Raw genomic sequence first — 115,343 nt, forward strand, 5'->3', positions numbered from 1 at the left:
TCTGAGTGAGGCTATGTACAAATGACTCTTGTTGTTGCTCAACTTGAGTCACAGCCTTTGTTTCCATAGAGGAGGTAAATGATTTTCCTGAGAGGGTTGATTCACCTTGCGCTACTGCAACAGGTTTATTCGAAAGCTCAACGATAACTCGGGTGTTTTCTCCACCCAGGCCTTCCAAACTTTTATCCAAAAATGGATCTGCGGCAATTTTTGCTTCCCGCCCTGCAAGAATCTCTCTCCATTGTTTGGCTTCGGCTGCACTTGGTAGGTTATCAAGCTGAATAACTGAATCTGCGGGAGCGGCTCCAGCCGCTGGGAGAATAATGGAAAAGACCATCAGAACACTTAATAACGTGGATATCAATCGTTTGCTCAAGGCTATGCCCCTCCTTTTAAATGTGAGTACCTCACCAAATGATGGGTTCCTGCTATTCGCACGTACTGCAATACCTGCTCAATTTCACCACCTATCTGCAAGAAGATTGACCCTTGGTAAATTATTCTATCAAAATACCACATTTTCCTTCTAAATACTTACAAATATGATATAGAAATTACTTATATGGGTCTTGAGTATGATAAAAATATTCATTTGTAATTATTTGTCGTTTGAATATCTTATTTTTAAAATAGCGCATCAAAAAAAAGACCCAGATCCTCTTTATTAAAAAGAGATTCTCGGTCTACATGTGAAGAATAGTTGTTAAAAAAAAGACCACCATAATTCTTTTAACATTGACAAAACAATATCATGATTCAACTTTCTGGTTTCACAGCCTCCATACGCAGGCGCTTGTAATCGGCATACATCGCATCTTCTTTCCAAAGATGAGGCAACACGATCTGACTGGTTTCATGGCAGATTTTTTGTATCTCATCATGGCTGATACCTGCGAAATAGTCGCCTCCAAAATGAGCCAACCAGCCTACTATACCCTGCTCACCATCTACCAGTCTGGTAGGACGGTCGTAGTGATAGGCCTGTCGAACCACAAATCCACTTTGCTCCAAAATATAGCTATATTCTCCGATCGAAGGAAAGTACCAAGGATTGCGTTCCGATGCACGAATGCCCGTGTTACGTTCCACGACCTCCTCTAGTGCATCCACAATAATCTGCACGTTCCCTTTACCGCCGAATTCTGCGACAAAACGCCCTCCGGGCTTCAGAGACTTCCAGATACTATCCACCACTAGTCGCGGATTTCTCATCCAGTGCAGCGCCGCATTGGAAAAGACGGCATCATACGGTCTATTCGTCTCAAACTGATGACCGTCTCCTTCCATGAATTCAATATCGGGGAATTTCTCCCTCGCACGGCGAATCATGTCCGGAGATGCATCCATGCCAACAACCTCAGCTTCGGCCAGAGAAATTTCATACGTCAAATCTCCCGTTCCACAACCCAGATCAAGGATGTATTCCCCTTTCTGGGGTTGAAGCCATGAGATCAGGTTTTTACCGTATCCGGACACAAAAGCCAATTGGTTGTCATACTCATCTGCTCGCCATTGATTTAATGATTTCATGAATACCACCGTCGCTTTCATCGTTAATAACCACATTGTGACATAGAATCATTTATTGTTTAAATATATAAATTCTATTTATTCAATAGGTAAAACCAATAAATAACTTTACTTTAAACGCAAAAAAACTCCCCGAAGGAAGCTTTCTTTAATACGTCCCAGGAGGGATACTCTCCTTCCAGTCGAGACTGCGGTGTAGCGCTAACGAAGCGGATGCTCCGACGAACCATTGGGGGTTCTCTTTCCATGAACGAAAAAAAAGCTTCCCAGGGGAAGCTTCTCTTTTTTTTACGTCCCAGGAGGGGTACTCTCCTTCCAGTCGAGACTGCGAAGTAGTGCTAACGAAGCGGATGCTCCGACGAACCATTGGGGTTCTCTTCCCCTGAACGAAAAAAAGAAGCTCCCCGAAGGAAGCTTCTTTTTTTTTACGTCCCAGGAGGGATTCGAACCCCCGACCGACGCCTTAGAAGGGCGTTGCTCTATCCAGCTGAGCTACTGAGACAAATATGTATAATAAATTTTCGGCGCGGTTCTTATTATACTCTGTTTTCTATATTTTTCAATAGTTTTATAAAAAAATTAATAATTACACTTAAATGCGGGTTCAACAATGTACTTTTCGGTGTTATTCTCATACTCCATTACCTTTAGGAATATGATAGCTTGAACCAGGCTATATTGAGGAGATTGGAACAATTAGAGCAGGATTAACATAAGACATGTTCAATGTCAGAATTGCTGGGTAATCTTTTGCATACATACATTTCAGTGTTCCATTGAAGGAGAGAATCGTCATGAGACAACTTTTATCAGCCCTATCCTATTTCAGTATTTTCTTTGCCCCGTTCCTGTTTCCGATCATTATATGGATTGTTGCCAAGGATGCTTACATCGAGGGACATGCGAAACGCGCTTTATTCTCACATGTATTCCCGTTTCTCGCCGCTATTCCGCTATTTTATTTCTTCGTGACTGCGCATAGCCTTGGTTCTGCCGTCGGGTTTGTCATTTTATTCTTTGTGATCTACGGATTAAGCTTTGTATACAACGTCGTCAAAGGCATTCAAGTGCTGCGCGAGTATGCTTAATCTCAGCTCAATCTGATCTGACCTCGCATAACAAACCCCGCCGTTCAACAACGGCGGGGTTTTCCAGTTACATTTATAGATGCAATTACAGCAACAGGTCACTGTCTACGTACAACTCAACATTGACCTTCTGTCTCGCAATCACCACATGTGTTGCTGGATCGTTACCTGTTATGCCTGCCCAACCAGATAACGCTGAAGTGTGGGACCCAGCAAACCAAATGCAAACAGTTCACTTTGAAACCGAGCCTTATCTTCTTCGGCAGTGATGCCTTCGCTGTTCTCAAACGCGGTTTCTGTCGCCTCTTCAAATGCGGTATGCATATTATTGTTATACCAGTCGATCGCTGAATCGGAGTGATTGCGTACAATTCGAACGACTTCCAGCGAATTGCCCGGCTGCGTGGAGGCCACGTATACAAGTAATGACGGGTCTCCAGCATTTCCAGGCTGCACTTCAACCTCTGCACAGGACAATCCATCTACCTCGGTTAATCTGCGTATTTTGGCATCTTGAATGGCATACATTCGTCATCGCGCTCCTTTTCCTATGTGCTTATCATGTACTTTGTTCAATCTGATATCGTGTCTCTGGTGTCCCCAATCGATAAATTTCCCGATACACCTGTTGTAATACCGTTTCATACGCCCGGTTTACGGACTCCTCCGGTGTATCTGGCCATGGGAATACCATGCCAGGAAAGGCTTCTTCCTCCTTTTCCTGCATGAGATTGAGCATTCCCAGTAATTGCTCCGCTTCCTGTGGCGTAGCCTGAATGATCCATTCATATGATGTTACAGATGGATCCGGAATAACGGAGCGGCCCATGACAGACACATAATACTTCATACTGTCCATTGCATGTTCTCTCCTTCACAGGCATGTTGAGGCCGTTGTCCCTAGAACTAGTTTCCGAAGAGGACAGACATTTTATGCCTGCTTTCGGCATATATTTGTTACGACTTCTGACGAAAAAGACAACATTTGCTGGCTGTCAGTAATTCTGCAGCCATACGGATGAATGACTCGACCAAGAAAGGATGAACAAACCATGTGCGGTATTACCGGCTTCATACAGTGGAATCGGGATCTGACCCAGGAATCAGAGCTGCTGGTCCGTATGACGGACAGCTTGTCGAACCGGGGGCCCGACGCTTCAGGTACATGGATCTCCAATCCTTGTGCCTTTGGACATCGGCGTCTTAGTGTAATGGACCCCGAGAACGGGGCACAGCCCATGCATGCGTTACAAGGAGATACCTCCTATACCGTCGTGTATAACGGAGAACTATACAATGCACCCGAGTTGAAAAAGGAACTGCTCCAGCGGGGGCATCAGTTCCGTACGCAATGTGATACGGAAGTGTTGCTCGCCTCTTATATTGAGTGGGGACCGGCATGCGTTGACCGGTTTAACGGTATTTTCGCTTTTGCCATATGGGATGGGGGACGCGAACAGGTTTTTATCGCACGGGATCGCCTTGGCGTGAAACCTCTGTTCTATAGCAATGCCAAAGACACACTCGTATTCGGCTCAGAGCCCAAAGCTCTGCTCATTCACCCGGATGTGGAAGCCGCTGTTGGCCCGGAAGGATTGGCCGAAGTTTTTATCGTAGGGCCTGCACGGACACCAGGACACGGCGTATACTCTTCACTGAACGAACTCAAGCCTGCACACGCGCTCATCTACAACCGAAACGGGATTCGAACCTATGCCTACTGGAAACTGGAAAGCCAGAAACACGAACATAATCTGGAAGAGACCGCAGCCGAGGTGCGAACCCTCTTGCAAGATACACTGGAGCGCCAGCTGGCATCGGATGTTCCTGTATGCTCTCTTTTATCAGGGGGACTGGACTCCAGTGCCTTGTCTGCGTTAGCCGTGGATTATTACAACCGGACGGGGCAAGGCCAAGTCAGTACGTATTCTGTCGATTATGTGGATAATGCCAAGCATTTTCAGGCGCATTCCTTTCAGCCCGGTGCAGATGGGCCCTGGATTAAGCGTATGGTGGATGAACTCAAGACCGACCATCACTGGATAGAAATCGAGAACGGAGAACTGGTTCATGCTTTGACACAGGCCATGCTTGTGCGGGATCTACCGGGCATGGCGGATGTGGACTCTTCACTCTATCTGTTCTGTAAAGAAATCAAAAAAGGGGCTACGGTTGCCATTTCAGGTGAAGCGGCGGATGAAGTGTTCGGCGGCTACCCTTGGTTCCATCGCGAAGATATGCTGAACTCCGGTACGTTTCCATGGTCTGTAGCACCTGATATGCGAGCAGCGCTGTTATCTCCGGACATTCGGGAATGGATTCGACCACTCGACTATTTGGCAGACCGTTATTCCGATGCAGTGGCTGAAGTGCCTCTTCTGGATGGAGAAACGGGCAAAGCTGCACAAATGCGGGTGATGTCCTACCTGAACATTACACGTTTCATGCCTACACTTCTGGATCGCAAAGACCGGATGAGTATGGGGGCAGGATTGGAAGTACGGGTACCTTACTGTGACCATCGTCTGATCCAATATGTATTTAACGTCCCTTGGGAAATGAAAATAACGGGCGGGCGGGAAAAAGGCATTCTGCGTAAGGCACTCGAAGGTGTCCTGCCTGACGATGTGTTATATCGTAAAAAGAGTCCTTACCCGAAAACACATAATCCACAATACCTGGCCGCGGTCAAACAACAGGTACTTGATATTCTGGATGATCCCACATCGCCTATCTTGCCTTTGATCGACAAAGCTCAGATCCGCAATCTTGCATCTTCACCGGATGCTGCTTCCAATCTTCCCTGGTTCGGACAGTTGATGTCAGGTCCCCAGCTATTTGCATATCTGACTCAGATCAATTCCTGGTTGAAGACATATAAAGTTGCTATTCGTTAGAATGACCTTCTGATCTCTCATTCATCAAAAAAAAGGTGTCAGGAGAACAGCATAACTGTTGTTCTCACTGACACCCTCTTGTTATACACATTCATGTATGCTGAATTTCACACTGGAACCATCCATCATCACACTTTAAATTGACTCAATGACTGCTGTAACCCTTCTGCCATAGACGAAAGATCATTAGCAGCTGAAGCAATCTCCTGCATCGCAGACAGTTGTTCTTCTGATGTTGCACTGACTTCCTCTGTTCCAGCAGCCGCATTCTCTGTTACTTCCATGATTGTCTTCATGGACACATTGATCTGCTCCACACCCGCTGCCATTTGTTCAATGGATGCAGATACCTCCTGAGTCTGACCAGCTACATTGCTAACAGCTTCACGAATTTCTTCGAAAGTACCGCCTGCTCTATGAACAAGCTCTATACCCTCTTGAACCTCCGCGGTTACTTCTCCCATGGATTGCATTGCATCACTCATGCCTTTGTTAATGGCAGCAACAAGTGTGCTGATCTGTTCAGCTGATTTCGCCGATTGGTCAGACAGCTTACGTACCTCGGTAGCAACTACCTCGAATCCACGACCATGCTCGCCTGCTCTTGCAGCTTCAATCGCTGCATTCAGAGACAGCAAATTTGTTTGGGCCGATATTTCAGATATACTCTCCACCATGAGTCCAATCTCCTGAGAGTGATTGCCCAGTTCTTCAATAACCGCCGCAAGGGTCTGAACGGTCTGATGAATAGAATTCATCTGTCCAACAGCGGACTGAACTGCCTCGTTACCAGACATGGTTTTGGCTGATGCATTGGTCGCTTCATCTGACATGTTCTGCGTGTTCTCCGTCATCTGCTGAAAACCTGTGGATAATTCATTGATCGTATGGAATCCATCTCCAACCATTCTCACCTGTGTATCCATACCAGTCGCAATCTCTTCCATCGTAACAGCAACCTGTTCAGTCGCCGAGGCGGTCTGTTCTGTACTTGCCGTTAACTCCTCGGAAGAAGCAGCAACCCGATCCGCATTGTTCCCCACCTGATGGATTAATTGACGCAAGTTAACCATCATATCGTTAAAGGATTGTGCCAGATCCCCGATCTCATCTCGGTTACGAACCACAATAGCCTCGCCTGTCAGGTCTCCATCTGCAATCTGCCTAGCAGATCTGGCTACATATGCAACGGGTCTGGATATAATTCTGCCCATGAAAAGTGCGATTGCTGCTCCCAGAACAATCGATGCTATCCCGATCATCACAATATACCGGAGCACATTATGAATGAGTTTATTAGCATCCACGATTCCGGCATCCAACGCGCTTTGCTGATGCTGTTCCAAAGCTTCGATACTCTGCTCAAATCTGGACACAATTTCTGGACCTGTTTCGAGTATTAACCTTGTAATCTCATTGTTTCTCCCTTGTCTTTTTAAATCCATCACATTTTGAGCATAGGCATAATATTCTTCTGAAATCTCGCTTGAACGATCCAGAAGATCAATCATCACTTCGGTTGTAACTTCCGCTCGTAATGCATCGCTTATTTTTTGATAATCTTCATAAAAACCCTGAAAATCCTGCGCACTTTTATCATTGTCTTCCACCACGAAATTTCGCAACTCCACCTGCAAGGATTTCACATCAATAACCATATTTTTAATAACAAGTAGTTTAGCTGTACGGTCTTTGATTAAATCTGTATACGTTCTTTCCACTGAACGAAATTGCGTGTACGAGATCACAACCACAGCTACCAATAAAATAAGTACCGATAAAAAACCCAACAGTAATTTACGACTAATGGAAATCCTCTTCATTTCATTTCCCCCGTGTGCTTAAAATGACTTGCATTCTATGATTTATGTAGTAAATAACTCTTTGAAGATCTCCCCTCCTTTTGCGGAATATAGAATTGGTTAAATTTGAGACTATTTAAAATATGTTAGCACATTCGCACACTCAAAAATAGGTCTTTAGTATCTACCAATACTATATTTCAAGGTTTTTTTATATAAAATCGACAATATACTACATTCCTTATATCCAAAATTAAATAATTTGAATCTTTAGACCTAAACAAAAAAAAAAAAAAAAAAAAAAAAAAAAAAAAAAAAAAAAAAAAAAAAAAAAAAAAAAAAAGACCTTACCCAGGAACATCTGCTGGTGTAAAGTCTTTATCCATTTAATATATTTGTTATATCTAACGGTTGATTAATACCGGATTTCGTTCAATCAGCCCACTGCCAAACGTTTCCCTGAACGGGGAATCCTCCATATGAATATATCCAATGTAACAACCGCACTTTTTCATGCGACAAGGCCGATCCGCGGCCAAAGCTTGTAGACCATCACGATATAGATGCCCAATGATCCGGCGATCCTTATAACACCGCTTCACATGGCCGGACCCTTGTACATAAAATACTTCCGAACCGGCAGCACATCGTTTGCCAAAGCTATCATAGTCCTGCAGATTGCCTTCAAAAAGCGGATCAAGCCCACGTAAAAACTGAATCTCTTCCGGCGTGTAATACTTTGGCCGATCTTTGAAGGCATTAACCCACATATATACATCCTCCGGCAAAGCCTGTCTCATGGACTCAATTGCGGGGAATGCACTGCGGAGTCCGACAGTACCAACACTAAATGCTAGCCCCATCTGACGCAAAGTTAGGCATTGTTTTACAAAAGAAGCTTCTTTCGTCTCACGAGGATGATACGTCGCCCAAAAGGCTGCTTTATTCGCATCCAGCTCCCTTGCCCAGTCCAGCTTAACCGACAGGTTGGTTTGGATCGCAACTTTATCCACATGTGGCATATGTGACAGCTCAACCATCGCTTCCCGGTACCAACGACGAACCAATGCTTCACCATAGGGATTGAAGAAAATCGAAAATTGGTACCCTTCAACTTCCTGCTCCCTCACCCAGTTCACAAATTGACGCAATTGTTGTTCATCCATTTCCAACGTCTCTTTGGAATCCACAGTCTTGCTAAACGGGCAGTATGGACAGTCGTAATTACAGGAAGACAACTTCCCCCGATAATATAAAGTCGCTCTCATGAGAAAACAAACCTTTCCATCTGTTCACGAACTTCGGCAGATATAAGCCAATCTCCAATCGCATCGGAGTAGCCAAGTCCCTCTTCTGTCAGACGCAGTATCTGCTTGCCCTCATCGTTCTCCAGCTGCGCCATGCCCTCTGTCAGCAGTTCAGTCAACCAGACATAGTCGGACATCACATCGGTACCGAAGCGCTGATGGTAGTCAGACAACGCTAATCCCTCCCGATGTAGCAAGGCCTTCAGAATAAAGCGACGTCTTTGTTCTTCACGGCTTAACACGATACCATAATCAGCCACATCGTAACGCTCGGTCGCCACATAATCGGCAATGATGCTCTGTGTGGCCTTGTAACTCACGCCGTACTTGGAAGCATAATGTACTTCACTCGTATACGAGCGTGCGCCACATCCCAGACCAACCATGCCCTCCTCCTGACAGCTATAAGGCAGAAGCACTTTGGCGGACGACTGTGATTTGGCAAATCTGCGCATCGAATATTGGACATAACCTTTACTTTTCAAAGTCTCACGTGCTGCCTTATACAGCTCCATCCGAATATCAGGTCCCTGACGGAGAATATCATCAGGCTTCACGATCGTATTTTCCCGTGTATACAAGGGATAGATAAAAATTTCGCCCGGCTCGTAGGCCAACACTCTTTCCAGTGAATAGAGCCACGATTCAACCGTTTGCCCTGGCAGACCATAGATCAGATCCAGATTCAACAATGGGAAATCATAACGAGTAAGCTTCTCAAGCGCTCGTTCAACCTCCTGCGGTTTTTGCGGACGATAGATGGCAGATGCTTCAGCTTCAATGAAACTCTGGATGCCCATGCTAACACGATCTACACTTCGTTCCTTCATAATGGATAGCTTGGCTTCCGTAACGGTATCCGGCGATGTTTCCACCGAAATGGATGTTTGCGAGGGATCCAACCCCATCACATGCTCAGCAATATCAAAAAGGCGATTCAACTGAACTTCATTTAATAATGTAGGAGTTCCTCCACCAATCGCGAACCTCGAATATGGTCTGCGAGAAGTAATGGGTGCCCACTGCTTCGCCTGACGTTCCAGCGCATCCACATAGCGCTCATGCGTATCATCCCGCCGATCCGGCAGTGTGAACAGATTACAGAATCCGCAACGAGCAGCGCAAAAGGGAATGTGCATATATAAAAAATACGTATCGGTATTTTCTCGTTCCCACAGTGACCCTAGTGGCAGTGGTGGGTCCAGCTCCCGATATGCGGTCTTGTGGGGATAAGAGTATAAGTAAGAACGATACGGGAATGCCAGTACTTCACTGAGGCCTGTAGCGATATTGGATCCGGACTGTGTGGAATGGCCTGTTGTCGTATGTTTTGATTGTTTATCCATCGGTTTCCTCCTGTCTCCGGTTGTTGTCACCATAAGAGCAATACATTCTATACTAAAAATTCACGGTAAGGCACCGTCCATACGACATCATGTGCAAGTCGGTGTCCTTGATACCCGTCTTCGCCGTAAGCTGTACCATGATCGGAAAAAGCCAGGCAATACGCTGGGCGGGCGCGTTTTCGCATCGCCTCGAACAACGGCCCAAGGGCCTCGTCTACATATCGAAGTGCAGCCCGTTGGGTCTCCACCGAGTCCTCCTTGGCTCCTTCTACAAAGTACCGATTTGGACCATGAATGGCAGACACGTTCAAAAACATAAATATCTTTTCATCCGGCGCCGTCTGCTCAAGCAGCTTTAATGCATGCTGTACCTGATGCTCTGTCGATTTGGGGTTGGTTACCCCAAAGTTCATTCGCCAGTAGCTCTGTTGAAAATAGCTGGGTAATACTTTCGCAAGCGGGTTTTTTTTCGTAAAAAAAATGACGCCGCCAATGCAGATTGTACGGTAACCTTCAGCTGCGAACCCGGATACGATATCCGGTGTATCAAACAACCAGGTATGCGGATGTGTCTTGAGTCCGGTATTCCGGGAATGGAACAATCTTACATGAGATGCCTTATCCGTATTGGCAGGAGTGGGCATAAAACCACCAAAAAAAGCGTGGTGCGCCGCATATGTAAAACTGCCCGGGGTATGACGCTTCTCCCACGGACCCGAACCACACAGATTTGGACAGTTTTCCTCTTCCAGCTTGGCTACGTCATATCGTAACGTATCCAGCGTAATCATTAACAAGTCATGGGAGCCCACGATGGTGTTCATATCAGGCATGTTGAATAGGCTCCTTTCGTAAAAGTTCCATTTCCCACTCATAGGTTCCGAGGCCATGATGCTCGACCCTATATAACAGATCTCCAAACGGATTCACATCCAGCACATAGGCACGTGGATTCGCACCACTCGTAAGCATCACATCAATCCCGGCTGACCACGAATTGGGAAATGAAGACATGGCTGCCTGCGCTGCCGTCCGAACTAGCGACATCCGCTGTTCATCCAGCCCTGCTTCAGCAGGCAGCATACGCTCATTGCGCAGATGCAGATTGGTAATCGGAGTACGGCTCAGCCGCATAATCGCGTGACCTGCCTGTCCACCTGCAACCAGTTGGCGAATATCATAGGCCCGTTGATCAAGCGTGGCTTTGGGCATCCACCGTTCAGTCTGTGCACCTTCTGCACATAACCAGTTCATCAGCGTAGCAATCTCTTCACTGCCGGTATACTTGCGTAGACTTCCTTCATTGAAGAAAATCGTCTTGCCCTGTATCAGTTCCATCCCCATCGTCGTTACAGCGATCTCATCACCTGTTCGGGGATTGACTTGATATGCGACAACGCCTGAGGCTCCTGAGCCACTCGCGAGCTTTACAAATACACGATTCATACCAGCAGATTGCATAGCCGTACGTAGATTGGTGTAACTTCGAATCGGCTGTGAAGAAGTTAGCACCGGTGGGATTTGAACTCCATGGGAGGATAAATGCTGTTGGCACTGTCTTTTATCAAACATCAATTGGATATCACTGGGATCATTCATAAATCGGACTTCAGGCCACATTTCCCGAACTTCATGGCCGATTCGATCCAAACATGCTTTCCAGCCACGAAACCACTGAGCAGGTGCGTAAATTCTTCCCCACTCTTGTTCCAGCGAAAGTGCCTGTTCTGTGGAGAATGCTTCTGCTCCCATTCCATCCGTTAATGTTGTCGTATCGTTCATAGCTCCAAGGAACAGTAACTCACGTTCCACTTCCCAATCCTCACCAGGCGCATCAATTCGAATCAGGGGTACCGGCAGATTGGAATCTACAGTATCAGCAATCGTTCCGCCGTGTCTCCAGTTCTGAAGCAATTGAGCATATGGCAGTACAACCGCAGGTTTCAAACCCAATCTATGCCGGGCCTCTTGCATCCCTTGAGTTCGTCGGTTATCGGGGTTTCCAATCAATAATAAGGGTTGATCTCGTGTTGGATCAGGTACATCTATCGGTTGATGCAGGCTTTCTTTTATTTCTTTTATTTCTTTTATTTCCTTTACGCCTGACATTGTCTACTCCGTTAACGACGGGTAACGCCAGTCATCCTCATCACTCTGTTGCTGGTCGCTAACATCTACGGATATACCTGAGTGGTTCCAGCGGCTAATCATTTCATTGGTCATGTAATGGTAACTTAGATCAAGATGCTTCAGCTTCTTAATCCGTTCACTGGCTAGTAGTGCTTCTGCTCCTTCATCGGACAACGTCCCTTGCGATAGATCCAATATTTCAAGTTGATCCAGAATAGGTGCATCAGCTGCTGCTTTGGCAATCTCATCCTGAATTTCACTGTCTTTTAGACCCAAGTAAACCAGCTTTGGAAATAATCCTTGTTCCAAAAGGGGAAGCACATCTTCAAGTGAACCATCGAAACCATAATTATCCACACCCAGATACAGTTCCAGTTTACGCAATTCAGGCAACTCGGCATGGGTGATTGAAGATAACACGTCTTTCGGGAGACCGCCACAAATAATAATCAATTCTTCAAGCTTGGCATGCTGGAGCGGTTCCAGACTAAGGCCGCTACTGCCCATGACCGAGAATGATTTTAATTCTGGAAAAGCACCCAACAGCGGGGTAAGATTCGTCTGAATAATCCACGACACTTCGCACTCTTCGTATCCCATATCCCCGATGAACAGTTTCTTCAATGAAGGAAAGCTTGGAGCTGACTCGACAAGCGTACCTATGAACTCGTCAGGCGAATTTTCATAAGCCTGTCCCCAATCTCCGATGACCAGACTTTCCAATGAGCTGGCCTCCGGTTTAGCCGCCAAATCCTTAATTAATTTTTCCATACGAATGCCGTCCTCATATTCATCGTAGGATACAACAAGCTTCACTTCTTGCATGAGCAAATCCCTCCGTTTAAGGTTCATATATGATTCGTTAATTTGAATGTTAACCTATACCACACAAGGCTTGCAACTTCTTCCAACTCCAGTCCCAAGTAGATTCCCAATCGTGCAATGTGAACCATTTCTGACGTAGGTACAGGAACATACGTTCTGTATTATAGTCGCAGAAATAGCCATCCTCATTTAGGTATATGGATGGATCTCCCGAAACCTCACTCAAACACTTCATTGCATAGAAAAAAGCGTTAATGGCGGGTGAACCATTCCACCGGAATGCTTCTGTCCTTCCATTAACGCTTTGATGTTCCGTCTTATCCTTCTAGTCTGGATACGAGCGCTCTCAGCGCATGACCACGGTGGCTAATCGCCTGCTTTTGCTCAAGCGTAAGCTCTGCCATCGTCATCTCGTATTCAGGTACATAGAAGAGTGGATCATATCCAAAACCGCCAGCACCTGCAGCTTGAGCCGTGATCCAGCCTTCCGCAGTGCCTTCCGATTCATACTTATCACCAGTTGTCGGATCGTACAGTACCAGCGCACAGACGAAACGAGCTGGACTCAATAGCGGTTGCTCGGTGTCCTCACCGGATTTCAACGATTCCAGCGTCTCCAGCAACTTCGCATTATTCTGTGCATCCGTTGCTCCTTCGCCTGCATATCTCGCTGAATATACGCCTGGCTCACCGTCCAACAGATCTACGCAAAGTCCCGAATCGTCTGCCAGAACGGGCAAACCAAGCGCATCACCAACCGCTTTGGCTTTCTTCCAGGCATTCTCCGCGAACGTTACGCCGTCTTCCACCACATCCGGCAGCTCCGGATAGTCAAACATGCTCTTAACCTCTTTGCCAAGCGGTGCGAAAGCATGAGCGAATTCACGGACTTTACCCGCATTGCGGGTTGCGACAATGAGAATTGGGCTGTCCAAACTCATCTTACGCTTCCCCTAATCCACGTGCGCCGATCTTGAGCGCAATCGGTCCAAGTACTTCTTTTTGACGCTCGATCATCTCCAGAATTCCCTGCTCGCCCAGTTCCAACATGGCGTTCAGCTCACGGCGATCAAATGGTGCTTCCTCGCCTGTTCCCTGCAACTCAACGTATTTACCGCCACCTGTCATCACCAGGTTCATGTCTACCTTGGCTTTGGAATCTTCATCATAGTTCAGATCCAGTACAGGCTGTTCACCCACAACACCCACGCTTACCGCTGCAATGAAATCCGTGATCGGGAATACTTGCAGTTTGTGCTGTTGGGAAATCTTGTTCACGGCAAGCGCCAGCGCTACAAATGCACCGGTAATGGACGTTGTGCGTGTGCCTCCGTCGGCTTGAATGACATCACAGTCCAGCGTAATGGTACGCTCACCAAGAGCCTGCAAATTCACTACCGAGCGCAGTGCCCGACCAATCAGACGCTGGATTTCCATCGTGCGCCCAGTTAATTTGCCACGATTGGCTTCACGTTGGTTCCGAGTATGTGTTGCACGTGGCAGCATGGAATATTCAGCCGTTACCCAGCCTTTACCCTGCCCTTTCATAAAGGGAGGAACACGTTCCTCTACTGTCGCTGTACAGATTACTTTTGTATCTCCAACTTCAATCAGTACAGAGCCCTCGGCGTATTTATTCGTGTTCACTGTTAAATTCAGCGGGCGCAGCTGTTCGCTGGTTCGTCCGTTTGATCTCATTTTTTCTGCCTCCTACGACTTAAGCATCCTGTAATGTTGAGCTTGTTCACACTTTTACGAATCCCTTATATTTTACCAAAGAGTTCGGTTAAAAGCATCCTTAAGCATTACCCGGTCATTAAATCGGAATTTCGTTGATATATTCAGGCTTGGAAACAGGCGCACTGTAATCTCGGTTGTCGTCACCCATGACCGTTTTTTGGCCGTTCCATTCGATCTGCACTTTGGCATCCTTGCCGGCTGTATTCTCCGCAGTCGTTAATACCACAGACTGTAACAGCTCGCTTGGTACGATATCCCCTTCGGCAAACATATCATCTTTCAGCGCAACCGTTACTGTGCCATCCTCTGCTGTTTTAACCGATTGCAGTTCCGTTCCGCCTGTCATGACCTCTTCCAATTCGCCGCCTTTGTCAGGTCCCTTGATCAGCTCATTCAATGCTGCCTGCACCCGATCCTCACCAGGTGTGACCAGACGTGTAACCGGAACATAATATTGGATGCCCGCTGGCGAAGCAGCGGAGAAATAGACCGTGACCGGACTGCTGTTGGTCACAAACGCATCACCCAGATCCAGATTTATTCCTACAGCCCGATTCAGCGGTTCAGGCAACGGCGTGCTGTTTACCGGCATTTGCGTTAACTTTTTGCCATCGACCCAGATCTGCACATTCTCCACATCAGGCGTTCCCGTCAAAGTCCACGTGACAGCTTCTAGCATTTTCCGTTCTTCCTTCGCATCATACTTGGCAAAATTACCCGAGAACTCCACGACCGCCAGCTTGTCATCCGCATGGATCGTTACATTTTGCACAACCGTTCCCTGCGGAAGAACACCCTGGAATCCTTCAGGCAACATCCCGGCATAGGCCCCGCCTGTGACAAGTGTATCCAGAGCTGTCTTCGGACTGCTGGCATCTGTTCCGGAAGGAAGTGTCAGGGATACCGGAGCGAGCAGCCCCTGCTGGTCTTGCAGATATACCGTCGTTAACGGGAGCGTTGCGAGTGCTCCATTCCCTTCGGCCGCTTGAATCATAGCTGCTTCCTGGATAGGCGGTGGTGGATCAACAGCTTCAGAAGACTGTGCTCCAAACATGCCACAGCCTGACAACACCATAGGAATGCTCAGCAGCGCAGCTGCCGATACCGTACGCAAAGATTGGATCTTTCTCATGATCACGTTCCCCCTCATCATTTTTACAGTTTGTACTACCATGTATACGAGCCTTTGTCCAAAAAATAACTAAAAGATAATCACATCCCTGAAAACTTATAAGTTCTATGATCTTAAAGAAACGTAAAACAGGTTAATACGTATTAGGAAGCAAGAGTAGGGACATTGCTAACTTCAGAGGAGGAATCGCCCATGGAACATCCTGAGCAAGAGAAAATCCCTTACAGCCTGAATAGCCGCAAGGTTGCGGAGGCAACAAGGGAATGGCTGCATAAGCGGGGCGTCACGATCCCTGAGATCGCAGAACTGGTCATGTTATTGCAGAAAAAATATTATCCAGGTCTTACGATGGAAGAATGTATCGAAAATGTGGAGATGGTTCTCCGTAAACGTGAGGTACAGAACGCGGTTCTGACCGGGATTCAGCTTGATATTCTGGCAGAACAGGGTCAGCTCATATCTCCTTTGCAGGAGATGATTGAGAACGATGAAGGACTATATGGCGTGGATGAGATTTTGGCATTCTCCATCGTCAATGTATATGGCAGCATTGGATTTACGAATTATGGTTATGTGGACAAGCTGAAACCAGGGGTGCTTGAACGACTGAATGACAAGAGCCTGGGCCCTGTCCACACGTTCTTCGATGATATTGTCGGTGCGATTGCATCGGCAGCGAGCAGCCGGATCGCCCATCGCAAACAATCCGAGCTTGAAGAAGCGCTGGGAGAAAAACCTGTCAGCGATGATGTTGTCTAACGCTTAAATCGTTCCATACCTGAAGTCATACCGAACATTGGACATGTGTGTGCATGTTTGGTGAAATAACTGTTTGAGGAAATAAGTATTCATGAAAAAAGCGGCCCTATGGCCGCTTCTTTTGCATGTGTACGATACTTACTGGATGATCCACATGTTATTATTTCAGATGCTTAGGTCGTACCGTTCCGACCAAACCAAAACCTTCAATCCGCTTCTGCTCAGCAGCTGGCTCAGATGGTGTCCATTTCGGTCCAATCGTGATTTCCGGGCCTTTGCGCTCTCGCAACATGCCACGCAGCACCGTGATACCGAGGATGCTGAGTCCGGTAAATACATACATCATCCGCATGATGATATTGCCAGAATCCGTCCCGGTAACCATGCCATGAACCAGCAGACCAATGAACACCGGATAGGACAGCATGTGGAACGTGAACCACCATTTACGGCCCAGCTTGTTCCGCAGGTCACTGGATAACAGGACGATCACTAATCCGTAGAAGGCTAACGTTCCCAGACCACTGCCGATCGGATGCACGGAGGCGGTAAAAGGAATCAGAAGTTCTCCCCAGGTAAACGGGCTGTAGTGATCAATATATAACGTTAACGCATGCACGAGTCCAAGTCCGAAGGCAAGCCAGGTCGTTCGTGTATGCCATTTGAACATGGCTGCTTTCGGTTTACCTTTGGCCATAGGCATCCCTTGAGCAATACCAAGAAACACACCGGCAAAGAGCAGCACATAAGCAGCAATTCCACTAATTCGAATGATATTCCACGTCGGCAGGTAATCTACAATCCATTGTGCCATAACCGGCTCCCCCATATCTGTTAGACTTGTCCTATATCAGACTGAAGCGATGATCCGGATCAAAACCGGGCCAGTGCTCAGCGAGCGTATCCGTATTCCCTCTAAAGTAAGTACTCCCATCCCGTGTCATCCACAGGACGTCATGCCGATCATAATGTCGGTTTAACCAGCCCACTGCTTCGGCACTTCCCAGAATGCAGACCGTCTTGGCAATAATCTCGCATTGTGACGCATGCTGTCCGAGAACGGTACACTGTAGCACATCCGTATCCGCCGGTTCCATCGTACGGGGGTCAATGAGGTGATGTGCAAGGCTACCATCTGCATTCTGCCATTGTCTGCGGGAAATACCTGAAGTGGCAACAGCTCCTCGCTGTACACGGACCGCACCTGACACATTCCCCTGATCCTGCAAAGGATCAGCTACTTGCAAGGTCCACTGTGGGTGGTCTGGTGTACCCCATACTTGAATATCTCCACCCGCGTTAATCAACCCCGCCGGAATATGCAACGTTCGCTGTAACCAGTCTGCGATGCGCTCCACTGCCCAGCCCTTAACAATGCCTCCCAGGTCCAGCTCAGCTCCGGGATCCAGATGAACCATCCGGCTGCCTTCCCGCTGAATCCAACTCGGACGGCTGTGGTCATATCGATCTTCCATCAATCCTGAACCATCAGGTGTTTTCGTTCGCAATATCCGTTCAAGCAATGGACGTTGCGATTGTCGTTGTTGCACCTTCTCGAAGCTTAGATCGTATCCCGAAGCCTGAAGAGCCTGCGAGATGCCCGGTTGAAAAATCCCTTCGGTCAGACCAATATATCCGTAAGCCAGACTCAAAACTTCATCCATCGCAGCAGAGATTGGCATCCATCCGGTTGAAGCATTCAGACGATTCAGTTCACTGTCTGCCACAAATCGGCTGAAGCGCTGCTCCTGCGTCTCAAACCAATTCTTCACCAAGGTTGCTGCATGTTCAGCTTCTTCCCGTCCAGCGGACAGTTGCACTTCAACATCCGTGTTCATCGCACGGAATTGAAACCGGAGCGGACGAGTGACTTGCTCCGTGCGGCTCATGATGCACCTGTACGTGACTGATAGTTGCCACTGCTGTACCCGGAGTCAGTACCCTGGTTATTTTGTCCATAACGCTGAGAATCGGAATAACTTCCCTTGTCAATCATGCTTTGGTCCGCCCCAGCGGATTGTGTGCTATCAGATGTTCCATTATCTTGACTATCATTATTGTCATTGTCCTGCGTATTCCAGTTGTGGCTGTCCGTTGTGCTACTGATCCATTCATCCATCACATCATCACGCGTATCCACCTGACTTGAAGCAGTAACACTTGTGTCTGCGCCATTCGCTGCTGCATAAGCCACATCAAAGGCATCCGAAGTTCTTACATATTGAAAGAGTGCAGCCACGGTCAACGTTGCTGCCGCTGAAGCTTGCCATTTTCTCCATTGATTCCGTTTTCTTCTGGTCATCGCTCTTCCCTGCTTTCTTTAGGGTGTGTCTCCAAACGCTCCCTAGCGAAGTTCATAGATGTATCATAGGCGCGCTGGCTTAAAAATAGATGAATGAACCGTTAAGAGAGGCTAAAAAGGCCCAGAACAGGTGAATTTCCTGTCCCGAGCCTCTATATAGGATCGCATTATGATTTCATATCCATATCATCATTCCGTTAGAATCGAAAATAGAACGTGCCATCCGGTCGCTGCTCTTGCTTCACTGCTTCGCGTCGAATTAACTCCTGCAGATGGGCCAAAGTCTCACTCATGGCAAATCGCAGTTGATGGGTACCGAGTCGATTGCCAAACATGTGCACACAGATGTCATACGCATTCGCCGGTGACTCCTGAATTCGCTCCGTCATCTTCTGAAGGCGTTCCTCGTGATGAGCGAGCAGATGAACTGTCCTTTCGTTGAACTGTGCAAAAGGATTCCGATGCCCCGGATACGCCTGCTTGACATTCAGAGCCCCGAGACGATGCAATCCTTCCATATAAGACAATAAAGGATCCGGATCACTGCCCGGTTGCAGACTGATATTCGGTGAAATCTGGGGCAATACGGCATCTCCGCACAGAATCTCCATGGACTCCGGGGCATAAAAGGATAAATGGCCGGGGGCATGTCCCCCCGTCTCCACAGCAACCCAACGTTTCCCGCCCATATCGAGCCACTCACCGTCTTCAATGGGTGTCACCTTCGGAAGTGGTGTGATCTGTGAAGTAAATGCCTTCATATGTTCATGCATCTGCTCTGTCTTGTCTTCCGGCATTCCGTGGCTTCCATAATAATCAGGTAATAATGTATTAATACGTGAATCAGGTCCCCACATATAATCGGCCTCTTGGCGGGATCTTGTGGACATTCGAACGGGTGCCCCCGTCATCTGTTGCATCCAACCCGACAACCCAAGATGATCCGGATGATGATGAGTCAACACAATTTGATGGATATTGTCAAAGGACAGACCGAGATCTGCCAGCGCTTCATGCCACTCCAGTTCCGTTTCCGAATTACGCGGTCCCGGGTCTATAATGGTGATTGTTCCATCGGATTCAGACAACACATAACTGTTGACCCATCGCAGGGGAAAAGACATGGTAATCTTGACCCGGTGTATGCCCTCTGTCATGGACATCTCTTCTGTTCGCTTCATCGTATTCCCCTTCCACACGCTCTCTGTTCACTCCACAGGACGATGACCCACAAAAATCATGCGCGGAGAAGCCTGCTCGTCATATTTCTCTTCATCGTAGCCGCCATGGACCTGATCTACCCGCAGTCCGGCGGCACTTAACATCTGACTCAGTTGATCCCGTGTGTACAACTTCACACGCTCCTGATATACCCGCGGTTCATCTCCGGATGTAGTATCCGTAATGCGAATTTCCTTTTGCACAAATCCATCCTCAATCTTGCGGAACTCCTCAATTCGCTGCCCTTCATCCTCTCGAACCGAGTGCGGCACCAGATGACGCGTCACATATGCCGTGTTCATAAAATCAATAATATAGCTGCCACCCGGGCGAAGCATGCGATGAATGGCACGTAATACTTTCAGTTGTTCTCCGTCCTCCAGGAAATAACCAAACGATGTGAACAGATTAACTACGGCGTCGAAGCCACCTTTTAGCGGCAGTTCACGCATGTCCGCATGACACCAAGATACTCGGTGTTCGTCATCCATTAGGCGGGCTTCACGCAAAAGCACATCGGACAGATCGACTCCGGTCACTCGTAACCCTGCATCAGCAAGTGCCAGTGAGTGCCGTCCCATACCACAGCATAGATCCAATACTTCAGAATCGGGCTTAAGCTTCAACCAATTGATCATTTTATGTACTTCCTGATAGGCACCCTGCACATCCCGGTGCTTGTATACGAGAAGATAATCTTCTCCGAAACTCTTTTCATACCATTCCGTCATCCATTCTCGCCCTCCACATGGTCATCGGCCCCACTGTCCGTCATACGCTGTCGTTCAGGCCTGATCATTTCCCCTAAGCTTTAATTTATTGTAACGTCTTTATCCTGCAAACTCAAAAAATTCCAGTAAGTCACCCGCATTGAAGAGCCAAAATGCACACGATATAATGTTAAACATACGCATACCCTGCGAATCGGTTAAGTATAAGAGGTTGTTCAAAAAGCAACAGGAGGTGTTCTTATGATTCACATCGGACTTACCGGATGGGGGGATCAGGAAGATCTCTATCCGAACCGTACCAAAGCCAAAGACAAGCTTAGTCTATACGGACAATACTTCTCCACCGTGGAGGTGGATAGTTCCTTCTACGCTGTTCAGCCGCGGGATCGAATGGCACGATGGGCTGCCGAGACGCCCGAATCCTTTGCTTTTATCATCAAAGCCTACCAGGGAATGACAGGACATCTGCGAGGCAAGCCCTACTTCACGAGCACGTCGGAGATGTATAAGGCTTTTCGGGAATCACTGGAGCCTGTGATTGAAGCTGGCAAAATGCAGGCGGCCTTGTTTCAATATCCACCTTGGTTTGAATGCAATAAGGACAACGTGAAAGAGCTTCGTGAAGTGAAACTTCGAATGGAGGGTATTCCGTGCGCCCTCGAATTCCGTCATCGCAGCTGGTATGAAGATGGCATGCGAGAGCGGACGCTTGCGTTCCTGAAAGAGCAAGGCTGGATTCACAGCGTCTGTGACGAACCTCAGGCGGGTCCAGGTTCCATTCCCATCGTGCCACAGGCCACGGATTCGGAGATGACACTGGTACGCATGCACGGACGCAATGTGTCCGGGTGGCATCAGAATGGTGCGCCCAATTGGCGCGAGACCCGTTATTTATACCGTTACAACAAGGAAGAGCTGTTGGAGTGGAAAGAATATCTGGAGCAATTGCAGGAGCAGAGCAAGGATGTCTATGTTATTTTTAACAACAACTCCGGTGGCGATGCAGCGGCGAATGCCCAGATGATGATGGACCTGCTGGACCTGCCGGTGAAGCCTTTTCCTGACCGTACTGAACCAGAGCAGGAAGAAGGACCGGAGCAGCTGGAATTATTTTGATCCGTGTTCATGATGCAGTTATTCATATTATTGGGTGAAGGTTAGTGTGTTTTTGCTATCATGCTGATCAGATTCGGGATTGAAATCACACTAAAAGCGGCAAGCCTGAGGGCATTGCCGCTTTCTTTAGCTGGTTATCTACCTATAGAAGGCTATCCACATCCATCCGTTCCGTTGCGTCAAACATCAGCGCTGCGCGGCTGTAACCGAAGAATCGAAAGACACCTCGCTTAGCTGCTGGTTCATTTTATGCGCCTCAATGCCAGCCAAGAGCACAATGCCGATTCCATGGGTATCGTTCAGATTCCAACCCAGATCATCGCGATAATACAAGGCGGTAAACGAGTACCCGGAGCCTCGGCATACCCCATATATATTGCCTTTGTAATCAATCGACAAGCGCGTCATGCCTTCCCATCCTTTGCGTACGGCCTCCAGATAAGGCTCCGGCTGTTCCAGCCACCCTTCCCGAATGCCACGTGCGTAAGCGTAGATGAACATGGATGTACAGGAAGTCTCTTCATACGAATCCGGGCGGTTCAACACCTGATGCCACAGTCCATTTTCCCCTTGCAGCGCCAAATAACCTTGACTTAAATCACGATAGAAACTTAGCAATTCCGGCCGTTTCACATGATCACTCGGTAGGATGGATAACAGTTCGGTTAAGGAGAATAGCACCCAGCCGTTTCCCCGTCCCCACGGAATACCTGTCGCCCGACCACGCACAAAATCATACACATGGGACATGATCTGTTGTTCAGGAAGATAGAGGTACTTACGGAACATCAGGAACTGATTGACCGCATCATCCCAATACGCCCCATCACCTGTCAACTGACCATACCGCATCAGAAAAGGTGTACTCATGTATAAGTCATCACACCACATCGTCTCCTGATGCATCTCTCCACTGCCACGAACCCGGTAAAAGGCACCATCTTCCAGACGTTCCTGCTCATCCGTAATGTAACCCGCAATCCGATCCGCGGTGTCTCTTCCCCCACGAATATCGCCCAACTCCATCGCAGCGAGCAGTGTAGATCCAAACGAACCGCAATCATCCAGACTGTCTATGGCAGACAGTTGATTATTGATTCCTGCCGCACCGTATCCTTCCCGATCCCACAGACCGTAGCGATCAAATGAAGTGCTCAGTTCAATATGTTGCCGCACATACTGAATGTAATCATCCCGACCCAATTCCTGTCCCGTTTGGAGAAGTCCAAGCAAGGTGACACCGAGCGGATAATTCCACTTCCCGTAATGTGTATTCTCCAGATAGGGACGAACATGTGTATCGGGAAGGTCTACCCGCCAATATACACCTTGGGCGCCATCATCAAACACAGTATCCGTTCTCACAATGTCCGTGTGGGATGGTTCAGCACCGGGAGCAAACACACCTGTGTACAGCCAAGGGTCAGAACATCCCGCGACCGGATGAGGCGATTTCAGTCTCCAGCCTGTGGAACCCGAACGCTCGGCATCTTCCAACGTGAATCCCCATGAGCCGCCGACTGCCTGGATTACACCTTTCGCGACCAGATCAGATGAGCCGTAACGGCGCGGGACTTCAACGCAGAAGTTACCACTACTTCCAGCAGAGTATACTTCCGTGCCACCCACATACAGGGTCAAAGCTCCATCATGACGACCTTTTAAAATAACTGGTGATGTTCCTGGCCAGGTTACATCCAATCTGGACCATGCGTAGGCCACAGCTGGTTGTTCCGTGCCGAAGATCCGGGCAAAAGAACCCACGCTCTGCTCCTCATCCGTCCACGCCTTGCGCGGATACCAGGTAAGACCTGTTTCTTCTTCCGTCATGCCGTCACGAGGAAGAGCTAGTACAGGTTCGTCGACGGGTTCCGAATATAACCAGCCCTCCTGTCCCTGACGATCTGCCCCAGGAGTGAGGAAGTGCAGCGGGAAATTTTTGAACGAGGCTGTTCCGTAGATACCGCCGAATCCCACTTCTGTTTTGACAAAACATAGCAACACATCATTCCAGCCATAGTTAACGGAAATCGGAATCTGGGTTCTTCGCTCGGGAAATAATTCCTGCAACAGCTCAGACTTGAATACCTCTTCACCATTCACATAGATCGTCACTGGACTATAACAGTTCAGGCCTGTATTTAACGTTGCATTCTGCTCGCTCCATAATTTGCCCCATACATACACGTACTGCCCTGCACGCGCCTCTACGCATTTCTCATTCAGATTCAGGTCGTAGCGATAATCCCCCAGCCTGCGAAAACCTCCCTGATGATAGGCTCTGAACAAAAATGAATGTTTCGGATGATCGCCAATATAACGCTGAGCCACCGTAGTCAATATATCCGGAATTGATTCGTACACCTTGCCTGCAATCGCCTCGTTCTCATGAAAATAACGAATGATCGTCAGCTCCCTTCCTTATACCTTGATTCGTTCGCTTAGCCGCAATGTCTCTCCGCCTTGCACTTCAACAACCTGCTGATCTGCCGTGAACCAAACCGGGATGGCAGACGGATTATGGATGATGGATCGATCAGCTGAACACTCCAGTCGTTGCACCGCTTTCCAGTAGGCAATCACTTCAATGTTCGTCGCGTACCAGATGTCGTTCCTGCCGCCAATCTGCTCACCGAACTGTTCGATGATCTCCCAGTTGCCGTTGTCATTGAACTCATAGCTGTGACCCCAGACGTAGAGCAATAGTGGCGTACCTGTTTTGGAATGTTGGATAAAACGCTCGGCATGTGCCGCCAGATCATGGTTATGATGGCAGGTCGGATGCCATTCAAGGGGACGGTCTGGCAACGTGTATCTGCCATGTGATTCAACGGTACGAGCATAATCGATACCAAGCCACTCCAGCTTTGTACTTAGCGCACGGTCATACCCTCCATTGGGATAAGCCATGCCTCGTACCGGATAACCGACAAGCTGCTCCAATGCTTTTCGGTCCTCCATAATCTCTTCGGTCAGGAGTTCATTCGGAACATAAGGCAGCGTAGGGTGAGTAACCGTATGAACAGCCACTTCATGCCCCGCATACAGTTCAGCGACTTCCCCCACCTCAATGCGACCTGGATTACCCAGGGTACCGGAGTTCAGATTAAATGTTCCCCGCAGGCCATACCGATTACAGACTTTAACCAGTCTGCGATCATGCACCACTCCATCGTCATAACTGAGCGTCAGCGCTTTCATCACACCACCTGGATAACGGTCAAACTGAATACGATGTCCCATCTTGCTCATCCTCCTGCTTCTGCGCTTACTTCCTAGTCCCGAATTTCCTTCACGTTAAAATAACGAAAAACACCCTCACCTCCACGATTCGCGAACCGTGTGTTTACAGCAAAGATACCCATTTTCGCACCAACCCAGAGGGCTGTTGTGGCGTTAAACGGTGTACCGATCGGCTGAAACTCCGCTCCGTCCTCACTCCAACTGAACTGGCACAAGGCAGGTTCTGTCAGGGTGAGCCGAAGATGAATAGTCCAGCCGGTTACATGCGAACCCTGGCCCTCCCAGTCCAGTCCCGTTTCCTCCCATTCATCTGCATGCAGATGGCTGTCTGCACGTTTGGCTCCACGAATCAACGATAACCGAATGGTGCCGTCTTCTGTATGTAACAGACACAGGCTTGCATACGAATCACCAAACATGATGAGACCTGACTGATCCCCTTCCTGTCCAGGCAGGAACGTGAGCTTGGTCGTGGCTTCAAATTCAGATGCGGGCAGCTTCTGCAAGAGAAGATGAGGTGTGCCAAACAAAGACTGAATGCCCTCCGGGTATGGATGAGCAGGTAATACCAGTCCTCTTTCCGTACCTGCATCAGCCCACTCGGGACGGGAGTTCGCCTGCCATTGCCATTGCAACCCCAGATGATCAGACTGAAAATTATCGGATACATCAGGTACATTAATAGGATAGACTGCTCCTACATCCGGTTTGACGTGCACATCCACAGGTTCACCCGTTCCATGACCTTCACGGTCTATTCCAATAATAGGCCAGCCGTCTTCCGTCCACGTCATCGGCTGAAGATGAACAATTCGCCCATAGGCATCCCGATCCTGAAAATGAATAAACCAGGACTGCCCCGATTCCAGCTCCACGTACCCTCCCTGATGAGGTCCATTGACCGACGAAGCTCCCTGATGCATGACAATTCGATCTTCATAGGGCCCAAATACCTGTTGGGAACGCAAAACCGTCTGCCACCCCGGCTTCACGCCTCCAGCCGGAGCAAAAATATAATAATATCCCTCGCGCTTGTAGAACTTAGGCCCTTCAATGGTCGGATGATGTTCGGTCCCATCAAAGACGATCATGCCTTCGTCCAGAAGTTTCCTTCCATCCGCAGCCATCCGGCACACCTGAATTTTGCTCTTGATCCTACTACGACTATGGGCAAAAGCATGTACCAGATAGGCTTGCCCATCCTCATCCCATAAAGGACAAGGGTCAATCCAGCCCTTCACTTCATGAACGAGATGCAGCGGCGACCACTCGCCCTCAGGGTGATCGGCCGTGGTCATAAAGATGCCCTCATCCGGTGTGCTGAAGAAGATCCAGTACTTTCCGTCGTGATACCGAATGCTGGGTGCCCATACGCCTTTGCCATGAAGAGGTACATCATATCCTGGCAGATCCAGCCGATCTATGGCATATCGGACAAGCCGCCAGTTCACCAGGTCCTTCGAATGTAAAATCGGTAGCCCCGGGGTATGCGAGAAACTCGATGCCGTCATATAGAAGTCATCTCCTACACGAATCACATCCGGATCCGAATAATCCGCATGCAGAATCGGATTGCGGTATGTACCGTCTCCCTGATCCGCGACCCAGACCGGGTCCAGTCTTTGTTGTTCTGATTGGGTTGTACTCATACGTTCACTCCTTCATCTCAATTCTTCCGCAGGTACATGACCTGCATCCTGTAATCGATGATGTTCCGAATCAAAATACGTACCTTCCAGCAGGCCAATCAACGTGTTGGTAATGCGAACTTCAATGTCGTTATCCCCTGAACGAAGCCAGGAGGCTTCTCCCTTCCAGCGATACGGAGACCAGCATCGCACACCAAGACTATGTCCGTTCACCCGCACTTCCGTCACATCCTGCACCCGCCAATCGCTAAATTCCAGTTCAAATGTGGCAACATCTTTCCCCGGCTCATCCAGCCAGAACGTGCGTTTATAGCTTATTTCCCCGGCAAAATGGGGATACAGCGGCTGCGGTTCAGGTCCAATGCGAAGGGCCGTGTCCGGTTCCCGCACGAGCGAAGCCAGGCCTTCATGATGGAACTCCACGCCGAATCTACCTTGTAGATACAAGGGATCAACGATGCCATCCTCATCTTTCATCACCTGCACGATCACCGTCATTTCGTTGAGACCGCTGTGCAGCAGCTCGGTGATATCACAAGCTATATTACTGTGGTCGGTTATTTCGATTGGATCGAATTGTTCTTTTTCAAGGGGTTGCCCATTAATCTCCATGGACCAACTGCCCGAGATCGCCGCTCTGTCCATGAATAACAGACATGCAGGCAAAGCGGTTCTCAGCTCAAATGTGGTCGTATATCGACACTCGATCGGGTAAGCAACGGATGCTTTTTTCGGTGTGCCAAATACCTGATTAAACTGGACTGGCAGAGGATACTGTTCCGATAATTCTGCCGCCTGATCAATAAACGGTTTCACAGCTACATGCTGGCTTTCCAGAATTATTCCGTTAGCATTGGAAGCCTGAAGATCGAATTGTCCCATTCGCAAAATGTTAGACTGCACCGTTTCCATCCGCCATGGCCCTTCTGAAGGAACTCTGATGAACGTCGAACCCGTTTTTTCTGCTACATCCACTTTCGTTGGTTCTGCCTCTTCCTTCGCAGCTTGTAAAGTAAGGCGTACAGCATTCGCTTCGTATGGCGCCAGCGTTAGTGAAATACACCATTCCCCGCCACTGCTCGTATACGGCAAGGCTTGAAGCTGCCCTGTCTCCAGATCGAGTCGTTCTGCCACGAGACAAGCACCCTCTGCCAGCTCCGTTCCATCCCACAGCTGTTTGGCGACCAGCTTCAATTGCCCCTTCAGGTCCTGACCCTCTTGATTGGTCAAGAAAACCATATGCTCTCCAGCCGACAATTCACGAGTTTGCATCAGCAGAGATGCACTTTCCTCCTCCATGATCCAGCAGATGGGTTCGGGCAATACCTGATCGAGCAGGAGGGAGATCAGCTCCAGCGAAAAGTCATCTCCTTGCCCTGTTCCTGCGGGTAGAAAATAAGCATTCCCCTCACCCTGATGCCACATGGTTTCACGGTTATCGTGATCTGTTGCCACGCTACGGCCCCAGTACACCTCTTGCGGCTGCTCACCCGCGCCAAAGAACTGGGCAGCTTCATCTCCCTCCGGACTTCCCGGCTGAATCGCAATATGCGGTGGCATCCCAACAGAAATGACCGTTCCTCCCTGCCGAATAAATCGCTTCACTTGTTCCCAGGCCGCGGCCTCCAGATTCAGCATCGGTGGCAGGATCAACACCTCATAACGGGCTATACCGATCTGAATAATGCCATCCGTTAAGTCAGCTTCCGCCAACAATTCGGGATCAAGGTGGTCATAATCACGTCTGTTTTCGAGGAGATGGGTAGTAATCCGCATCCAGTCCTTCGTCAGGCGCTCCAGTTGCGCGCGTTCTAATTCGTCCTCGCCGCTATACTCGAATCCATGCAGCGGATTACCCATCAGACTCCAGAATGTCGTCGTTGGATCAAGCACAGCAATTCGAATATCTGCTGCTCCGGTGCTCATGAGATAGCTCAACCGTCCGGTGTAATCCCCCAACTGCCGGAAATGCTTCCAGTAGGGATTCTGCAAAAATTGAGACGGCGGTGCATCATGCTTCGCAAGCCCACCAATCGTATAGAAAAAGGCGTGAAAGTTATAGAAATTGGTGCCCATGGCAGCCATGCGATCAATCATCCACTTGGCATCCTGCAGCGTCATGGACCAGCCTACACTGTGAAAACATTCAATCAGATTGCGGTCTCGGCCCAATTGCCGGGCAAGCGAGCTGACCATCTTGGGGTTGTCACGCATCTTTTGACCGTATCGTTCCAGTATCCACGATAAGGACCGTCCGATTTTCTCATGTGCCGAATCACCACCTGGCATATGGCTGAACAACTGGGTGGTCATCCGTACGCCAGGCACCTCAGCCGCATACTGAATCCCTGCTTCCTCACACCAGTCATGCACCTGTTTGTGATAGGACTCCCTTAGAAGCAGATGCAGTGACTGATAGTAGTCATACCGAATCCGATGCGCGTCTGGAACATCACCGTATAGCAGGGCCGGTAGCGAATCGATCAGACTATAACCACAACGCTCACTGAAATAACGGGGAAGTTGTGGAGACCAGGGGAGACGACCCAGTGGTGCAATCTCATCCGAGAACATGCCTTTGATCACGCTTTCAAATTGATCTCCAACCGCTGACTTATAACGCTCATGTGTCAGTTCAATAAATCGGCTCATCGCTTCATTGTGGCAAGGGTCAACAAAGTTGCCGTAATATTTGAAATCGTCGATCTCTTTTTCCTGAAATATAATCAACTCCCAATCACCCGCGGGAACATCCCAGAGCAAGCGGAACGCTGTTCGGTAGGTGAAGAACCGCTTGCGGTTATACGATGTAAGCCCGGTCTCCTGATAGACCTGATCGGTCTGGATATTGCCGATTTTGCTGCGCAGATCGATGGAATCTTGCCACAGACGCTTGCCCTCGGAGTCCTTGGGAATCGCCTTGGCAACCAAGACTCGTCCCCATGGCAACTCCAGATCCACAGCTTCTCCGCCCTGAACCACCAACTGATGATGCACGAGCTGACGCTGCTTCGCTTCAGGAAAATCAAGGGTCACTTCCCCGCCAGCCATTCCACTCGGATAGGGATACTCGTCATATAACCATACCTGCATGACATGATCGGCAGCTGCCTGCACTGCAATCCGCACCTTATCAAACCACGCTTCCGACAGATAGGGAATCTGTAGTCCCTGACGTGGACAGATGAAGAATCCACCTACACCTTGCGCCGCCATCTCAGCCACTTGCCGCTTAATCTGTTCTTCTTCCATATCCCCATTCCAGAACCAAAAGGGATGAACCCGGTACTGCGCCTCAGGATTGTCAAATGCATCCCCGTTCCACATGTTGCCTTCCTCCCTGCCTGTTCAAGAGTGGTCGTCCAGCTTTACCAATAACGTTCATTTCAGTTCAAATAGGTTTGTTTTGTTTTGATTATACATCAAAAACCATATTCAGGAAGTCATATTTTCCAGAAAGTTGGATGAAATTTGGTTCGCGCATCTAGTCATTACAGCGATAAGAAAAAGCCCGGCTGTTTCCGCTACACTGAAAGCACGGCTGCCGGGCTCTGGCTTATACGACTACTTCAATGCAGCGTACAGTTCATTAACTTCTTTGACATAATCGTCTCCGCCATTGTTCTTCCACAGAGCAACAGCATCTTCGAACCCTTTCTCATCAATCTGGCCTACGATATATTTGATCCGTGCATCGTTAATGATATTGTCCAGCTGTGGTCCTTTCTGGGCGTAAACATCAGAGATCAGCGGTTCACCAGGATTGGCGATGACAATCTCTTCGTTGGCTTTCTGCACCTGTGCAACCTTTTCACGGACAGGTGTCTGTTGGACGCGAAGCGTCCTGTCTTCTGGCACAAACATCAAAATCTGATTTAAGCCTTGTAGGTCGCGGAGTGCAAGCTTGTCAGTGCTTGGTACGATGTAGTCTTCTTTTTTCTCATACTGCTTGCCTTCCAGTCCGTTGTACAACAATGCCTGTAATTCCGGTTCATTCAGCTGATCGAGGAAGCTCAGCACCTTCTTCAGGTCCTCTTCCGTTTTGACACTGCTTTTGGAAATGGCAATCAGGCCGGAGTAGCCAGACGTTGGCATATCACGCAGTCCCTTTGGACCTTCCATCGCTTGCAGCACATCCACACGTCCTGTCGCATTAGGGTCTTTATCGAGTATTTTCTGATCCATGCGCTGCGCATTATCTGCTACATCCACCATGACACCGGCTTGCCCATTCACAAATGGATCAGGCAGTTTCGTTGCATCCATCACGGCAAAGTCCTTGTTCACCAGACCTTCGCTATAGATTTGACGGAAAAATTTCAGTGCTTCCATGTATTCAGGTGTCTCATGCGCCGGAATCAGACCACTGCTGCCATCATCTCCCCATTTGTTCGGCGCACCGAACCATACCTGCATGTTATCCCACGGACCCGTAAATTTGCTGGCAACCAGACCGTACGTATCATCCTTGCCATTACCATCCGGATCATCCTTCGTGAACGCTTTCAATACATTGTAAAATTCATCAATCGTCTTCGGCTCTTCCAGCCCAAGATTCTCCAGCCAATCTTTGCGGATTGTGACCCCATTCCGTCCTAAGGCGCGTGCCCGGTAGATCCCATAGGTTTTGCCATCGATGGATGCATTGTTGGTGATGATTTCATTCATTTGACTCAGATTCGGATAGTCTTTCAGATAAGGACCAAGCTCCCAGAATGCCCCGGTTCGGGCCGCATTAATGAAACTTGGGGACTTCCCTAACACCACCATAATCTGGGGTAGCTTTCCCGAGGCCAGTGTAATGTTGAATTTGTCTTCGTACGAGCTGCTCGGCACCCACTGTAGGTTCACATCCACCTTGGTCAATTCTTCAAGCTTCTGGATGACCGGGCTGTTCTCCGGCGGATTCTCCGCTTCAAAGTTCGGAAGCATAATGGTAATTTCGACAGTTCCACCCGCAGCTGTTCCTGAACCTGCTTTTTCCGTGGAGCATGCGCCCAGAATCGTACTCAGTACCAGTGACGCAGAGAGTAACAGTGCACCTTTTTTGAATCCCGTTTTTTGTCCCATACGTTCTCCCCCTTGGCTTTAGCCTTTGATTGAACCTAACATGACACCTTTGGCAAAATGCTTCTGCAAAAACGGATACACCAACAAAATTGGAATGGTACCTACAACGATCACCGCCATTTTGATCGACTGCTCTGGTGGCTGTACAAAATTGGGGTCCATGTTCGCCATATCTCCGACACTGGCCTGCGAGAGCAATACGATCTGTCTGAGCATGACTTGTAGCGGCCATTTGTCACTATCGGAAATGTACAGCAGTGCCGAGAAAAAGTTATTCCAATGTCCCACGGCGTAGAATAACGCGAACGTGGCAATCACCGGCTTCGATAAAGGCAGAACGATTCGCCACAGCACGCCGAGATCCGAACAGCCGTCGATGCGGGCCGCTTCCTCCAGCCCGGGCGGCATTTGCTGAAAAAAGTTTTTGACAACAATTAAGTTAAAAGCGCTGATCGCGCCAGGAAGCATAAGTGCCCAGTAGGAATCAAGCAGTCCCAGTCCACGAATGACGAGATACGTTGGAATCATACCACCGCCGAATAACATCGAGAAGATCACCATGTTCATCATGACGTTACGGCCCCAGAAGTCACTTCTGGATAGTGGATAGGCCATCGTTAATGTGAAGAACAGATTGACCAGTGTACCTGCCACCGTGATGAAAATGGAAACGCCAATGCTGCGAAAGATCGTGGACGAAGAAAAGATATACTCATACGCGCTGAAGGAAAACACCTTCGGAATGAGGAAGAAACTGCGTTCGGTAATCTCGGCTTCCGTTGCGAAAGAATTCCCTATAATATACAGGAAAGGAAGGACGGTTAATATGCCCAGAATCCCCAGCATGACGTAATTGAAGATATCAAATACCTTGCCGGCAGGGCTGTTGTATAGACGGCTGTTCATGGGCGCTCCTCCTTAATAAATTCCGGGGTGACCGAATTTTTTCGCAAGTTTATTACTGCCAAGCACCAGAATGATCCCCACTACAGACTTGAATAGTCCAACAGCGGTACTGTAACTGAATGCACCTTGCGTAATCCCCACCGTGTACACATACGTATCAAATACGTCAGCGACATCCCGGTTGAGAGAGTTGGTCATCAGATAGATTTGCTCAAATCCGGTATCGAGGAAGTTCCCCAGTCTGAGAATGAGCAAAATGACAATAGTCGTACGAATCGCGGGAAGCGTGATATGCCACATCCGCCGTAACCGTCCTGCGCCATCCACAATGGAGGCTTCATATTGTTCCGTATCTACACCTGCGAGGGCTGCAAGGAAAATGATTGTTCCCCATCCCATCTCCTTCCACATCATCTGAACAATAATGAGCGGACGGAACGAACCCGGACTGGAGAGTACATCAATAGGCTTGCCTGTAATCCAAGCGATCAGGTCGTATAACACCCCGCCTTGCGGGGTCAGGAACACATACGTGATACTGGCGATAATCACCATGGATACAAAATGGGGGACATAGACCAGTGTTTGAATCGTTCTTTTGAAGAAAGCGACCCGAATTTCATTTAATAACAAGGCGATAATGATCGGTGCCGGGAAAAAGAAGATGAGATCATACAGGGCCAGGACCAGCGTATTGCGTAATAGTCGAAAGAAGTCCGGGTTGGAGAAGAAGTTCGTAAAGTTCTCTAGCCCAACCCAGCTGCTCTCCCGGATGCCCAGGAAAGGCTGGTAGTCCTGAAAGGCAATGACGATCCCCCACATGGGCAAGTATTTAAAGATGACAAAGTACAAAAAGCCGGGAAGCACAAGCACATATAACCATTTGTTTCGTTTGATCTGCCTTTTCCAATTTGACTCTCGTCTCATGGGCCTTGTGGCCCTATCCGCTTGGGTGGTTGCAGTGCCGTTGGTATTCCAGTCCGTCTTCCCGTTCATCATGTCTCCCCTTCCTCAGCAATGTAAGCGTTATCAATTAACCTGATACTCAGACTATACAGACGCCTGGTTTCCGGCAACCTTCATTTTTTGCATTGCTCCGGCACATTGGCCGAAAAGCCCGCTATAACGCCATTCTCACAAGAAATTGAACATAACGTAGCAGGTAGAATTGCACATTTTTGCGGGTTTATCTTTCTTTGTATCAGGGTAGAAAAAGAAACAACCGACATCCGCTAAAGCCGGATGCCGGTCAGAAATGACAGACGTATGAACGGTTATTGTGCAAACCATTGATCGCGATATTGACTCGGCGTAACTCCCTCCTGTTTCTTGAAGATCCGATTAAAATAACTGTGCTGATATCCCACAGCCGCCGCAACATCATTAATTTTCATCGTTGTCTCCCGTAACAATTGCTTCGCCGCATCCATTCTCACACGTGTCAAATAATCAATAAAATTGATGCCCGATACCTGTTTGAATGCCTTGCTCAGTGCATAGGGTGTCATCTGCTCCTCGTCAGCACAGTTTTCCAGCGAAATGTCGCTGCGGTAATGCGTATCGATATACAACATCGTTCGTTCCACCACCAGCTTCAGCGGTTCCTGCGATCGTACCTCAACCTCTTGTATATAAGGTAAGAACACCTCATTCATCATCCATTGCTTCATCTGTACAGGTTCACGAATTCCGGATAATCGCTCATACATGTTGCTACCACCAAACAGCTTATAAGGTGTGACCCCTGTTTGCAGCATCATGTGCTGAATACTGCCGAGCAATTGCAGCATCATCTGCTGAACTTGGAATTCGGTACTTCCTGCCCGCGTAATCTCACTCATGAATTGCTCCAGCACACGTTCCGCTTCGGCTTGTTTGCCCAGTCTGACCGCCTGTAGCAACTCACGTTCCAACCCGAGCGGATAGGAAGCTGCTTCATTACTGCGGAAACACGCCTCATCCTCCAGATCGAGAATCTGACTTCCTTCCTCCACACTTCGATAAGCCACGGCCTGTTCCATTTCGACGAATCGTCCGGGCAGTTCCTGAAGTGAAGCTGCTGGGCGGCTGATCATCAAAGTCACCTTCAGTTTGAGTGTTCTTCCGATGACCTCCACAAGCTCCTGCCCCCATAACATCGCTTGTGACTTCACAGGTTCGTCCTGAGGAGCAATCACAAGCATGGCTGAAGACAGGTCGTGAAAGTTCATAACACTGATCTGCCTGAAAACATTTTTGGCGACTTCCTGAGTAATATTCACTGCTGCAAAAGTAACCAGTCCCGTGTCCTGGCTTCCAAATCTGCCTTGCAGCTGCTCATATCCTGTAAAATACATCTGCACCAGCAAAAACTGCTGGCCCTCCAGTTCAAAGCCGAGATGACGCATCCGCTGCCGAAGATCCTGCTCGTTATAGGCGTATAGATGCCCCTGCACAAGTTGTAAAACAAAGCTGTCGCGCAGATGAGGAAGCTGCTCCTGCAACTGGCGATGTGCCGTTATACTGCGGGAGGTCAGTTCGTTCCACTGTTGCTCCAGCAACTCAAACTCGTCCAGCTTGGCATCGGTTGGTGTTGTTTCGTTTCGGCCAGGCGTAAGCAGATGCAGCATACGAGCTACAGGCGAATAGATACGGCGTGAAGCAAACCAGGATAACAATAATCCCAGGATGAGACTGCCTATACTCGCAATGACGATGATTTTGGATACCAGCTTGACTGGCGAAGTGACTGATGTCAAAGGCGCAGCGGAAACATAGGTCCAGTCCGAATCAATTCGACTCAATGAGCCGTACGAGACGGAATAGGTCTGATCCTCATATCGGAACAGGAATGAACGGCTGTCCGCATGCAGGGCCACTTCTTCTTTTAGCTGCTGCTCAAAAGCAGAGTTCTCTCCCGCCGTTCCCGGATTACCGGTAACCAGTGTGTTTCCTTCCTGATCCATGAGGAACGTTAGCCCTTCGTCGTATGGAGTAAGCGTTTTCAACAAACTGGCGACTTTTTCGTTATCCAACGTAATAATTAGTGCGCCAAATGGATTAATGCTCTCCCCCGGAATCTTATGTACAAGAACCAGTGCATTGCCTGCATCCGTATGCAGTAGACTGTCGTTGGTCGAAGGTGCGGTATCTCTGTTGATGCTGGAAACCCAGTCTGTCCAGTACACGTGGTTGCCCATGGAGAGGTATCGATCATATGCCTGTATCTTGGCTTCATCTTTCAATTCGGTATAATCCCGATTAAACAAGATCGGCTTCGGCTCCTGCAAATACAGCTGTGCTGACCTGATCAGCGGGTGGGAACCTTGCAATACATATAATGTAGTGACAATCTCCTGCGTTTCATTGAAATAATATACAAAATCCAGCGTCCGCAAAGCATTGCCAAACCTCGGTTCAAAAGCCCAATGGGATAAGTTCATCTCCAGATAAGCCAGCTGATCATCCACATTGCGTGCCCTATTCTCGATCTGGTTCTGATGCATCCGATTGAATTCGGTCTCCATCCGTCCAACCACCTGTTGATACATGACGATACCTGTGATTAGCCCGGGAATGCTGGCAATGAGTAAAATCAGTATGAGACTGTTTCGATAAAATCGTCCTTTATGTCTTCCTGCCTTCAAATCGGATAAACGCTTAAATCTGCCAAATATTCGATCGCTCCTAGTCGGTTCCATCGTTGCTCACCTGCCTGCTTGCATCGGGTCTGACTGTCATGGAAACTTCCTCAACTCCCCTTGTTGGATGAATGAAAAATACATATGAGAATATATGGATGAAATCCTTTTCTTGTATTATACGCACAATCTACAGGTGAATGAAACGATCTGTAACCGATCATTTTTTTAACCAATGTTTTATTAACATGGCAAAATGGATTACAATGAGATAAAGCAAACATGAAGGAGGCCTTTTTAATGAAAGAACAGACTTATTTTGAACAAAATAGAGAAAAACACCTGGCAGAACTGAATGAATGGTTGTCCATTCCGAGTATTTCCGCCATTTCCGAGCATAAAGAGGATGTTAATCGTGCAGCACAATGGGCAGCAGATGCTCTCACACGTGCAGGTATGGAAAACGTAGAGGTCATTCAAACGGCTGGACATCCGATTGTCTATGCAGATCACCTGCATGCACCGGGCAAACCGACAGCTCTGATCTATGGACACTATGATGTTCAACCTGTTGATCCGCTTAATCTGTGGGAGACACCTCCTTTCGAACCTACCGTTCGTGATGGCAAGCTGTTTGCCCGTGGTGCAACAGATGATAAAGGACAGATTTTCCTACATATCAAGGCAGTAGAAGCTATTCTCGCCGAAAACAAAGAACTGCCTGTTAACATCAAGTTCTGCATTGAAGGCGAAGAGGAAATCTCCAGCCCGAACTTGCCCATCTATCTGAATGACAATACGGACAAGCTGCGTGCAGACATGGTACTGATCTCGGATACATCCCTGCTTGAAAAAGGTAAACCGGCGATCTCCACTGGCCTGCGCGGCCTCTGCTCGCTTCACGTAGATCTGAACACAGCCAATACCGACTTGCACTCCGGTTCATTCGGTGGCGGTGTACCTAACGCACTGCATGCACTCGTGTCCCTGCTCGCTTCGCTGCATGATGAGCAAGGTCGTGTGAGTGTAGACGGTTTCTACGACGGCGTTCTGCCACTGTCTCCTGAGATGAGAGAAGAATTTATGAAACAAGGCTTCAATGAAGAACAGCTTCGTCAGGACCTCGGACTGGAGCAATTGTACGGCGAAGAAGGTTACTCGTTCGTGGAACGTGTGGGCGCTCGTCCAACATTGGAACTGAACGGCGTATGGGGTGGTTTCCAGGGCGAAGGTAGCAAAACGGTTATTCCGAAGGAAGCTCACGCCAAAATTACATGCCGCCTTGTTGCGGATCAAGATCCACAGCATGTGTTGGATCGTATCGAAGCACATCTGCGTGCTCACGTTCAACCGGGTGCAACGCTGCATGTGAAACAGATCGAGAAAGCTTTTGCTTTCAATACCGATCCTTCCAATCCAATTCTGCAAAAAGCGGCAGATGCGTATGAGCACGTGTATGGCGTTCGTGCCCTCTTTACCAAAGATGGTGGCTCCATTCCGATTGTTGAGAAACTCTCACGTGTACTCGAAATCCCTGCTGTCATGATGGGATTCGGCTTGCCGGATGAGAATCTGCATGCTCCGAACGAGCACTTCAACCTGGAGAACTTTGATAAAGGGTTGTTGACGATTGTTCAGTTTTTGAAGAGTTTGTAGTCATCGTGTTTAAAACCAGTTCATGAGGGCGTGCTGAGTGGACGTTCCGGGGCCGAATCGTTCTTTTGATCGCTGTTATCCCCGGATTTTTTGAATTCCCCTTCTCAAAGGGTAAAATCCGACGATAAAGGCGAACGCTCCGCTTCTTCAGAATCGATTTCGTCCCCTTCACTACGTTGCAGCTTGTCGCAGACTGATTTTAAGATTGAGCCTAACTATTGATTGGTTAGTGTAATGGGGAGAACAAAGTACGGCCTTCGGGTCGTCTTTTTTTATTTATTTGATTTATTTGTTTCTTTTTTTTGTTTTTTTGGTGAAGTTGTTTCTTGTTTCTTGTTTCTTGTTTCTTTGGTGAAATTGTAATTTTTTTCATGGCTGCTTTTTATGATGGAGACGATGGAGACTTACTTTAAAATGGGTTAGCGTATTAGAGATAACAACATGGTGACCTTACAGGCCGTTTCTTTGAATTTTGTATCGATCATTGCGTACAGTTTGCTTATTATGGCTGCTTCGAAGGAATGGGTCTAACTTGGATGGGTTAGTGTGATAGATTACCTTAACGATGGGTTGCTGAACACTTTTTCGTTTTTTTCGTTTTTTTCGTTTTTTTCGTTTTTTTCTCGATAACTTCGTTATCGTTCTTCCTATGACTGATTTTATAGACGGGGTCTCGGTTTTAATGGTTTAGTGTCATAGAGATAATATACGCGACCTTATCAGCCGTTTTTTTAGATCAAGTACGTCTCCTTCACTAGGTTTCAGGCTTTTACCATGGTTGCTTTATTGTGACTGGTTTTAGACGACGGTTAACTTTTAAGGGATTGTGATAGAGACAACACAAGTGGCCTTTAGGAGTTTGTTTGAAGCGATTGATATTTAGTATTTAGAATGTACCTTATGGAGTATGATGTGGATCGGGTAAAGAAGATGATTGATAGCTACAGGGGTATTTCTGGATGGAAGGGTCTTTCGGGATTCCTGCGTTTTGACTTACTTATACTCGGGACTTCGCTGCGGGGCTTTTGCCATGAGTGTTCACCTGCTGTTGCGCCCAGCAAGCTAATCCAAAATGATGAGGTGACTGTTGTGTCTGCTTCTCACCTAACCAAACATGCGCTGGCTCACTCGCTTAAATCACTTATGGAGCATACTCCACTGAACAAGATTACGGTCAAACATCTGGTGGATCATTGTGGCGTGAATCGGCAAACCTTTTATTATCATTTTCAGGATATTTACGCGCTGCTTGGGTGGATCTATCAGACTGAAGCGGTGGAAAGTCTTACGGAGTACCGAAGCTACAGCACATGGACGGACGGATTTTATAAAATCTTTTGCTACATCGAGAACAACAAAACGTTCTGCTGCAACACACTAAACTCGCTCGGGCGTACCCATCTGGATGTATACCTCTATGAAGTAACCCATGATTTGATTATGGGTGTTATTGATGAGCTGGCCTGTGGGATTAAGGTCCGCGGTGAAGACAAAGAGTTTGTCGCCAACTTCTATACCTTGGCCTTTACTGGGCTGATCATTCAGTGGATGAGGGGCGACATGCAAGAACCGCCAAAACAAATTATTGAGAAGCTCAGTGAGCTAATCGAAGGTAATGTCCTGAGGGCACTGCACAGGTATGAGAATAAGCTGCCATCCACTTAAGGATGCGCGGCTTTTTTACATGTGGCCTAACCCTAGGTTTTAGACACTTTTCCAAAAGTGACCAAAAATTGGACACTCCCGTTCTTTTGATCATACCTTACGGAACCTGCAAGGTTTACATTAAGAATGTGATTACAGTAACTTTTGGAGGCGAATGATCGTGAAGAAAGAACATGGTAATAAACAGGTCTATTTTGTAGGCGGCGGCATTGCATCTTTGGCGGGTGCGGCTTATCTGGTCAGAGATTGTGGCTTTCCTGGAGAACATATTCATATTATCGAAGAAATGTCGATTCTCGGCGGCAGCAATGACGGAGCTGGTAATCCCGATCAAGGATATATCATCCGTGGCGGGCGGATGCTCAATGACGAGGCCTATGAGAATCTGTGGGAGCTGCTGGCTTCCATCCCTTCCATCGACCGTCCGGGCATATCTGTCCGACAGGAAATCACCGAATTTGACGATGCCAATCCCACACATTCCAATGCGCGGCTCATCAACCGTGACGGCAAGGTCGAAGATGTGCTCTCCATGGGTTTTGATATGGCGGACCGGTTGGCGATGGGCAAACTGATTATTACGCCTGAAGACACGCTGGGTAAATTGCGAATCAACGACTGGTTTGGCCCTCATTTTTTCAAAACGAACTTCTGGTATATGTGGGCGACCACCTTCGCTTTCCAACCTTGGCATAGCGCCGTGGAATTTAAAAGATATATGCTCCGCTTTTTTCACGAATTCCCAAGAATTCAGACGCTGGAAGGTGTTACCCGCACACCGTTCAACCAGTATGACTCGATCATCCTGCCACTGCATAACTACCTGGAATCGTTTGGCGTAGATTTCACGCTGAAATGTACCGTCACGGATCTGGACTTCAAAGACGGCGACGGCATTACGGTAAGTCGGATGCATGTTCGACGCAACGGTGCCGAGGAGATTATCGACATCAACGGAGGCGACCTGGTCATTGTCACAAACGGTTCGATGACCGAAGGGGCCGATATTGGCTCGATGACTTCCGCACCGAAACTGAACGGTAAGGGCAGCTCATGGAAACTGTGGGAGAACATTGCCGCCAAGAAACCGATGCTAGGCAACCCTTCTTCTTTTAATGATCATGTGCATGAGTCCAAATGGGAATCGTTTACGGTCACCTTCCAGGATTCGGTCTTCTTCGATCTGATGGAGAAATTCACACGCAACCGGGCAGGCACCGGGGCTCTGGTTACTTTCAAGGATTCCAGCTGGCTCATGTCTGTTGTTCTGGCCTTTCAACCGCACTTCCGCGGTCAGCCGGAGCATGTAAAAGTATTCTGGGGATACGGATTATACCCGGATAACGTGGGCGACTACGTGAAGAAAAGAATGTGCGACTGTACCGGGGAAGAGATTATGCAGGAGTTGATTGGACATCTTCATTTCCAAGAACATCAAGAGGCTATCATGGCTACCGCCAACTGCATTCCTTGCATGATGCCTTACATTACAGCGCAATTCATGCCTAGATTGAACAGCGACAGACCAAAGGTTGTGCCTGAAGGCTCAACCAACCTGGCCTTCATCAGCCAATTCTGCGAAATTCCCGATGACGTGGTATTCACGGAAGAATATTCGGTCCGGGCAGCACGGATCGCCGTCTACACTCTTCTCGGAGAGAACCGTCCTATTGAGACGATCAACAAGTATCAGTATGATGTTCGGACGCTGTTCAGTAGTTTTGTGACTTCGTTTAGATGACTGCTTATATAGAGAATGTGTGTTGTTGAATGAAGAGTCGTTGTATATTGTAAAAAGCAAATAAAGAGAGTTCTGTCAGCGATGACAGGACTCTCTCTTTCGTTTAATCGTTTACTATCTATGCCCGACACATAGCTTTCATAGAGATTGCACAACTGTCGTCTAAAGAACCTCACACACCTTATTACTCGAAATTTCGCAGGTTTGAAAATCTAACGAATCGTAGACATCTTATTTGCGCTGTAGACATGTTTAAGTACCGAAATATCGCTAAATTGCATTAAATAGCGTGTCTGAGATTCGTTACATTTTCTATGACTGCAAAATCATTGAAATAAGGCTTCACAGGTTCGTTAGCGCTATGCGGCCTACGGAGAAGACTACTTATGAGAATGGAATCGTAGTGATATGTTATTCTCAATATCCTAGTTCATTCTTTCTTGAAACTTCACTTATAACTCTTCCTAGTTACTCATGTATACTCTTGTGGTGGTTGTTCTTATTATTCTTAGTGTTACTTTTCATTTTTGCGTTGTTACTCATCACTTATGTGCGGAAAGTCGTAAATTGCAGCATGTGCACAAGCTTGGATAAATGTGCGATCTCCTGCTGGACTCCAGAGGTGTCCGTACCTGCCATTGCCTGATTCGCCCGCAGCGTTCTACGTGTGTTCAGCATACCTTCAATCAATTTCATGACCGTGTTGCGTCCACGATGATCCACAATCATATACTTTTTGCGTGCATCCAGCTCTACCCATACGATGTTGCTGAATGATGTGAACAGATGCCTGCGGTACTGCTCCATATCGGTCTCATTGTAATGCTCGCCATAAAAGGCATAATATCCGTGTATGTGCAACTTCTCCGCCAACACTGTGATGAACGGATCATGTTCGAGCATAGCGTTACGTTCCATGTTTCACGCCTCCGTTATGCGTGATCCGCAGATCCCGTCTTTTTGAGATCTATTTTAACATATTGCGCAAGGTGTTGCCTCTCCACAGATAGAAGCCAAGTTTTAACTCCGAAAACCGATGCATCACAAATGAGAGTTATTAGCACGATACTAATTTTCTAAATCTAATATGACTCACCTATCCGTCTGCCCTTCACCCATACACCCTCAATATCCAGCTCCGCATTCAGCAAAACGATATCTGCCTGTTTTCCTTGGGATAAGGAACCTGTCCGGTAATCAATGCCCAGCAGGCGTGCCGGGGTCAGACTTGCTGCACGTGATGCAGCGTTCAGGCTCAGGCCCACTTCCTGTACCAGGTAACGGAAACCACGAATCATCGTCAGTGTGCTTCCCGCCAATGCGCCGCCGTCCTTCAGTCTGGCCTCGCCATGCTTCACGATTACGGGCAGGTCACCGATCTTGTATTCCCCATCATCCAGTCCCGCAGCAGACATGGCATCTGTGATCAACACAAGTTGATCATCATGTTGCTTCAATTGAGCGAGTATTGATATCGCCGCAGGATGCACGTGAATGCCGTCGGCAATCACCTCGGCACTGATACGCGGATCACTCAGTACAGCTCCGGCAGCTCCGGGTAGCCGGTGGTGCAATGGTGTCATGGCATTGAATGTATGTACCGCATGATGCAGTCCAGCTTCTACTGCCCGCTCCACCTCTTCATAGGTCGCATCTGTATGGCCAAGTGCCGCTGTAATCCGTTGTTCACGCAGCCATGAGATGACTTCCAGCGCGCCTTCACGTTCCGGTGCCAATGTAACTTGACGGACCAGGCCAGGATATTGCTTCTCCCATGCTTCGAGCCAAGAAACATCAGGCAGAATGATGTGTTCTGGATTTTGCGCGCCAGGCCATTTCGGACTAAAAAACGGACCTTCCAGGTGCACACCCTCAAGCTGTGCATATGGCATTTCACTCGAACGATAGCGGTCAACTTCAGCAAGTACGCTGTCCAGGCGCTCTTTTGGAGCGGTCATGGAAGTCGCAAGCATCGCTGTTGTGCCCTGGGTACTATGGAAAGAAGTGATCTTGTCCAACACCTCAGGGCTTGCATCCATAAAGTCTTCTCCGTTCCCACCATGCACATGGATATCAATGAATCCAGGCACAATGAGACCACGTTCCGGTACTGACAGCGGCAAAGCCTCGCTCCGAATCCGTTCAGGAAGACCTTCCGGTATCCCGGCATAGAGGATTTCCCCATCCCTCCAGGCTATTACACCGTCTTCCAATATTTCATCTGCAAGGAGCAGCTTGCCCCGAAGAAGCGAAATATTTTCATCACGCTGGCCGCCGCTAACACGGCTATTCTCCTCGGTCATCTCACCAGCCTCCCAGCTGCACGGTCCAGCAATACCACCACATTTGGATGACATTGCAAAAGCGATGCTGGACAGGCCGTTGTGATTGGCCCCATGAAGGCTTCGCGGATAATCTCGGCTTTTTCCTCTCCACGGGCAATGAGCAGAATCTGTTTGGCTTTTAAAATGGTACCGACACCCATTGTAATCGCCTGAGCCGGAACCTCATCGATGCTGTCGAAGAAACGTGCATTTGCCTTACGCGTCTCGTCTTTCAGATCCACGACATGCGTTCGTCCTGTAAGTTCAGTTCCCGGTTCATTGAAGCCAATATGACCATTATGTCCGATGCCCAGCAGTTGAAGATCTACCGGTCCACGATCGTCCAGCCGCTGTTCATAGGAGTTACATTCCTGTTCCAAATCGGCAGCCTGCCCATCAGGCACATGCGTTCTGGCAAGATCCATATCAATATGATGGAATAATTGTTCATTCATAAAACTGCGGTAGCTTTCACGATGCTCTGTTGGCAGTCCGACATACTCATCCAGATTAAAAGAAGAAGCCTGTGAGAAGCTGACCAGTCCCTTCTGGTACAACGTAATAAGCTGTTTATATATGCCTACAGGAGAACTTCCTGTCGCGAGCCCCAATACAGCCCGTGGCTTGGTCTGCAACAAGCTGGCAATGAGGCCAGCACCTGTGGCGTTCAAATCTTCTTCATTTTCAAAAATGCGGATATTCATCTGTCAGGCACCTCCGTTGTGTTGGACTCGATAAGATTGCACATTATGATAGGATTGTTCCAGTCTAGGGATAAAACGGTCGAAGTCGGCACTGACCATGCCTGTGAACAAAATATCGATCACATGCAGCAGTGCAATACGTGAAGCCATATCTCCACGCCGCATGCCTTCTTCCAAAGAAGAGGTGAACAGTGGGATATCCGATACCGTTGCGAGTGTGTTACTTCCGTAGGAGGTCAATGAAATCGTAGAAGCTCCGGCCTCTTTGGCACAATGCAGGGCATCGATGGTCTCTGGTGTTTCGCCTGAATAGGATACGGCCATCGCTACATCTCCCTCAGCGAGCGAAGATGCGGACGTAATCTGCATGTGTGAGTCTGAAAACGCCGTACAGCTTTTGCCGATCCGCACCAGTTTTTGATAGAAATCCTGCGTCACAATCGACGAGGTTGCCACACCGTACAGATCGATGCGGCGAGCCTGGCACAATAATTGAACGGCATGCTCCAATCTGCCCAAGTCCAGTAAACGAGTGGTATCTGCAATAGATGCAAGGTGGTTGGCTTCGATAGCTTCAACAATTTTGGAGAGCGGGTTGCCAGCGACGATATCCTGATATGCCGTATCATCCGAAGCGTGTGATAACTCTGCGGCGAGCTTCATTTTGAAATCGGGAAAACCTTTGAAATGAAACGACTTGCAAAAGCGGGTCACCGTCGCCGCACTCGTTCCACTCTGCTCTGCCAGATGACTAATCGTCCAGCCGGGAATGTCCGATGGAGATTGCATAATGACTTCGGCAATACGTCGCTCCTGAGACGGAAGGTTATTCAGTTCTTGCTGCAACGCACGTAATATGGCTGCCATGAGGACCTCACTTTATGAAAATTATTTTTATTTATTTTTAATTAAATAAGAAAATCATTTTTATAATTTCATTTTAATCAAGACGATCCTGCAAATCAAGAGGAATTTCACACGACTTTCGCATTCATGCTGAACGTGGGGTAGACCCTCATCTCCTTGCTCCAAATAGGGGATATCCTTTATATTGAGAATCGAGATATGATCGTATTAAAAGAGGGAGCAATTCTAATGAATCGAAGACAACGGGAAAAGCTCATTCCTTCCATCTGGATTATTGCTACTAAACAAACAGAAGGACACGCCTATTATGCCCTCTATGCTATCGACTGGAAACGCGGAGGTCGGTTGAGTTGGGAAGGCTGGAATTGCTTTGAAGACCTGCTACAATTTCATATTCCGATTAAACGAAAAGCCGGAGGGCGGAAATCCGCTTCCCAGCCTGCCGCCAAAATAGCGAAAAGAGCACTCCATCTTCAACTGAATGATGCACAATTCGAGGAATTGGGGCAGCTCTTTTATCAGCCATTTTCGAAGAAAAGATGGAGGATGTTCATACAACTGAATAGGAATAGTAAATGAAATGAATTCGATTATTTCATTTTTTCACGCTAAAAAAAAAGCCTCTTCCCTTCTTTGGATAAAGAATAGGAAAGACTTTCGCGGTACAACGATTCAATTCATTTTGATTCAGTTCCATTCGAAGAAAGTTTCAACTCAAGTTAACTCGGTCTAATTCATGCCATCATATCGTTTTAAGAATTTGCTGGCTAAGCCGGGTGCAGTCATTTGATGAACCGATTGATTTTCAATCTCCTCCGCCAGATCATCATCTGTGAGAGAAACGAAGAACGTAATGTCTGCTTTGGTTTGTCCATATCGGGCGAAAACGTCATCTGCTGTCTCATTCACCACTTTGGCGATGATTTGAATGATCTCATCCTTATACTTCTGGACATCTTCTGTTGCGTACAACAATCGGCTGATATGGTTAAAATGCGTCTCGTCGCCATATTGATATTCGGAGCAGCCCCATCTGTAATAGATCTCGTCCTCCTCACTATCACATAGCCCTTGCTCTTTCATACTCAAAATATGCCCAGCAAGTGATTCCTCTGTATTTACCGCCAAAAACAGGGTAACCCAGTCACTGTCCGTTCCAAAAGCACAAGCATATACTTTTTCATGCTGCACCTTAGCCAGCGTTTGTTCCAGATCGGGTAGAAACCCCGCTCGAAATTGGTCTTCGAATTCATTTAAGAAACGGTTCATTCAAGTTCATCCTTTCATGTTTTATATAAGTTGAAATACCGAATCGTTACACTTGACACTTCGCTGACATAATAACCTTCCGATCACTGTTATCCCCAGATTTTTTTAATCATTTTTTTATAAAGGTGAAACTCTGGGGATAAAGGCGAACGCTCCGCTTCTTCAGGTCATTTCTGTCCCCTACGTTCTAATGTAACTGTGTATTCTAACTGATGGAGTTGTGTTTTAAGAAACCCTATCGTCCGTTCAAACCATTGTTTCAATTCTACTGCCTTATCTTCATATATGTAATCATTATGGTCTACTAAAATAATGAAAACAAGCGATGCGATGCTACGTTTCGGATCTTCCCTCAATTTTTAGCCTCCCTCATCTCATGGTCCATAACAGCAAAAAAGCCTTGCCCCATTCTTCATGACAAAGAATAGAGAAAGGCTTTCATGCTGCTACTTAATCCTAACTGTAATTCGCAACTAAATCTTCAGTTCTCCAAGCTTAATCAGCTCGACAACTGCCTGCGAACGACCCTTAACATTGAGTTTCTGCATCACATTCGAAATATGGTTACGCACCGTTTTCTCGCTGATGAATAACTGCCCTGCGATGTCACGCGTTGTTTTGTCTTGAACCAGTAATTCGAATACTTCGCGTTCACGGTGGGTCAACAAAAATTTGCTTTTATGATCGATACCCTTCAATGTTCACCCCTCCTTGCTCGGGTTGTGTTGGTGTAACAAGGTTAAGGGGATACAGTCAACTCATCTTATGTCAGGTCAAGGGCGTTGGTTCAGTTTTATAAGAAAAATGGGCAGTAAACCTGTGATTCATTGTCCCAAAGAGAACGTGTGCAGTTGTCTATATATTTGAGATTATGTAAAGCAAACATGCCCCTGCAGCTGATGTTGTCATCCGCGCAAAGGCACACTTGTTCATGTCTTGAAAAACTACCGATTCATTCGGTTCATGACACCACCGTTATGATTACGGTTCATCAGGCCATCGTCAAGGATGCCATCACGGTGATTGGTATCTGTTCCGTTCGTCGGGAAAATGCGCTCTACCATCGATTGGAACGTATCGATCATGCCGCTGACCGGCTTACCGTTACGAATATCTGTGGCATAATTCTCGACATGCTCCACAAAATCCGGATTAGCTGATACATATACATTCTCGATGTTCGGTGCAAACTGCTTGATTTTGGCTGAAATCTTACCCTTAATCTCAGCTGATGTGTTATCGTCCGAGCTATCTACACGTTGTCCTTCACTTTTCATACCATAATGCCCATCTGCCGTCCCACGTGCTTTGCCACTGTTCGTCAGACCACGCATCATGCCAACCGCGCCTGTGCCCATCGTGCCATAGATGCCACGATCATTGCCCATGTGACTGCGATCCGTTGCTGAATTCGTGTTCAGTCCTGGCGCAATTCCGCTGGTGCTGTACGGAGACATGGTGCCCGTTCCACCATTTACACGCATACCACCCATATCGTGATTCATGTTGCCCCCACGCATGGTATCACTGGCATGATTGCGCATCGTTCCACCCAACATGCTCGTACGACCATTGGACTTGCTATCCAGCTTGCCTGAATGACCATCTGCCAAACGAACCGCGACATAAGCATTACGATCCGTTAACATGACACGGGCGGATTTAACTTCTTTCATCTCCGTGATGCGTTTTGCCAGCTCTTCACTGGATTTCAGGTCAGTGACATTATGCATACGATAACTTTTCGCACGAATGCCGTCCATGCCATTTGTTTCCACACCATAACGGTTAATGCCGTTGGCTTGCTGACGAACACTTTGCGTATGCATATTGTTGGTATCCCGATTCGTGCCACAACCTGTCAAACCGGCCATTACAAAGATTGCAGTAGATAATGATAACGTAATAGCTGTTGCCTTTTTGACTGCTGGCATGTACTCATCCTCCAATGTTTGTTGGTTTTGGTCACAAAGATAGGATGCGCTTCTGTACGTACCGATATGCTGAAAGGATATGGTACCTTAACCTGTAGTTTTTGATCTTTTGGTTGTGGACCTTGCTAATAAATAAAAAGACAGCGCTGCTTGTTCGCAGCACTGCCTCCATGTAACTTGAATTCACTTCAAGTTAGTTATAATCACTTATCCTTTAACTCGCTCATTTTCCATCTGATGAGGAAGTCGTTGACTTATTTGCCGAACTCGATGACTCTTCCGAAGAAGTTGTTGAAACCTTGATCGTATCCGGGAATTTCTCGGCTTCCGTCAGACTCGTCGCATCCATGGCATAGGCCCACTGACCATCCGGCGTAATGACCCAAATCTGATCCGGTTCGGATGGTACGGTAAGTCCCCGATACACATCACGAACTTGTTGCCCATTTACCGTCTGTTCAACAGACAGGGTGAATCGGGGGACCGTATCCTTCAGCTCGGACGCTTTGCGCACATCATCTGCTGTCGACAGGTTTTTGATTTTGCCAATGAGCGAAACGGCATCTGTGGCTTCAATTGTTTTTCCATTCAATGTCCAGGCCTGCTCTGCCGCACCGTTCTCCGATGTTGATTTTAACATCCAAGTAGCTGCTTCACCTTCCCAATCCAGAGACACTACATTCGACTCATCCATGTTGAAAGGGGTTGTGTCCAACAAATCACGACGGGTCAAAGCCATGTTGGTAATCGCCTCTGTCTGCACGGCAACCACAGGGCCCGAATCAACACGCACATAACGTGCATCATCTGCTGGAAGCTGGCCACCAATAGCCAGTTTAACCTCCCGATTATCGTTGAGTTTGATATCCATACGTGTAGCATCTGTACCTAATCCGTACTTATCCAGATCCGTCGGTGCTTCTTCCACCACCAGTTCCTGATTCGCACCACTCAGAGCATCCAGCCAGCCGCTTACACTGTAACCGTTGAGAGGATAGGCTTTCGGTTCAATCATCTGCCAGACGCCATTCTCAAGTGTCAAAGTTGAAGATGCTGCTGCACCAGATGTCTCCTCCGTTATGTCATGTATCGTGATGGATTGAATATCCCCAGACTGAATACCAAGTAACTTGGCTTGTACCGCTTCTTCTTCCCGAAAATAATTTTGACTGGCCGCGTACACCCAGCCCACAATCAGTACGATAACCACCAGAATCGTTGGGATCCATTTTCTCATACCCGTCTGCGCCTCCACCATAAGAGTACACCGAGTATAACAAAGATGAGCGGGAACGCCACAATCGCCACAAAGAAGATCGTTCTAGCCTGTTCACCGTTCAGGTATGCCATCTCATAACCGGCTTGAACCCGTGGACGAATCGTTAATCCATCTTCTTTTTCACTCAAATAGTTCACTGTATTCAAAATAAAGTCCCGATTGCCACCATTCGCAATTTCCGAATCCTGCATGAAAATGGACGAGCCCAGAATAACTGCCTTCGGTTTACCATCCGTTGTATCGGCTGCATACCCCAATTCCACTGGACCCTGAATGTCCTCTTCAGCATCATTGGTCGTTTCATTTTGCAATAAACCGCCGATATTCGTCTCCCCATAACTGTCATCCGAAGAATGAATTAACGGGGAAAGGGTATATTTATCCTGTTCTTTGCTGGTCAGCGCAATCGACAGCGACAACATCGGATACAATTGGCTCGCAGCAAGTTTGTCCGTAATAGCATGTGTACCATACTCAGGCACGACCCAGAGTGGCCCCATCGTACTGGCTTGCTGGTTATCCACCATGACCGCATGCTCATCTACGACGCCATAGTCAGCCATCAGGGCATCGATGTTTTTCCAACTGGATTTCATATCTTCTACAAATCCGAGGGATAGTAACAGCTTGCCTCCATTACTCAGATACGTGCGAATGGCTTTCATTTCCGTATCACTGAGATCACGTTGTGGACCAATAATGGCCAGCACATCTGCATCTTCCGGAACCTTACCAGCTTGATTCAGCTGCAACTCTTCCGTCTGCACATTATTTTGTTCCAAGGAGGATTGCAGCGTAGTCATCTGAGCGAGACTCAGCTCTTCATGTCCAGTCAAAAACACCATTTTGTGCATCTCCGTGGATGACATATTCATGAGCGCCTGCGTAAGTTTTTCCTCACCTGTGAATTGATATGATCCGTCACTTCCGTCACCTGTCGCGGTGAACAAACTGGCGATATCAATCACTTTATGTTGATCTCCCTGCTCCAGCACAATGGAGCTACCTGTTATGCCGTATTTGGATGCAAGCGCAGGTTCCTGCGTCAGATTATATTGTTTTATTTTCAACTTGCTGTTACGTTTCGTGTATTCCTCGACCATATCCGTGACCTCACGGTTCAGGACGGTGTTGTTGGCATTTTCGACCGTTAACACCAGAATGTTGACGTCATCCTTCACATTTTTGATCGCAGTAAGAGACTGGTCAGATAACGTGTATTGTTTGTTCGAGGTCAGATCCAGCTGGAAGCCGCCAAGTGAATTCAGGAACAGTGTTAGCAAAATAAAGATGCCAATCACCGCTACAGACAGCACGGTACTGTTGGTATGACTTAACCATTTTTTCATCTTCTCACCTCCACCGCTTCCGTTCCACAATTTGAATGCTTAACAGCAGAAACACACCCGAAAGGGTGACATAATACAAGATATCCGGCCCACTAAGCACACCTTTCATGAAGCTGTCGAACCGGTTGGTCAGGGCAAACGGGTCCAGCCACTGTTGCAAAGCAGAACCTGTATTGCCTGCGAATGAATCAAGCATCCACAAAACGAGCAAAATAATAAAACCCGCCACCGCAGACACCATCTGATGCTGGGATAATGTAGAAGCGAACAGTCCAATCGCCATCATGCTTCCGCCCAGGAAAAATAACCCCAGCGCAGACATCCATACCGTAGTCATATCCAGTGTCCCATAGAACGACATGATGAAAGGGTACACCAGACTGCACAGGATGAGCACGACCAGAATGGCGAGAGAAGCGAGATATTTGCCGAAAATAATTTCCGACACACGTGCCGGAGAGGTCAGCAACAATTCATCCGTTCCCTGTCTGAATTCTTCAGCGATCAAACGCATCGTCAGCAATGGTACAACAAACAGCAGCATGGACAACGTGTCCCCCAGCACGAGACGGTAATCGACAATACTCGGCTGGTAATATACAAAGCTTGAATAGAACAACAGACTGGTCATCAGTACATATACAGCAAAAGCAAAATAGGACGTTGGTGACAGAAAATAAGCTTGCAGCTCTTTGTTGCATACCGCCATCATTCGTCTCATTTGGAGTCCTCCCCTTTACGAGAATGGGGCGAGGAATCCGCTGATGCACTCGCTGATGTTCCCAATACACTCGACGAGTCGATGTCCGAAGTTACGTCCTGATCCGTCTCTGCCCCAGCAACCTTATCCACATCTGCCGAGTTCGTGTCTGTGTCGGTTGTCTCCGTTGTCGTCAGCTTCAGGAAGATTTGCTCCAGACTCAGGTTCTCCTTCTTCATCTCCAGTATCGGTAATCCTGCACCGGACAAAAGGTAGAACAGCTCTTCCCGAAAATCTTCCGCACTTTCTCCGGTGAGCAGCATTTTAACCGTATTTGTTGAAGCTGAAGTCAGTGAAGTGTCTTTGACGGCATTCGCATCGGACGTCTGAATGACTTCACTCCGCACCTTCTCCCATGGTGACAGCACATTATGTAGTTGCTCCGCATTGGCTTTTACTTCAATCGACACCTTGAACTGATCCCCCATCGCTGAGCCGAAATGCTGAGGTGAACCATCCAGCACAAGTTGCCCCTGATTAATGATCAACATTCGATTACAGAGCGTGCTCACTTCAGGCAAAATATGTGTACTGAGCAGCACCGTATGGTTCTCGCCCAATTCTCGGATCAGATCCCGGATCTCGATAATCTGATTCGGATCAAGCCCCGATGTTGGCTCATCCAGGACCAGCAGATCCGGCTTGTGAATAATGGCTCCCGCCAATCCGAGACGTTGCTTGTAGCCTTTGGATAAACCGCGTACCAATTGTTTTTCCCGACCCTGAAGTCCCAATCTGCTAACCATCTCACTGACCCGCAGCTTGACCTCACGTGCCGGGACATCCCGCAGATTCGCTACGAATCTGAGATAGGACTGTACTGTCATATCCGGATAGAGCGGCGGTGTTTCAGGCAGATACCCGATCTTGGAACGAACACGCTGACCCTGCTCATGCACCGACACTCCATCCACCATAATGGAACCCGCGGTTGGATGCAGATAGCCCGTAATCATACGCATCGTTGTTGTTTTCCCGGCACCATTGGGCCCGAGAAACCCGACAATCTCACCACGTTCCATGGTGAAATCCAGTTGATGCACGCCACGCTGCCCTTCGTACACTTTGCTGACCTGTTTCACTTCGAGCACATCATTCATCCTTTCCCGTTAAAATACCCGTGCACCATCGTTCGTTATATAAATTCAACTGAAAATATTACACTTGCACTCCGATGACAGAATAACCTTCCGATCACTGTTATCCCCAGATTTTTTTGATTCCTTCTCAGAAGGAAAAATCCGAGGATAAAGGCGAACGCTTCGCTTCTTCAAGTTATTTCTGCCCTCTCCGTTATCGTGTAAATGTTACGTTGAACTTATGTAATAGATGATGGGCACGGGAAGTTCCTTGTATCTTACGTGAGCTATCCTAGCCTCAGCTTAATGTCACTTAAAAGAAAGCTTAAAAATAATTGTCCAAAATGTGAACATTCTGATCAACACCCACACCCTACGCTTATAGCCAACGTAACATAGAGTACAGGAGAATGTGCTCCTGACCAAAAGTCAGAGGGTGAATCGTGTGAAAGTATTATTCACGTTTTATGTTCCAAGCGGTGGCGTGGATACGTTAAATCGACTCCGCACCGCGGTTCTGAAACGTCATGGCATTGAAGCGCACCTGCTGTATCTGAACACAGGCTCGGGATTGCAGAACAACAGTGATACGCCCATTTTCACCGCGTCCAGTGACGAGGATATCCATCATTTAATTCATACCCACCATTATGATGCTATCATTGCCACCTCAGACATTGCTATGCCCGGCCGCTTGCGAGGACTTGGTTATACAGGACGAATCATTTTTGAAGCGCAGGGACTTGGCACACGCGATCAGGCTCTGGAAACGATACAGATGGCAGTACCATACCTGCAAGCCCATTGCGATGCAGCCGTTTTGCCGCCCACAGACCATCTACTGGATATGTTCATTCATATCTGCCCTTGGCTGCATCGGTTTGTTATTCCCAATATGCTGGATACGGACACCTTTGCCCCAATCTTGGTGGATACCCCACCTTATCCGGTGCTGGCATGGGTAGGACGACTCGAACACAACAAAAACTGGCGTGAATATTTAACCATATCCAGTGAAATCATCAAAAAAAATCCGAAAGCCAGATTATGGATGTTTCACGATCCAACTTTGGCTAATCCAGAAGATGAAGTCATGTTCCGGCACATGCTGGCAGAATACGGACTCGAAGATAAGATTGGTATCTTTATCAATGTTCCCCATTCTCAGATGCCTGCCTTCTATTCCATGATCGCCGCTTCAGGAGGCATCATGTTATCCACTTCCCTGTTGGAAGGATTCGGTTATGCCGTCGCTGAAGCCATCTCTTGTGGCTGCCCGGTACTCAGTACAGACTCCGACGGTGTGCGTTCATTTATCACACATAATAAGACTGGGAAGTTCTATCCGATTGGCAATATCAAGGCAGCTGTCTCCGAAGCAAAGGACCTCATGAACAACAAGAAACTGCGTGAATATATCCGCATTCAGGGCAGACAGCATATGAGCTTGTCTTTTTCACCAGACCGGTATGCCCTTTCTTTTCGTGAAATGATGACTGCCTTGCGTATTTTTCAATAAAGGATCGCAAAAAGGCAGCTCAGAGAGATTCTCTGAACTGCCTTAGTATGGTTCTTAGGGAGTCTTAGTGTCCCATCATCATTGCAGGATCAGGCTTGTCGCCATTTTGAAGGTCTTCTTCCGGCATTGGTTTTGGTTTGCGCAGGATCAGACTGAGCAAACATCCGAACAATGCAATACAAGCGGCCAGGAAGAACGTATCATTGAAACCACCCACCAAACCATGAACGATAGCGGTCGGCTCTGCACTCGTTGTATTATCTGCAATTCTTGAAGTAAGGAAGCCCGTAAGTCCGGCAACCGCGAAAGACACGACCACTTGCTGTGCAGCAGCCGTAAGCGGTGTAACCCGTCCAACCAACTTGCGCGGTGCAGCATTCAATACATGCGTATTGAGCGGCATCATGGACAAGCCCATACCCAGACCCATCATGACCAGCGCCGTTATAATCAGACCAAGACCTGTCTCTGCCGTGATGGAGGATAGAATAAACAATGCTCCCGAGATAATTCCCAGACCCACGAAGGCCAGAGGTCTCGCACCAATTTTATCAAACAATCGACCGCCGAGCGGCATACCCACACCGGAAGCCAAAGCCTGTGGAAGCAGAATCAATCCTGTTTCCAGTGCAGTGTACCCTTTGATCTGCTGCAAATATAACGGGATCAGGATCATCGCACCGAACAGCGCCACTTGGGACACCCATGCGAGAACAATCCCCCGTGAGAAGTCAGATGATTTGAATACCCGAAGTTCGAGCAATGGATTTTGATGACGTAGTTCTACAATAATGAACAAAATGAGCGCTACGCCACCCACAATGACACCCGTAAGTGTTGTTGCAGATGTCCAGCTCGTTCCACCCTCACTCACACCGTAAGCAAGCATCGAGAACGCAATTGGCGCCAGAATCATGCCGAGCAGATCCAGTGCAGGCGTGCGTCCACGATCCGTATCAGGCAAGAACTTGATACATAGAATGAAAGCCGCAATACCGATTGGCAAGTTAATCAGGAAGATCCAGTGCCAGCTCAGTGATTCAATAAACCACCCGGACAACACCGGACCCAATGCAGGGGCAAGCAGCATCGGAATTCCGAGCATCCCCATGATGGAGCCTCTTCGCTCAGGAGGAGCCAGACGAAAGACCATCGCCATACCAATTGGAGCAACCATGCCTCCACCGAGACCCTGAATGACACGGTAAATGATTAATTGCTCAGGCGATTGGGCAATCGAGCATAATACAGAACCCAAAGTGAACATGGCAATCGTGAACAGAAATACTCTTTTGGCACCAAAACGGTCAGTTAACCAACCTGCAAGCGGAATAACCGCAGACAATGCCAGGGTGTAACCCGTAACCGTCCATTGGATGGTCTTAAGGTCCGTTTCGAAATATTGAACAAGATTCGGAATGGCCACGTTCACGACCGTGCTGTCCAGAATAACCATAATCATTCCGACGATAATAGCCAGGAGTGGCAGTATAATTGTTTTGATTGAAAACTCTGCCGGCTCCTGGGGAACTGCTGTTTGTTCTTTCACGTTCTCCACACTCTTTTCCGGCTAGCGGATCACAGGTTTATCCCTACGTCTCACTCAGCCTATATTTACGACTAATTTCAAACTATCGTTTTAAACCGTCGTTTTAAACTTTTGTTTAATACTGATCTAATTTTAATGAAAATACCTTTGCTGTCAAGCTATTTTTTAGAGACAATTCCACTATGGATGCACCACAAAAAAATGGAACAGGCTCTTCCCTGCTCCACACGTTGGCTGATCATGCCTATTTAATTATGTCCATATCAATCTGCGAGCTTCATCATCTGATATTCTGACAGTATGCCCAATGTCTGACCGTGAATATTCCTGCAATACATCCGAATCACCAGATGATTCGGTGAAGAACTGTTGCTGATGATCCTCATTTCATAAGGCTCGGATGACACATCCAAATTATGAATGACCTGATTACCGCCCGCTCCCCCTGAACTGGGCCCGAGATGAAAAAGATGCCGGTACAGTTCTCCATGCCTACTGGCTCCACCAACAAATACATCCGTCCCTTCTTCGCCGCCGACATAGGCCAACTCCACATCCATGTACTTGACGGGAACCAATGTCTGTAGCAGATTCTCATGAATCTCAAGTAAATATACCGCCACTGTAGAACCCTCCTTCGGAGCATGAACCTTCCTGTTCATAGGATATGCTCCCTCTCGTCCATTGCCATTTGCATTCACCCATTTTCGAACATTTACACGGAAATGCCCGACCTTCCGGTCCTCTTTTTTCATAGAATAAAAGGATAGAAGCTCGGCCGGTGCAGGCCGTGACAAGGAGGTAGCTATGAGAGTTCTGCTCGTTACGTATTGGGAGCTTACACATATGGGTGGGATCTGGACATATGTTAAACAATTGGCCGACAGGCTGATGGCGCTTGGTGTAGAGGTTGATATCATGGGCACGAATGGTGCCAATAACGAAATATATATTCGTAATCTGAATCGTGCTTTCTCCAAGGATAAAGTGTGGCCCATGCTGCAAGCCAAGCTCAACCCAACCGATCTGCCACAATTCACAGCCGACTCTCTTCTGGCTTATTATGAATTGAACAGATATGCCTTTGAGATGGCTGCCGCTTATCTGGGAGTGGACCATTATGACGTCATCCATGCGCAAGATCCGGTAGCCGCCGTAGCGATAAAACGCATTTTGAACCGTAATGTTCCACTCGTTACCAGCTATCATGGAGCTCTTGCACGCGAAGCATTCTACGATGCTCAAAATTCCAACCCGCAGCTTACCCTATCATCCTATTTACAATCGAAACGCGGACGTTATTTTCTATCATTGGAAGAACGAAGTGCTGCACAGTCTGAGCTCATTCTGGTGTCCAGTCACTGGATCAAGAGCACGCTTACAGAGCTTGCGGTTCCCGAATCAAAGTTTAGGATAATCCCCTACGCTGTGGACCTGTCAGCCTACCGTTCATTAGCAGCTACGAAGTTCCGCCAGCGACCACCCGCAGGCAAAAAAGTCATTGCCTTTACCGGAAGGCTTGAATATATCAAGGGCGTTCATGTGTTAATCAAGGCTTTAGCCAGCCTGAAAAGTAAACGGTCCGATTGGGTCTGCTGGATCGCAGGAGAAGGCAACCTGAGCGAGGAATTGCGGGCACAGGTCACGGCGGCTGGCATTGGAGCCGATGTTGTGTTCTGGGGCAAGCTGGACAACATTCCTTCCTTCCTGCGCCATGCCGACATTTATGTCCAGCCCAGCCTGCAAGATACCCAGCCGTTCTCCGTTACGGAAGCGCAACTGGCGGGTGTACCCGTTATTGTCAGTGGTACGGCCGGCATGCCTGAAATGGTTGACCCTGGACGCACGGGGTGGGTCGTGCCTCCGCAGGATGTCGATTCGCTCCGCGAATTGTTGCATGCACTTCTGGAGGATGACGTTACCCGTAAAAAAGTGGGTGCTGCGGCCAAAGCCTGGGCTGAAGAAAACCGCTCACTGGAAGAGATGGGACTTCGTACATTACAAGTCTATCAAGAAGCCATTTACAGAGGAGGACTCACGATATGACGTTACTTGTACCTAGTGATTTGTACAATCGCTGGTTCTCGACTCCGGTTTCCACACCTCACATCGACGTGGATTACGCTGCAATGAATGAATTGATGAAGAAGCTGCCTAAAGGATATGTATTTCCCGATCCGGCATCGATGGCGATCATGAATTCAAAGGACTGAGGCTTCAATACAAGCCATATTCATGTAACATGCTTGAATATGAAACACGGGGTGTCCCATTTGTCATACGAATGACAGAGGACACCCCGTGTTCGTTTTACTGTGTTCTAACGAATCCAACACACGCTATTTGTTTCCTTTTACACAAGTCTGAAATGTAACGAATCACAGAGACGTTATTTCGTCTAATGTGGTCGATTTTCAGATTCGGAAGCCATTTTCGGAAGAAATAACGTGATAGAGATTCGTTAGAATTTATTTTTCATGGTAATTGCCCCAATAAGACGTGGCAGATTCGTTAGCGCTTGAAGCCATGGGAAATCCAGATCTTATTCATCTGTTGCCAACTTGGAATACATATTCAGATTGTTGAACTTTTCGCCTGCCCTTTAGCATGCGTCGGTGAAATGAAAAAAAGAGAGCATCCCATCTATAGCAAATTAATGCTGTAGACTGTACTCTCTTAATATTTAACACCTTTTTCATTCAGCCCTCTTCGCCAAATCGATCTATTTCCAGTACCCACCAACATGTAGCAGATTGAGCAGCGTAGGTCGATGCTTATCCTGAACCCGTTCCATCTCGGCAACCAGTGCCTTGAAGTGACGTTTGGTTCCCATGGACTCATGCAATCGGTAGCACATCAGAGGTTCATTGTAATAGAACAGCTCATACATCGGAAACAGTCTCATCCACATCTCATAGTCATGGGTATAGCGAAAATCAGTGTCGAACAAGCCGAACCGCTCAAACGCCTCCATCTCTAGCATGACGGTACAGCCGTTGATCGGACAACCTTCGAGCAGTACCTGCAACATCTCCAGACGACTACCCACTTCCGGCTGCACCGTATCCAGCCATTCACTCTTCTCATTCACATAATGGTAGGCACCATGACAGAATGAGGCCTTGACCTCGCGCATAAATTTTAGTTGTTTCTCCACCCGGTCCAGCAGCATTACATCATCTGAACTGAGCCAGACAAAATAATCCCCTGTCGCATGTTTGATGCCCTCATTCAATGCTGTCGCAGTTCCACCGTTTTCTTTGCGAATATAGTGGATAGAATCCATGAATGGATGTAGCCGCTCCACGTGCTCGGTTGACCCATCATCCACCACGATCACTTCAATATGCGGATACGTCTGGTGAATGGCGCTGTGAACAGCCTGCTCGATATAAGCACAATTGTAAAAAGGAATGACGATTGATACTCTCGGCTTCATTCGGGCTTCCCCTTCCTCCGCTTGTCTCTGTGTAGCGATTGCTTTCTTCTATTATATGAAGATCAATACGATCGGTATCGGGCAGCTGCGGTGCTGCGGAAGCACATTTCAATCATTAATCGACTTTCCCACCTTCACTATTCTTGGCAAAATGGCTACGCAAAGAGGGCGTTAATCAGCCACCTTGTGACCTTCATAACCGCCCTCCTTACGCTACCCGCCAAGCGCCGCTATACGCTGCAATAACGGTTCGCGATATCTGGACCATACCATGGATGCCTCTCTGCCGATGACATCCGCATGACGAACCGATCCCATTCCTCCATGCCAACGATATGCGGTATGTGGCTCGTTCAGATATGGAAAACGATGACCGTTCAGAAGAATACGCAGCCAGAGATCCAAATCATGCGTATAAGGCAACAGCTCATCAAACAACCCCACCCCACTGAACAGATCCTTGCGAATCATGACGGTACAGCCATTCACCGGATTGCCATTAACGAACAATCGCAACCAATCCAGATCAGCCATCGGTGCAGGTCCTGCGTTCAGCTTGGTCGCGGCAGAATGTTCATTAATATAATGAAAGTTTGTATGCGAGACAAGCACATTCTCACGCTGCATAAACTCCAGCTGATAACGAATTTTATCCGGATACAGATAATCATCCGAACTGAGCCAGGCTACATAATCACCAGAGGCATGGCGGATGCCATGATTAAGTGCCGACGCCGTCCCGCCATTGCTTTTACCAAGCACATTAATATAAGGAAGATAGGGTTGAAGCAACTCTGCATGCCGGGTTGAACCGTCATTCACAACAACGATCTCCACATCGGGATACGTCTGGTTCAGCGCACTCTGAATTGCCTGTGGCACGTAAGGGCAGTTATAGAAAGGAATGACAATGGACACTCTTGGACTCAATTTGTCGTCCTCCCTTGCTGGGCACGAACATCACTCAGAATATCCTGTAGCGATGTGGCAAATGGAATCATCGGCTGCCAGCCAAGCTTGCGCAGCATGGATAATTCCTCCTGTTTACCCGCTCCATCCGGACCGGAAGATGCGCCATCCCAGCGAACAGGCACTTCTGCTTCTGTCATGGACAACAGCAGATCTGCAATTTCACCTAGACTACGCTCGACTCCGGACACCACTGGATATACCGTACCGCTAGCCCCCTCTACCAGGAGGGTCGCATATGCTCTGACCGCATCTCGCACATCCAGAAAGTCACGGGTACTATCCCGTCCAGACAGACGGAATGCCTCGGTTTTGCCCGCCTGCTCACACGCAACAACATGGCGCGCAAGCAGTGAACAGATACCTGTCGAAGGACCGGCACCGATCAGATTGCCCGGCTCCGCCAGCATGATCTGCTGTCCGAAGAGCGACATCCAAGACAAAGACACCATCTCTTCCAGTGCTTTGCTAAGACTGTACGGGTGCGGAGGCTGGGGAATCCGGCCGGGTTCCGGCGTATATTTTAACCTTGATCCCACAATAACGGTTCGTGCTGCCGGACAACTGCGAAGCGCATCCAGTAAATACAGCACAGCCATTACATTGGTCTCCAGGACCAGTAGCGGATCTGCCCACGAATCGGGCACGGAATTTTTGCCGGCGAGATGCAGTACATAGTCTGGCTGCACCTCGTCGATCAGGTGACGTACTTGCTGTTTATCATTTAGATCACAGACATGGACTTCGGCGCCTTTACCGAAGGAATACACATCCGGTCTCCGGACTACCGCTGCAACCACTGCACCTGCTTCCCGAAAAAAAGATACCGCATGTCGCCCGGTAAATCCCGAGGCGCCTGTGATCAGTACTTTCTTGCCTGTCAGCTCTGCTCCATCCATAATGCCAACTCCTTCAGCATTGTAGAATAATCCGGCAGGTCTGTCTTCACATCCTCGCGAGTAGATACCAGCGTACGGTCCTGCACCATGCTGTCATCACGCACAATCGTCACATCCTGCTTATCCCAAGTCTGCTTGAACAGCACAAGCAGGTCATGCTTGCTGACCGGAGCCGGATGAGCCAGATGGATGAGACCACTAACGGATGAAGCCAGGTAATGGTCTACCCATTTGGCCAGCTCAAGCGTGGTCACCCCGTTCCAGAACACGCGGGTATACCCGCCGACTTCACCTGTGCTGGACATAAACCATTGCATCAGACCAATGCCACCCTGCCGAATCTCAGGTCCAATGATCGACGTACGAATCGTCAGATGGCCTTCATCCTGAACTTCACCAAGTGCTTTGGTGATGGCGTAAGCAGAAGTCCCATCCGTGACATCATCTTCCCGGTATGCTCCCCTGTCCCCGCTGAACACACAATCTGTGCTGATATGAATCAGGCGTGCACCAATCTCATCCGCAACCCGCCGCAGACGATGCGGCAGGAAACCATTAATATGATATGCGGTGATTTTGTCCTCATCTGCGAAGCTGTTCAACACACCTACAGCATTAATAATCACATCCGGGTGCACCGCTTCTACCAGTCGATCGACCATGAAGCTGTCGTTCACATCCAGGAGCAGACCATTCGGGTCCGTGACATCCCGAGTTGTGTAGAAGACGCTGTGTACACCTTGACGGCGGAAATAGTCGACCAGAATATGGCCGGCCATTCCGTTCCCACCAAGTATCAGCAGTTTCATGACAGAAATCCTCCGCGTTTCAGAATTTCACGAATCTCCTCTTTGGTCATCAGTTGATGTTCGGAACTGAAGCTGTTGAAGGAGACTGGAGGACAATTGTTGTAATGTTCACGCAGTCCCGGGATACCGAGGGTCGGGAGAATGACCAGATATTGCTCATCGTAGACCACAGTAGTCATGCTCTCGAATTCACTCATCAGTATTTCATGAATTTTCTCCCCTGGACGAATACCACGTTCCACAATAGCCACATTCTCCACGCCGGAATCCTCAATCAACACTTCAGCGAGATCCACGATTTTGCATGTTGGCATCGTCATGACAAAGATCTCTCCGCCCATACTCTCCACGGAAGCTTTGAACAGCAGCGTGATCGCGTCCTTGAGGGTAAGAAAGAATCGAGTCATGCTCATGTCCGTGATGGAGACCTGCCCTTTCTGGCGAATCTGATTCTTGAACAGATGCACCACACTGCCGTTTGTTCCCAATACATTCCCGCCCCGCACCGTAACAAACTTGGTATCGCTGTGCAACAAGTTGGCATATACGATTAATTTCTCGCCGATGGCCTTTGTCATGCCATAGAAGTTGGACGGGTTGGCAGCCTTGTCAGTCGAGATATAGATGACTTTCTCCACCTTGTTCTCAATAGCCGCTTCGATCACATTCTGTGTACCAATCACATTGGTTTTGAGTGCTTCGTACGGCTGGTCTTCACACACCGGAACATGCTTGAGTGCAGCCAGATGAAACACATAGTCCACATGCTGGCAGGCAGCCGTTAAGGCGTCCTTGTCACGAATATCTCCAATCCGGAAATGAAGACGCGGGTCTTCAAAATCACGACTCATGGCCACTTGGCTGGACTCGTTCCGGGAATACACAATAATTTCTTTCGGCTGCTGGGGCAGCAGTTGAGCCACAAGTTCATAACCCCATGATCCCGTACCGCCAGTCACGAGTATACGCTTATTTTCAAACATGCATTTTCCCTCCAAGCAGAAATTTAACCACTTTACTGGATACATCTGTTGCTTTGTAGCCTTGCGGACAGTCCCAATCCGTAGACATCTGCGTCATGACTTTTACACAATCGGCGATGCGTGCCGCATCCAGACCGGAGACCACATTGCTTCCGCAATCCACCGTTTCCGGCCGCTCTGTCGTTCGACGCATGGTCACGGTCGGCACACCCATAATGCAGCACTCCTCCTGCACGGTACCGCTATCCGTAAGTGCACAACGTGCATGACGTTCGAGCATCACAAAGTCGAAGAATCCAAACGGCTCGTGAAATTCCACCAGCGGGTTCATCTCCAGCTGCAGATGCTCGGCAATCCGAATCGCTGTACGCGGATGAATGCTGCAGATCACACGCAACCCGTGTTCCTCTGCAACCTGATTCAACCCTTTCATAATCTCCAGCAAATGAGGGGCATGATCGACATTCTCGGCACGATGAGCGGTAACCAAAAAATATTGCCCGGACTTCAGCTTCAGCTTTTTGAGAATTTTGCTGGAGTTTACCTGTGCGTCATAGTGCTGCATCACTTCATAGATTGGATTACCCGTGAGCACGATTCTTCTGCTCGGTACCCCTTCGCTAACCAGATGTTTCTTGCTCTGTTCCGTGTAAGGCATATTAATGGTGGAGATGGCATCAATAACCCTGCGATTCTTCTCCTCAGGCACATCCAGATCGAAGCAACGATTGCCTGCTTCCATATGAATAACAGGAACCCCCATGCGCTCAGCCAGCACAGCACACAATGCGCTATTGGTATCACCGAGCAGCAGTAATTTATCGGGTTTCTCCTGCAATATCAGATCTTCCATCTGCGTAAACATCGAGGACAACTGCCGTCCCAGGGAGGCCGCTTCATCCTGGAGAACGTAATCCGGTGCGCGCAGGCCCATTTCCTTGAAAAAGAGACCGCTGAGACTTTCCGTGAAGTTCTGTCCCGTGTGTACCAGAATATGTTTGGACGCGTACTGGTCCAGCTTGGAAATGATCAGGCTGAGTCGAATGATCTCAGGTCTCGTACCCAGCACCGTCATGATCTTCATCGTAATCCCTGCCTTCATCTTGTATTGGAACCTTTGCGCCTCACTCGGCTACGTCCCGCCTTGGCAGATTTACGTCTGCGACTAGCCGATTTTCCCATATGCGGACGCGGTCCCTTCGTTGTACGGGGTTTCCCCTTACGTTTGCCAGTACCCGAAGCTTGTTTCAAGCCCTCACGGTCTCGGCGAGTATGTGGTGCAAGTGATTTGCGTCGACGTTTCCCCGTTCTGCCACCCTGTTGAATGAGCTTTGCAACGGAGCGAGCCGCTGCACCCGGAGCATCGTGACCCAATGCAATCGGAGGTAATGAGGAAAGCGGCAACGCCTGGATAACGCTCAGTGGGAATAAGAGTGCCCTCACTGTAGCAGGTTCCAGAGCCAGTACTGTACGTAATCCGCCCTCTCCCCATGTGTACACAGGTCCATTCGGAGGCTGGATGTACGTAAACCATCCGGGAAAACGTAACAACCACTGTGTCACCATCGTATGCAATTTCGTTCGGTAGGTTTCAATCCCGTAGAGCCTTTCCGCTTCTGTCCGATTGCGCCACCCCGTATCCGAGGCCAGATCGGAATCATTCAGCAAGGTTGTCGCTAATGTGACCAGCGCTTCGGTATCCCCCGGCGGGGCCAGAAAGGTATCACTGCCTACGGATTCCATCAATTCCTTCAGTCCACCCTGAGCGAAGGCGATGACCGGTTTGGCAAAGTAGAGCCCCTCCAATGCGGTCATACCAAATCCTTCTTTGACCATGCTCGGAATGACTACAATATCCATGGCGGTATACGCCAAAGATACGTTCTCTTCAAATGTGGTAAAGGTAAATCGGCGCGAATACCCGGATTTCTTCACTCGTGATACACACTCGTCGTAATACTTTTTATCCGATGGTGCGCCGATGATCCAGAAACGACAGCGCGAGTGCGTTTCACAGATCTTCAAGGCCATATCTACAAAAGGTTTCAACCCTTTGGCATCATATATAAAGGAAGAAATATAACCGATACAGGTCTGTGATGACTTGAAACCGAGTTCCTTGCGCTTGCGCTCACGCAGATGAACCCAGCGGTCCGGTGCGGGTAGCGCGGGTTCCCAAGTAGGCGAAATGACGGTCAGTTTGTCACCCATGCCGGCTTCATGAAATGGGGCCACCGCTGTCTCGGATATACCGATAATCCAATCTGCATAACGGCCAATCATCTGGATCGCCTCGATTGTATGTTCATTCGAATGAATGATCTCGGTGATCTTCCAGATGACCGGAATCTGAAGCGATTTCGCCACTACAGCCGGCATTACATTGACGCAGGTGTTCGTTAGCACCAGATCAGGCGCGGTTTCCCGAATCAGGGAGACCGCCTCCTGATACGCTGGTGTATGACGAAGATGCTCCGCATCATCTGCAATGCCCCGGTAAGGTGTGTACACACCGTGAAGCATCGGCAGATTGCATATTTTGACCTGAATGCCGAATCTTCGTGCAAGCCCCGCAAGCTTCCCCTCCTGCGGAACTACGAGCACACAATCAAAGATCGTACCGATCTCCCTCATAAAATGAAGCAGCAGCTTCTCCGCGCCCGTAATGCTGCGGGTGTTGCACACATGGGAAAACAACATCAGCTTTGGTTTCATTGCCATGGCCGCACGGACCCTGTATGCGGACATCCGATACAGGGTACTGTGCACACCTCCTCCCGGCCAAAATTAAGGGAATATGATGGTTAACATTTCATTAATTCTTTTACCGTACGTGTGGTCTTTCAGTGTACGTTCGAGCCCTCGAAGTGCGATCTCGCGACGTTCCTTCTCATGAGTAAGGTAATATTCCACCTTGTCGAGCAACTCCTGCGGGGAGGAATACGTCTCAATCTCCACACCTGGTTTGTAGAAACGGGCAATATCATCCCGTGCATCGGTCAGCTGTAGCGTTGTGGATGCGGCAATTTCAAACGTTCTCGGGTTCGGTGAAGCCGGCGGGATTTTGAGGTGATTGTTATTGACCGAGTCATCTTCGTGGGACCGATGCAGGTTGATGACAATTTTGGTGCCATTGTACACATCGTTGGTCTCCTGCGGACTCATCCAGCGGCCAAGTTCAATCTTCTCGCCATAGGCAGTGTAGTCAGGCAGGCGGTCCCACCAGATGCCGTTAAATACCGTATTGTGTGACATCAGCTGAGCCATGATCGGGTTGAAGAAGTATACCCGGTTCCAGTAGGCGGAGCCGATAAAGCTGACATCTCTTTTTAATGGGGAAGGCGTTGTAATTGGGAAGTAATGATTGGTGAAGGCGGCAAAAGGAAGGTAATGAACCGATGCACAACCGGTTTGGCGGTACAGTTCAACACAGTTCAGTTCCAGCGTGAAGATATGGTCATAATGATGCACGATCTCCAGCGTCATATCTGTATAGTACGGATCATCCGTGAGCCAGATCGCCGTCTGAATGCCTGCTTGGCGAATTGCATCGATATGCTCGATGGGAATATCCATTCCATCCAGCACAAGCACCAGATCAGGACGCGTTTGCAGCGCAATCTCGGAAACCGGTTGACGCGGATCAGAGAGGGTTACCTGAGCTACCATGCCCTGTAGTGTGGCCATAATCGCCTCATCCAGCGGAGAGTATGGAAAGCCTTTACCCGAAGATACATACAGCACGTGAAGCTGCCGGAAAGGTAACGGTTCCTGTGCACAATTCACAATATAGTTGGCGCGACCGCGCAGATATCCTTCTTCCTTACCCGCATCATATCCGGCATGTTGCCCATTTTTACGTGCTTGATCTGCCAAGCTGAGTACGGGTGCATGAACCTTTTTGGTTTTACGGTGTTTGAGAGACATACCGCCACTCCTTTATTTTTGGGATAGGGTTCTCGTTACTGCTGTACTTCAGATGGGGATTGGGATTACAAATGTTCCAGCAACTGAGCGATGCGACGAGTGAACGTGTGCTGGTTCATCGTGGTGAGAAGTCCACGCCAAGCCATCGCCTGCCGTTCCTCTTCATGTTTCAGATAATAGTGGATCTTGTGCTGAAGCTCTGCCGCATTGCTGAACGTCTCAATGTCATAGCCCGGCTGATAATAACGGGGCAGATCTCCGCGTGTATCCGTAATCTGCATCGTGCCGCAGGCACTGATCTCATACGTCCGTGGATTAATGGAGCGGCCTTCCAGATGGTGCGTATTGCGATTGTCTTCTCCGTTCTCGCAAGTCCGGTGAATGTTAATGACAATCTTGGCACCATTGTAATAATCCACGGTCGCTCCGGGGTCAATCCACCCTTCGTGGATGAACCGGCCAAGTACATCAAAGCGTGCCAGCCGGTTCCACTGACTACCCGCGATGAAAACCTTTTTGTCTGCGAGAAAAGGGGCCAGCTCATCAAACAACTTAATCCGATTCCAGAACCCTGTACCGATAAAACAAATGTCGTACTGATGCTGCGGTGCCGTGCGCCGCGGTTGAAACATGCCTGGATTCACCGCGAGCGGCATGTAGATGACCTGGCTCGCTCCATGTCCCAGATAGAAGGGCACCGCGGCCTCTTCATGTGTGAACACGACATCATAATGCTGACAGAGGGTCGCTGTATCTTCGGTGAAATACGGATCATCCACAAACCATACAGCTGTTCGAATACCGAGTGCACGTATGCCGTTCACCTGCTCCAGATGATCTGCGGGGAACACATGCAGACCATTCATGACAAGCACGACATCGGGCCGATGGTGACTGGCTTCCTGCAACATCGCTGCTGGCGATCCAACAACGCATTCACGTACAGACTGCTGCAGGGCCAAGGTTACACCTTCATCGATGGCATCGAATCCTTGGGGAATATACAGCACCTTCATGTCCCGCAGGGTCGGTTGAAACACCTGAACCCGCTCCATCATGGCCTGACAGCCGCCAAATCTGCGGCCTTCTGCGTATCCGCCGCGGTAAGCCGTCTCCGCTTCGGTCAGCGGACGGTGTCTTCGTTTTGCCACATTCTTCACCCTGTCTTCCTTCAGGAGATCTCACTTCCAGACTCTCCCCGTGATTGGTCTTCCCTCTAAAGGATATGCCTCGGGGTCAGATGCATCATGGACGGGTGTCCTGCAAGGCGCAAAATTGGCGCTTGCCCTCCACATCCGCCTGTACGGGCATGTCCGCTTTTGCGGTAATGCAAATAACCCGGAGGGATCTGTCCCCCCGGGCTATTACATCTGTTATACAAGTATCATTCCATGCAGGAATAATCGTGTCTACTCGGTTACTGTGCTTTGTACGCCAGCTGATGTCCGTCCTCGAATCCCTTGGCGAAACCCGCGTTGAATCCCTCGTTGTACGCCTCGTTGTATCCCTGGCTGTACGCACTGTCCGGGTTCGGATCGGTAGGGGTAGCCGGGACGAATGGTTGTACGGGCTTCGGACTCCGGTGCCGCCGTACCGTACGTTTCTTTTTTTTGAGCCACGCACTGCGTCCTTTAAGTGGGCGTTTGTGAAGCACACGCTTGGCCTTGAGTGCACGCAGCTTGCGGATTTTGCGCAGACGGGCTCCACGGGTTACCAAAGCTCTTTTGGTTCTCAGTCGTACTTTCTTCTTCTTTAACATGTCAACATTCCTCCTGTATGTCCCGAACGATACGAATTGCACACCCGGGGTCTTTGAGCCAGGGCAAGCCAGGCTCCCCATGCTGGATTCGGGCCAGCCTGATTCCCGTAACCATACGAGACATCTCTTCCTGATAACGACTCAACAAACGAATGTTCTCGGCCAGACTGCGGGCGGATACTTCCGAATGAGCGGATACGCTGGCTACACTGTCCAGAATGCGCGCCAGCGCCTGCTGACTGTGTGCAATAGATTCAATGAGAGCCAGTTTCGCTTCCTGCTCACGCCGCATCAGACTCATTTTCCCATGTCTCCCAGATCCATGCCGCCAAACATGCCACCGTCCATACCGCCGCCATCTTCGCTATCGTTCTGTACCATCACCGCTTTGAGATTGTTGCACAGTCCGGTTTCCATCCGGGTCAATCCTTCCAGCAATTCCACCAGCTGATCATGCATTTTGAGTGGCTCTCCGACCTGGTCCCCATGCGTCAAAAAGGTATCCCCATTCAGATGATTCAGCGTCCAGTTCCGTACCTTCTCGGCCTCAATCGCTTTTGCCTCCAGGATCAGGGCAATATTCCACTGCATCTTGGCTGCTGCGTCCAGCATCAGAATGAGGCTCTGTTCTCTACTCATGTTCTTTCACCCGCCTTCCGGGCTTATTCTTCCTCTTGAACCGCAATCTCCCGCATGACTTGGGTCAGCGTTTCCGCTACAGCCTCTTCCAGATCTGCAAGGCCTCCCAAGTAAGAGATAATGCTTTTGTTGATTTGCCCAGAGCTATCCAGCAGACCGTCAACGCCATCCAACTCCGGTTCGATATCTGGCAAATGATTGATGATTTCAGACATGCGTACAGCGACTTGGCGTTTGGCATCCAGCACACGTGCGATCTGCTGGTGAGAGTGTGCAATATGTGTGATGATTTCATCGATTTTGCTCTGCATGGTCCTCCTCCTTACCGTCACGGCCTGCTTCACCCAAAGAAAAACCCGGCCTATCAGCATTTGCCTGTTACAGCATATGCCGGGCCGGGATCGTCAGTTACTACAGCTTGCGCCTATATCGTCAGATGACATAACTCCAGTCGGAAGAATATCGACTGAGGAATTGGCGAGTACGTTCCTGTTTCGGACGCACAAATACCTCTTCCGGTGTTCCTTCCTCCACAACAGAGCCTCCATCCATGAAAACAACTCGATTCGCCACCTCACGGGCAAAACCCATTTCATGGGTAACCACAATCATGGTAATCCCTTCTTGAGCAATGGAGCGGATGACAGACAATACCTCCCCCACAAGCTCCGGGTCCAGCGCCGAGGTCGGTTCATCAAACAAAATCACTTCGGGATTCAATGCCAGTGCTCTGGCAATCCCCACCCGTTGCTATTGTCCACCTGACAACATACTCGGATACTCATTAATTTTGGCAGACAGTCCGACTTGTTCAAGCACACGCAAGGCGCGAGTTCTCGCTTCAGCTTTGGGTATTTTCTGGGCAATAATTAAGCTAATAGGACATCCTGATAAGGATATAGGACTTCTCTGTAGTACGCGAAAAAGCCATCCCCAAAACCCGATTGGTGGATGACTTCTTCATGTATGAATCTCACTGAATTATACTATTTTGGCGGTACACCACGTGGTGTTTTAAACGACCATCTATCTGCGACTCGCCCATTTAATTTTACGTGCAACTTCCAATCGCTGTAATTGCAAGAGAACGATTCGTTCCTCGAATTTCTTGCGTTCATCCATGGAATGAGCGGCATGAATCTGGTGGCAAAGACCTGTCAGTTTGCTGTTGATGTAATCAAACCGTGTCCATAATTCCTCTTCAGGTGTGCGCTGCTGCTCCGTTGCCGTCTGAAATATTTTGAGTTGGTGGATAAGGGATTGCTGCCATTCCTGATCTTGAATTTGGATGGCAAAATGCAAAAGATCCAGATAGTCATCGATTTGCAACGATACGCCGCAATCAGGTTTAGTGTTCATCGTCGTCTCTCCTTATTTCAGTACTTGGCTAGAATCAGTTACTTCTATCTTACAGGAACAAGCCCATTGAAAGCGAGTGCTGAACGATTAAATTTTGGAAATATTTTTATTTTTTTATGTTAAAACAGCTTTACATTTCCATTAAGACCAATTTGGCAGGGTATTGATATTGGTACATATGAAATTGATAATAAAAACCCGCATTAAGGAAAAATGTTCTTTCCTCAAAACGGGTTTTTCATTATTTTATATATACTATTAATACATATCAAATCAGTCGTTTTTTCCATCTCGCTGCTGTCTGGTCATCAGTAACATGAGAAACGAGATGATAATAATGGAAACAGTCCATGCCCAAGCCATGGTCTGATTACCCGAATCCACAGCGACATAGATTGCCGTGGGTACCGTTTGCGTTTTGCCCGGAATATTGCCTGCAATCATCAGTGTCGCTCCGAATTCGCCGAGTGCCCTGGCAAAGCCCAGGATGAAGGCGGTCATCAATGCTCTGCCTGCGAGCGGCAGGGAAATGTAACGAAAGACCTGCCACTCATTCGCCCCAATCGAACGGCCCGCATCTTCCAGATCACGATCCACACCGCTGAATCCCGATTTCATCGTCTGATACACCAACGGGAAAGCAACCACCACCGAAGCAATCACCGCTGCCCACCAAGAGAAAATAACCGGCGCAGAGAATATCGCTTCAATCCATTGTCCAAGTACACTTTTACGTCCCAATATGACAAGTAACAGAAATCCGACCACCGTCGGGGGAAGTACTAAAGGGAGCATAAATGCCGTTTCCAGTAGAATCTTTCCCCGAAATGAAGTACGCGACATTTTCCAGGCTACGGCGATTCCCAGCACAGTGGCAACCACGCTGGATAACAACGCAACCTGAAGCGACAGGCGCACCGGTGACCAGAACACGGACCAGTCTATTGCGTTCACATTCATTCTGAAATAGAGAATCCGTATTTCGTAAAGATATCCAGCACTTCAGGGGTTTGCAAGTACGCATAGAATTGTTCCGCCTCTGTACGATGTTTCGTTCCTTCGATAATGCCTACCGGATAGTTGGCAGGTGTGTAGCTGTTTTTATCCACCTCAAACGCAATTTTCACCTGATCCGAAGTAAGAGCATCCGTTTTATATACAAATCCTGCATCTGCATTACCTGTCTCTACATATTGAAGAACCTGTCTAACGTCTTTCCCCTGCACAAGCTTGCTTTCCAGTTCATCCCACAGCTTGGCATTGGTCAGAGCTTCCTTGGCATAGGTTCCCGCTGGCACACTTTCCGGAATTCCAATCGCTACGGTCTTGATGGAATCGCTGGTGAGATCCGTTTCACTGGCCACTGTATTGGTCCCATCTGCTGGCACGATCGCCACCAGTGAATTCTGTAGCAGATTCTTCTGATCGCCCGATGCAATCAGGTTTTCGTCCACCAGCGCATTCATATTTTTCGTTGCCGCCGATACAAAGATATCAGCCGGTGCACCTTGTTCAATCTGCTGTTGCAAGGCACCTGATGCGCCAAAGTTGAAATTCAGTTCTATATTGGGATTCGCTGTTTCAAAATTCGTTTCTATTTCCTTCATGGCATCCGTAAGACTGGCCGCCGCAGAGATCGTCAGATCTACCGTTTCCTGCGGATCAGTAACGCCTGCTGATGAACTTTCGCCTGATGCTGCTGGCGTCGAAGTTGTTTGTTCTGCACCCGTGGATGTATCCGCAGTGCCCGTGCTTGCGCCACAACCAGCCAATACAAGAGCCAGTCCCAGTGACATACTTCCTAATACATATCCGATTCTCTTTCTCATACACTTCTCCCCCAATGTTATGTTTAGTTATAACTAGATATAATTAATTATATCTAATTATACACAAGACAAGATAAATGGGAAGGTGATTTCAATCACATTTGAATTTTGATACCTGTCCTATAGATTTATTACATATTCTCACGTTTATGGCTTCCCTCAATTAATGGTATAGTACAAGAAACATTCCATTACGATAAAACCATAGTTGCTCTATACCTTTGAAGGAGGATCTTCACTTATGACGGAGGAGCAATCCTACACAACCGAAGAAATATCCAAGCTGCTCAAAATATCGAAACTGACGGTCTATGACCTGATCAAAAAGGGAGATCTCGTCGCCTACCGTGTGGGTAAACAAATGCGAATTGATGCAACCGATCTGGAGGCATATAAACGTCGCTCCAAACAACTTCAATCCCCAGGTCAACGCATCCCGACTCCAGATCAGACCTCGGCAACAGGGACTCAGCCAAGTTTTAGTGAGCCTCAGGGAGCTTCATTATTGTCAGCAAATTCCGCCGGTTCTGCGCCAGCGATATCTGGTCATGGTCTGACAGGTACGCCACGGCATCTGGTGATCACAGGTCAGGATGTCAGTCTGGATATCCTGATGCGCCACATGGAGAAACATACTCGGGACATTCGCCCGCTACGTTCGTTCATGGGCAGCCTGGATGGACTTATCTCGATGTATCGCGGTGAGTCTGATCTAGTCAGTACCCATCTGCTAGACGGAGATACAGGTGAATATAATCTGCCGTATATTCGTAAAATTCTGACGGGACGATCTTATGTTGTGGTGAACCTGCTGTCACGTCCTGCCGGACTGTATGTACAGCGTGGCAACCCGCAGAACTTGCAGAATTGGACCGATCTGAGCAAGCCTGAACTTCGTCTGGCTAACCGGGAGAAAGGTTCTGGCGCGAGAGTACTGCTGGATGAACAGCTTCGATTGCACGGAATACCATCCGTAGGTCTGACCGGATATAAAGTCGAAGAAACCAGTCACATGGGGGTGGCAGCCAAAGTCAGTTCAGGCGAAGCCGATGTCGGAGTTGGCATTGAGAAGGCTGCACGACTTGTGGGACAGGTTGATTTTATCCCGCTCGTTCAGGAACGCTATGATCTGGTCATGCTGAGGAAGCAAGGCAATGAAGCCTGGATCAATTCGGTCCTGCGAATTCTCCAATCGCCGGAGTTCAGGCAGGAATTGCAATCATTCGAGGGATATGATGTGTCACGTACAGGTGAAATTTTGTACGAAGCATAATTATGTACAATACAGTCCATGATAGAAAAAGGACCGCCAATGCTAAACGCATGTTAAACATTACATCGTGCATATACAAAACGCCTTGCATTCGCTGCAAGGCGTTTTGATGTTTCGTTCTATATATAACGCATATATGGATGAATGGATTCCTTATTGCGGCAAATCGATCTCAAAGATGAATACACCATACGCGGACATGTTGATTTCATTCTGCATTGTTGTACCCGATAGTAACTCTTTTGCTTCTTTCTTAAGCTTGATAGCCACTTGTTGATCCGAGTAGTTGAGTAAAAATACATAAGCTTTGTCCTCACCAGAACGGATACCAAGTTCAACCTCAGTCGGTACCTCAACCAGGTCATCCACAGGTGACGATAGCCCTATTTCATCTAGAATAGCATCTACGACCGGTTCATTGTAAGCCGCTCCGTAATACCATACCTGCCCCTGACCTACCGCACGTTTGGTCAATGCAGGGCTACCTGCATAATATTCGGATGCATACTCGGCCATGACCTGCACGTCGGGGTGCTCCACGTGAAGAACTTCGTTAAATCCGGCCGTTGGCGTTCCCTCTTGAAGTCGCTCAGTTGCCCCGCTCCATTGGAGTTTGGCTGCAGAAACGGTTCCTTTGATTAAGGTGAAATCCTCCACGGTTACACCACACAGCTCAGCGACAGCCCCCGGGAACGGCCTCATATAACAGTGTCCCTTGAGATCCTTATAACCGGTGCGCGCACCGAAAAACAGGGTGCCTCCTTGACTGACATAGGCTTGCAGAAGTTCTGCTGTTTCGTCTGTCATGATGGCCGGGTGAGCATAAATGATCACCTTATACTCGGATAGCTCCTCCAGTGTTGTCTTTGATTGCAGTGTAACCATATCTGTCGGAATATGACGATACTGAAGCTGCTTATACCAGGAGCGTACGCTCTGTTGCTGAAGCGGACCGTGCCACTCGTCCAACTCACCATCCCAGATATTATCGTAGTCCTGCAGGATCGCAACATCAGCTTGATATGTAGTACCCGCAATAACGCGCCCGATCTTGGCAAACTCTTCACCCACTTGTGCAACCTCGCGTACCCTTCTGTTGGGCTGATTATGGTAATCATTGATGCCATGCCAGTACATCTCGGTTCCGAACGTTGCCGTCCGCCAGCGGAAATATACGAGCAAATCTGTTCCATGAAGAACGGATTGATATGACCATAATCGGATCTGTCCCGGTCTTGGCGTACCCATGCCGATACTGTCGACCCAGCCTCCTGGTCCAGACTGCTGTTCCATGACGCAAAAGTTCGGTGACATGTTGCGGACGTTGGACAGTTTCATGCTCCATGCCCGGTCTTGCAATGAATTGTCGTCTGTCCCTGGGAAGATCGTAGCAAACTGCGGATACGAATCATAAGAGAAGAAATCCAACAGGTCTTCTGTCATTTCATGATTATCCAAGTGTCCAAACGTACCGTTCGTTGTGATCCAACGTTCCGGATCCAGTTCCCGAATGATATCCACTTGGAGCTTGGCAAATGAAATGGTATTGGCTGAAATGAATCTCTTTTCATCTAATGCCAGGTGAGGATTGGGCGATTGGCTGACCATATTTCGGGTAAGGTGAACTTGAGCCCAGTCGGTGTAGGTCTGACTCCAGAAAACGGTTCCCCATGCCTGGTTCAGATTCTCCAACGATTCGTAACGATTCTTAAGCCATTCACGGAAGGCGACATGGTCAGCCTCAGCATAGAAAACATCCATATGACAATTGAATTCGTTATCGATCTGCCATCCAATAAGAGCCGGATGATCTTTATAGGCAATCACCATATTGCGCACGATTTTCTCACATTGCTGTCTGTAGATTGGGCTGCTGTAGTTGGTATGGCGTCGCATGCCGTGTTGATACAATACCCCGTCCTTATTCGCGTTTAAGACTTCAGGATATTTCGAGGTTAACCACGCTGGTGGTGTTGCAGTCGGTGTTCCCAAAATAACGCTCAAGCCGTATTGATGTGCCAGATCCAATGCCTTCTGGAAAAAACTAAAATCGAACTGACCTTCTTCCGGTTCAAAGATGGACCATGCGAATTCAGCCATCCGGATAACCGTAATATTCATCTCCTGCATTCTGCGGAAATCGTCCTCCCACAACTGTTCCGACCAATGCTCAGGGTAATAACAGACCCCCATTTTCAATTCATCCAATTGGATTGATTTTGCCATCTTTAATTGCCCCCTTAACCTGTCATATTGCCTCCATTCTATTGGAACCTTCACAGATAATAAATGACAAGATTATGCGACTTATAATAAAATATTGTCATTGCTGAATATTCAAATAACAGTGAACTGAATCGATTTCGGTTCATCACATAAAAATATTGCGTTTAAATGGAGGATGCACTTGAAAGAACACATCTTTCTCCCCAAGCCGGTTTTCCCCAGACATGTATGTTTTCCCGATTTTATTGGAGGGTACAGTGACTTTCCGAAACATCATGTGAATCGGGAATATCGAACCAAAGATATCAACTTGGATCATTGCTATAATTTGCACCTCGTACTTGACGGTAAAGGATTCCTGGACACGGGAACCACTCGTTATGAGCTAACACGAGGTCAGGGATTCCTATATGGTCCGGGTCTTAGACAAACGTACTATTCAGATTCGGATGATCCTTGGAGCATTCGTTGGATTCACTTTTACGGGATTCGTCTCGAAGAACTGTTAAATGGAAAAGGTGTTGACGAGCCATGGCTGTTTCAATGTTCCAACTTCCCGGTGGTTACCTCGTTAATGGACAGATTACTGGAGCTAGGAAGAGGCTATCAAGTGGAGGACGAGCACAGTACGGCAGCAACTCTATATGAACTTCTGACCCGATTGCAATCCGCAGCGAGCCAAATCAATGTTTCGTTAAATCACACTTCCGAGCGAATTCGTGAAGCAGGGAATTATATTCGTTCCCATAGTAACGAGCACATTACATTAGACCACGCTGCCGGGATTGCCGGATACAGTACAACATACTTTAGCCGAAAGTTCAGTCAGACGTTTGGCATCTCCTTCCCGGAATTCCTGATGGAATCCAGGCTATTACATGCGAAACAGCTGCTCGCAACAACCAACCTTTCTATTAAACAAATTACACTGGAAACGGGATTTTCACAGTCAAGCTACTTCATCCGATGTTTTAAAACCCAGGAAAATGTAACGCCTATGCAATTCCGTATGATGCACAATCATTCGTTATAGGTACGGTACGTATTACTTCATCATGCTGACGCAAAAAGAAGACTCTGCATATAACATGCAGAGTCTTCTTCGTTTATTTCATAAATGCTCGTTCGTTTCTTCATCCTCATCAGCCTTATGCACGCCAGAACAGTCCGGTCTCATCCCGTTCCACCTGCTCGAGTAGATCCTCGAAATCGGAACAAGGTGCAATAACATCTACCGGATTCCAGCTGCTCTGTTCATCTCTGGCATATACCTTCCACTGGTTATCTTCCCAGTAAAATCGGGCAATGTGCATCTTGTCCCATTGATACCGCTCCTCCGCAGGTCTTTCTTCAGTCAGGATCAATTCATTGTCATTCATCACATATGTCAACTTCACCATCGTACGCAGTGGCGCAGGTACCTTCTCGTGAATATAGCCGTTCATTACGGACTGAATTCTTCTTAGTGTAAACAAGTCCAGCATGGTGATGCACATCCTTTCAGCCAAATACCAAAACCCCTTGATCATTTTACCAGCTGGATTTCGTTACCCCAGGAATCTGTCCTTGATGAGCCAGTTCTCTGAACTTAATTCGAGATACCTTGAACTTGCGTAGATAACCCCGCGGCCGACCTGTTACCTCACAACGGTTCTTCAAACGAGTCGGAGATGCATTCCTCGGCAATTTCTGCAAGGCTTCGTAATCCCCTTTTTCCTTCAGTTCCCGGCGCAGGTCCGCATATTTTGCCACGATTGCCTGACGTTGCTTCTCACGTACCACTTTTGATTTTTTAGCCATGAATTACAGCTCCTTATCGATTGAATTTATATTTAGAACATTATCTTCCGAGTTATACGGCTTCCACAGGCCATGGCAGTGGATTGTCGAAATGGCCCCAGTCGGCCAGCATTTCTTCATCACTGAGCAGGCACTGGTCCAGCTCATCTTCAATGCTTGCACGCTCCATTTCGATCCCGATCATGACAAGCTCCGTCTGACGATCTCCCCACTGGGCATCCCATTTCTCCAGAACATCCGGCTCGTTACGCAAAATTTCTTCCTTGTCCGCTTCCGGCAACGCCGCGACCCAATGTCCCGCAGGACCGAACTGAATGGATGGCCCTGCCTGGCTGAGGCTTGCAGCAACATCCCCTTCGGCCGCGAGCCATACCAAACCTTTGGCACGTACCACTTCTTCCGGCCAGTAACTCATGAATTCAGCCAGACGGGAAGGATGGAACGGCTTTCTGCGGCGATATACAAAGGAACCAATGCCATATTCCTCGGTTTCCGGTGTATGCGACTCCTTCTCCAATTCCTGAATCCATCCGGCGGACATGCTCACCTTCTCAAAATCAAAGCGGCCTGTATTCAGAATCTCAGACGGATTCACCTGTCCATTCTCAGTCCGAATGATCTTGGCGTTAGGCTGTAGCTTGCGGATGACCCCTTCGAGCTTGTTCAGCTCGGTGTCATCGACCAGATCACATTTGTTCAGCAAAAGCACATCACAGGTCTCAATCTGATCAATCAACAAGTCTACGACATCACGGGTGTCCTCATCTCCGCTCGCCTGGTCACGGTCCAGAAGACTCTGCCCTGATCCAAAATCATGCCAGAATCGATTAGCATCCACCACTGTTACCAGACAATCCAATCGAGCCAGACTTGTCAGATCAATACCCGACTCCTCATCGGCGTATGTAAAGGTCTGTGCAACGGGAACAGGTTCACTGATGCCCGTGGATTCGATCAAAATATAATCATACTTGCCTTCGTTCACCAGCTTCTCAATCTCCTGCATCAGATCATCTCGCAAGGTGCAGCAGATACAGCCATTGGACAATTCCACCAGCTTCTCTTCAGTTCGAGACAAGGTTGCCTCCCCCTTGACCAGCGCAGCATCAATGTTGACCTCACTCATGTCGTTGACGATCACAGCAACTTTAAGCCCTTGTCTGTTGTTCAACACGTGATTCAAAACCGTTGTTTTCCCTGAACCGAGGTAACCACTCAGTACGGTTACCGGAACTTGCTTTTGTGTCATAGATCTCGACTCCTTATATGTGCAGTCTGTGTAATTCAGACTTTAATAGTAATTATTACGATTAACAACAATGACTATAATCCTGTTAGACGGTCGTTGTCAAACTATTTTTGATTCAACCTGCAAAAAAAACAAAAAAAAGGCTGATGACCGCCCCTTACACTTTCGCATCCTGAGGATACGTTTTGGCAAGAAGTGAGTCATAAACCTCCTCTGTAAATGTTCGCATTACATGCGGGATAGGCTACACGAAACGGAGAGGACAGAAAGAACCTGAAGAAGCGGATCTACAAGCTTTCTGCAGGAAAGCTACTTCGAAAGCATACACTTCGCCTACAAGCTTTCTGAAAGAAAGCTACATCGGAAGCATACGCCATCCCCGGATTTAACCTTTATAAAAAGGAATCAAAAAAATCTGGGGATAACAGCGATCGGAAGGTTGTTCTGTCATCGGAGTGATCCGTGTAAATGTTCTTTAGTTCAATTTATATAGACACCACAGATCTGGCCTTATTCCCCGCTTCCATCCGTTGCCTGAAAACAACCACCAGAATCATCGCTGCAATAGAGAGCAACGTGCAGATCATAAACATGGTCGAATACGAACTCACTTGCACAATAAGCCCCATTGCCAGTCCACCCAGAGAGAATCCAAGGTCATACGAGGACATGAAAATCCCCATGAGTACATATCTGGAATCCGCGGGCAGCACAAAAGAGAGATATGTGGTTAATGTCGGGTACAACAATGCCAGAGCAAAACCGCTAAATACCGCGGATAAATACACCAATGGCCCGATGGTCTCCATTAGACTGAGCAACTGGGTTCCCAGTGCAGCACAGAGCATTAACCCTGCCATCAGCCAGGTATTCCAGCTACCGTCGGACGGAATTTTTTTACGCAAAATAAACCTGCACAGGATCACAACCAGTCCCTGAATCGTCAGAAATACGCCTGCACTTGCCATTCCGGTGGATACCATATACAAGGGAAGAAAGGTCGCTGTCGCGCCAAAAACGCAGGACGCAAACAACATCACCACACTGCTGATCAGCAGTGGCGTACTACGCCAGATGCCGCCGAATGAACGAAACATATCACCCAAGGTATACGATTTGTTCTGTACGGTACTCCGCGGCAGATCTACATTATATCCAATCAGAAGTGGCAGAGCCGCCAGTCCGATCATCAGCAGCGTAAACGCCAGATCACTGGCATTTTCCCAGATTTGTATGGCGAGGATCGGAATGACCAGAGAAGGAACCATCGTAAACAGGGTGTACATGGACAGCCCTTGTGCCCGGTCTTTGTCCTCCAACTTTTCCACAATACCCGCCTGCATCGTCATGGAGAAAAATGCAGTAGCCACCCCTTGCAGAGCTCGCAACCACAGATACGTCTCCACACCAAAAACAACAAATAACAGCAACGTGCCCGCATGCAGAAGCAATAGCCATTTCATCACTCGAAGCGGCCCATGCTTACCCAGCAGCTGTGCTGCAAAAGGTCTCAAGAGCATACAAGTGAACATGTATGCCCCCATCATCAGACCAATCTCAGCCTGATTCAAACCAGCGGCCTCGCTTCGCAAAGGCAGAATAATCGTCAAAGCAGAATTCGCCGCAAAAAATAAAAAGGCCAGCATATAAAACCGGATAAACGAAAAGGATACCGGATTTAATTTCCCATTGGATGTTGCCGTCATCGAAGACTTCAAACGTTCGTCACCACTTTCTCTTCTGGCAGTCAACTCACAGATGTACCTGACACGGGTCTCCGCCGTTCATAGGCAAAAACGATCATTACCGCTCCTAGGATAGCACACATCATGTACATAAATGAATAGGAAGAGAAGTCAGCGACGGGTCCCATAATCACACCACCCAGAGAAATACCCAGATCCGCCATCGCGATAAATAACCCAATCAGGACGTTCCGGTTCAGCTTAGGCAAGACAAAAGATAAATAGGTCGTGAGTGTCGGATACAGGATCGCCTGACCGACTCCCATGAACACAGCGCCCACATAGAAAAAGACCACTCCGCCTGTCACGGCAAAACTGACACATTGCGCAGCTACGGCGAGCAGACACATGGTGCCCATCATGAAAGGAGAATGCCAACTGCCATCGGAAGGAATCTTTTTCCTAAGCATAATTCGAGCCAGCACCACCGTTCCTGCCTGAAGCATCAGATATACGCCGGCATTCCCGTTTGGTACTTGGCTCGCATACAGCGGAATAAAGGTGGTAATCGCGCCAAATACAACGGAAGCAGCGAGCATTAACACACTGCAACGAAATAAATATGGATTCTTCACCAACTGCCCAAAGGATTCCCACATGCTCACATTCTGCTCCGATGGATTCTCAGCAGGCTGCTCCTTGTTTGGTTCCATTTTGGCGGTATATCCGAAGACGCCCGTACAGACAGCAATGCCGATCAGAACCACTGTAAAATAATCCATGCCTCCCGCCTGCCATATCCCTAATGCGAGCACAGGTCCCAAGATCCCTGGTATGTAACTGAACAACGAATAATACGAAATTCCCTGTGACCGATCCTTCTCCGGAAGGGCATCAATAATGCCAATCTGCAAAGCCATGGAAAAGAACGCTGTCGATACCCCTTGCAAAATACGAGCAACCAAATAACCGCCAAGTCCCGTAAAGGTATATAAAATCAGCGCAAATCCATTGATAATCAGAATCAGACGCAATATTTTGATGGGACCGTGTTTTTGAATAATCCGACCGGCCCATGGTCTGAAGAACATCGTTGTGAACATATAAGCACCCATGATCAGTCCGATCGTTGTACCACTCGCACCCAAGGACTCGCCTTGCAATGGGATGATCACATTAAGAATAGCATTGGCACTAAAATATAGAAGAACCAATATGTACAAGCGTAGAAAAGGCCAAGACATCGCTCCACTCACAATGGGGCTCCTCCTAAAATGTAATTAAATGCTTCAATAATCGCTTCGCATAATCGGACTGTACGTCCTTAAGTTGATTGGTCGGAACGATCTCTACAACCTGTCCCTCTCTGAAAATGATCACCCTGTCACAGATATAGGCTGCCGCCTGTATATCATGTGTGATAAAGACATAGCTCAGCTTGTAGATTTCCTTAAGCTCTTTCAACAATTGCAACACCTGGATCTGAACGGACACGTCCAGTGAGCTGATCGCTTCATCAAACACGATGCATTTAGGGGCGGTGGAGATGGCCCTGGCAATGCACACTCTCTGAGCCTCCCCGCCCGATAGTTCATGCGGATATTTGGATCTATAGGAAGGGTCCAGTCCAACTTGGCTCAGCAACAGATCCACCTTCTCTGAATTACTTTGATCCTTTCGCAGCTTTTGCTGTGCTTGCATCGGTTCCATAATGGCAGCTTCCACGGTAAGAAATGGATTGATGGAGGACGTATAATTTTGAAAAACAGCGCTGATGTTACCCATCCGTACACGTCGATCCTGTACGTCTTTACCATCGAGCGAGATCGTTCCACGATCCGGGCGTTCAATGCCCAGAATCAGACGGCCCAACGTAGATTTACCACTTCCGCTTTCACCGATGATACCGAGACACTCACCCTGCTGGCATTCAAAGGTAACCTGTTTCAAAACTTGTTGTTTGTTCTTGGAGAACAGTCCGCCTTGGTTATATGATTTTTCGATACCTTCCACCTTTAGCATCTAAGAGTCCCCCTGCATCAACGCCTTAAAATGATTGCTCAGCTCCAGCCGGGTAGAGACCAGATACTGCGTATAGGCATGCTTCGGCTCTGTCAAAACAGAATGCATGCTGCCGCGCTCTACGATCTCGCCGTCCTTCATGACCATCACGTCATCTGCAATCTTCTGAACAACGCCGAGATCATGGGAGATGAACATCATGGAACAGCCCATGCGTTCACGTAATTGAATCAATTGCTCCACCACTTCATATTGAGAGATCGTATCCAGTGCCGTTGTTGGCTCATCCGCAATAATCAGATCAGGCTCCAGCACCAATGCCAGTGCAATCATGATTCGTTGCAGCATCCCACCGGACAGCTGATGTGGATATTGATTCAGAATCTCGCGCGGATGTCTGAGCATGACGCTTTCCATCGCATGGATGATTTTCCGTTCAACCTCACGGGTGTTCCAGCCAAAATGCTGCTGAAGCGTCTCCCGAATATGAACACCAATGACACAGGAAGGATCAAATGCACTCATGCCATTTTGCAAAATCATACACAGATGCTTGCCCCGCTTACGCCGCATCTCCGGTTCCGAAAGCTGGTTCAGGTCTTCGCCCTGGAATAACATCGTGCCCGATTGGCGAATCCACGGCTTGTTCAGTCGCATGATGGCCCTGCACGTGACGGACTTGCCGCTACCGCTTTCCCCCACGATGGCCATACAGCTTCCCTGTTTGACTTCAAATGAACTGTTATGAATGATCACTTTGCCTGTATTGGTGTCCCATACCTTCAAATGTTCAACCTCGACTATATTCATAAGCCGGCTTTCTCACCTCACTTTCGTAAGACTTGTCAGACTTACCTTGAGAGGTCATCAATTTGGGGTCTAGAGCCACCTGAAGGGCATCCGATAGAAAATTAAAAGCCGATACTACCACCACAATGGCCAGGCCCGGTGCCAACATCAATTCCGGTCTGGAGAACATGACTTCCCTCGCCTCATTGAGCATCATGCCCCACTCCGCATGCGGAGCCTGAATGCCGAGCCCCAGAAAGGAAAGACCGGAGATCTGCAACATCATTGAACACATGGAGCCACTGGCAATAACGGCAATATCGGCAAAGGTAACCGGAACAATATGTTTGGTTATAATTTTCAGATTAGGCGTGCCGGAGGCTTTAGCGAATTTTACATAATCCATATCGGAGAATTGCATCACAGATGTTCGAATAACGCGGGCAAACCAGGCCCATTTCATCCACACAAAGGCAATCAAAATGTTCTCCAGTCCTGCACCCAAAATGCCAACCACCGCCAGTGTCATCACGTATCCGGGAAAAGACAGCATAATGTCACAGACTCTCATAATCCATGCATCCACTTTCCCCTTGAAGTAACCCGCGATGAATCCAACAATAGCCCCGATCAGAACAGATAAACTGAGTGCAACCAGCACCCATAACACACTTGGACGGATACCATAGATAAGCCGGGATAGTACACATCTGCCCAGATGATCATTGCCTAATAGATACTCCCAAGACGAAGAGGCGTATCGAAGCTTCATGTTCACTTGTCCAGGATCATGCGGCGCAATAAGCGGAGCCAAAATGCCCGCCATAAGCGTAGCGATAATCACCACCAAAGAGGTCATCGCAAGCTTGTCTTTGCTCAGATTTTTCAGTATTCGCATCAGAATTCCTTTCTCAACCGGGGATTCATCGCCGCATTAATGATGTCGGATATCGTGTTAAACAACACAAAGGTGACAGCCAACATCAGAACATACGCCTGAATAATCGGAAAATCCCTGCTTAATATGGATTTCACGCTGAGCCTACCGAGCCCCGGCCAGGCAAATACATTTTCAATGACTACCGTACTGCCCAACACGATCGGGATCGCCATGCAAAAGATGGACACGGCCACCTGTAATGAATTTCTCAGAATATGCAGGGTAACTTTCTTCTCACTCAGACCGCTTGCCCTTGCATATAACACATAGTCCTCATTCATATTGCTCAGCATGGAACTTCGAACCGTTCGGAAATAAATGCCTGTATAACTCACCGTGATCACAATCACAGGAAGAATGTAGCTTCGATACGAGTCCATACCACTGGTAGGCAGCAGATCCAGCTTGACGGAAAAATACCAGATCATAATAGCTGCAAGCCAGTAGGATGGCATGGCCGTGAGGAAAAAGGAAATACCTCTGACCGATCGATCCAGCAGCTTGCCTTCTCTCATGGCACAGATCACACCGAGCAGAATGGACAGCGCAATAATAAATACCGATGAGACGAGCGTTAACTTCAATGTGTTCAAAAAAGCCGGCCCCATCAAAGTCCACACGGGTTCACCCGATACATATGAGTTGCCAAAGTCCAACTGCAAAACAGCCATAATCCAGTTCGCATACTGGATCATGAACGGCTGATCGAATCCCAGCGCTTCATTCGTTTGCGCGATCAGTTCATCTGTAATCTGCGGAACCTCCTGTGCCTGTAATACGACAACTGCCGGGTCCAAGGGAGATAGATTAATCAGGACGAACGTTATAAATGAAATGATAATCAGTAAAGGGATGGCTAACAGAATCCTTTTGACGATATAACTTCCCATATCCATCTCCGCTCTATTTAAAATTCATTTGTTCAAAAGGTAGTTCATATTGAGTCTGCTTGAATGAGATTCCATCGAGATTCTCGGGAGCGACTATAGTGACACGTCCGTTGGTAATCGGGATGAAGACTGCTTCATCATGGACGATCTTCATAATGTCGGCATACAGGGATTGGCGGGAAACCTCATCCGTGGAGACCATGACCGCATCGATTTTCTGATACAGTTCATCTGCTTCGGCAATTCCGCTTGTTGTATGCTTGTATGCCGAATCTGATGTAAATGCAGCAATGGTACTCTGTGGATCATAGGCCAGTCCCCACGTTTGATTAAAGAGCAGATCATATTCCCCGGTGGCTCTCCGATTCGCGATGGAAGTAGACTCTTCACCCACGATCTCAAGCTGAACACCCAATTCTTTCATCGAATACTGGATCAATTCGGCCTGTATTTTCTGTGAAGACGAGTTGCTGTCATAGTATAGTTTCATGGCTAGAGGCTGACCGTTCTTCTTTCTCACCCCTTCACCACTTGCCAATGTCCAACCTGCTTGGTCCAGAAGCTGTTTAGCCATTTCCGGATCATACTCCCGTTTCTTCAGGTCTACCTTGGCGTAATTGACATTGGCTGAAAATAGCGTGTCCGCAACAGTCTGCGTTCCGTTAAAAATATCTTTACTGATCGTTTCCCGGTCGATACCAACCCATAAAGCTTCTCGTACTGCCGTTTCCTGAACCGGACTATTCTGACGACTGCTATTGGCTACGATCATATTCGTATTCATCGCTTCACTTCGAACCAATTGATAATCACCGGATTCAGCCAATTGATCCATGGCCTCGACATCAATGCTGTCTGCCCCCCGGTCATCTGTGAACACAAAGTTGATTTCTCCCTTTTGTAATGCCAGGAATGTCGTTTCGCCTGCAGGAAGAACCTTGGATGTGATTTTCTTGATTGCAGGTGCACCACCCCAATAGTCTTCATTGGCTTCAAACGTGGCATTCTCTTCGACTTTATGAGCAGTAAGCTTGTAAGGCCCTGTACCGTGGAAACCACTCACTCCGTCTTTGGTTCCGCCATCTTTGAAATCCTTGGGTGATATGAAGACGTAAGGTCTTGTCATGGACAATTCCACCAGTGCCGGATAATAGGCTTCCGACAGCGTCAGCTCCACCGTGTGTTCATCGATAACCTTTACACTTGTGATTTTGGTGGACAGCTTGATCCAGGCATGTTTCTCAGCATTCGCCTGAACGGCATCGATATTTTGTTTGACCGCCTCTGCGTTGAACGGCTCTCCATCATGGAATTTCACATCTTGTCGCAGATAAAAGGTATAGGTCTTGCCATCCTCCGAGATATCCCATGATTCCGCAAGCAATGGCTTGATGCCGTCAGGCGTGTTTTCCACCAGAGACTCATATATCATCCCTTGCGCAGGCATGGAGCCTGTATACAGATGGGGGTTCATATCATTAATATCTTTGGCAGAAGCATAGATAAGTTCAGTCTGTACCTGGCTATTGGCAGGCTCCGATTGGGCGCTCTCTTTCTCTTTTGTGCTCTGAGCGCATCCTGCCAGCACCGTAATGGCAGACACCAGTATTAGTATGGATGTAAAAGTAAGACCCTTTTTCACAACATTTCCTCCTGATGATTAAGTTACAAGCAGACCTTGTAGGTTACATCGGACCACTCCGATTGCAGTACCATCTTCCGATCGCTGTTATCCCCAGATTTTTTTGATTCTCTTTTCCAAAGAGAAAATCCGGGGATAAAGGCGACCGCTTCGCTTCTTCAGATTGGTTCTGCACTCTCCGTTATGATGTAAACATCAGGTTCAACTTGATTAATTTGAGATGTAACTAGACCCTATTACTCAAAGTCCGGTGCAGATCATGCGGATATCCTCTTCAAAGGATTGGATGACAAAGGCGTTGGACACGCGTTGATTCTGGTTTGCGTCAGCCACTTCCTGAAGCTTTGCCTCATATTTGGCGATAAATTGATCAATCGTTGGGCAGCTCACATCGAGGTGTCTGGCAATGCCCTGAATAATTTTGATGCGGTAGTAATCTTCTTTGGGCATACGAGGGATGTCCAGCTCCCCTTCGCGATTCATGAACGTTTTGCGGAATGGCACTGCTGAAAAGTCGAAATATTTCCCTGCCGAATCGGGTTCCGAGAATGGATCAATCAATAGTGAGGTGTACCGTATGTATAATAAATACTCTTGATGAATGACCTGCAGCTGATTGAAATTCTCGATATCCTGGCGTGATATACTCTCTAATCGAACTGGATAGTTGTCATCCGTCATGAATTGAAGCAGGTTGACTCCCTGAATATCAAGTCGGTCCGTAATATTCATAATCTCCTGCCACTGTGCCCGCATATTCCGAATCAAACCTTGTGTAATCGGACCTTCGGGATACATCTTATATACATATTTTGGAATATCTAATGCCCCAAAAATGGCCTCTAATGAGAAGTCGTTCATGAACAAGGGTGGATGCACATACAACGAAATATTTCTTGTTTCCGCCTCCAATGGAGATCGCATCACTTCTAGCGCAACACCCAAACGCTCATACACTTGGCATAGCTTACTGACCTGTTCAGACGGGTAACGAGTGGAACCGATATAGACCTTTTTCTTGACCCCTGTTGTAATTACATGATTGGACGGATGTTCGTGCATCCAACGGGTATCTCCGAGGTAGGTCGAGAAGCTGACCACTTCCGGCGCTGCCTTCCGCTCTCTCATATAATGGGTTACCAGTCGATTGGACCCGAACGTTGGCGAAACCAGAATGATACATTTCAGTTGTTTAATGAATTCATCATTCATTTGTTCCAGTACATCTATATACGCATCGGTGGTAACCGCCAAAATGAGTGTATCCCATTCACCATCAATGGTGTCATATCCCTTGAACACATGATCAACGTAACACTCACCTTCGAGTGGCTGATGTTTCTCATTTTGAATGCTGACCTGAATACGCCCATTGCTCTGTTCGAGGGCTGCAAATACGGACGCTGAACGAACCGATGCTCTCCCCACAATGCCTATACAGCAATTGAGATGAGCTTTGAGTGTAACCGCAAGCTGAATGGATGCAGGACCGGTTCCAAGTAACAGAATTCGCTGAAGATTGCTCATGTAAGCCTCCTTTATTTAAAGTTCACCTGAACTCCATTTGGATTGACTTGCATGGCTATGCTTTCTGGTACAACGCAATATCGAACACATCATCCGGACGCAGGATCTGGTCCACCAGCTTCCACTTGCTGCTATCCGTCTCTTCCATCGGATAATTGAACAAGGACTTCAACTGGTCACCGTATCTCATAGCTACAACCACCTGCGCATTCGTCAGGGCATGCAGTTGATCGAGCAACTCATATTTAGGGGCCACGGTAGAGCTGAAAATGATATGTGTTGCTTCCTTGGTATACTCCAGATTCTCCAGCAAGGTTGACTGCAAACGAATCTTCAAGCCCGCGCCCAGCTTCTCCACCACCTTCTGCCCGAGTCTAATAGATTCTTCATCAATATCGATCCCTACGACCTCTGCACCTGTTCGCTTGGCGATGAGTAATGGTGTCATGGGGAAGGAACCGGAGCCTACCAACAACACCTTAGAATCAGAGGTGACATGGAAGCTACCGAATTCTTTATCGATGCACTCTTCTATATTCTTGAAATAATCGGCAATCTGTTCATCCCCGTTCTCTAACTTCAATGCACGATATTTCTCCATGATCGCCACACACTGGGCGGATTTATTTCTTAACTGCCATATAAGCGAATCCAGTTCTTCCAGCTCCGAATGCTGCAATTGTTCCCAGGCTTCCTTATTCTCCTGATCGGTCACAAAGCGGGAGTAGTCATTGATCACAGCCTCCAGCTCCGAGCTATGCTGAATCGTATGATCATACTTGCTCGCGAGCTTATCGAATTTCTCTGCAAATTCACTCAAACATGTCTGAAAATGGACCAATGTGATCATTTCTTTTCCCCCTATACGTTGTCTCGATCATGTATCAAGTACCTCATGCGTTTACTACGCTCCATTCTGCTGGAGTATCTATGAAGGCTTTGCCCTGTGCCACAATTCCAACAGATCCCTCAATCGTAATGCTCCCAAGTTCTGCGCCATTCCACTGGGCCGCCACTTTGATCGCACCACCAGGCTGCTTGATGTACTGCGTAATCTGCCTCTGCTGGCTCCATGCGAGATACGCTCCCACGGAGGCTGTACCCGAACCACACCCTCTCTCCCAAATCAGACTATCCAGCTCCGGAACATAGATGAGTGGGGCCATTTCTTCCGAGTGCGATTGATATAACAAGATACCGATCAGCTTATCTCCCAGGGTTAGTCCCAGTAACCTTGCAAGGGTCTGTGCCCTCTTTTTCATCGTATCGTCGAAGTCATCCACTTCAATCACGATATGGATGAACTCAGCGTACCGGATGATTACCATATCCAGCTCGATGCCTTCGTACCGGATTGTTCGCTGCTCAATCTGCTTCGGAACCGGCATGGTTACCTGGCAGTCATATTCATTCTGCTGTTTCTTCACATGGCACATGATCAATTGATCGGTTCCGGAAACCTCCAACACGATGTCCATCGATTCCTGTTGTGCCAGTCCTGCTTCAGATGCGTGGTGTGCTGCAAGTGCCATACAGGCATTGCCACAGAACTCTCCTCCGGCCATTTCCAGGCGGGCCACAGCTTCCGGTCTCCTCGTTGGTTCAATGAATCCCACTTGTTCAGCGTAAACGTTATCATACGACATTAGACGCGTTGCGATATGATTGTATTTCTCTGCTGCATGATCCGTTTTAACCAGAATCGTCATGTTTTGGGTGGGACTGAACTTGATAAAATCGATCTCCTGTTTCATCGCAGCAGCTACTCCTGTTCTTCATTTTTAACTAATAGTAATTATTACGATTAAAAGGTCGAGAAAAATATAGCACATCCTTTTGGGGACCGTCAACAAATATTTCCATTTAAAAAAATAAAATTTTCATAAACCCTTTAGCTGTCCATCCTATAAGAAAACTTAAACAGAGCTGACGCTTCTGCGCCAGCCCTAGCCATAATTCTGATAAGATTCAACAAAATTCGAAAAACGGTTGCCGCAGAACGGAACCGTTTCGATCTGGATATAATCGAGGCATTAACTGCGTCCCTCACTCCTGATGTGCTTGCACATTGTGCAGTGCCTGTTCAGCTAGTGCAGCCAGAAGATGTGCTCCCAGCGGCAGTGCCCTTTCATCCACATCAAAGCCAGGGTGATGCCACTCATTCGGGCCAGAGGTGCCCAAGAAGAGGAACAGGCCGGGAACTTCTTTTTGATAAAAAGAGAAGTCCTCTCCTGCCGGAGAAGGCAGAGGTCTGATGCTATTCAGCCCAATCTGACTTGCAACTTGCTCCGCCGCAGATGCCAAAGCTTCATCATTGACCACGGCAGGTGGTCCCTGAATCCAGCGAACCGTAGCACGTGTGCCATAGGCCGCCGCCACACCGGCTACCACCTGATTGAAACGCTCGCGAATTCGTGCGCGCACTTTCTCATCAAAGGTACGCACTGTGCCATCGAGTATCGCTTCATCGGGAATAACGTTCCAGGCTGTGCCGCTATGTAGCTTGGTGACGCTGATTACAGCACTCTCCTGTGCCCCCACATTGCGGCTCACAATGGCCTGTAGTGCCGTAACAATGTGGGCAGCAACCACAATCGGATCAATGCCTGCTTCCGGCACGGCTGCATGGGTGCCTACACCTTCCACTTTGACAACGAAACCGTCTGCTGCTGCCATCAACGCACCTTCCCGAATGCCCACCGTACCCACCTGGAGATCAGGTTTGTTATGCAACCCGAATACGGCCCGAACATCGGATAATGCGCCGCTCTGGATCACTTGCCGAGCACCCGTTGCTTTTTCCTCCGATGGCTGGAATATCAAGCGTACTTTCCCAGGGAGCGTGGACTCGCGCTGTTTCAGTAATCGTGCAGCACCGATCAGAATCGCCGTGTGTGCGTCATGTCCGCAAGCGTGCATCTTTCCATCTACCTGGGAGGCAAAATCCAGTTTCGTCTCTTCCTGAATGGGCAGCGCATCAATGTCCGCTCTTAGGGCAACCACAGGTCCGTCCCCTTGACCTACTTCAGCGACGAGCCCTGTCCGCAGCACATATTCGTCTGCAATACGGACGCCTTCCTCTTCCAGCCAGCTGCGAATAGAAGCTGTCGTCTCCCTTTCCTCACCGGACAATTCCGGGTTACGATGCAGGTGTCGCCGAATGGTGATTAAACGTTCCGCGAATTCTTCCGCCCGTTCACCATGAAGCTCATGCTCGGGGCCCTGTACTTGTTGCTCAGCCTGCTGTTTGGGCTGTTCCAGATCACTTTTCATCTCATGGCCTCCCATTCGTATATATTCATTGCCCTAATTCTATCCGATTGCTGCTTCCTGTTCCTTGGATTCCAGTGCAAATTCACTAAGCCCCTGCTCTGCCAAAATTTCACGCAACAATTCAAATGAACGAATTCGTTTGGCAAAGTCCCGTGTAGCTGTAGTCACAATGAACTCTTCCACAGCAAAATCCTGCTGGAACTTCAGCAGTGCCTGACCTACCGTTGCTTTCGTGCCCCGGGTCACGCTTGGTTCAAGAATTTCAATTCGGTACTTTTCGTTGGATTGACGTCCGAATTCTTCCGCTTGTTCAACAGAACCGACCGTCAGCACTTTGCCACTCTCCATGTGAATTCTCACCAGCTTATGTTCACCCGCAAGCCCTTCCGCTTCTTCCTCACTCTCGGCCACAATTAGGGATAAAGCCAGTGCAGCGTAGGGCTCCCGTCCCTGGGAACGATCGAATTGTTCACGATATACACGGATGGCTTCAAGTGCTACCTCTATATTACTGTTAATGAACAGTGAAAAGACATAGGGAAGTCCCAGTTCCGCAGCCATGCCTGCACTATCAACACTGGCTCCAAGTACGTACAGCTCTGCTGGAATGTCGGACACAGGCGAAGCAGTGAGCCCCGCAAGTGCATGAGATGGATCTTCATGTGGTTCATTATGAATGTATCGCTTCACCTGAACAATTTTCTCTTTCAGGGATGCAGCTCCCTGAATACCTTCCTGCAATGCCTGTGTCGAACGAGGTAATCCCCCCGGCGCACGACCGATTCCCAAGTCAACTCTTCCTGGGCCGAGCGCTGCGAGTATATTGAAATTTTCGGCGACTTTATATGGGCTGTAATGCTGGAGCATCACCCCGCCAGAGCCCAGTCGAATCCGCTTCGTATGCGCAAGCAAGTGGGAGATGAGTACCTCTGGGGAGGAACCTGCAACATGCCCTGAATCATGGTGCTCCGATACCCAGAACCGATGGAATCCAAGCTGATCTGCCCGCTGTGCCAGCTCAATCGTGTGCCGAAAAGCATCCACCGCCGTTTCCCCTTCATAGATGGGGGTCTGATCCAAAATGCCAACACGAATACTCATTTCCTTCTCCTCCTTGATTGTGCTGAACCTATGTTCTTGAATCACTATTAAGTTGAACTGGAGATGTTACACTTTATCACTCCGACTGCAGTACCATCTTCCGATCACTCTTATCCCCAGATTTTCTTTACTCCCTTGGTTCAAGGGAAAAATCTGTTGATAAATGCGCACGCTTCGCTTCTTCAGATTGGTTCTGCACTCTCCGTTATGGTGTAAAAGTCAGATTCAACGTTAGACGCTCTATAACTGCCGCAGCAGTTCCCCGAAGGGCTCTGCCAATGGCGAATATTCTTCCTTTAATGTGACGACGCTGATCTGCAACGATACACCTGCCACCTCATGTACCTGAATGGGGAACAACTCCTGATTCTGCACTTCCTTCTTCACCGTGAGTCCCGGGAGAAAGGCAATGCCTGCCCCTTGCATAACCAGTTTCTTCGCCGTCTCCGAATTATCGACATGATATGTAATATTCGGCGGATGTTCCAGCGAGTCGAAAGCCCGGTGAATGCGAAGCCAGTCTAGTGAACCACATTCGAAAAAGACCAGTTGCTCATTCCGGATCGCTTCCATGCTGACATGCCCGCTCTCAATGAATGGATGTCCTTTGTACACATAGAGCTGGATCGGATCTTCATAAAAAGCAACCGTACGGATCGCAGGATGCATGACTTTGCGTACAAAGGCAAGATCAATCTCCTGACCAAGCAGTTTGGCAATCAGCTGATCCGTCGTTGCTGTCGTCAATTTGATGTTAATTTCGGGGTAAGCATCCTTAATCTTGGGTAGAAAATCGGGAATGACATAATTGGATACCGATACTGTACTACCGAGCCGAAGAGCATCCGGTGTGGATCGCCGTTGCTGAATCTTCTGCTTGCCCTTCTGAATCACTTGCAGCACTTGCTGCGCATATGGCAGGAATTTCCGACCTTCCTCTGTCAGCACAATTTGCTTGCCAAGCCGATCAAACAACTTGCAGCCCAGCTCCCTTTCCAGTGATTGAATGCGAGCTGTGACCGAAGGTTGGGACAAGAAGAGTACTTCGGCAGCTTTATTGAAGCTTCCATAATGATTGATATATACAAATGCTTCAATGTTCTCGATATTCATGAGTGCCTCCGTATCCACGTCCGCAGACGTTTGACCTTATATCTATTTAACCGATAAATTTACTCGGTTTTATGATATCTTAATCCCATCCTTTTCCAGTGTCAATATCAATTCGTCCAAGGAACGATCCAGGCGTGAAGTAATGTCCGCCGAGAGTATGAACTTTCCATCATCCAGTCGTTCAATCCCCTGATCCACAGCGTACACCCCACCCAGAATATGTCTTCCACCAAGGGCTGCCAGAACAGGCTTCAATGCATAATCAATAGCGAGTAGATGAGCAATGGAGCCACCAATGACGAGCGGGAGTGTCAACTTACCCCGTAGCCCCTCTTGCGGAATCAGATCCAGGAACAGCTTGAGCACGCCGGAGTACGATGCCTTGTATACCGGTGTAGCTACAATAACGGCATCCGCCGCTTCAACAACAGCCAGAGCATCACGAATAAATGAGCTGTCGAATCGGGCTTGCACCAGATCCTCAGCGGGCAGATCCACAACGTGAATAACTTCAACGGTGATGCCTGCCTCCGTTAATTTTTGGCTGCTGTAATCCGTCAGACCTGTCAAACGCGAACGTTTGGATGGTGATCCGGCAATAATGACAACATGTGACATAAATTTCTCCTCCTCAAGCGTAAACGGCTGTCGCCGTCCTCTGGTGGCACAGCTACCGTTTCGCAGTGAAATATAAAAATGGATAGGGTGAAACTTATAAATTCTTATCTTTTGGAATAGCGGTCAAGCCGCTCCTTTTACTTTGGGGTCCAACCGATCGCGAATATCGTCTCCAATCAGATTAACCGCCAGTACAAACAACGTGATCGCCAGCCCCGGGAACGTACAGATCCACCAAGCAACCGTCAGATAACCTCTACCTTGCGAGAGCAATGCGCCCCAATCCGGAATTTCCTTCAACACCCCAAGTCCCAGAAAGCTGAGTCCGGAGCCCGTCAGGATCGATGTTCCTACGCCAAGCGTAGCCATGACCAGCAAGGGTGACAACGAATGTGGCAGTACATGTTTCCAGAAAATACGGGTATTGGAACCGCCCAGTGAACGTGTCGCTGTAATGAAAGGCAGACCTTTAACAGATATGACCTGCCCACGCATCACCCGTGCGTACCCCGGAATCGAGGAAACCGCAACAGCCAGTGCAATATTCATCAGTCCTGGCCCGAGAGCAGCTGCAACAGACAACGCCAAGAGCACGCCGGGTACAGCCATCAGAATATCGACAGCCCGCATGGTGATGGTATCAACAATACCTCCGGCGTAACCGGAGATAATACCAAGCGCACTGCCAACAATGCCTCCCACAAGCACCGAAGCAAATCCAATGAGCAATGAATCCCTGCTTCCATGCACAACTACACTGAAGATATCTCTGCCAAAATAGTCCGTCCCGAACAGGTACGCAGCAGAGGGAGCCTGCAGAATGGCATCCGTCATCATCTGAGTTGGATCATAAGGAGCAATCCAGCCCGGCACAATCGCACATGCCACGGTAAACACGACTACCAGCAATGCTGCATAAAAGAATAATCGGGATACCGCGAGTGAAACGCGATAGCGCCAAGGGCGGCGATTCCACAGACGTATACGTCCTACGCCCGCCCATGCTTTTTTGTCACCAGCCAAAGGTTTCATGCTCATGAGCAACAACTCCTCCTTCCATACTCCGCGTCAGGACACTTCTGACGGTTCCAGTTGTAATCATGTTCGGACTGCACGCCGAACCCGGGGATCAATGTACGAATACGAGATGTCCACCAGCAAATTCAAGACCACATAGATAATGGATGTAAAGAAAACAACGCCTTGCACCACGGGCAGATCCTTGGCCATTAGCGCATCGGCAATAATCCGGCCGATTCCTTGTCTGGAGAAGACAGTCTCCACCACAACCGTTCCCGCAAGCAGATCACCGATCAGCATGCCAATTACCGTTACGGCAGGGATCAGCGCATTACGCAGCGCATGGCCATACATGATGGCGCGCTCGGAAAGTCCTTTTGCCCGTAACGCCACGATAAATGGTTCATTGATCACTTCCAGCATGCTGTTACGCACCATCCGTACGATAAATCCTGCACCCACGAGACCCAGCGTTGCTGCCGGAAGAACCAGTGAGCTGAACCCATCCGATCCCATCGCCGGGAACCAGCCAAGCTGTACCGAGAATAACAGGATGAGCAGTATCCCCGTCCAGAAGGTTGGCATGGAGATGCCAAACAGTCCAACGAGCCGGGCAACGAAATCAATCACGCCATTGCGATGAATTGCAGACAATACACCGAGTGTAATTCCAATCGTGATGGCAATGATTGAGCTGAGTGCGGTCAAAGCCAGTGTGGCTGGAAAATGCTCCAGTATTTTGGGCAGAACCGGATCCGAATTGATCATCGATTTACCGAAATCTCCACGCAGCATATCACCGAAATAGTTCGCAAACTGGATGTAAAACGGCTGATCCAGCCCAAGTTGAACCCGCAGATTCTCGATCATCTCCGGGGTAGCCGAGGACGGGTCCAGCATGAGCAGAACCGGATCACCCGGCAGAAGATACATGATGCAGTACACCAGCACCGAAGCTCCGAAAATAACCAGAAGCGATGTTGCGAGTCGTGACAGTATCGTTTGAACCATACCGGGATATCTCCTTCCTAAATCTGGATTGGCCGTTCCTATAGTGCGTGTTCAAAAAGACCAGTTTTCAGTACCGAGAAGATGGAATGAAGCTAGAAATGGAGTAGCGGAGCGTAGGAAACTACGTGAGCAACGGACATTTCGGCTGAATTTCATATTCGATGCTGATCATGCCATTAGGCATGACTCGTAATCAAAAGTGGACTTTTTGAACAACCTCTGTTAGGGCTGAATGCGGACGTCGTTAAAGAGTGGATACCCAAGTGAATCGAACTTGATGCCTTCGACCTTTTTGGATGCTGCGACGGTATAAGGGAATACATAGATCGGCAAAATTACCGCTTGCTCAATCAGGTATTGTTGAATCTGATTGTAGATCTCGACACGTTTATCCGCGTCACTCTCAACGGCTCCCTGCTCCAGCAGTTCATCAATCTTCGGATCAGACAAACCGGACAATGTCGGACGCTGACCCTCTGCACTCGTATGATAGAAGGCATACAATGCATTTGGATCGGAGTTAACCTGGCTGTTGCCATAGAGATCATAATCCCAGTTCTGATAGATGACCGTTGCGATGTCTTTTGTAATTTCCACTTCAACTGCGATGCCTACCTGCTTCAGCTGTTGCTGGATAATGGCGGCAATGTCGTTGCGTTTCTCCCGATTGGGCGAACCATCGACATAACGTAGGGTCAGTTTCTGGCCGTCTTTGGCACGAATGCCGTCAGCGCCCTTCACCCAGCCTTGTTCATCGAGCAGCTGATTGGCTTTGTTGATGTCCGGGTTAATGCTTCCTTCCAGCGATGCATCATAACCCAGAATTCCAGGAGACAGTGCAGACCACGCACGTTCGTAGTTACCCAGATACAATGTTTTGACAATCGATTCCACATCTACGGCGGATTGTACCGCCTGCCTTACTTTCACATCATCCCAAGGCGCTTTGCGCAGATTGAAAAAGAGTGTATATGGTAATCCCACCGTGTTAGCCTGTAACAGTTGCTGGTTCGGATCGTTTTTCAATGCAGCGATATTTTGCGGTGGAACGGTCTCGGCAGCGAGCACCTGACCACTTTGTACACTTCCGATGCGTGTCGCTTCTTCCGGTACAATTTTGAATGTGATCGTATCCACATGTGGCGCAGCTTTATTTTCAACCGTCTCAGGTCCCCAGTTGTAATCATTGTTCTTGGCAACGACGATATCCGCATTTTCATCCCATTTCACAAAGGTATACGGACCTGTGCCCACCGGATTTTTACCCAGCTGGTCGCCATATTTTTGGGCAGCTGTAGGAGACACGATCCCCAGAAGCGCCTGGCTCAAGTTGCCAAGAAAGGCTTGCGATGGCGATTCCAGATTCACCTTAATGGTATATTCATCAATGACCTCGGAGGAGCTATAGGGTCTAATCAGGGCAAGGGAATTGGCAGCTTTGGTAGCCGGATCAATCACCCGGTCCAGATTGTATTTCACGGCTTCCGCATTAAACGGTGTGCCATCGTGGAACTTCACGCCTTCACGCAGCTTGAACGTATAACTCTTGCCGTCCTCGGATACGCTCCATTCCGTGGCGAGCCACGGTTTGATGGAACCATCCGGCAACTGTACTACCAGATTGTCATAGATCGTGCGAATAGCACGTACAGCCACGGCAAGACCACTGCGATGAGGGTCAAGTGAATCCGGCGATGTAGCGAGGGCAAAGGTTAAGTTGCCCCCTTCCGCTGACCCGGCCTGATCCCCGCCCGAAGCCTGAGCTGCACCGTTCGTGCTGCCTCCCGCCGCAGCTCCGCAACCGGATAATACCATCACCAATACTGCTGCCAATGCCATATATTTCATCCATGAGATAGACCTGTTCATATCGCTTCCCCCTCTGTGTATACAGGTGTCATTAAATTAATGTTTATACCCAATACTTGATATTCCCTATGAGTTAAGTCGGTTTTAAGACAGTACAAAACGTAGTAAGTGACTTTATTACCGGTTGGAGAAAACAGCCAGACAAAATCAGATGCTCGTTCGCTCCCTATCCGTTATGCCAAATCAGATACGACTTGCTCCTTCGCAGCCGTATAACGGTTAACCGGAATTTGCACCCCAAGGTTACCTCGCAATGTATCGTGTTCATAGTCCGTACGATACAGGCCGCGTTCTTGCAGAATCGGAACAACGAGTTCCACAAAATCAGACAATCCACTTGGCAGCTCCGAAGCAATAATGAAGCCATCCGCCGCTTCTGTCTCGAACCATTCCTGAATCTTGTCAGCAACCTGCTCCGGTGTGCCCAGGAATTTGCTTCGCGGTGTTGCTGCCCGCAGAGCCACTTCACGCAACGTCAATCCTTGCTCCTTGGCATCCTTCTTGATCTTGTCCGTGCCACTGCGGAAACTGTTGCTTCCAATGCCATTCAGCTCCGGGAAAGGCTCATCCAGTGGATATTGGGAGAAATCATGATGTTCGAAGAAACGACCCAGGTAATCCAGTGCTTTGTCAATGGTGACCAAGCTTGCGATCTCCTGATATTTCTGTTCAGCTTCCTCTTCCGTCCGTCCAACAATAGGATTGATGCCTGGCAGAATGACAATATCCTGTGAAGAACGTCCATAGGAAGCCGCTCGTGTTTTGACATCCTTATAGAATGCCTGCGCATCTTCAATTGTATCGTGTCCAGTAAAGACAGCATCTGCTTCTTGTGCTGCCAGCGTTTTGCCATCTTCCGATGAACCTGCCTGGAAAATTACCGGCTGTCCTTGCCGTGAACGGGCAATATTAAGCGGACCTTGTACGGAGAAAAACTCTCCTTCATGATTAAGCGTGTGCAGTTTGGATGGGTCGAAGAATACACCGCTCTCTTTGTCTCTTACAAAGGCATCATCTTCCCAAGAGTCCCACAACCCTTTGGTTACCTGTAAATATTCCGCGGCAATTCGATAACGTTCCGGATGTGTAGGGTGACTGCTCTTACTGTAGTTCTTCGCTGTACCTTCGAGCGGAGAGGTTACTACGTTCCAGCCTGCACGGCCATCACTGATCTGATCGAGGGAACCGAACTGTCTGGCTACGGTGAAGGGATCACTATAGGATGTCGAGAGGGTACCCACCAGTCCAATCCGTGAAGTAACGGCAGCCAAGGCGGATAGAATACTGATCGGTTCGAAGCGATTCAGGAAATGGGGAATGGATTTCTCGGTAATATACAGACCGTCTGCGATAAAAACAAGATCGAACTTGCCTTCCTCCGCTTTCAGTGCCTGACGCTTGTAGAATCCAAAGTTGACGCTGGCATCCGACAGAACCTCCGGGTGTCTCCAAGTGGTATTGCTTCCTCCAACCCCATGAATAATGGCTCCAAATTTCAAACTGCGTTTCGCTGTCATGTTCACTCCGCCTTCCTTGGATTAAAATCTTCAAAAAAATGATCAAGGGCCAATCTGAACTGATTACGTATACGAATTAACTGAAAGTTAACTATTCCTATGAGTTTGGTTTGTTTTAATTTCACAAATCTTATCACTGCCCCGCAAAAGGGTCAACAGCGCGACTAATAGATTTTTTCTATATGTGTATTGAAGATGTGAATTAGAACCATTTACATCTCATCAAGCGTTGAGTTATGAACGTTCCAGCAGCTGCACAAATGCGATCTTGCATCATGCAGCAGCCGGAACGGCTTGCTCCAAAGGTATATATCGACTCCCGTTAGACCGCTGCCGCTTCGTCCGCTCGTGCCAGAAGTTCAGCCAGCTTCTCCAGATCAGGTTCCAGCAAGGCTTCAAACTTGCCGTCCCCTCCTACTTCAATGACAGGTACATGCCGAATGCCATATTTTGCTTCAAGTACATCTCGCAGCACGTCATTACCCTGCACTTCAATGTTCTCAAAAGGCTGGTTTCGCTCTGTCAGAAATGCTTTTACTTCCCCGCAAAAATGACAGCCTGTTTTGCTCCACAGCACGACTTTTTTGGTTGATGATGACATCGACATACCTCCTGGTTGGTTTTAAAATTAAGATCTGAGCGATGGATGACGAACGCCCTAGACCTTCAATTCCCATCTGTTAAATAAGAATTATGGCTATAAATGTACTCCTGCACCCTTCAGGCGTCAATGGATCTGCTAATAGAATAAACCTATAGCTAAATAGAAAGATTAAATTTTAAATTTGAAAGATGAATGATTTCACATCAATGATTCGCTATTGGCCCTCCAAACCTGTTCAAGAGCTTGTTTCGCTAATGTAGTGTAAAACTCGATCTGATCCGGACTTCGATCTATGGCCCACCTCAGGGTATCAAACGCTTTCAACAGCAAAACATACCTCGCTTGATTCAGTTCATGTTCCTGCTCTTGTACACTTGTCCCATAACCTTCTAAAAACGCTTTCAGTTCTTCGTTGTCAGGACCCTCTCCCCGTAGCTGGCATTGCAAGAGTTGAATGATATCCCCATACGGCGTGACGGTGACCTCCGCATTTCCCCAGTCCAGAAGGGTAATCTCTCCTGTCAAACTTACGATTGTATTCTTCAAAGAGAGATCGCCATGGCATAAGCCAAAGCGGAATTTTTGTATTTTCATTTGTTCGAATAATTGCCTTACGACCTGTGATTCCTCCATCGTCATCACACCAAGCTCGATCAGCGGGTCTTGCTCCGTCAGACTATTGATATTGTATTGCACATATCCTTGCCAGCTGCCATCTGATCCTGCATGCGGGGGAGAGTAAAATCGATCCTGTACAGAATTGTGCAGATCCCTTCCGAAACCTGTAACGGGGATGGCTTGCAAACGTTGGGTATACTCACCAAGTTTCCTCCAGATCATGGACGGGGGCACTGTCGTATCCAATCCGTCATCCCCTTCCACAACCGTTTGAATCATATAGGCATGTTCAGCGTTGACCCCAACGGATAATGTCTCTGGCCCAGGAATACCTGCACTCGTTGCTCGTTCAATGCACCATTTTTCTTTCAAAAAGGTGGGATATGTATCTGGATTATTCATCCGTACAATCACTTTATGACTTGCCGTTTCCACCAGGCAGACCTGATTAACAAAACCTTTACCGATGATATGGTGTGAGCATTTTACTTTTTCCTGTAGAAAATCACTGGCAATCTGTTCGGCTTGGTTGACTACAGAATTTTTCATCGTGCTTCCTCCCTCTCACTAATCATGATCCCAAGTTGGGCATGGCGATCATGGTGTTGGTCATAGTGTAAAAGGAAATCGTTGATCTTTCAATTATTCGGATGCGGAATGAGTCAGAGCGATTATACTGGATACCGCTACATCTTCCATTCCGCATCATGCTGCTGATCTGGACAAACAGATCGCCTGACATTACAGATCTGGGTTCAAGAGCTGAGGTGGGGCGATAATCGGCCAGCCTTCTTCCAGCGAATCCAGTTGGTCCGCAGATACGCTAACAATATGCCCGGAAAGCACGCCCCAACGTTCTGCGGCATAAACGGATACAAATCGTCTGCGCTTGCCTCCGCTAATCTGATATCGAATCTCGGGTGCATCCACTGCGGCAACAATACTTCCTTCTGCCCAGCCATTCGGAGAACCTTGAACCGCTGTCGTATGCACCTGATGTGACTCCAGCGGCCATCCTTGCACGTCCCCCGCTGATATCAGTGCTTCTCCGGCAGGAATGGCGAGCAGATCCGGTTTGGCAACCTGAACAGGAGATATTCCACGCGGTACAGGGATGTTCAACTTACGCCGCCGTCCGCCGGTTAAGGTATAGACATCGCCTTTGGCATCGGACAGGAACGATCCTTCCGGGTAGAAATCACTGCTGCGTCTGAACTGTAATGATGGATCTTGGCTACCCTGCGTTGAGATTCGCTGGCGCGGATCGATTGGGTTTGTATCTCTGTCCTCTTGTTGATCGGATGGGGTACCAGAGCTTTGTCGTTTCGCCATGCGGGTAGTTTCGGCAACCAGCGTATGAGGATCTCCCCACTTTTGGCTATAAAACTGCTCGTTATCCTTGTTCACTACAGCAAAGTCCTGCTCACCCAAGGCTTTCATGCTGACACTTCCAAAGTGATGGATAAAGGCATCCCCCGCTACCGCAAGCTGGTATCCTGCCAGTTTCACCCGGATGATCCAGTCGTCATCTTCAAAATTACCCACGGCATACCCTTCATCCAAATAACCTACCCGCTCCAACAGTTCCCGTGAGAACAGCCAGCAGAATCCGACGAGTCGATCGGTCATTCGGTGTTTCTCTGCATCCGGACGATTATGTGTGCTGGCAAAAGACCACATATCCTCGACCTCACGGTACGGAACCTTAATTTGCTGATCCCCGCCAATATAGTTGGTCACCGGACCCACCACACCAATCTGTGGATCACTGGCAAGACAAGTCATCATATTATCCAGCCAGCCTGGAGTAACCAGCGTATCGTTGTTCAGTACGATAATATGTCGTCCTCTCGCCATCATCAGCCCATGATTGACACCTCCGGCAAACCCTCGGTTCTGATCCAGGGCAGCCACCCTCACCATGCCGCCTTTGCGGAGCATCGCCTCAGCAGTTCCATCCTTGGAGGCATTATCCACGACAATGATTTCGAAGGGGGCCGGGGTATGCTTTTCGATACTGGACACACATTGCAGCACATACTCCCGCTGATTGTACGTGGGAATAATGATGCTTACTCCTTCAAAAACAAGACCAAACGAGCTCTGTCCCTGGCGGACACCTTCGTCATAGCCTCTGTGATAACCCTGTTTGTAGAGCCTGGCGCCTTTGGCTGTGCGTTTACTTCTGCCCTTGCGTCTGGATTTCCGCGTTGAACGACTACCTGCTGCATGCAGAACTGCCATTTCAGGTCGCGAGACATCTTGCTGTGTGGCACGGCGGCCCGCTTTTTTGTCGCTGCTTAAGCTGCCATTCCGGTTGTGTTCACTACGGCTTTTGTCACGACGGGTGACGTTTCGAGCATCAGCCTTGTTGTTACGACCATGACGTCCTTCCCCGTGCTGTTGACCGGGTATACTCATGTTGCTCCCTCCATTTCCACTCGTCCGTGAGGCCAACGCGCACATGACCAGCCCCCGGACGGTCCACCTAGAGTTGAAGCTCTCCTGTTACCAGTTTGTCAGCCAGATGTCCAAAATCCAGGGCGACCTTGCCGAGTTCACCTGCAATTCGCCGACACAGAATGACCGCCGGAATGCCCGCCGCCACGAGAGCGATATCGAAAGCATGCTCTGCGGTTTGCTGCATCACCCTCGGAATATCCATGACTCCTGCCACTGAACCAATGATGCCTGTGACATGAATACCCCGGCTATGCAGCAGTGCCGCAAGCTCTTCAGCCTGGCTGCCTATGAGCAGAACTCGTCGCCCTTGCAGTACCGGCAGCACCAAGCCGGACTGATGCAGACTATAATTGATCGTGGAGCTGGTCAACTTCAGCCAGGACCAGTCGATCCCGAAGTGGCGCAATACCGGGAATAGCAGACCCTGGAACGTAGGCGCCCGCGAGATCGGGACGCCAACCCAGTCGGCGGCCTGAATGGCTTCCGCGAGCATCGCGCGGATGTCTGGGGTTGAGCATGGCACCCCTGCATAGGGCAGAAACGGTGCCAGCTCCTGCACTTCCTGGCCTGGCAGCACCGTATCGGCTGCCAGGGTGAGCAGTTCGCCATCTCCGAGGCGAACGACAGACAAGGGGCGCTGCGCATCCAGCGCCGCCGTGATGTGGCCAGCCATCTCATGAGGGCTGGCCAGCCGGGCCAGGCTGGGCGCGTATTGGCGGAATCCCGCCGCGATCAGATCTGCCGCCGCCACGGCAGGCAGAATGTGATCCGGCGGGATGTGCTGCGCCACCAGCGCCTCCCCGCCGGCGAATACGCCGTCGCGGTAGCCCTCGGCGTAGCCGCCGGGCACGGCCTGCGCCTGCACTGCGTGCTCCGCGGGCTGTGCAGGCGCAGGCAAGCCCTTCGCGCTGCCCGCATTCGCGTCGGCAGCGCCTTCCCGCCCCGCGGGAGCGACACCCTTCGGGAGTGTCGCTTGGCGCGGGGCGGGGCCAGCACCGCTGGCAGGCATCGCCTGTGGCGTGCTGGCTTGCGGTGCTGGCAGGGGCGCACGGCGCATCGCCGTGCGCTGCTTGGCGCGGGCAGCGGCACGCCGGCCCCGCGCTGGTGCAGCCCTGCGCCCAGCAGTGGCCTGGCGCAGGCCGGCTTTGCCTTTGCCGGTACGGCTGGCTCTGCCCGCATTGCTTCCGTTCGCAGGGCCAGCTTTGCCTGCTCTGCCCACAGCACTGCCCGTGCTGCCCGCTTTACCCGCACGGACCTTATGCGCTGCGCCTGCTGATGTACCCGCTTTGGTCGGGGTACTCCGTTTCCCAGACTTCACACCTCTGACTCCAGCGGGCCCTGTACCCGTCCCTGCCGGAGTGCCACTGCCCATGAATACCGCCGGGTGCGTGCCCCGCGGTTTACCTGACACTGAGGCCCCAGCGGACCCGATAGGTGTCGCTACTCTCACGCCATTTCCTCCTTTGGCATGCACGAGGATTGTCGCTGCGCAAAGCGCCGGAGCATCCTTCCAGCTCCGGCGCAGGGTGTTCTGCTCCCATGGGGCACCGCACAGCGGCAGCATCAGGCGCATATATTTTAGGGCAATTGTCCTTTCATGCGGACAGCTGCTTCCTGGAGCGAATCAAATGTACCTGCATCACTCCAGTATTTCTGCAAAATATCATATTCCAGTCCACCAGCAGACGCGTAGTGATTATTTACATCCGTGATTTCAAGCTCTCCGCGCGCAGACGGCGCGATGTTTTGAATCAGGTTAAATACGTGATCGTCATACATATATATGCCAGTTACACAATAAGAGGTCTTCGGCTGGCTTGGCTTCTCCTCAATGTACGAGATTCGCTCTGGATGCTGTGGATCAAAGACCGGCACCCCATAACGTCGAGCATCATCCACTTCTTTGAGCAGAACTCGCGCTGTACCAGCCGGTTGCTGCATGTAGCGGTCCACATAAGGCTTCAGATCGTCGCTGAAGAGATTATCCCCCAGAAGCACAACAAATTTTTCGCCAGGAAGGATAAAGGTCGTCGCCAGATCCAATGCTTCCGCAATCCCGCCTGCCTTTTCCTGAATGCGGTACGTCAGCTTGACCCCATGATCTGCTCCGCCACCAAGATACTCTGTATATAACCCGGCGGAATGTTTGTTAATGACAATCAATATTTCATCAATGCCTGCCTGGCGGAGCCTGTCGATGCCATACATAATCATCGGATGTTTACCGACTGGAAGCAGATGTTTATTAATGAGCCGGGTCAGAGGATACAGTCTAGTTCCTGTTCCGCCGGCAAGAATTACACCTTTCATTCCACATTCCCTCCTTCATCGGATATGTCCATATAGTCAAGCGGATCGACATGCCATTTGCTCATAAAAATCGAACGATTACGCTCAAGCAGCTGTTTCCACGCCACCGGATCTGTCTTCTGGAAGCTTGCACTTCCCTGATGATGCACGAGGACATCCCCGCATACCAGCAAGCGATAGCCTTGCAATCTTGCTCTATAACAATAATCGTCATCCTCATAGTGTCCCGGAGAGTACGCCTCGTCAAGCAGTCCAACCGATTCTATTACACTTCGTTTCATCAGCATGCACAGACCGACAATCCGGCGTACGTCCCTCCACCTTGAGGAATCCGCAACATTGTTGGAATCAGCCAATTCCTGAAAATGTTCCATGTTCCGAAACGCCAGTTCAATCTGCTGGATTCCGCTTGCATAATTCGTGACAGGACCTGTGATCCCAATACTTGGATCGCTGTGTATAGCTGTTCGCAGATTCTCCAGCCAACGAGACGTGACCGTAACATCATTGTTCAGCAGCAACAGCTCTTCCCCGCATGCTGCACGGAGTCCAGCGTTACACGCTGCCGGAAATCCCCGATTGTCCGGGAACCTGACAAAACGAATTCGCTCCAGTGCACAATATTCAGCGGTTCCATCCGTCGAACCGTTATCCACAACGATAATTTCGTATGACGCAGGATCTCCCGAGTATTGTCTGATGGCATCAATGCAGGGCCTGATCAGATCCAGCCCGTTGTACGTTGGGATAATTATACTGGTCAGGGTCATCTGGCGTTCCTCCTGTAGGCCACTTCGGCACGAGAGAGCGTATGTGCCTGGGCTGTATCCCAACCCCTATCCAGCCAGGTAGTCAGCGCCTCCAGGTGATCTCCGATGATCAATCTGGCGACGTCATTCCCACTCCCCGTGTTACCGGGGCGCAAACGATTGGAACGAATAACATCCACCTGACTTGGTGCCGATACGCTCAGCCCATGCTGAATGGCGAGGCTTTGTGCCTTAGGTGGAACGGCCAGTGATGCTGGCTTCACGGTCTGAATCATACGACGAGACAACGCATGGGGCACGGCTGTCATGGAATTGGAACCAAGATCTGCCCTGCCTAAGGTTCGGTTCAGATATGCTTTGATTCGGCTTACCTCATCCTGCCCTGCAAACGGAGGAAGCAAGGACGTCAGATTATTCAACGCCACATCCTGTCCCCGGTCCACCTCGAATAGAAATGGTGCAAGCTGTTCCGCCGATACGACCATATCCCCATCCACAAAAAGGATCGTCTCCGCATCCGTCATCTTGGCTCCCAGGGACCGCCCCACATCATGTCCTGCCCGATCCGGTTCATATACGAGCGTAATTCCCGGTTGCCTTAATACCTGCTTCAAACTGTCATCCGTCGTTCCATTCAGTACCACGATGATATCTGTCAGAGGCAAACGTTTGAGTTGCAACAGCACCTGCCCCAGTGTACGTTCCTCATTGCAGGCACAGACAACGGCAGCAGCCGAATGGCGAAGGGGTAGCGGAACGATCTGGCATGAATGTCCAGAAGTATGAGCATACCCTTGCATAAATGCCTTACCTGCGTTCAGCGCTACTTCTAGGTTGCTTAGCTCCGCAACGTTCACCGCGTATGCATTCCACGCGTGGCGCGCATGTTTTTCTGACGCTGCGTTGTCCGCCTTCGCCTCGCTTCCTGCAAGTTGCCCTGCTTTCCACATCAAACGCAGATCCACCAGGCCAGCTTTGGATCGGTTTCTGCTCGTTTTTGGAGTAATCGACTGTTTCTTGTTTCCATGACGCTTGTTGATACGGCTGCTTCCTGTCGTCGTTCGTCTTCGTCTATTTGTTGTCCGTCTGCGGTGGACAATTCCCGAACGTCCCTTCATTACCTCACCTCCAGCATGCTGCATCATCCGATGCGACATGCTTACCTCGCCAGGCTGCGAACACGTTGCAGATCGGTATGGCCTCCGCGGGGACCAAGCGTGTCCGTAATCCACCTGATTGCTGCCAGATGATCATTCAGCACCACTTGACTGAGCGGATCAGGCCCGCTTCGTTTCTTGATTCGAACGGCATTCAATCTGCCCACAGGTACGTGATGAACAGCGCGTACCCGGAGTCCGCCAATCACTGCTTTCGCTTGTGCGAGCGGCGGAACTTCCAGTGATGTTATTCCGATGACCTCAAGTCCATGACGGCTTAATGCATGCGGAATAGCAGTCATCGAAGCCCCTCGGAGATCGGATCTGGCGAGTATGCTGTTTAACATGTGTTTGGCCTCCACTACCGGATGAATGGGGCTGCGAGTTATCGGTCCATGGTAGTCGTTAAGTGCCACATCCGTTCCCTTCAGCACAGCCTGCACATAAGGTGCAAGGTGCTCGGCAGGGATTGCAATATCTGCATCAGTGAACAGCAATACCTGACCGCGTGCCGCCGCTGCACCTACTTTTCGTCCTCCATCATGCCCCAATGCTTCGGCATAAGTGAGTACTCGTGCCCCTGCACGTTTAGCTGCGTTAGCTGTACCATCTGTTGAACCATTAACAACCACAAGCACTTCAGCGTCACGACATATCCGCAGCGCTTCCCGAACGACGGCCCCAATTGTTTTCTCCTCATTCATGGCAGGGATAATGACCGAGAGCATAGGCCGCTGAGAATCGTCCCCATGCGGAGAGGTATCTCTTATGCCATTTTCGGCTTCATTCTTGGTCCCATCCTTTGCCTGTAGCATCTGCTGCTTGGGTGGAATAACGAACATATAGGCCTTTGTACCCTTTTTCTGTCCAGACTTCAAACCTCGTTTCTTCAGCACTGTTTTTCCGCGTCTCACTTTCGATTGCGTTGCAAAACGTGCTTTAGTACGGGTTTTACGCAACACTTTCACCTCCCGCATTCAATCATGAGCATGCCAAGGGAGTACACGTTATTCTATGTATTCGTGGAGCAGTGGAAACGGCGTATGTCCTTGCACCAAGCAGGTTCTCTCTGCGAATTAGGGGGGACAAGCCTTCCTTTTAGACAAAATACGTCAAAATATGCGAAAAACGCTACCTCTCCCCTACTTCAGACACAATTTTAGAAAAAAACCAAATTTGCATCTTTTCCAAAGTTTTACACTGTGATAATATACGATCCAAGCAGTTTTATTTACAAAAATAACCTTGTGAGGAACACAAGTTCCCAATCTTCTTCTTTAACTATTTATTGACCTTAGGTTAATTATTTAGTTATTGATGATGCATTTGCAAAACATGTTTAGTTGTTTGTGTTTCTGATCTTGAGAGGAGTGATGCTGTTCAAAACACACTGCCATTGTCATTTACGTAAACCCGGAATGAACAACCCAGTTTTCCGTGAACACACCTTCTACCTGCGCAATTGGACAACCCCCGGCTTCTGAAAGAGGAACACAATGGACGATTAAGCCTTCGGGCTGAACCGAATAAACGGTAATCCTTTGGGTTGTGTTGATCACTCCCCAAGCCAAGGCCCAACCGATTTTGTTCCAATCGTTTCTTGTCTCATTCCACGCTTCAGGTTCAGCCCCACGCTCCGCGCTGCCCAAGTTGCAGACGGAATCCCAACCGAGATTGGCATGATTATGAAATTGATTCATTTTTCCAAAAAAAATAAGTTTGAGAATGGAGAGTTTACTATGAAATTTGCCAAAGTTATGCCAACAATTCTTGGAGGAGCTCTTTTGCTCGCTTCCGTATCCTCTGCTACTGCAGCTCCAGTGTCTGATCAATCCATTCCACTTCAGGCCCCTTATGCCTCTGAGGAGGATATCCCATTGAGCAGTGGAACAGATGACACCATCTTCAATTACCTTGGACAACAGGAACAATTCCTGAATTCTGACGTGAGATCCCAGCTCAAAATTGTCAAAAGAAACACCGATACGGCTGGCGTAAGACACTTCCGTTTGAAACAGTATATTAAAGGTATCCCAGTCTATGGTGCAGAACAGACGATCCACCTGGACAAAACCGGAGCCGTGAGTTCCGCGCTTGGCGATCTGCCACCAATTGAAGAGCAAGCTATTCCGAATGATGGTGTAGCCGAGATCAGCGGAGAAGACGCGATCCGCATTGCAACCGAAGAAGCAACCTCCCGTATTGGAGAGCTTGGTGCAGCGGAAATCACACCTCAAGCTGAATTGAATATCTATCATCATGAAGAAGATGGTCAGACTTATCTGGTTTATATCACGGAAGTTAACGTTCTTGAACCTGCCCCTCTACGGACCAAGTATTTCGTAAACGCAGTGGATGGCAGTATCGTATCCCAGTTTGACCTCATTAACTTTGCTACTGGAACAGGTACGGGTGTGCTTGGTGATACCAAAACCCTGACAACCACCCAATCCGGCAGCACCTTCCAACTGAAAGATACCACTCGCGGTAATGGCATCCAAACGTACACGGCGAACAATGGCTCTTCGCTGCCAGGTACCCTGCTTACGGATTCAGATAATGTATGGACCGATCGTGCAGGTGTAGATGCTCATGCTTATGCTGCTGCCACGTATGATTTCTACAAAAACAAATTCAACCGTAACGGCATTAATGGTAACGGATTACTGATCAGATCCACTGTGCATTACGGCTCCAATTACAATAACGCCTTCTGGAACGGGGCACAGATTGTCTTTGGTGATGGAGACGGAACGACGTTCCGATCCCTGTCTGGTGATCTGGATGTTGTGGGTCATGAATTGACACATGGTGTTATTGAGTACACAGCCAATCTGGAATATCGCAATGAACCAGGTGCACTCAATGAAGCCTTTGCCGATATTTTCGGCAATACGATCCAAAGCAAAAACTGGCTGCTCGGTGATGATATCTACACACCTAACATTCCAGGAGATGCGCTTCGCTCCCTGTCCAACCCTACATTGTATGGTCAACCTGACAAATACAGTGATCGTTACACAGGTACACAGGACAACGGTGGTGTGCATATCAACAGTGGTATCATTAACAAAGCCTATTTCCTTGCAGCTCAAGGCGGAACACACAATGGTGTGACTGTTACTGGAATCGGCCGGGATAAAGCGATCCAAATTTTCTACAGCACATTGGTGAACTACCTGACGCCAACGTCCAAATTTGCAGCTGCCAAGACAGCTACCATTCAAGCTGCCAAAGATCTGTACGGAGCAACTTCCGCTGAAGCGACTGCCATTACCAAAGCGTATCAAGCTGTAGGCCTGTAAAACTTACTTTAATTCTTGTGGTTAAACTTATAATGAACTCATTTTAAATTGTAACGAAACGTTCAGACACCCCTCACCGTCCGAACGGATCAAGCTTATCTCATGCAAAAGCGGTGTCCCGGACAACTCTGGGCACCGCTTTTGTCATTTATCTTTTATTTATATAAGGCTGTATTATGCTTGCGAAGGTCCTGCTGCAATCCATGACAACAATCCGTACGTATGCTTGCAATCTGCCGTACGTGACACTTCCAGTACCGCTTCATCCTCACTCTGCGAGAGAAGAGATACCTGAAATCCCCGGTCATTGCTCATGGCTACAATCACATAATGTTCTGAAGCAAATGACTCTTCAAACACAACGGTTACCTCTGTGCATGTTTCACTCTCTGGCAGTACAAAAGCTTCCATTCCAAATTGTTGTACCACAGGTTGCTTGCTTACGCTACGAACTGGCTGGAAGGACAAATGTTTGGCCTGAACTGCGCCCGATTGCAGTTGGTTGCTGCCCACGGCATCATCACACAGATGCTCCTGTGAAATGGATTGAGGTTCTGGATTATACTCCACTTGAACAGCAGATCCTGACGACGTTTCGACTGAATCAACAACGGATTGAGTCCTTTCATCTGTTACAGATTCTGCAATTTCTTCTGTCCATTCTGTAGAGAATTCAGCCCCGGCTTGAGCCTCTTGCTGATCATATTGATTTTCAAATTCAGGCTGTGTCTGTTGATCCTGCAGTTCCAGTACACCAGCCAGCGCATTCGTTGCTGTCTCATTACCGATATCCAGTCCAAACAGTGCTTCATTGTCCAGACCTACCGACTGCATGAGCTGCTGAACCTCCAGCATTGCTTCCTGCCTTTTCAGCTCTGCCAATTGCTCCAGTGTATCTGCACTCACCTGACGAATGGCATTCCAGATCTCTTCACTTAGATGTGCCGTACCCACAATACCTGCATTCAAATGACTGGAAGTGATACTTTGATCACTTAATTTGCTGCCATCGATCGCTCGGTCAGCCAAATGCACAGCGGATATCGCGCCTGTGGACAATTTGCTTCCATCTACGCTGCCATCAGCCAGTTTGGAACCTGTAACTGCTCCTTCTTGCAGGTTAACCGTGCCTACTGCTTCCTCTTCCAGATGGAGCGCACCAATACTTCCCTCTTGAATGTGATCCGCACGGATCGCGCCTTCTTCGATGTGAACCGATTGCACGCTTTCGCCAGCGAGATGAGCACTTGATATTGCACCCTCGGCTAATTTGTTGCCATCGATCGCACGGTCAGCCAAATGCACAGCGGATATCGCTCCTGGGGCTAATTTACTGCCATCCACACTGCCATCTGCCAATTTGGAACCCGCTACTGCTCCCTCTTGGAGGTTAGCCGTACCTACCGCGTCCTCTTCCAAGTGAAGCGCACCAATACTTCCCTCTTGAATGTGATCCGCACGGATCGCGCCTTCTTCGATGTGAATCGATTGCACGCTTTCGCCAGCGAGATGAGCACTTGATATTGCACCCTCGGCTAATTTGTTGCCATCGATCGCAAGGTCAGCCAAATGCACAGCGGATATCGCTCCTGGGGCTAATTTACTGCCATCTACACTGCCATCAGCCAATTTGGAGCCCGTAACTGCTCCTTCTTGCAGGATAACCGTACCTACCGCGTCCTCTTCCAAGTGAAGCGCACCAATACTTCCCTCTTGAATGTGATCCGCACGGATCGCGCCTTCTTCGATGTGAATCGATTGCACGCTTTCGCCAGCGAGATGAACACTTGATACCGCACCCTCGACTAATTTATCTCCGTCTACACTGCCGTCAGCCAATTTGGAACCCGTAACTGCTTCATCTTGCAGGTTAACCGTACTTACTGCATCTTCTTCCAGTTGAAGCGCACCAATGCTTCCCTCTTGAATGTGATCCGTACGTATTGCGCCTTCTTCGATATGAATGGATTGCACACTTTCATATGCCAGATGTCTGCTCGATATCGCACCCGCAGCTATTTTTGTTCCGTCCACACCGCCTGTCGCCAGTTTTGATCGGGTCACGGATTCTTCCTGTAAAATAATCGTACTCACCGATTCTTCTTCCAGATGAGAAGTACTAATGCTCCGCTCCTGAATGTGATGAGGAAGGATCGCCCCATCCTGCACATGGCGGGATTGTACCGCTCCTTGCTGAAGATGATTTGCGCCAAGCGCCTCCGACTGAAGATGCAGTCCACTGATCAGACCTGGTTGCAGATGTGCTTCCGTTACGGATAAAGGCGCCAGATGATCTGTTTGCACAGAGGATGGCGTGAGATGTTGTGACGTTATTGCCTGCCCTACGATATGATCTCCATGAATAATGTCTTCTTTCAGATGTTGGGAGTTCACGACCTGAGCAGCCAAATGATCCGATGTTACACTTCCTCCAGCCAGATGAATGGAATCGACCGAACCAGGCTGAAGGTGATCACTGCTTACCGCACCATGCTGTAATTCCGCTCCAGATACCGAATCTGCTGCCAGATGCTCTGAAGACAACGTACCTTGCTGCAGTTTGTTGCCTGTAATACTGCCATCTGCAAACAACTCCGGCGACCGGATCTCATCAGCCAGATGCTCCAGGGAGACGGCATGTTGCTTCAGATGATAACCACGAATCGTTCCGGCAGGAATATGCTTGGCGACGATACTTTCGGCCAGGATTTTAGAAGAAGTAACACTGCCATCGGCCAGTTTCGCTGATGTAACTGCCAAGTCAGCCAGTTTGTCAGTAGAGACACTCTCTGGTGAAAGTTTAGGAGAAGTAACCGCATGGTCCGTCAGATGCGGCGGGAAAATGGACCCTCCAGCCAATTGGGCTGAGGTCACACTGCCCGGGGCCATTTTATCCGTAGTGATTGCACCGCGAGACATCGCCTCCGTATGAACACTGCCCGGTTGAAGATGGGGTGTGCTCACCGAGTGCTCCGTAAGGTGCTCGGACTTCACAGAATAAGGTCTCAGTGCCTCGGAACCTACACTGCCTTGAGCCAGATGCGCACCTGTAACACCTCCATTCGCGAGATGGGTCGATGTTACACTGCCCGGAGCCAGTGCCTTGCTTATGACAGAGGCAGGCCCCAGTTTCTCGGCTGTAACACTGGTATCCGCGAGCTTCGCACTTGTTACCGCTCCGTCCTGCAATTCAAATGTACCTACGGATGACTCGGCCAAGTGCTTCTCCAGCACGACACCCTCGCCCAAAGCCTCAGCAGACACACTTCCCGCGGAGAAATGAGAAGCTTCAATGCTTCCACTAGCAATATGAATCGAGTGAATGGCTGAATTATCTACATGCACAGGGGTTATGCCTCGATTCGCGATATGCTCTGCACGAATGGACCCTTTGGCCAGATGTTTACCTTGTACGGCTTCATCGGCAATTTTGGAAGCAATGATGCTCTGGTCAGCGATCTTGGAAGCCGTAATGGCCTGTTCCAGCAATTTCGCTGTTCCGACAGACTGGTCTGCCAGCTTGCTGCTGTTGACCGCACTATCCACCAGATGCTCACTGCTTATTTCTCCATGCCCAATCTGCTCGCTGCCTATAGCGAGCGCTCGAATCTGAGCGGAGCCGATGGAACCATCCACCAGATGCCTTCCGCTTAATGAATTCTCGGCAATGTGTCTGGTCTGAATCGCCCCGTCCTCAATCTGCTCACTTCCAATACTGCTGGCAGACAGTTGGGAACGCCCCACAATCCCTTCCGCCAAATGTACCTGTTTAACTGCACCGGACTGAATGTGGTGTGATTCGATGGATTGCTCTTCAATCTTGCTGCCCG

General features: G+C 48.6%; 100 protein-coding genes, 1 tRNA gene and 2 pseudogenes (2 of these 103 cut by a window edge). 14 read left to right on the forward strand and 89 right to left on the reverse strand.

Going from position 1 to position 115,343, the window contains the following annotated elements; all coding sequences use genetic code 11:
* The 3 genes from PAHA3_RS31185 to PAHA3_RS27455 form a co-directional block, all read right to left on the reverse strand.
* On the reverse strand, positions 1–376 hold the beginning of the coding sequence (locus PAHA3_RS31185) for a S8 family serine peptidase (RefSeq protein WP_062837821.1). The gene continues 3,557 nt to the left of window position 1, outside the view; only the first 376 of its 3,933 coding nucleotides appear in the window; its start codon is at positions 374–376; its stop codon lies beyond the left edge, outside the window.
* Between the two features lie 380 nt (positions 377–756).
* Positions 757–1,551 (reverse strand): class I SAM-dependent methyltransferase, encoded by a 795-nt coding sequence (locus PAHA3_RS27450; RefSeq protein ID WP_235599581.1) that lies wholly within the window; start codon positions 1,549–1,551, stop codon positions 757–759.
* 407 nt (positions 1,552–1,958) lie between these two features.
* Positions 1,959–2,032: transfer RNA gene (locus tag PAHA3_RS27455), tRNA-Arg, on the reverse strand.
* Positions 2,033–2,324: 292 nt separating this feature from the next.
* Here PAHA3_RS27455 and PAHA3_RS27460 point away from each other — a divergent pair.
* Positions 2,325–2,618, forward strand: coding sequence for a DUF4870 domain-containing protein (locus PAHA3_RS27460; protein ID WP_062837822.1), 294 nt, complete (start codon positions 2,325–2,327; stop codon positions 2,616–2,618).
* A gap of 171 nt (positions 2,619–2,789) precedes the next feature.
* On the opposite strand, the gene PAHA3_RS27465 is transcribed toward PAHA3_RS27460, so the two are convergent.
* Both PAHA3_RS27465 and PAHA3_RS27470 read right to left on the reverse strand, forming a co-directional pair.
* The gene (locus PAHA3_RS27465) at positions 2,790–3,146 is read right to left on the reverse strand and encodes a hypothetical protein (RefSeq protein ID WP_062837823.1); all 357 of its coding nucleotides are present in this window, start codon (positions 3,144–3,146) and stop codon (positions 2,790–2,792) included.
* 31 nt (positions 3,147–3,177) lie between these two features.
* On the reverse strand, positions 3,178–3,477 hold the full coding sequence (locus PAHA3_RS27470; protein WP_062837824.1) for a hypothetical protein: 300 nt from the start codon (positions 3,475–3,477) through the stop codon (positions 3,178–3,180).
* A gap of 193 nt (positions 3,478–3,670) precedes the next feature.
* Between PAHA3_RS27470 and asnB the strand changes: the two genes are divergently transcribed.
* Complete coding sequence (gene asnB, locus PAHA3_RS27475) at positions 3,671–5,515, forward strand: asparagine synthase (glutamine-hydrolyzing) (RefSeq protein WP_062837825.1); 1,845 nt, start codon at positions 3,671–3,673, stop codon at positions 5,513–5,515.
* 128 nt (positions 5,516–5,643) lie between these two features.
* On the opposite strand, the gene PAHA3_RS27480 is transcribed toward asnB, so the two are convergent.
* The 9 genes from PAHA3_RS27480 to PAHA3_RS27520 form a co-directional block, all read right to left on the reverse strand.
* A complete protein-coding gene (locus tag PAHA3_RS27480; RefSeq protein WP_062837826.1) occupies positions 5,644–7,338 on the reverse strand; it encodes a methyl-accepting chemotaxis protein in 1,695 nt (564 codons plus the stop codon).
* 383 nt (positions 7,339–7,721) lie between these two features.
* Positions 7,722–8,585 (reverse strand): STM4011 family radical SAM protein, encoded by an 864-nt coding sequence (locus tag PAHA3_RS27485; protein ID WP_062837827.1) that lies wholly within the window; start codon positions 8,583–8,585, stop codon positions 7,722–7,724.
* Complete coding sequence (locus tag PAHA3_RS27490; RefSeq protein ID WP_062837828.1) at positions 8,582–9,970, reverse strand: STM4012 family radical SAM protein; 1,389 nt, start codon at positions 9,968–9,970, stop codon at positions 8,582–8,584. Before PAHA3_RS27490 ends, PAHA3_RS27485 begins: the two co-directional genes overlap by 4 nt.
* Positions 9,971–10,017: 47 nt before the next feature.
* Positions 10,018–10,803: an STM4013/SEN3800 family hydrolase gene (locus tag PAHA3_RS27495; protein WP_062837829.1), complete on the reverse strand. Its 786-nt coding sequence runs from the start codon at positions 10,801–10,803 to the stop codon at positions 10,018–10,020.
* Positions 10,796–12,079, reverse strand: a complete 1,284-nt coding sequence (locus PAHA3_RS27500; RefSeq protein WP_235599582.1) for an STM4014 family protein — start codon at positions 12,077–12,079, stop codon at positions 10,796–10,798. Before PAHA3_RS27500 ends, PAHA3_RS27495 begins: the two co-directional genes overlap by 8 nt.
* Before the next feature lie 3 nt (positions 12,080–12,082).
* The gene (locus PAHA3_RS27505; protein WP_062837831.1) at positions 12,083–12,925 is read right to left on the reverse strand and encodes an STM4015 family protein; all 843 of its coding nucleotides are present in this window, start codon (positions 12,923–12,925) and stop codon (positions 12,083–12,085) included.
* A 317-nt stretch (positions 12,926–13,242) separates the two neighbouring features.
* A complete protein-coding gene (locus tag PAHA3_RS27510; RefSeq protein WP_017692573.1) occupies positions 13,243–13,866 on the reverse strand; it encodes an XTP/dITP diphosphatase in 624 nt (207 codons plus the stop codon).
* A 1-nt stretch (position 13,867) separates the two neighbouring features.
* Positions 13,868–14,623 (reverse strand): ribonuclease PH, encoded by a 756-nt coding sequence (rph, locus tag PAHA3_RS27515; protein ID WP_017692572.1) that lies wholly within the window; start codon positions 14,621–14,623, stop codon positions 13,868–13,870.
* Between the two features lie 118 nt (positions 14,624–14,741).
* Complete coding sequence (locus tag PAHA3_RS27520) at positions 14,742–15,797, reverse strand: GerMN domain-containing protein (protein ID WP_062837832.1); 1,056 nt, start codon at positions 15,795–15,797, stop codon at positions 14,742–14,744.
* 192 nt (positions 15,798–15,989) lie between these two features.
* Here PAHA3_RS27520 and PAHA3_RS27525 point away from each other — a divergent pair, with 192 nt between their 5' ends.
* Positions 15,990–16,556: a phosphatidylglycerophosphatase A family protein gene (locus tag PAHA3_RS27525; RefSeq protein ID WP_062837833.1), complete on the forward strand. Its 567-nt coding sequence runs from the start codon at positions 15,990–15,992 to the stop codon at positions 16,554–16,556.
* Between the two features lie 160 nt (positions 16,557–16,716).
* Here the strand turns inward: PAHA3_RS27525 and PAHA3_RS27530 are convergent, their stop codons facing one another.
* The 5 genes from PAHA3_RS27530 to PAHA3_RS27550 all read right to left on the reverse strand — a co-directional run bounded on the left by PAHA3_RS27530 (position 16,717) and on the right by PAHA3_RS27550 (position 20,810).
* Positions 16,717–17,370 (reverse strand): ferric reductase-like transmembrane domain-containing protein, encoded by a 654-nt coding sequence (locus PAHA3_RS27530; RefSeq protein ID WP_062837834.1) that lies wholly within the window; start codon positions 17,368–17,370, stop codon positions 16,717–16,719.
* A gap of 31 nt (positions 17,371–17,401) precedes the next feature.
* Positions 17,402–18,445 (reverse strand): FAD:protein FMN transferase, encoded by a 1,044-nt coding sequence (locus PAHA3_RS27535; RefSeq protein ID WP_062837835.1) that lies wholly within the window; start codon positions 18,443–18,445, stop codon positions 17,402–17,404.
* Positions 18,442–18,858, reverse strand: coding sequence for a hypothetical protein (locus PAHA3_RS27540; RefSeq protein WP_062837836.1), 417 nt, complete (start codon positions 18,856–18,858; stop codon positions 18,442–18,444). Before PAHA3_RS27540 ends, PAHA3_RS27535 begins: the two co-directional genes overlap by 4 nt.
* Before the next feature lie 197 nt (positions 18,859–19,055).
* The gene (locus PAHA3_RS27545; RefSeq protein WP_062837837.1) at positions 19,056–20,039 is read right to left on the reverse strand and encodes an MBL fold metallo-hydrolase; all 984 of its coding nucleotides are present in this window, start codon (positions 20,037–20,039) and stop codon (positions 19,056–19,058) included.
* 27 nt (positions 20,040–20,066) lie between these two features.
* Positions 20,067–20,810: a class I SAM-dependent methyltransferase gene (locus PAHA3_RS27550; RefSeq protein WP_062837838.1), complete on the reverse strand. Its 744-nt coding sequence runs from the start codon at positions 20,808–20,810 to the stop codon at positions 20,067–20,069.
* A gap of 240 nt (positions 20,811–21,050) precedes the next feature.
* Between PAHA3_RS27550 and PAHA3_RS27555 the strand changes: the two genes are divergently transcribed.
* The gene (locus tag PAHA3_RS27555) at positions 21,051–21,926 is read left to right on the forward strand and encodes a DUF72 domain-containing protein (protein WP_062837839.1); all 876 of its coding nucleotides are present in this window, start codon (positions 21,051–21,053) and stop codon (positions 21,924–21,926) included.
* Positions 21,927–22,112: 186 nt separating this feature from the next.
* Here the strand turns inward: PAHA3_RS27555 and PAHA3_RS27560 are convergent, their stop codons facing one another.
* From PAHA3_RS27560 to PAHA3_RS27595, 8 genes are all read right to left on the reverse strand, one after another.
* Positions 22,113–24,290, reverse strand: coding sequence for a glycoside hydrolase family 88/105 protein (locus PAHA3_RS27560; protein WP_235599583.1), 2,178 nt, complete (start codon positions 24,288–24,290; stop codon positions 22,113–22,115).
* Between the two features lie 57 nt (positions 24,291–24,347).
* The gene (locus PAHA3_RS27565; RefSeq protein ID WP_062837841.1) at positions 24,348–25,169 is read right to left on the reverse strand and encodes a polysaccharide deacetylase family protein; all 822 of its coding nucleotides are present in this window, start codon (positions 25,167–25,169) and stop codon (positions 24,348–24,350) included.
* A gap of 32 nt (positions 25,170–25,201) precedes the next feature.
* Positions 25,202–26,818 carry a glycoside hydrolase family 43 protein gene (locus PAHA3_RS27570; RefSeq protein WP_062837842.1) on the reverse strand — a complete coding sequence of 539 codons (1,617 nt, stop codon included), beginning with the start codon at positions 26,816–26,818 and terminating at the stop codon, positions 25,202–25,204.
* A 12-nt stretch (positions 26,819–26,830) separates the two neighbouring features.
* Positions 26,831–30,145 (reverse strand): glycosyl hydrolase, encoded by a 3,315-nt coding sequence (locus tag PAHA3_RS27575; RefSeq protein WP_062837843.1) that lies wholly within the window; start codon positions 30,143–30,145, stop codon positions 26,831–26,833.
* Positions 30,146–30,382: 237 nt separating this feature from the next.
* A complete protein-coding gene (locus tag PAHA3_RS27580) occupies positions 30,383–31,888 on the reverse strand; it encodes an extracellular solute-binding protein (protein ID WP_062837844.1) in 1,506 nt (501 codons plus the stop codon).
* 18 nt (positions 31,889–31,906) lie between these two features.
* On the reverse strand, positions 31,907–32,794 hold the full coding sequence (locus PAHA3_RS27585; protein ID WP_017692544.1) for a carbohydrate ABC transporter permease: 888 nt from the start codon (positions 32,792–32,794) through the stop codon (positions 31,907–31,909).
* A gap of 12 nt (positions 32,795–32,806) precedes the next feature.
* Positions 32,807–33,721 carry an ABC transporter permease gene (locus tag PAHA3_RS27590; protein WP_062838045.1) on the reverse strand — a complete coding sequence of 305 codons (915 nt, stop codon included), beginning with the start codon at positions 33,719–33,721 and terminating at the stop codon, positions 32,807–32,809.
* A 347-nt stretch (positions 33,722–34,068) separates the two neighbouring features.
* A complete protein-coding gene (locus tag PAHA3_RS27595) occupies positions 34,069–36,474 on the reverse strand; it encodes an AraC family transcriptional regulator (RefSeq protein ID WP_082763034.1) in 2,406 nt (801 codons plus the stop codon).
* Positions 36,475–36,714: 240 nt separating this feature from the next.
* On the opposite strand from PAHA3_RS27595, the gene PAHA3_RS27600 reads away from it, so the two are divergent.
* From PAHA3_RS27600 to PAHA3_RS27610, 3 genes are all read left to right on the forward strand, one after another.
* Positions 36,715–38,070: a dipeptidase gene (locus tag PAHA3_RS27600; protein ID WP_062837846.1), complete on the forward strand. Its 1,356-nt coding sequence runs from the start codon at positions 36,715–36,717 to the stop codon at positions 38,068–38,070.
* Between the two features lie 1,089 nt (positions 38,071–39,159).
* Complete coding sequence (locus tag PAHA3_RS27605) at positions 39,160–39,735, forward strand: TetR/AcrR family transcriptional regulator (protein ID WP_062838046.1); 576 nt, start codon at positions 39,160–39,162, stop codon at positions 39,733–39,735.
* A 154-nt stretch (positions 39,736–39,889) separates the two neighbouring features.
* The gene (locus PAHA3_RS27610) at positions 39,890–41,476 is read left to right on the forward strand and encodes an oleate hydratase (RefSeq protein WP_062837847.1); all 1,587 of its coding nucleotides are present in this window, start codon (positions 39,890–39,892) and stop codon (positions 41,474–41,476) included.
* A gap of 546 nt (positions 41,477–42,022) precedes the next feature.
* On the opposite strand, the gene PAHA3_RS27615 is transcribed toward PAHA3_RS27610, so the two are convergent.
* The 4 genes from PAHA3_RS27615 to PAHA3_RS27630 all read right to left on the reverse strand — a co-directional run bounded on the left by PAHA3_RS27615 (position 42,023) and on the right by PAHA3_RS27630 (position 45,371).
* On the reverse strand, positions 42,023–42,394 hold the full coding sequence (locus PAHA3_RS27615) for a hypothetical protein (RefSeq protein ID WP_062837848.1): 372 nt from the start codon (positions 42,392–42,394) through the stop codon (positions 42,023–42,025).
* 164 nt (positions 42,395–42,558) lie between these two features.
* A complete protein-coding gene (nagA, locus tag PAHA3_RS27620) occupies positions 42,559–43,779 on the reverse strand; it encodes an N-acetylglucosamine-6-phosphate deacetylase (RefSeq protein ID WP_062837849.1) in 1,221 nt (406 codons plus the stop codon).
* A complete protein-coding gene (gene nagB, locus PAHA3_RS27625; RefSeq protein WP_026081489.1) occupies positions 43,776–44,504 on the reverse strand; it encodes a glucosamine-6-phosphate deaminase in 729 nt (242 codons plus the stop codon). The genes nagA and nagB overlap by 4 nt, the downstream gene beginning before the upstream one ends.
* 3 nt (positions 44,505–44,507) lie before the next feature.
* On the reverse strand, positions 44,508–45,371 hold the full coding sequence (locus PAHA3_RS27630; protein WP_062837850.1) for a MurR/RpiR family transcriptional regulator: 864 nt from the start codon (positions 45,369–45,371) through the stop codon (positions 44,508–44,510).
* A 228-nt stretch (positions 45,372–45,599) separates the two neighbouring features.
* Here PAHA3_RS27630 and PAHA3_RS27635 point away from each other — a divergent pair, with 228 nt between their 5' ends.
* A complete protein-coding gene (locus PAHA3_RS27635) occupies positions 45,600–45,950 on the forward strand; it encodes a hypothetical protein (RefSeq protein ID WP_062837851.1) in 351 nt (116 codons plus the stop codon).
* Between the two features lie 150 nt (positions 45,951–46,100).
* Here the strand turns inward: PAHA3_RS27635 and PAHA3_RS27640 are convergent, their stop codons facing one another.
* The 7 genes from PAHA3_RS27640 to PAHA3_RS27675 form a co-directional block, all read right to left on the reverse strand.
* Positions 46,101–46,640 (reverse strand): DUF4303 domain-containing protein, encoded by a 540-nt coding sequence (locus tag PAHA3_RS27640; protein WP_062837852.1) that lies wholly within the window; start codon positions 46,638–46,640, stop codon positions 46,101–46,103.
* A 473-nt stretch (positions 46,641–47,113) separates the two neighbouring features.
* Positions 47,114–47,338, reverse strand: coding sequence for a helix-turn-helix domain-containing protein (locus tag PAHA3_RS27650; RefSeq protein WP_017692532.1), 225 nt, complete (start codon positions 47,336–47,338; stop codon positions 47,114–47,116).
* Positions 47,339–47,584: 246 nt separating this feature from the next.
* Positions 47,585–48,574 (reverse strand): YhcN/YlaJ family sporulation lipoprotein, encoded by a 990-nt coding sequence (locus PAHA3_RS27655; RefSeq protein WP_062837854.1) that lies wholly within the window; start codon positions 48,572–48,574, stop codon positions 47,585–47,587.
* A gap of 223 nt (positions 48,575–48,797) precedes the next feature.
* Positions 48,798–49,811: a DUF4340 domain-containing protein gene (locus tag PAHA3_RS27660; RefSeq protein ID WP_062837855.1), complete on the reverse strand. Its 1,014-nt coding sequence runs from the start codon at positions 49,809–49,811 to the stop codon at positions 48,798–48,800.
* Complete coding sequence (locus PAHA3_RS27665; RefSeq protein ID WP_062837856.1) at positions 49,808–51,202, reverse strand: GldG family protein; 1,395 nt, start codon at positions 51,200–51,202, stop codon at positions 49,808–49,810. Before PAHA3_RS27665 ends, PAHA3_RS27660 begins: the two co-directional genes overlap by 4 nt.
* A 4-nt stretch (positions 51,203–51,206) precedes the next feature.
* Positions 51,207–51,923, reverse strand: coding sequence for an ABC transporter permease subunit (locus PAHA3_RS27670; RefSeq protein ID WP_062837857.1), 717 nt, complete (start codon positions 51,921–51,923; stop codon positions 51,207–51,209).
* The gene (locus PAHA3_RS27675) at positions 51,920–53,062 is read right to left on the reverse strand and encodes an ABC transporter ATP-binding protein (protein ID WP_371327972.1); all 1,143 of its coding nucleotides are present in this window, start codon (positions 53,060–53,062) and stop codon (positions 51,920–51,922) included. Before PAHA3_RS27675 ends, PAHA3_RS27670 begins: the two co-directional genes overlap by 4 nt.
* Before the next feature lie 874 nt (positions 53,063–53,936).
* On the opposite strand from PAHA3_RS27675, the pseudogene PAHA3_RS31295 reads away from it, so the two are divergent.
* A pseudogene (locus PAHA3_RS31295) lies at positions 53,937–54,467 on the forward strand (glycosyltransferase); the annotation flags it as partial.
* A gap of 157 nt (positions 54,468–54,624) precedes the next feature.
* On the opposite strand, the gene PAHA3_RS27685 reads toward PAHA3_RS31295, so the two are convergent.
* Together PAHA3_RS27685 and PAHA3_RS27690 are read right to left on the reverse strand one after the other, a co-directional pair.
* Entirely contained in the window at positions 54,625–56,109 is a 1,485-nt protein-coding gene (locus PAHA3_RS27685; protein WP_062837860.1) for a DHA2 family efflux MFS transporter permease subunit, read from the reverse strand.
* Positions 56,110–56,372: 263 nt separating this feature from the next.
* Complete coding sequence (locus PAHA3_RS27690; protein WP_062837861.1) at positions 56,373–56,732, reverse strand: hypothetical protein; 360 nt, start codon at positions 56,730–56,732, stop codon at positions 56,373–56,375.
* Between the two features lie 184 nt (positions 56,733–56,916).
* On the opposite strand from PAHA3_RS27690, the gene PAHA3_RS27695 reads away from it, so the two are divergent.
* Positions 56,917–58,155 (forward strand): glycosyltransferase family 4 protein, encoded by a 1,239-nt coding sequence (locus PAHA3_RS27695; protein WP_062837862.1) that lies wholly within the window; start codon positions 56,917–56,919, stop codon positions 58,153–58,155.
* Positions 58,152–58,322, forward strand: a complete 171-nt coding sequence (locus tag PAHA3_RS30680) for a hypothetical protein (protein WP_167350959.1) — start codon at positions 58,152–58,154, stop codon at positions 58,320–58,322. Before PAHA3_RS27695 ends, PAHA3_RS30680 begins: the two co-directional genes overlap by 4 nt.
* Before the next feature lie 509 nt (positions 58,323–58,831).
* Here PAHA3_RS30680 and PAHA3_RS27700 read toward each other — a convergent pair.
* From PAHA3_RS27700 to modA, 17 genes and pseudogenes are all read right to left on the reverse strand, one after another.
* Positions 58,832–59,548, reverse strand: coding sequence for a glycosyltransferase (locus tag PAHA3_RS27700; RefSeq protein ID WP_062837863.1), 717 nt, complete (start codon positions 59,546–59,548; stop codon positions 58,832–58,834).
* Between the two features lie 213 nt (positions 59,549–59,761).
* Positions 59,762–60,478 (reverse strand): glycosyltransferase, encoded by a 717-nt coding sequence (locus PAHA3_RS27705; RefSeq protein ID WP_062837864.1) that lies wholly within the window; start codon positions 60,476–60,478, stop codon positions 59,762–59,764.
* Positions 60,475–61,416 (reverse strand): NAD-dependent epimerase/dehydratase family protein, encoded by a 942-nt coding sequence (locus PAHA3_RS27710; RefSeq protein ID WP_062837865.1) that lies wholly within the window; start codon positions 61,414–61,416, stop codon positions 60,475–60,477. Before PAHA3_RS27710 ends, PAHA3_RS27705 begins: the two co-directional genes overlap by 4 nt.
* Complete coding sequence (locus PAHA3_RS27715) at positions 61,398–62,225, reverse strand: dTDP-4-dehydrorhamnose reductase family protein (protein WP_062837866.1); 828 nt, start codon at positions 62,223–62,225, stop codon at positions 61,398–61,400. Before PAHA3_RS27715 ends, PAHA3_RS27710 begins: the two co-directional genes overlap by 19 nt.
* Positions 62,222–63,208: a polysaccharide biosynthesis protein gene (locus PAHA3_RS27720; protein WP_062837867.1), complete on the reverse strand. Its 987-nt coding sequence runs from the start codon at positions 63,206–63,208 to the stop codon at positions 62,222–62,224. Before PAHA3_RS27720 ends, PAHA3_RS27715 begins: the two co-directional genes overlap by 4 nt.
* Positions 63,201–64,292: a non-hydrolyzing UDP-N-acetylglucosamine 2-epimerase gene (gene wecB, locus PAHA3_RS27725; RefSeq protein ID WP_062838047.1), complete on the reverse strand. Its 1,092-nt coding sequence runs from the start codon at positions 64,290–64,292 to the stop codon at positions 63,201–63,203. Before wecB ends, PAHA3_RS27720 begins: the two co-directional genes overlap by 8 nt.
* A gap of 14 nt (positions 64,293–64,306) precedes the next feature.
* The gene (locus PAHA3_RS27730; protein ID WP_235599585.1) at positions 64,307–65,956 is read right to left on the reverse strand and encodes a glycosyltransferase family 4 protein; all 1,650 of its coding nucleotides are present in this window, start codon (positions 65,954–65,956) and stop codon (positions 64,307–64,309) included.
* A 39-nt stretch (positions 65,957–65,995) separates the two neighbouring features.
* On the reverse strand, positions 65,996–67,135 hold the full coding sequence (locus PAHA3_RS27735; protein ID WP_062837868.1) for a CgeB family protein: 1,140 nt from the start codon (positions 67,133–67,135) through the stop codon (positions 65,996–65,998).
* A 65-nt stretch (positions 67,136–67,200) separates the two neighbouring features.
* The gene (locus PAHA3_RS27740; protein WP_062837869.1) at positions 67,201–68,295 is read right to left on the reverse strand and encodes a CgeB family protein; all 1,095 of its coding nucleotides are present in this window, start codon (positions 68,293–68,295) and stop codon (positions 67,201–67,203) included.
* A gap of 257 nt (positions 68,296–68,552) precedes the next feature.
* Positions 68,553–68,894, reverse strand: coding sequence for a hypothetical protein (locus PAHA3_RS27745; RefSeq protein ID WP_062837870.1), 342 nt, complete (start codon positions 68,892–68,894; stop codon positions 68,553–68,555).
* Position 68,895: 1 nt separating this feature from the next.
* Positions 68,896–69,195: a hypothetical protein gene (locus tag PAHA3_RS27750; RefSeq protein WP_062837871.1), complete on the reverse strand. Its 300-nt coding sequence runs from the start codon at positions 69,193–69,195 to the stop codon at positions 68,896–68,898.
* Entirely contained in the window at positions 69,192–69,533 is a 342-nt protein-coding gene (locus PAHA3_RS27755) for a hypothetical protein (RefSeq protein WP_017692510.1), read from the reverse strand. The genes PAHA3_RS27750 and PAHA3_RS27755 overlap by 4 nt, the downstream gene beginning before the upstream one ends.
* 23 nt (positions 69,534–69,556) lie before the next feature.
* The gene (locus PAHA3_RS27760; protein ID WP_017692509.1) at positions 69,557–69,844 is read right to left on the reverse strand and encodes a hypothetical protein; all 288 of its coding nucleotides are present in this window, start codon (positions 69,842–69,844) and stop codon (positions 69,557–69,559) included.
* A 121-nt stretch (positions 69,845–69,965) separates the two neighbouring features.
* Positions 69,966–70,385: pseudogene (locus PAHA3_RS27765) on the reverse strand (amino acid ABC transporter ATP-binding protein); the annotation flags it as partial.
* A gap of 174 nt (positions 70,386–70,559) precedes the next feature.
* On the reverse strand, positions 70,560–70,892 hold the full coding sequence (locus PAHA3_RS27770) for a hypothetical protein (RefSeq protein ID WP_062837872.1): 333 nt from the start codon (positions 70,890–70,892) through the stop codon (positions 70,560–70,562).
* A gap of 273 nt (positions 70,893–71,165) precedes the next feature.
* Positions 71,166–71,852, reverse strand: coding sequence for a molybdate ABC transporter permease subunit (modB, locus tag PAHA3_RS27775; protein ID WP_082763036.1), 687 nt, complete (start codon positions 71,850–71,852; stop codon positions 71,166–71,168).
* Positions 71,849–72,721, reverse strand: a complete 873-nt coding sequence (gene modA, locus PAHA3_RS27780) for a molybdate ABC transporter substrate-binding protein (protein WP_062837873.1) — start codon at positions 72,719–72,721, stop codon at positions 71,849–71,851. Before modA ends, modB begins: the two co-directional genes overlap by 4 nt.
* Before the next feature lie 241 nt (positions 72,722–72,962).
* Between modA and PAHA3_RS27785 the strand changes: the two genes are divergently transcribed.
* Positions 72,963–73,994, forward strand: a complete 1,032-nt coding sequence (locus tag PAHA3_RS27785; RefSeq protein WP_062837874.1) for a substrate-binding domain-containing protein — start codon at positions 72,963–72,965, stop codon at positions 73,992–73,994.
* Between the two features lie 153 nt (positions 73,995–74,147).
* Here the strand turns inward: PAHA3_RS27785 and PAHA3_RS27790 are convergent, their stop codons facing one another.
* A complete protein-coding gene (locus PAHA3_RS27790; protein ID WP_062837875.1) occupies positions 74,148–76,220 on the reverse strand; it encodes a beta-galactosidase in 2,073 nt (690 codons plus the stop codon).
* A 175-nt stretch (positions 76,221–76,395) separates the two neighbouring features.
* Between PAHA3_RS27790 and PAHA3_RS27795 the strand changes: the two genes are divergently transcribed.
* Positions 76,396–77,253: a helix-turn-helix transcriptional regulator gene (locus PAHA3_RS27795; protein WP_235599586.1), complete on the forward strand. Its 858-nt coding sequence runs from the start codon at positions 76,396–76,398 to the stop codon at positions 77,251–77,253.
* A gap of 115 nt (positions 77,254–77,368) precedes the next feature.
* Here the strand turns inward: PAHA3_RS27795 and PAHA3_RS27800 are convergent, their stop codons facing one another.
* The 30 genes from PAHA3_RS27800 to PAHA3_RS27945 form a co-directional block, all read right to left on the reverse strand.
* Positions 77,369–77,728 carry a DUF3024 domain-containing protein gene (locus PAHA3_RS27800; protein WP_167350961.1) on the reverse strand — a complete coding sequence of 120 codons (360 nt, stop codon included), beginning with the start codon at positions 77,726–77,728 and terminating at the stop codon, positions 77,369–77,371.
* Positions 77,729–77,750: 22 nt separating this feature from the next.
* Complete coding sequence (gene rpsN, locus PAHA3_RS27805; protein ID WP_036605831.1) at positions 77,751–78,020, reverse strand: 30S ribosomal protein S14; 270 nt, start codon at positions 78,018–78,020, stop codon at positions 77,751–77,753.
* A 52-nt stretch (positions 78,021–78,072) separates the two neighbouring features.
* Positions 78,073–79,269 carry a GTP-binding protein gene (locus tag PAHA3_RS27810; RefSeq protein WP_062837878.1) on the reverse strand — a complete coding sequence of 399 codons (1,197 nt, stop codon included), beginning with the start codon at positions 79,267–79,269 and terminating at the stop codon, positions 78,073–78,075.
* A 485-nt stretch (positions 79,270–79,754) separates the two neighbouring features.
* Positions 79,755–81,020, reverse strand: a complete 1,266-nt coding sequence (gene cntE / locus PAHA3_RS27815; protein ID WP_371327973.1) for a staphylopine family metallophore export MFS transporter CntE — start codon at positions 81,018–81,020, stop codon at positions 79,755–79,757.
* The gene (gene cntE, locus PAHA3_RS27820) at positions 81,017–82,210 is read right to left on the reverse strand and encodes a staphylopine family metallophore export MFS transporter CntE (protein ID WP_062837880.1); all 1,194 of its coding nucleotides are present in this window, start codon (positions 82,208–82,210) and stop codon (positions 81,017–81,019) included. Before cntE (PAHA3_RS27820) ends, cntE (PAHA3_RS27815) begins: the two co-directional genes overlap by 4 nt.
* A gap of 13 nt (positions 82,211–82,223) precedes the next feature.
* On the reverse strand, positions 82,224–82,976 hold the full coding sequence (locus PAHA3_RS27825; RefSeq protein ID WP_062837881.1) for an ABC transporter ATP-binding protein: 753 nt from the start codon (positions 82,974–82,976) through the stop codon (positions 82,224–82,226).
* The gene (gene cntD / locus PAHA3_RS27830; protein WP_062837882.1) at positions 82,977–83,786 is read right to left on the reverse strand and encodes a staphylopine uptake ABC transporter ATP-binding protein CntD; all 810 of its coding nucleotides are present in this window, start codon (positions 83,784–83,786) and stop codon (positions 82,977–82,979) included.
* Positions 83,767–84,663, reverse strand: coding sequence for a staphylopine uptake ABC transporter permease subunit CntC (gene cntC, locus PAHA3_RS27835; RefSeq protein WP_062837883.1), 897 nt, complete (start codon positions 84,661–84,663; stop codon positions 83,767–83,769). Before cntC ends, cntD begins: the two co-directional genes overlap by 20 nt.
* Entirely contained in the window at positions 84,663–85,595 is a 933-nt protein-coding gene (opp1B, locus tag PAHA3_RS27840; RefSeq protein WP_062837884.1) for a nickel/cobalt ABC transporter permease, read from the reverse strand. The genes cntC and opp1B overlap by 1 nt, the downstream gene beginning before the upstream one ends.
* A gap of 13 nt (positions 85,596–85,608) precedes the next feature.
* Positions 85,609–87,237 (reverse strand): staphylopine-dependent metal ABC transporter substrate-binding lipoprotein, encoded by a 1,629-nt coding sequence (cntA, locus tag PAHA3_RS27845; RefSeq protein WP_062837885.1) that lies wholly within the window; start codon positions 87,235–87,237, stop codon positions 85,609–85,611.
* A 240-nt stretch (positions 87,238–87,477) separates the two neighbouring features.
* Positions 87,478–88,764 (reverse strand): opine metallophore biosynthesis dehydrogenase, encoded by a 1,287-nt coding sequence (locus PAHA3_RS27850; protein ID WP_062837886.1) that lies wholly within the window; start codon positions 88,762–88,764, stop codon positions 87,478–87,480.
* A gap of 55 nt (positions 88,765–88,819) precedes the next feature.
* The gene (locus tag PAHA3_RS27855; RefSeq protein ID WP_062837887.1) at positions 88,820–89,614 is read right to left on the reverse strand and encodes a class I SAM-dependent methyltransferase; all 795 of its coding nucleotides are present in this window, start codon (positions 89,612–89,614) and stop codon (positions 88,820–88,822) included.
* Between the two features lie 43 nt (positions 89,615–89,657).
* Complete coding sequence (locus PAHA3_RS27860; protein WP_062837888.1) at positions 89,658–90,518, reverse strand: hypothetical protein; 861 nt, start codon at positions 90,516–90,518, stop codon at positions 89,658–89,660.
* Between the two features lie 292 nt (positions 90,519–90,810).
* Positions 90,811–92,037, reverse strand: a complete 1,227-nt coding sequence (locus PAHA3_RS27865; RefSeq protein ID WP_235599587.1) for an amidohydrolase — start codon at positions 92,035–92,037, stop codon at positions 90,811–90,813.
* A 39-nt stretch (positions 92,038–92,076) separates the two neighbouring features.
* Positions 92,077–93,138, reverse strand: coding sequence for an LLM class flavin-dependent oxidoreductase (locus PAHA3_RS27870; RefSeq protein ID WP_062837889.1), 1,062 nt, complete (start codon positions 93,136–93,138; stop codon positions 92,077–92,079).
* Between the two features lie 240 nt (positions 93,139–93,378).
* Entirely contained in the window at positions 93,379–94,251 is an 873-nt protein-coding gene (locus PAHA3_RS27875; RefSeq protein ID WP_062837890.1) for a LysR family transcriptional regulator, read from the reverse strand.
* A 69-nt stretch (positions 94,252–94,320) separates the two neighbouring features.
* Positions 94,321–94,869, reverse strand: a complete 549-nt coding sequence (ssuE, locus tag PAHA3_RS27880; RefSeq protein WP_062837891.1) for an NADPH-dependent FMN reductase — start codon at positions 94,867–94,869, stop codon at positions 94,321–94,323.
* 123 nt (positions 94,870–94,992) lie between these two features.
* Positions 94,993–95,907, reverse strand: a complete 915-nt coding sequence (locus PAHA3_RS27885) for an ABC transporter permease (protein ID WP_062837892.1) — start codon at positions 95,905–95,907, stop codon at positions 94,993–94,995.
* Between the two features lie 60 nt (positions 95,908–95,967).
* Positions 95,968–96,900 (reverse strand): ABC transporter permease, encoded by a 933-nt coding sequence (locus tag PAHA3_RS27890; RefSeq protein WP_036605816.1) that lies wholly within the window; start codon positions 96,898–96,900, stop codon positions 95,968–95,970.
* A gap of 222 nt (positions 96,901–97,122) precedes the next feature.
* Complete coding sequence (locus PAHA3_RS27895) at positions 97,123–98,769, reverse strand: ABC transporter substrate-binding protein (protein WP_062837893.1); 1,647 nt, start codon at positions 98,767–98,769, stop codon at positions 97,123–97,125.
* Between the two features lie 173 nt (positions 98,770–98,942).
* Positions 98,943–100,286, reverse strand: a complete 1,344-nt coding sequence (locus tag PAHA3_RS27900) for an LLM class flavin-dependent oxidoreductase (protein WP_062837894.1) — start codon at positions 100,284–100,286, stop codon at positions 98,943–98,945.
* A 322-nt stretch (positions 100,287–100,608) separates the two neighbouring features.
* Complete coding sequence (locus PAHA3_RS27905; protein WP_036605813.1) at positions 100,609–100,887, reverse strand: glutaredoxin family protein; 279 nt, start codon at positions 100,885–100,887, stop codon at positions 100,609–100,611.
* 201 nt (positions 100,888–101,088) lie between these two features.
* Complete coding sequence (locus PAHA3_RS27910) at positions 101,089–102,057, reverse strand: aminoglycoside phosphotransferase family protein (RefSeq protein ID WP_062837895.1); 969 nt, start codon at positions 102,055–102,057, stop codon at positions 101,089–101,091.
* Between the two features lie 192 nt (positions 102,058–102,249).
* Positions 102,250–103,929 carry a glycosyltransferase family 2 protein gene (locus tag PAHA3_RS27915; RefSeq protein WP_062837896.1) on the reverse strand — a complete coding sequence of 560 codons (1,680 nt, stop codon included), beginning with the start codon at positions 103,927–103,929 and terminating at the stop codon, positions 102,250–102,252.
* Between the two features lie 67 nt (positions 103,930–103,996).
* Positions 103,997–105,544, reverse strand: a complete 1,548-nt coding sequence (locus PAHA3_RS31270) for a GT-D fold domain-containing protein (RefSeq protein WP_371327974.1) — start codon at positions 105,542–105,544, stop codon at positions 103,997–103,999.
* A 5-nt stretch (positions 105,545–105,549) separates the two neighbouring features.
* Complete coding sequence (locus tag PAHA3_RS27925) at positions 105,550–106,281, reverse strand: sugar phosphate nucleotidyltransferase (protein WP_062837897.1); 732 nt, start codon at positions 106,279–106,281, stop codon at positions 105,550–105,552.
* Positions 106,278–107,051: a glycosyltransferase family 2 protein gene (locus PAHA3_RS27930; RefSeq protein WP_062837898.1), complete on the reverse strand. Its 774-nt coding sequence runs from the start codon at positions 107,049–107,051 to the stop codon at positions 106,278–106,280. Before PAHA3_RS27930 ends, PAHA3_RS27925 begins: the two co-directional genes overlap by 4 nt.
* A complete protein-coding gene (locus PAHA3_RS27935) occupies positions 107,048–108,169 on the reverse strand; it encodes a glycosyltransferase family A protein (RefSeq protein WP_235599588.1) in 1,122 nt (373 codons plus the stop codon). Before PAHA3_RS27935 ends, PAHA3_RS27930 begins: the two co-directional genes overlap by 4 nt.
* 41 nt (positions 108,170–108,210) lie before the next feature.
* On the reverse strand, positions 108,211–109,167 hold the full coding sequence (locus PAHA3_RS27940) for a glycosyltransferase family 2 protein (RefSeq protein WP_062837899.1): 957 nt from the start codon (positions 109,165–109,167) through the stop codon (positions 108,211–108,213).
* A gap of 444 nt (positions 109,168–109,611) precedes the next feature.
* Entirely contained in the window at positions 109,612–109,908 is a 297-nt protein-coding gene (locus PAHA3_RS27945; RefSeq protein WP_062837900.1) for a hypothetical protein, read from the reverse strand.
* Between the two features lie 39 nt (positions 109,909–109,947).
* Here PAHA3_RS27945 and PAHA3_RS27950 point away from each other — a divergent pair, with 39 nt between their 5' ends.
* Positions 109,948–111,513 (forward strand): M4 family metallopeptidase, encoded by a 1,566-nt coding sequence (locus PAHA3_RS27950; protein WP_062837901.1) that lies wholly within the window; start codon positions 109,948–109,950, stop codon positions 111,511–111,513.
* 174 nt (positions 111,514–111,687) lie between these two features.
* On the opposite strand, the gene PAHA3_RS27955 is transcribed toward PAHA3_RS27950, so the two are convergent.
* Positions 111,688–115,343, reverse strand: the 3' portion of a protein-coding gene (locus tag PAHA3_RS27955; protein WP_062837902.1) for a WIAG-tail domain. The gene runs 955 nt beyond the window's last position; the window shows 3,656 of its 4,611 coding nt (coding positions 956–4,611); the start codon falls outside the window, past its right edge; it ends in the stop codon at positions 111,688–111,690.

It is taken from the genome of Paenibacillus amylolyticus (genome assembly GCF_001570725.1).
Taxonomy (GTDB): domain Bacteria; phylum Bacillota; class Bacilli; order Paenibacillales; family Paenibacillaceae; genus Paenibacillus; species Paenibacillus amylolyticus_A.

What these genes read in the sequence shown, in the direction of transcription:
- PAHA3_RS27615 (WP_062837848.1), bottom strand. Translation starts at nt 42,394, where the DNA reads ATGGAACGTAACGCTATGCTCGAACATGATCCGTTCATCACAGTGTTG.
- PAHA3_RS27890 (WP_036605816.1), bottom strand. Translation starts at nt 96,900, where the DNA reads ATGGTTCAAACGATACTGTCACGACTCGCAACATCGCTTCTGGTTATT.
- PAHA3_RS27810 (WP_062837878.1), bottom strand. Translation starts at nt 79,269, where the DNA reads ATGACACAAAAGCAAGTTCCGGTAACCGTACTGAGTGGTTACCTCGGT.
- PAHA3_RS27490 (WP_062837828.1), bottom strand. Translation starts at nt 9,970, where the DNA reads ATGGATAAACAATCAAAACATACGACAACAGGCCATTCCACACAGTCC.
- PAHA3_RS27695 (WP_062837862.1), top strand. Translation starts at nt 56,917, where the DNA reads ATGAGAGTTCTGCTCGTTACGTATTGGGAGCTTACACATATGGGTGGG.
- PAHA3_RS27545 (WP_062837837.1), bottom strand. Translation starts at nt 20,039, where the DNA reads ATGAAGCGAACAGAAGAGATGTCCATGACAGAGGGCATACACCGGGTC.
- cntC (WP_062837883.1), bottom strand. Translation starts at nt 84,663, where the DNA reads ATGCGAATACTGAAAAATCTGAGCAAAGACAAGCTTGCGATGACCTCT.
- PAHA3_RS27660 (WP_062837855.1), bottom strand. Translation starts at nt 49,811, where the DNA reads ATGAGAAAATGGATCCCAACGATTCTGGTGGTTATCGTACTGATTGTG.
- PAHA3_RS27865 (WP_235599587.1), bottom strand. Translation starts at nt 92,037, where the DNA reads ATGAAAAGTGATCTGGAACAGCCCAAACAGCAGGCTGAGCAACAAGTA.
- PAHA3_RS27795 (WP_235599586.1), top strand. Translation starts at nt 76,396, where the DNA reads ATGCACTTGAAAGAACACATCTTTCTCCCCAAGCCGGTTTTCCCCAGA.
- PAHA3_RS27565 (WP_062837841.1), bottom strand. Translation starts at nt 25,169, where the DNA reads ATGGGACATCGTATTCAGTTTGACCGTTATCCAGGTGGTGTGATGAAA.
- PAHA3_RS27535 (WP_062837835.1), bottom strand. Translation starts at nt 18,445, where the DNA reads ATGAGCCGCACGGAGCAAGTCACTCGTCCGCTCCGGTTTCAATTCCGT.
- modA (WP_062837873.1), bottom strand. Translation starts at nt 72,721, where the DNA reads ATGAGAAAGAGAATCGGATATGTATTAGGAAGTATGTCACTGGGACTG.
- PAHA3_RS27790 (WP_062837875.1), bottom strand. Translation starts at nt 76,220, where the DNA reads ATGGCAAAATCAATCCAATTGGATGAATTGAAAATGGGGGTCTGTTAT.
- PAHA3_RS27785 (WP_062837874.1), top strand. Translation starts at nt 72,963, where the DNA reads ATGACGGAGGAGCAATCCTACACAACCGAAGAAATATCCAAGCTGCTC.
- rph (WP_017692572.1), bottom strand. Translation starts at nt 14,623, where the DNA reads ATGAGATCAAACGGACGAACCAGCGAACAGCTGCGCCCGCTGAATTTA.
- PAHA3_RS27665 (WP_062837856.1), bottom strand. Translation starts at nt 51,202, where the DNA reads ATGAAAAAATGGTTAAGTCATACCAACAGTACCGTGCTGTCTGTAGCG.
- PAHA3_RS27850 (WP_062837886.1), bottom strand. Translation starts at nt 88,764, where the DNA reads ATGAGCAATCTTCAGCGAATTCTGTTACTTGGAACCGGTCCTGCATCC.
- PAHA3_RS27730 (WP_235599585.1), bottom strand. Translation starts at nt 65,956, where the DNA reads ATGTCCGCATACAGGGTCCGTGCGGCCATGGCAATGAAACCAAAGCTG.
- PAHA3_RS27895 (WP_062837893.1), bottom strand. Translation starts at nt 98,769, where the DNA reads ATGAACAGGTCTATCTCATGGATGAAATATATGGCATTGGCAGCAGTA.
- PAHA3_RS27915 (WP_062837896.1), bottom strand. Translation starts at nt 103,929, where the DNA reads ATGAGTATACCCGGTCAACAGCACGGGGAAGGACGTCATGGTCGTAAC.
- PAHA3_RS27720 (WP_062837867.1), bottom strand. Translation starts at nt 63,208, where the DNA reads ATGTTTGAAAATAAGCGTATACTCGTGACTGGCGGTACGGGATCATGG.
- rpsN (WP_036605831.1), bottom strand. Translation starts at nt 78,020, where the DNA reads ATGGCTAAAAAATCAAAAGTGGTACGTGAGAAGCAACGTCAGGCAATC.
- PAHA3_RS27855 (WP_062837887.1), bottom strand. Translation starts at nt 89,614, where the DNA reads ATGATCACATTGGTCCATTTTCAGACATGTTTGAGTGAATTTGCAGAG.
- PAHA3_RS27710 (WP_062837865.1), bottom strand. Translation starts at nt 61,416, where the DNA reads ATGGATGGAGCAGAGCTGACAGGCAAGAAAGTACTGATCACAGGCGCC.
- PAHA3_RS27755 (WP_017692510.1), bottom strand. Translation starts at nt 69,533, where the DNA reads ATGAGTAGAGAACAGAGCCTCATTCTGATGCTGGACGCAGCAGCCAAG.
- PAHA3_RS31270 (WP_371327974.1), bottom strand. Translation starts at nt 105,544, where the DNA reads ATGCGCCTGATGCTGCCGCTGTGCGGTGCCCCATGGGAGCAGAACACC.
- PAHA3_RS27760 (WP_017692509.1), bottom strand. Translation starts at nt 69,844, where the DNA reads ATGCAGAGCAAAATCGATGAAATCATCACACATATTGCACACTCTCAC.
- PAHA3_RS27700 (WP_062837863.1), bottom strand. Translation starts at nt 59,548, where the DNA reads ATGAAGCCGAGAGTATCAATCGTCATTCCTTTTTACAATTGTGCTTAT.
- PAHA3_RS27520 (WP_062837832.1), bottom strand. Translation starts at nt 15,797, where the DNA reads ATGAGAAAGATCCAATCTTTGCGTACGGTATCGGCAGCTGCGCTGCTG.
- PAHA3_RS27610 (WP_062837847.1), top strand. Translation starts at nt 39,890, where the DNA reads ATGATCGTGAAGAAAGAACATGGTAATAAACAGGTCTATTTTGTAGGC.
- PAHA3_RS27480 (WP_062837826.1), bottom strand. Translation starts at nt 7,338, where the DNA reads ATGAAGAGGATTTCCATTAGTCGTAAATTACTGTTGGGTTTTTTATCG.
- PAHA3_RS27555 (WP_062837839.1), top strand. Translation starts at nt 21,051, where the DNA reads ATGATTCACATCGGACTTACCGGATGGGGGGATCAGGAAGATCTCTAT.
- PAHA3_RS27500 (WP_235599582.1), bottom strand. Translation starts at nt 12,079, where the DNA reads ATGTCAGGCGTAAAGGAAATAAAAGAAATAAAAGAAATAAAAGAAAGC.
- PAHA3_RS27750 (WP_062837871.1), bottom strand. Translation starts at nt 69,195, where the DNA reads ATGAGTCTGATGCGGCGTGAGCAGGAAGCGAAACTGGCTCTCATTGAA.
- PAHA3_RS27900 (WP_062837894.1), bottom strand. Translation starts at nt 100,286, where the DNA reads ATGACAGCGAAACGCAGTTTGAAATTTGGAGCCATTATTCATGGGGTT.
- PAHA3_RS27635 (WP_062837851.1), top strand. Translation starts at nt 45,600, where the DNA reads ATGAATCGAAGACAACGGGAAAAGCTCATTCCTTCCATCTGGATTATT.
- cntD (WP_062837882.1), bottom strand. Translation starts at nt 83,786, where the DNA reads ATGAATATAGTCGAGGTTGAACATTTGAAGGTATGGGACACCAATACA.
- PAHA3_RS27575 (WP_062837843.1), bottom strand. Translation starts at nt 30,145, where the DNA reads ATGTGGAACGGGGATGCATTTGACAATCCTGAGGCGCAGTACCGGGTT.
- PAHA3_RS27460 (WP_062837822.1), top strand. Translation starts at nt 2,325, where the DNA reads ATGAGACAACTTTTATCAGCCCTATCCTATTTCAGTATTTTCTTTGCC.
- PAHA3_RS27715 (WP_062837866.1), bottom strand. Translation starts at nt 62,225, where the DNA reads ATGAAACTGCTGATACTTGGTGGGAACGGAATGGCCGGCCATATTCTG.
- nagA (WP_062837849.1), bottom strand. Translation starts at nt 43,779, where the DNA reads ATGACCGAGGAGAATAGCCGTGTTAGCGGCGGCCAGCGTGATGAAAAT.
- PAHA3_RS27600 (WP_062837846.1), top strand. Translation starts at nt 36,715, where the DNA reads ATGAAAGAACAGACTTATTTTGAACAAAATAGAGAAAAACACCTGGCA.
- PAHA3_RS27510 (WP_017692573.1), bottom strand. Translation starts at nt 13,866, where the DNA reads ATGAGTTTGGACAGCCCAATTCTCATTGTCGCAACCCGCAATGCGGGT.
- PAHA3_RS27590 (WP_062838045.1), bottom strand. Translation starts at nt 33,721, where the DNA reads ATGAGACGAGAGTCAAATTGGAAAAGGCAGATCAAACGAAACAAATGG.
- PAHA3_RS27860 (WP_062837888.1), bottom strand. Translation starts at nt 90,518, where the DNA reads ATGAAACAGGAGATCGATTTTATCAAGTTCAGTCCCACCCAAAACATG.
- PAHA3_RS27925 (WP_062837897.1), bottom strand. Translation starts at nt 106,281, where the DNA reads ATGAAAGGTGTAATTCTTGCCGGCGGAACAGGAACTAGACTGTATCCT.
- PAHA3_RS27825 (WP_062837881.1), bottom strand. Translation starts at nt 82,976, where the DNA reads ATGCTAAAGGTGGAAGGTATCGAAAAATCATATAACCAAGGCGGACTG.
- asnB (WP_062837825.1), top strand. Translation starts at nt 3,671, where the DNA reads ATGTGCGGTATTACCGGCTTCATACAGTGGAATCGGGATCTGACCCAG.
- ssuE (WP_062837891.1), bottom strand. Translation starts at nt 94,869, where the DNA reads ATGTCACATGTTGTCATTATTGCCGGATCACCATCCAAACGTTCGCGT.
- PAHA3_RS27485 (WP_062837827.1), bottom strand. Translation starts at nt 8,585, where the DNA reads ATGAGAGCGACTTTATATTATCGGGGGAAGTTGTCTTCCTGTAATTAC.
- PAHA3_RS27550 (WP_062837838.1), bottom strand. Translation starts at nt 20,810, where the DNA reads ATGACGGAATGGTATGAAAAGAGTTTCGGAGAAGATTATCTTCTCGTA.
- PAHA3_RS30680 (WP_167350959.1), top strand. Translation starts at nt 58,152, where the DNA reads ATGACGTTACTTGTACCTAGTGATTTGTACAATCGCTGGTTCTCGACT.
- PAHA3_RS27950 (WP_062837901.1), top strand. Translation starts at nt 109,948, where the DNA reads ATGAAATTTGCCAAAGTTATGCCAACAATTCTTGGAGGAGCTCTTTTG.
- PAHA3_RS27540 (WP_062837836.1), bottom strand. Translation starts at nt 18,858, where the DNA reads ATGACCAGAAGAAAACGGAATCAATGGAGAAAATGGCAAGCTTCAGCG.
- opp1B (WP_062837884.1), bottom strand. Translation starts at nt 85,595, where the DNA reads ATGGGAAGTTATATCGTCAAAAGGATTCTGTTAGCCATCCCTTTACTG.
- PAHA3_RS27505 (WP_062837831.1), bottom strand. Translation starts at nt 12,925, where the DNA reads ATGCAAGAAGTGAAGCTTGTTGTATCCTACGATGAATATGAGGACGGC.
- PAHA3_RS27770 (WP_062837872.1), bottom strand. Translation starts at nt 70,892, where the DNA reads ATGAACACTAAACCTGATTGCGGCGTATCGTTGCAAATCGATGACTAT.
- modB (WP_082763036.1), bottom strand. Translation starts at nt 71,852, where the DNA reads ATGAATGTGAACGCAATAGACTGGTCCGTGTTCTGGTCACCGGTGCGC.
- PAHA3_RS27630 (WP_062837850.1), bottom strand. Translation starts at nt 45,371, where the DNA reads ATGGCAGCCATATTACGTGCGTTGCAGCAAGAACTGAATAACCTTCCG.
- PAHA3_RS27585 (WP_017692544.1), bottom strand. Translation starts at nt 32,794, where the DNA reads ATGAACAGCCGTCTATACAACAGCCCTGCCGGCAAGGTATTTGATATC.
- PAHA3_RS27875 (WP_062837890.1), bottom strand. Translation starts at nt 94,251, where the DNA reads ATGAATATCGAGAACATTGAAGCATTTGTATATATCAATCATTATGGA.
- PAHA3_RS27595 (WP_082763034.1), bottom strand. Translation starts at nt 36,474, where the DNA reads ATGGAACCGACTAGGAGCGATCGAATATTTGGCAGATTTAAGCGTTTA.
- PAHA3_RS27525 (WP_062837833.1), top strand. Translation starts at nt 15,990, where the DNA reads ATGGAACATCCTGAGCAAGAGAAAATCCCTTACAGCCTGAATAGCCGC.
- PAHA3_RS27450 (WP_235599581.1), bottom strand. Translation starts at nt 1,551, where the DNA reads ATGAAAGCGACGGTGGTATTCATGAAATCATTAAATCAATGGCGAGCA.
- PAHA3_RS27945 (WP_062837900.1), bottom strand. Translation starts at nt 109,908, where the DNA reads ATGAATCAATTTCATAATCATGCCAATCTCGGTTGGGATTCCGTCTGC.
- PAHA3_RS27745 (WP_062837870.1), bottom strand. Translation starts at nt 68,894, where the DNA reads ATGTTAAAGAAGAAGAAAGTACGACTGAGAACCAAAAGAGCTTTGGTA.
- PAHA3_RS27885 (WP_062837892.1), bottom strand. Translation starts at nt 95,907, where the DNA reads ATGAGCATGAAACCTTTGGCTGGTGACAAAAAAGCATGGGCGGGCGTA.
- PAHA3_RS27655 (WP_062837854.1), bottom strand. Translation starts at nt 48,574, where the DNA reads ATGCCAGCAGTCAAAAAGGCAACAGCTATTACGTTATCATTATCTACT.
- PAHA3_RS27910 (WP_062837895.1), bottom strand. Translation starts at nt 102,057, where the DNA reads ATGAAAAATTCTGTAGTCAACCAAGCCGAACAGATTGCCAGTGATTTT.
- PAHA3_RS27930 (WP_062837898.1), bottom strand. Translation starts at nt 107,051, where the DNA reads ATGACCCTGACCAGTATAATTATCCCAACGTACAACGGGCTGGATCTG.
- PAHA3_RS27670 (WP_062837857.1), bottom strand. Translation starts at nt 51,923, where the DNA reads ATGAGACGAATGATGGCGGTATGCAACAAAGAGCTGCAAGCTTATTTT.
- PAHA3_RS27495 (WP_062837829.1), bottom strand. Translation starts at nt 10,803, where the DNA reads ATGCCTGATATGAACACCATCGTGGGCTCCCATGACTTGTTAATGATT.
- PAHA3_RS27935 (WP_235599588.1), bottom strand. Translation starts at nt 108,169, where the DNA reads ATGAAGGGACGTTCGGGAATTGTCCACCGCAGACGGACAACAAATAGA.
- PAHA3_RS27870 (WP_062837889.1), bottom strand. Translation starts at nt 93,138, where the DNA reads ATGAGTATTCGTGTTGGCATTTTGGATCAGACCCCCATCTATGAAGGG.
- PAHA3_RS27530 (WP_062837834.1), bottom strand. Translation starts at nt 17,370, where the DNA reads ATGGCACAATGGATTGTAGATTACCTGCCGACGTGGAATATCATTCGA.
- wecB (WP_062838047.1), bottom strand. Translation starts at nt 64,292, where the DNA reads ATGAAGATCATGACGGTGCTGGGTACGAGACCTGAGATCATTCGACTC.
- PAHA3_RS27640 (WP_062837852.1), bottom strand. Translation starts at nt 46,640, where the DNA reads ATGAACCGTTTCTTAAATGAATTCGAAGACCAATTTCGAGCGGGGTTT.
- PAHA3_RS27905 (WP_036605813.1), bottom strand. Translation starts at nt 100,887, where the DNA reads ATGTCATCATCAACCAAAAAAGTCGTGCTGTGGAGCAAAACAGGCTGT.
- PAHA3_RS27570 (WP_062837842.1), bottom strand. Translation starts at nt 26,818, where the DNA reads ATGAGTACAACCCAATCAGAACAACAAAGACTGGACCCGGTCTGGGTC.
- PAHA3_RS27675 (WP_371327972.1), bottom strand. Translation starts at nt 53,062, where the DNA reads ATGAATGATGTGCTCGAAGTGAAACAGGTCAGCAAAGTGTACGAAGGG.
- nagB (WP_026081489.1), bottom strand. Translation starts at nt 44,504, where the DNA reads ATGAATATCCGCATTTTTGAAAATGAAGAAGATTTGAACGCCACAGGT.
- PAHA3_RS27735 (WP_062837868.1), bottom strand. Translation starts at nt 67,135, where the DNA reads ATGTCTCTCAAACACCGTAAAACCAAAAAGGTTCATGCACCCGTACTC.
- PAHA3_RS27465 (WP_062837823.1), bottom strand. Translation starts at nt 3,146, where the DNA reads ATGTATGCCATTCAAGATGCCAAAATACGCAGATTAACCGAGGTAGAT.
- PAHA3_RS27580 (WP_062837844.1), bottom strand. Translation starts at nt 31,888, where the DNA reads ATGGGACAAAAAACGGGATTCAAAAAAGGTGCACTGTTACTCTCTGCG.
- PAHA3_RS27470 (WP_062837824.1), bottom strand. Translation starts at nt 3,477, where the DNA reads ATGGACAGTATGAAGTATTATGTGTCTGTCATGGGCCGCTCCGTTATT.